The sequence below is a fragment of the Neobacillus massiliamazoniensis genome (assembly GCF_001048695.1).
In the GTDB taxonomy this organism is placed as follows: Bacteria; Bacillota; Bacilli; order Bacillales; family Cytobacillaceae; genus Neobacillus; species Neobacillus massiliamazoniensis.
Window position 1 is genome coordinate 519,045 of record NZ_CVRB01000002.1, and the last position, 115,343, is coordinate 634,387.

General features: G+C 39.3%; 99 protein-coding genes, 1 pseudogene, 2 riboswitches and 1 other annotated feature. Of the genes and pseudogenes, 28 read left to right on the plus strand and 72 right to left on the minus strand.

Translation table 11 applies throughout. The features are described from left to right. Positions 1-104: 104 nt before the first annotated feature. Both mtnA and mtnK read right to left on the minus strand, forming a co-directional pair. Positions 105-1,169 carry an S-methyl-5-thioribose-1-phosphate isomerase gene (gene mtnA / locus BN1082_RS10425; RefSeq protein ID WP_090634015.1) on the minus strand — a complete coding sequence of 355 codons (1,065 nt, stop codon included), beginning with the start codon at positions 1,167-1,169 and terminating at the stop codon, positions 105-107. 15 nt (positions 1,170-1,184) lie between these two features. Then, the gene (mtnK, locus tag BN1082_RS10430; RefSeq protein ID WP_090634017.1) at positions 1,185-2,408 is read right to left on the minus strand and encodes an S-methyl-5-thioribose kinase; all 1,224 of its coding nucleotides are present in this window, start codon (positions 2,406-2,408) and stop codon (positions 1,185-1,187) included. Between the two features lie 290 nt (positions 2,409-2,698). Here mtnK and BN1082_RS10435 point away from each other — a divergent pair, with 290 nt between their 5' ends. Continuing rightward, positions 2,699-3,037, plus strand: a complete 339-nt coding sequence (locus BN1082_RS10435; RefSeq protein WP_090634019.1) for a heme oxygenase — start codon at positions 2,699-2,701, stop codon at positions 3,035-3,037. Positions 3,038-3,129: 92 nt separating this feature from the next. Here BN1082_RS10435 and BN1082_RS10440 read toward each other — a convergent pair whose 3' ends face one another. Further along, positions 3,130-3,387: a hypothetical protein gene (locus BN1082_RS10440; protein ID WP_090634021.1), complete on the minus strand. Its 258-nt coding sequence runs from the start codon at positions 3,385-3,387 to the stop codon at positions 3,130-3,132. Between the two features lie 189 nt (positions 3,388-3,576). Between BN1082_RS10440 and BN1082_RS10445 the strand changes: the two genes are divergently transcribed. Then, the gene (locus BN1082_RS10445; protein ID WP_090634023.1) at positions 3,577-5,022 is read left to right on the plus strand and encodes a DEAD/DEAH box helicase; all 1,446 of its coding nucleotides are present in this window, start codon (positions 3,577-3,579) and stop codon (positions 5,020-5,022) included. A 121-nt stretch (positions 5,023-5,143) separates the two neighbouring features. Here the strand turns inward: BN1082_RS10445 and scpC are convergent, their stop codons facing one another. Further along, a complete protein-coding gene (gene scpC, locus BN1082_RS10450; RefSeq protein WP_090634025.1) occupies positions 5,144-6,661 on the minus strand; it encodes a succinyl-CoA:acetate CoA-transferase ScpC in 1,518 nt (505 codons plus the stop codon). Positions 6,662-6,787: 126 nt separating this feature from the next. Then, on the minus strand, positions 6,788-7,432 hold the full coding sequence (locus BN1082_RS10455; RefSeq protein ID WP_090634027.1) for a LytTR family DNA-binding domain-containing protein: 645 nt from the start codon (positions 7,430-7,432) through the stop codon (positions 6,788-6,790). A 435-nt stretch (positions 7,433-7,867) separates the two neighbouring features. Here BN1082_RS10455 and BN1082_RS10460 point away from each other — a divergent pair, with 435 nt between their 5' ends. Beyond that, positions 7,868-9,898, plus strand: a complete 2,031-nt coding sequence (locus BN1082_RS10460; RefSeq protein ID WP_090634029.1) for a Na+/H+ antiporter — start codon at positions 7,868-7,870, stop codon at positions 9,896-9,898. Positions 9,899-10,186: 288 nt separating this feature from the next. Here the strand turns inward: BN1082_RS10460 and BN1082_RS10465 are convergent, their stop codons facing one another. After that, on the minus strand, positions 10,187-10,552 hold the full coding sequence (locus BN1082_RS10465) for a hypothetical protein (protein WP_090634031.1): 366 nt from the start codon (positions 10,550-10,552) through the stop codon (positions 10,187-10,189). A 141-nt stretch (positions 10,553-10,693) separates the two neighbouring features. On the opposite strand from BN1082_RS10465, the gene BN1082_RS10470 reads away from it, so the two are divergent. Beyond that, entirely contained in the window at positions 10,694-12,334 is a 1,641-nt protein-coding gene (locus BN1082_RS10470) for a S53 family peptidase (protein WP_090634033.1), read from the plus strand. 145 nt (positions 12,335-12,479) lie between these two features. Here BN1082_RS10470 and narI read toward each other — a convergent pair whose 3' ends face one another. From narI to BN1082_RS27430, 13 genes are all read right to left on the minus strand, one after another. After that, positions 12,480-13,154 carry a respiratory nitrate reductase subunit gamma gene (gene narI / locus BN1082_RS10475; protein WP_281177006.1) on the minus strand — a complete coding sequence of 225 codons (675 nt, stop codon included), beginning with the start codon at positions 13,152-13,154 and terminating at the stop codon, positions 12,480-12,482. 3 nt (positions 13,155-13,157) lie between these two features. Continuing rightward, on the minus strand, positions 13,158-13,733 hold the full coding sequence (narJ, locus tag BN1082_RS10480) for a nitrate reductase molybdenum cofactor assembly chaperone (protein WP_176699735.1): 576 nt from the start codon (positions 13,731-13,733) through the stop codon (positions 13,158-13,160). Next, positions 13,696-15,207, minus strand: a complete 1,512-nt coding sequence (gene narH, locus BN1082_RS10485) for a nitrate reductase subunit beta (RefSeq protein WP_090634037.1) — start codon at positions 15,205-15,207, stop codon at positions 13,696-13,698. Before narH ends, narJ begins: the two co-directional genes overlap by 38 nt. Continuing rightward, complete coding sequence (locus BN1082_RS10490; RefSeq protein ID WP_090634039.1) at positions 15,197-18,889, minus strand: nitrate reductase subunit alpha; 3,693 nt, start codon at positions 18,887-18,889, stop codon at positions 15,197-15,199. The genes narH and BN1082_RS10490 overlap by 11 nt, the downstream gene beginning before the upstream one ends. A 51-nt stretch (positions 18,890-18,940) precedes the next feature. Beyond that, a complete protein-coding gene (locus BN1082_RS10495; RefSeq protein WP_090634041.1) occupies positions 18,941-20,155 on the minus strand; it encodes a nitrate/nitrite transporter in 1,215 nt (404 codons plus the stop codon). A 47-nt stretch (positions 20,156-20,202) separates the two neighbouring features. Further along, complete coding sequence (locus tag BN1082_RS10500) at positions 20,203-21,507, minus strand: NarK family nitrate/nitrite MFS transporter (protein WP_090634951.1); 1,305 nt, start codon at positions 21,505-21,507, stop codon at positions 20,203-20,205. A 435-nt stretch (positions 21,508-21,942) separates the two neighbouring features. Then, complete coding sequence (locus tag BN1082_RS10505) at positions 21,943-22,848, minus strand: GAF domain-containing protein (protein ID WP_176699736.1); 906 nt, start codon at positions 22,846-22,848, stop codon at positions 21,943-21,945. A gap of 9 nt (positions 22,849-22,857) precedes the next feature. Further along, on the minus strand, positions 22,858-23,511 hold the full coding sequence (locus tag BN1082_RS10510; protein WP_090634043.1) for a response regulator transcription factor: 654 nt from the start codon (positions 23,509-23,511) through the stop codon (positions 22,858-22,860). Positions 23,512-23,521: 10 nt separating this feature from the next. Then, a complete protein-coding gene (locus BN1082_RS10515; RefSeq protein ID WP_090634045.1) occupies positions 23,522-24,157 on the minus strand; it encodes a sensor histidine kinase in 636 nt (211 codons plus the stop codon). After that, entirely contained in the window at positions 24,154-24,750 is a 597-nt protein-coding gene (locus tag BN1082_RS10520; RefSeq protein WP_090634046.1) for a PAS domain-containing protein, read from the minus strand. Before BN1082_RS10520 ends, BN1082_RS10515 begins: the two co-directional genes overlap by 4 nt. Before the next feature lie 515 nt (positions 24,751-25,265). Next, entirely contained in the window at positions 25,266-25,904 is a 639-nt protein-coding gene (locus BN1082_RS10525) for a hypothetical protein (protein WP_090634048.1), read from the minus strand. Positions 25,905-25,967: 63 nt separating this feature from the next. After that, complete coding sequence (locus BN1082_RS10530) at positions 25,968-26,780, minus strand: VOC family protein (RefSeq protein ID WP_176699737.1); 813 nt, start codon at positions 26,778-26,780, stop codon at positions 25,968-25,970. A 44-nt stretch (positions 26,781-26,824) separates the two neighbouring features. Then, the gene (locus tag BN1082_RS27430; RefSeq protein ID WP_176699738.1) at positions 26,825-26,971 is read right to left on the minus strand and encodes a hypothetical protein; all 147 of its coding nucleotides are present in this window, start codon (positions 26,969-26,971) and stop codon (positions 26,825-26,827) included. 118 nt (positions 26,972-27,089) lie between these two features. Between BN1082_RS27430 and BN1082_RS10535 the strand changes: the two genes are divergently transcribed. The 7 genes and pseudogenes from BN1082_RS10535 (at position 27,090) to BN1082_RS10565 (ending at position 34,042) form a co-directional block, all read left to right on the plus strand. Continuing rightward, entirely contained in the window at positions 27,090-27,878 is a 789-nt protein-coding gene (locus BN1082_RS10535) for a GNAT family N-acetyltransferase (RefSeq protein WP_090634052.1), read from the plus strand. 107 nt (positions 27,879-27,985) lie between these two features. After that, positions 27,986-28,198: pseudogene (locus tag BN1082_RS10540) on the plus strand (DapH/DapD/GlmU-related protein); the annotation flags it as partial. Between the two features lie 136 nt (positions 28,199-28,334). Beyond that, positions 28,335-29,270: a DMT family transporter gene (locus tag BN1082_RS10545; RefSeq protein ID WP_090634054.1), complete on the plus strand. Its 936-nt coding sequence runs from the start codon at positions 28,335-28,337 to the stop codon at positions 29,268-29,270. 275 nt (positions 29,271-29,545) lie between these two features. Further along, on the plus strand, positions 29,546-30,241 hold the full coding sequence (locus tag BN1082_RS10550; protein WP_090634055.1) for a response regulator transcription factor: 696 nt from the start codon (positions 29,546-29,548) through the stop codon (positions 30,239-30,241). Then, a complete protein-coding gene (locus tag BN1082_RS10555) occupies positions 30,238-31,245 on the plus strand; it encodes a sensor histidine kinase (protein WP_090634057.1) in 1,008 nt (335 codons plus the stop codon). The genes BN1082_RS10550 and BN1082_RS10555 overlap by 4 nt, the downstream gene beginning before the upstream one ends. A gap of 99 nt (positions 31,246-31,344) precedes the next feature. After that, the gene (locus BN1082_RS10560) at positions 31,345-32,106 is read left to right on the plus strand and encodes an ABC transporter ATP-binding protein (RefSeq protein ID WP_090634059.1); all 762 of its coding nucleotides are present in this window, start codon (positions 31,345-31,347) and stop codon (positions 32,104-32,106) included. Beyond that, positions 32,096-34,042 (plus strand): ABC transporter permease, encoded by a 1,947-nt coding sequence (locus tag BN1082_RS10565; RefSeq protein ID WP_090634061.1) that lies wholly within the window; start codon positions 32,096-32,098, stop codon positions 34,040-34,042. The genes BN1082_RS10560 and BN1082_RS10565 overlap by 11 nt, the downstream gene beginning before the upstream one ends. 50 nt (positions 34,043-34,092) lie before the next feature. Here the strand turns inward: BN1082_RS10565 and add are convergent, their stop codons facing one another. From add to BN1082_RS10595, 6 genes are all read right to left on the minus strand, one after another. Continuing rightward, the gene (gene add / locus BN1082_RS10570) at positions 34,093-35,085 is read right to left on the minus strand and encodes an adenosine deaminase (protein ID WP_090634063.1); all 993 of its coding nucleotides are present in this window, start codon (positions 35,083-35,085) and stop codon (positions 34,093-34,095) included. A gap of 77 nt (positions 35,086-35,162) precedes the next feature. Continuing rightward, positions 35,163-35,262, minus strand: a riboswitch (purine riboswitch). 139 nt (positions 35,263-35,401) lie between these two features. Beyond that, positions 35,402-36,154 carry a succinate dehydrogenase iron-sulfur subunit gene (sdhB, locus tag BN1082_RS10575; protein WP_090634065.1) on the minus strand — a complete coding sequence of 251 codons (753 nt, stop codon included), beginning with the start codon at positions 36,152-36,154 and terminating at the stop codon, positions 35,402-35,404. 2 nt (positions 36,155-36,156) lie between these two features. After that, complete coding sequence (gene sdhA / locus BN1082_RS10580) at positions 36,157-37,920, minus strand: succinate dehydrogenase flavoprotein subunit (protein WP_090634067.1); 1,764 nt, start codon at positions 37,918-37,920, stop codon at positions 36,157-36,159. Between the two features lie 24 nt (positions 37,921-37,944). Then, positions 37,945-38,559, minus strand: coding sequence for a succinate dehydrogenase cytochrome b558 subunit (locus BN1082_RS10585; RefSeq protein WP_090634069.1), 615 nt, complete (start codon positions 38,557-38,559; stop codon positions 37,945-37,947). A gap of 174 nt (positions 38,560-38,733) precedes the next feature. Continuing rightward, entirely contained in the window at positions 38,734-40,188 is a 1,455-nt protein-coding gene (gene aspA, locus BN1082_RS10590) for an aspartate ammonia-lyase (protein ID WP_090634071.1), read from the minus strand. A 102-nt stretch (positions 40,189-40,290) separates the two neighbouring features. Continuing rightward, entirely contained in the window at positions 40,291-41,604 is a 1,314-nt protein-coding gene (locus tag BN1082_RS10595; protein ID WP_090634072.1) for an anaerobic C4-dicarboxylate transporter family protein, read from the minus strand. A 341-nt stretch (positions 41,605-41,945) separates the two neighbouring features. Here BN1082_RS10595 and BN1082_RS10600 point away from each other — a divergent pair, with 341 nt between their 5' ends. Beyond that, positions 41,946-43,217, plus strand: coding sequence for an ATP-binding protein (locus BN1082_RS10600; RefSeq protein WP_090634074.1), 1,272 nt, complete (start codon positions 41,946-41,948; stop codon positions 43,215-43,217). Between the two features lie 5 nt (positions 43,218-43,222). Beyond that, a complete protein-coding gene (locus tag BN1082_RS10605; RefSeq protein WP_090634952.1) occupies positions 43,223-44,140 on the plus strand; it encodes a response regulator in 918 nt (305 codons plus the stop codon). Positions 44,141-44,422: 282 nt separating this feature from the next. On the opposite strand, the gene lacZ is transcribed toward BN1082_RS10605, so the two are convergent. The 6 genes from lacZ to BN1082_RS10635 all read right to left on the minus strand — a co-directional run bounded on the left by lacZ (position 44,423) and on the right by BN1082_RS10635 (position 54,436). Next, entirely contained in the window at positions 44,423-47,455 is a 3,033-nt protein-coding gene (gene lacZ, locus BN1082_RS10610; protein WP_425412148.1) for a beta-galactosidase, LacZ type, read from the minus strand. A 32-nt stretch (positions 47,456-47,487) separates the two neighbouring features. Next, a complete protein-coding gene (locus tag BN1082_RS10615) occupies positions 47,488-48,312 on the minus strand; it encodes a carbohydrate ABC transporter permease (protein WP_090634076.1) in 825 nt (274 codons plus the stop codon). Next, a complete protein-coding gene (locus tag BN1082_RS10620; RefSeq protein WP_245640409.1) occupies positions 48,305-49,156 on the minus strand; it encodes a carbohydrate ABC transporter permease in 852 nt (283 codons plus the stop codon). The genes BN1082_RS10615 and BN1082_RS10620 overlap by 8 nt, the downstream gene beginning before the upstream one ends. A 308-nt stretch (positions 49,157-49,464) precedes the next feature. Further along, on the minus strand, positions 49,465-50,751 hold the full coding sequence (locus BN1082_RS10625; RefSeq protein ID WP_090634077.1) for an ABC transporter substrate-binding protein: 1,287 nt from the start codon (positions 50,749-50,751) through the stop codon (positions 49,465-49,467). Positions 50,752-50,928: 177 nt separating this feature from the next. Next, complete coding sequence (locus BN1082_RS10630) at positions 50,929-52,701, minus strand: sensor histidine kinase (RefSeq protein WP_090634079.1); 1,773 nt, start codon at positions 52,699-52,701, stop codon at positions 50,929-50,931. Between the two features lie 16 nt (positions 52,702-52,717). Beyond that, a complete protein-coding gene (locus BN1082_RS10635; protein WP_342666639.1) occupies positions 52,718-54,436 on the minus strand; it encodes a response regulator transcription factor in 1,719 nt (572 codons plus the stop codon). A 207-nt stretch (positions 54,437-54,643) separates the two neighbouring features. Beyond that, a riboswitch (ZMP/ZTP riboswitch) is annotated at positions 54,644-54,728 on the plus strand. Between the two features lie 47 nt (positions 54,729-54,775). On the opposite strand from BN1082_RS10635, the gene BN1082_RS10640 reads away from it, so the two are divergent. After that, a complete protein-coding gene (locus tag BN1082_RS10640) occupies positions 54,776-55,609 on the plus strand; it encodes a bifunctional 5,10-methylenetetrahydrofolate dehydrogenase/5,10-methenyltetrahydrofolate cyclohydrolase (protein WP_090634081.1) in 834 nt (277 codons plus the stop codon). Positions 55,610-55,829: 220 nt separating this feature from the next. Here the strand turns inward: BN1082_RS10640 and BN1082_RS10645 are convergent, their stop codons facing one another. Both BN1082_RS10645 and BN1082_RS10650 read right to left on the minus strand, forming a co-directional pair. Further along, a complete protein-coding gene (locus BN1082_RS10645; RefSeq protein WP_245640387.1) occupies positions 55,830-56,714 on the minus strand; it encodes a polysaccharide deacetylase family protein in 885 nt (294 codons plus the stop codon). Between the two features lie 125 nt (positions 56,715-56,839). After that, a complete protein-coding gene (locus tag BN1082_RS10650) occupies positions 56,840-58,249 on the minus strand; it encodes a hypothetical protein (protein WP_090634083.1) in 1,410 nt (469 codons plus the stop codon). Between the two features lie 208 nt (positions 58,250-58,457). On the opposite strand from BN1082_RS10650, the gene BN1082_RS10655 reads away from it, so the two are divergent. Then, complete coding sequence (locus tag BN1082_RS10655; RefSeq protein ID WP_176699739.1) at positions 58,458-59,273, plus strand: phosphotransferase; 816 nt, start codon at positions 58,458-58,460, stop codon at positions 59,271-59,273. 161 nt (positions 59,274-59,434) lie between these two features. On the opposite strand, the gene BN1082_RS10660 is transcribed toward BN1082_RS10655, so the two are convergent. The 3 genes from BN1082_RS10660 to BN1082_RS10670 all read right to left on the minus strand — a co-directional run bounded on the left by BN1082_RS10660 (position 59,435) and on the right by BN1082_RS10670 (position 64,213). Continuing rightward, positions 59,435-59,866 carry a VOC family protein gene (locus BN1082_RS10660; RefSeq protein ID WP_090634087.1) on the minus strand — a complete coding sequence of 144 codons (432 nt, stop codon included), beginning with the start codon at positions 59,864-59,866 and terminating at the stop codon, positions 59,435-59,437. A gap of 362 nt (positions 59,867-60,228) precedes the next feature. After that, complete coding sequence (gene ileS / locus BN1082_RS10665) at positions 60,229-63,321, minus strand: isoleucine--tRNA ligase (protein ID WP_090634089.1); 3,093 nt, start codon at positions 63,319-63,321, stop codon at positions 60,229-60,231. 45 nt (positions 63,322-63,366) lie between these two features. Continuing rightward, positions 63,367-63,618 (minus strand) — a binding site (T-box leader). A gap of 103 nt (positions 63,619-63,721) precedes the next feature. Continuing rightward, positions 63,722-64,213 (minus strand): DinB family protein, encoded by a 492-nt coding sequence (locus BN1082_RS10670; RefSeq protein ID WP_090634962.1) that lies wholly within the window; start codon positions 64,211-64,213, stop codon positions 63,722-63,724. Between the two features lie 152 nt (positions 64,214-64,365). Between BN1082_RS10670 and BN1082_RS10675 the strand changes: the two genes are divergently transcribed. The 3 genes from BN1082_RS10675 (at position 64,366) to BN1082_RS10685 (ending at position 66,409) form a co-directional block, all read left to right on the plus strand. Next, positions 64,366-64,752, plus strand: coding sequence for a hypothetical protein (locus BN1082_RS10675; protein WP_090634091.1), 387 nt, complete (start codon positions 64,366-64,368; stop codon positions 64,750-64,752). Between the two features lie 51 nt (positions 64,753-64,803). Beyond that, the gene (locus BN1082_RS10680) at positions 64,804-65,364 is read left to right on the plus strand and encodes an RDD family protein (RefSeq protein ID WP_090634093.1); all 561 of its coding nucleotides are present in this window, start codon (positions 64,804-64,806) and stop codon (positions 65,362-65,364) included. A 79-nt stretch (positions 65,365-65,443) separates the two neighbouring features. Beyond that, entirely contained in the window at positions 65,444-66,409 is a 966-nt protein-coding gene (locus BN1082_RS10685) for a LacI family DNA-binding transcriptional regulator (protein WP_090634095.1), read from the plus strand. Between the two features lie 241 nt (positions 66,410-66,650). On the opposite strand, the gene BN1082_RS10690 is transcribed toward BN1082_RS10685, so the two are convergent. Then, positions 66,651-67,358 carry a DUF4386 domain-containing protein gene (locus BN1082_RS10690; RefSeq protein ID WP_090634096.1) on the minus strand — a complete coding sequence of 236 codons (708 nt, stop codon included), beginning with the start codon at positions 67,356-67,358 and terminating at the stop codon, positions 66,651-66,653. 655 nt (positions 67,359-68,013) lie between these two features. Here BN1082_RS10690 and BN1082_RS10700 point away from each other — a divergent pair. Continuing rightward, positions 68,014-68,805, plus strand: a complete 792-nt coding sequence (locus BN1082_RS10700) for a Cof-type HAD-IIB family hydrolase (RefSeq protein WP_090634100.1) — start codon at positions 68,014-68,016, stop codon at positions 68,803-68,805. Between the two features lie 98 nt (positions 68,806-68,903). On the opposite strand, the gene BN1082_RS10705 is transcribed toward BN1082_RS10700, so the two are convergent. Beyond that, positions 68,904-69,800, minus strand: a complete 897-nt coding sequence (locus BN1082_RS10705) for a carbohydrate kinase family protein (RefSeq protein ID WP_090634101.1) — start codon at positions 69,798-69,800, stop codon at positions 68,904-68,906. Positions 69,801-70,385: 585 nt separating this feature from the next. On the opposite strand from BN1082_RS10705, the gene BN1082_RS10715 reads away from it, so the two are divergent. After that, entirely contained in the window at positions 70,386-71,276 is an 891-nt protein-coding gene (locus tag BN1082_RS10715; RefSeq protein WP_245640388.1) for an AraC family transcriptional regulator, read from the plus strand. 5 nt (positions 71,277-71,281) lie between these two features. Here BN1082_RS10715 and BN1082_RS10720 read toward each other — a convergent pair whose 3' ends face one another. Then, complete coding sequence (locus BN1082_RS10720) at positions 71,282-72,508, minus strand: MFS transporter (RefSeq protein ID WP_090634105.1); 1,227 nt, start codon at positions 72,506-72,508, stop codon at positions 71,282-71,284. Between the two features lie 160 nt (positions 72,509-72,668). Here BN1082_RS10720 and BN1082_RS10725 point away from each other — a divergent pair, with 160 nt between their 5' ends. Both BN1082_RS10725 and BN1082_RS10730 read left to right on the plus strand, forming a co-directional pair. Then, a complete protein-coding gene (locus BN1082_RS10725; RefSeq protein WP_090634106.1) occupies positions 72,669-72,851 on the plus strand; it encodes a hypothetical protein in 183 nt (60 codons plus the stop codon). Between the two features lie 257 nt (positions 72,852-73,108). Beyond that, positions 73,109-73,780, plus strand: coding sequence for a hypothetical protein (locus BN1082_RS10730; protein WP_090634107.1), 672 nt, complete (start codon positions 73,109-73,111; stop codon positions 73,778-73,780). Between the two features lie 118 nt (positions 73,781-73,898). Here the strand turns inward: BN1082_RS10730 and BN1082_RS10735 are convergent, their stop codons facing one another. From BN1082_RS10735 to BN1082_RS10745, 3 genes are all read right to left on the minus strand, one after another. Beyond that, entirely contained in the window at positions 73,899-74,237 is a 339-nt protein-coding gene (locus tag BN1082_RS10735; protein WP_090634109.1) for a YrdB family protein, read from the minus strand. A 344-nt stretch (positions 74,238-74,581) separates the two neighbouring features. Beyond that, the gene (locus tag BN1082_RS10740; protein ID WP_090634110.1) at positions 74,582-74,893 is read right to left on the minus strand and encodes a hypothetical protein; all 312 of its coding nucleotides are present in this window, start codon (positions 74,891-74,893) and stop codon (positions 74,582-74,584) included. Beyond that, the gene (locus BN1082_RS10745) at positions 74,868-75,137 is read right to left on the minus strand and encodes a TfoX/Sxy family protein (RefSeq protein ID WP_090634112.1); all 270 of its coding nucleotides are present in this window, start codon (positions 75,135-75,137) and stop codon (positions 74,868-74,870) included. Before BN1082_RS10745 ends, BN1082_RS10740 begins: the two co-directional genes overlap by 26 nt. Positions 75,138-75,382: 245 nt before the next feature. On the opposite strand from BN1082_RS10745, the gene BN1082_RS10750 reads away from it, so the two are divergent. Both BN1082_RS10750 and BN1082_RS10755 read left to right on the plus strand, forming a co-directional pair. Then, positions 75,383-76,174 (plus strand): SRPBCC domain-containing protein, encoded by a 792-nt coding sequence (locus BN1082_RS10750; RefSeq protein ID WP_090634114.1) that lies wholly within the window; start codon positions 75,383-75,385, stop codon positions 76,172-76,174. Between the two features lie 20 nt (positions 76,175-76,194). Then, a complete protein-coding gene (locus BN1082_RS10755; RefSeq protein WP_090634116.1) occupies positions 76,195-76,629 on the plus strand; it encodes an SRPBCC family protein in 435 nt (144 codons plus the stop codon). A 63-nt stretch (positions 76,630-76,692) separates the two neighbouring features. On the opposite strand, the gene BN1082_RS28695 is transcribed toward BN1082_RS10755, so the two are convergent. Next, positions 76,693-76,812: a VOC family protein gene (locus BN1082_RS28695; protein ID WP_342666641.1), complete on the minus strand. Its 120-nt coding sequence runs from the start codon at positions 76,810-76,812 to the stop codon at positions 76,693-76,695. A 236-nt stretch (positions 76,813-77,048) separates the two neighbouring features. Between BN1082_RS28695 and BN1082_RS10760 the strand changes: the two genes are divergently transcribed. Together BN1082_RS10760 and BN1082_RS28545 are read left to right on the plus strand one after the other, a co-directional pair. Then, the gene (locus BN1082_RS10760) at positions 77,049-77,426 is read left to right on the plus strand and encodes a VOC family protein (protein ID WP_090634118.1); all 378 of its coding nucleotides are present in this window, start codon (positions 77,049-77,051) and stop codon (positions 77,424-77,426) included. Positions 77,427-77,697: 271 nt separating this feature from the next. Further along, positions 77,698-77,832, plus strand: coding sequence for a hypothetical protein (locus BN1082_RS28545; RefSeq protein ID WP_281177007.1), 135 nt, complete (start codon positions 77,698-77,700; stop codon positions 77,830-77,832). Between the two features lie 196 nt (positions 77,833-78,028). Here the strand turns inward: BN1082_RS28545 and BN1082_RS10765 are convergent, their stop codons facing one another. The 4 genes from BN1082_RS10765 to BN1082_RS10780 form a co-directional block, all read right to left on the minus strand. Continuing rightward, entirely contained in the window at positions 78,029-79,648 is a 1,620-nt protein-coding gene (locus BN1082_RS10765) for a M20/M25/M40 family metallo-hydrolase (protein ID WP_090634120.1), read from the minus strand. 107 nt (positions 79,649-79,755) lie between these two features. Then, on the minus strand, positions 79,756-81,165 hold the full coding sequence (locus BN1082_RS10770; protein ID WP_090634122.1) for an amino acid permease: 1,410 nt from the start codon (positions 81,163-81,165) through the stop codon (positions 79,756-79,758). 207 nt (positions 81,166-81,372) lie between these two features. Next, the gene (locus tag BN1082_RS10775; RefSeq protein ID WP_090634124.1) at positions 81,373-82,134 is read right to left on the minus strand and encodes a dimethylarginine dimethylaminohydrolase family protein; all 762 of its coding nucleotides are present in this window, start codon (positions 82,132-82,134) and stop codon (positions 81,373-81,375) included. Between the two features lie 18 nt (positions 82,135-82,152). Beyond that, positions 82,153-83,025 (minus strand): dimethylarginine dimethylaminohydrolase family protein, encoded by an 873-nt coding sequence (locus tag BN1082_RS10780; RefSeq protein ID WP_090634125.1) that lies wholly within the window; start codon positions 83,023-83,025, stop codon positions 82,153-82,155. A 141-nt stretch (positions 83,026-83,166) separates the two neighbouring features. Here BN1082_RS10780 and BN1082_RS10785 point away from each other — a divergent pair, with 141 nt between their 5' ends. Next, positions 83,167-83,901: an IclR family transcriptional regulator gene (locus tag BN1082_RS10785; RefSeq protein WP_090634127.1), complete on the plus strand. Its 735-nt coding sequence runs from the start codon at positions 83,167-83,169 to the stop codon at positions 83,899-83,901. Between the two features lie 236 nt (positions 83,902-84,137). On the opposite strand, the gene BN1082_RS10790 is transcribed toward BN1082_RS10785, so the two are convergent. The 22 genes from BN1082_RS10790 to BN1082_RS10890 all read right to left on the minus strand — a co-directional run bounded on the left by BN1082_RS10790 (position 84,138) and on the right by BN1082_RS10890 (position 106,970). After that, on the minus strand, positions 84,138-84,875 hold the full coding sequence (locus BN1082_RS10790) for a hypothetical protein (protein ID WP_090634129.1): 738 nt from the start codon (positions 84,873-84,875) through the stop codon (positions 84,138-84,140). Beyond that, the gene (locus tag BN1082_RS10795; protein WP_090634131.1) at positions 84,872-85,624 is read right to left on the minus strand and encodes a hypothetical protein; all 753 of its coding nucleotides are present in this window, start codon (positions 85,622-85,624) and stop codon (positions 84,872-84,874) included. Before BN1082_RS10795 ends, BN1082_RS10790 begins: the two co-directional genes overlap by 4 nt. Beyond that, positions 85,605-86,507, minus strand: coding sequence for an ATP-binding cassette domain-containing protein (locus tag BN1082_RS10800; RefSeq protein ID WP_090634133.1), 903 nt, complete (start codon positions 86,505-86,507; stop codon positions 85,605-85,607). Before BN1082_RS10800 ends, BN1082_RS10795 begins: the two co-directional genes overlap by 20 nt. Next, positions 86,504-86,884: a GntR family transcriptional regulator gene (locus BN1082_RS10805; RefSeq protein ID WP_090634135.1), complete on the minus strand. Its 381-nt coding sequence runs from the start codon at positions 86,882-86,884 to the stop codon at positions 86,504-86,506. Before BN1082_RS10805 ends, BN1082_RS10800 begins: the two co-directional genes overlap by 4 nt. 148 nt (positions 86,885-87,032) lie before the next feature. Further along, complete coding sequence (locus BN1082_RS10810) at positions 87,033-87,404, minus strand: DUF488 domain-containing protein (RefSeq protein ID WP_090634137.1); 372 nt, start codon at positions 87,402-87,404, stop codon at positions 87,033-87,035. A gap of 69 nt (positions 87,405-87,473) precedes the next feature. Beyond that, positions 87,474-88,856 carry an L-cystine transporter gene (locus tag BN1082_RS10815; RefSeq protein ID WP_090634138.1) on the minus strand — a complete coding sequence of 461 codons (1,383 nt, stop codon included), beginning with the start codon at positions 88,854-88,856 and terminating at the stop codon, positions 87,474-87,476. 231 nt (positions 88,857-89,087) lie between these two features. Next, positions 89,088-90,236 (minus strand): glycerate kinase, encoded by a 1,149-nt coding sequence (locus BN1082_RS10820; protein ID WP_090634140.1) that lies wholly within the window; start codon positions 90,234-90,236, stop codon positions 89,088-89,090. Continuing rightward, a complete protein-coding gene (locus BN1082_RS27435; RefSeq protein ID WP_176699740.1) occupies positions 90,199-90,426 on the minus strand; it encodes a hypothetical protein in 228 nt (75 codons plus the stop codon). Before BN1082_RS27435 ends, BN1082_RS10820 begins: the two co-directional genes overlap by 38 nt. Further along, complete coding sequence (locus tag BN1082_RS26985) at positions 90,410-90,703, minus strand: hypothetical protein (protein WP_141650851.1); 294 nt, start codon at positions 90,701-90,703, stop codon at positions 90,410-90,412. The genes BN1082_RS27435 and BN1082_RS26985 overlap by 17 nt, the downstream gene beginning before the upstream one ends. A 22-nt stretch (positions 90,704-90,725) precedes the next feature. Beyond that, positions 90,726-91,271 (minus strand): CcdC protein domain-containing protein, encoded by a 546-nt coding sequence (locus tag BN1082_RS10830; RefSeq protein ID WP_176699741.1) that lies wholly within the window; start codon positions 91,269-91,271, stop codon positions 90,726-90,728. A gap of 316 nt (positions 91,272-91,587) precedes the next feature. Further along, positions 91,588-92,610, minus strand: coding sequence for a galactose/methyl galactoside ABC transporter permease MglC (mglC, locus tag BN1082_RS10835; RefSeq protein WP_090634146.1), 1,023 nt, complete (start codon positions 92,608-92,610; stop codon positions 91,588-91,590). 12 nt (positions 92,611-92,622) lie between these two features. Then, the gene (mglA, locus tag BN1082_RS10840; protein WP_090634148.1) at positions 92,623-94,119 is read right to left on the minus strand and encodes a galactose/methyl galactoside ABC transporter ATP-binding protein MglA; all 1,497 of its coding nucleotides are present in this window, start codon (positions 94,117-94,119) and stop codon (positions 92,623-92,625) included. A 380-nt stretch (positions 94,120-94,499) separates the two neighbouring features. Continuing rightward, a complete protein-coding gene (mglB, locus tag BN1082_RS10845) occupies positions 94,500-95,564 on the minus strand; it encodes a galactose/glucose ABC transporter substrate-binding protein MglB (protein ID WP_176699742.1) in 1,065 nt (354 codons plus the stop codon). A 221-nt stretch (positions 95,565-95,785) separates the two neighbouring features. Beyond that, on the minus strand, positions 95,786-97,375 hold the full coding sequence (locus tag BN1082_RS10850) for a response regulator (RefSeq protein ID WP_090634150.1): 1,590 nt from the start codon (positions 97,373-97,375) through the stop codon (positions 95,786-95,788). Further along, on the minus strand, positions 97,353-98,831 hold the full coding sequence (locus tag BN1082_RS10855; protein ID WP_090634152.1) for a sensor histidine kinase: 1,479 nt from the start codon (positions 98,829-98,831) through the stop codon (positions 97,353-97,355). Before BN1082_RS10855 ends, BN1082_RS10850 begins: the two co-directional genes overlap by 23 nt. After that, positions 98,831-99,832, minus strand: a complete 1,002-nt coding sequence (locus BN1082_RS10860; RefSeq protein WP_090634154.1) for a sugar-binding protein — start codon at positions 99,830-99,832, stop codon at positions 98,831-98,833. The genes BN1082_RS10855 and BN1082_RS10860 overlap by 1 nt, the downstream gene beginning before the upstream one ends. Before the next feature lie 176 nt (positions 99,833-100,008). Beyond that, positions 100,009-100,839 (minus strand): carbohydrate ABC transporter permease, encoded by an 831-nt coding sequence (locus BN1082_RS10865; protein WP_090634155.1) that lies wholly within the window; start codon positions 100,837-100,839, stop codon positions 100,009-100,011. Further along, positions 100,836-101,759 carry a carbohydrate ABC transporter permease gene (locus tag BN1082_RS10870; RefSeq protein ID WP_342666642.1) on the minus strand — a complete coding sequence of 308 codons (924 nt, stop codon included), beginning with the start codon at positions 101,757-101,759 and terminating at the stop codon, positions 100,836-100,838. Before BN1082_RS10870 ends, BN1082_RS10865 begins: the two co-directional genes overlap by 4 nt. A 73-nt stretch (positions 101,760-101,832) precedes the next feature. Then, complete coding sequence (locus BN1082_RS10875) at positions 101,833-103,119, minus strand: ABC transporter substrate-binding protein (protein WP_090634157.1); 1,287 nt, start codon at positions 103,117-103,119, stop codon at positions 101,833-101,835. A 55-nt stretch (positions 103,120-103,174) separates the two neighbouring features. Then, complete coding sequence (gcvPB, locus tag BN1082_RS10880; RefSeq protein WP_425412142.1) at positions 103,175-104,749, minus strand: aminomethyl-transferring glycine dehydrogenase subunit GcvPB; 1,575 nt, start codon at positions 104,747-104,749, stop codon at positions 103,175-103,177. Further along, positions 104,736-106,166: an aminomethyl-transferring glycine dehydrogenase subunit GcvPA gene (gene gcvPA / locus BN1082_RS10885; protein WP_425412143.1), complete on the minus strand. Its 1,431-nt coding sequence runs from the start codon at positions 106,164-106,166 to the stop codon at positions 104,736-104,738. The genes gcvPB and gcvPA overlap by 14 nt, the downstream gene beginning before the upstream one ends. A gap of 24 nt (positions 106,167-106,190) precedes the next feature. Then, a complete protein-coding gene (locus tag BN1082_RS10890) occupies positions 106,191-106,970 on the minus strand; it encodes an SDR family NAD(P)-dependent oxidoreductase (protein WP_090634160.1) in 780 nt (259 codons plus the stop codon). Between the two features lie 432 nt (positions 106,971-107,402). Between BN1082_RS10890 and BN1082_RS10895 the strand changes: the two genes are divergently transcribed. Then, positions 107,403-108,803 carry a sigma-54 interaction domain-containing protein gene (locus BN1082_RS10895; RefSeq protein ID WP_090634162.1) on the plus strand — a complete coding sequence of 467 codons (1,401 nt, stop codon included), beginning with the start codon at positions 107,403-107,405 and terminating at the stop codon, positions 108,801-108,803. Positions 108,804-108,872: 69 nt separating this feature from the next. On the opposite strand, the gene ebgA is transcribed toward BN1082_RS10895, so the two are convergent. The 3 genes from ebgA to BN1082_RS10910 are packed head-to-tail and all read right to left on the minus strand — an operon-like array spanning position 108,873 to position 114,949. Further along, on the minus strand, positions 108,873-111,917 hold the full coding sequence (gene ebgA, locus BN1082_RS10900) for a beta-galactosidase subunit alpha (RefSeq protein WP_090634971.1): 3,045 nt from the start codon (positions 111,915-111,917) through the stop codon (positions 108,873-108,875). 41 nt (positions 111,918-111,958) lie between these two features. Further along, a complete protein-coding gene (locus BN1082_RS10905) occupies positions 111,959-113,656 on the minus strand; it encodes an amylo-alpha-1,6-glucosidase (RefSeq protein WP_090634164.1) in 1,698 nt (565 codons plus the stop codon). A 15-nt stretch (positions 113,657-113,671) separates the two neighbouring features. Beyond that, entirely contained in the window at positions 113,672-114,949 is a 1,278-nt protein-coding gene (locus tag BN1082_RS10910) for an MFS transporter (RefSeq protein ID WP_090634165.1), read from the minus strand. Positions 114,950-115,343: the final 394 nt, after the last annotated feature.

Below are 115,343 nucleotides of genomic sequence, written 5' to 3' on the forward strand. Positions count from 1 at the left end.
CATGCAAAATTATTGGCACATCTTTGTATGTAATAATGGCAAGATTAGCCACAGTTATTACAGGATAGAGCTTTTTGAAAAAAAGCCGAACTAATATAGTCCGACTACTTTTCAAACATATTTGGAAGACTTTCATTAAATGGCGCGTAGGCAATCCCATTTTGTGTAATGATTCCGGTAATTAAGGAATGGTCGGTTACATCAAAACATGGGTTGTAAGTTTTTACATCTTCCGGCGCCATCGTTTTTTCGTACCATTTGCTGGTGATTTCCTCGGAAGGCCTTAATTCAATATGAATATCCTCACCTGTTTTACAATCCAAATCAACTGTAGATAACGGTGCACATACATAGAAAGGAATATTATAGTGTTTCGCTAAAATAGCCACACCCGATGTGCCAATTTTATTCGCTGTATCACCATTCTCAGCAACACGGTCACACCCTACAAGCACTGCCTGTATTTTTCCTTCTTTCATAACGATTGAGGCCATGTTATCACAGATTAATGTGACGTCCACACCTGCTTGTTGCAGTTCCCAAGCCGTTAATCGAGCCCCTTGGAGTAACGGTCTTGTTTCATCCGCATATACCTTGAATTGATAACCCTTTTCCTGACCTAAATAAATCGGTGCTAACGCTGTTCCATATTTGGCAGTAGCAATCGTTCCAGCATTACAATGAGTAAGAATTCCCATACCTGGCTCTAGCAATGATAAAGCATGTTCACCAATCGCCTCGCAGATTTGTTCGTCCTCTGCGCGAATCGCTTCCGATTCCTCTTTAAGTGCAGCTAACACTTCTGAAACAGTCTTACCCTCTTCCTGCTTAAAGCGATCTTCCATACGATTTAATGCCCAGAACAGGTTAACAGCAGTTGGCCGTGATGAAGCTAAATACTCTTTCACTTTTTTAAAGTCTTCAAATAGTTCCTCATAGTTTTGAGCCGATGATTTTTTTGTTCCTAAATAAACCCCATAGGCTGCTGCGATCCCAATGGCAGGTGCTCCACGGACCTTTAATTGATAGATAGCATCCCAAACATCTTCCATTTCCTTCAATTCTAAAAAGACAGTCTCATTCGGCAATACCGTTTGATCTAGCAATACTAACGTGTTATTCTCATCATCAAGCTTTACAGATTGAATGACAGATACTAGATTTTCCACAATACCTGCGCCTCCTTATACTTCTAGTTCTACTGCATGAAACACGTTTACGAAATCTTCACCTGTTTTTATTGATTCTCGGTTTAAGATAAAGTTCTTCCCAGCTGTCAAAACAAATTTCTCAGCTTGGACTCTTGCGTCAGGATTTTGAATAGAAGTAATATCTTTAACATGTGCAAGGCCAACCGTCCGGCGAAGCAACTCTAGCCCAGCAACTGCTGAAGTATCTCTTAAAACAGTATCAAGGTAATACTCTTTAAAGCCCTCATAGCGCGCTACGCGTTCCGTTGCCTTTTCATCCCAAGCAACTAAGAATTTTTGATTAAATAAATTAATTGTATCATTTATTGTTGATTCGATATAACGTAAATAATCTGTTCTAACTTCATCATCTTCGATGGTAAATTTAGCATTAGCATAAGCAAAAATAAGGTTAGCTACCACATTTCCAATATCATAACCGGCCGGTCCATAAAATGCGAATTCAGGGTCAATTACCTTTGTAGAATCTTCTTTTATAAAAATAGATCCGGTATGAAGGTCACCATGAAGCAGAGACTGAGCATTGTTCATGAATTCAAATTTCAATTTTGCTATCTCTAATGCTAATTTGTTGTCGCTCCAAATGGTTTCTCTAACAAATTCCTTTGAACCTTCAAAAACATCATTGCGCTGGCAGTCATAGAACGGTTCTGTATAAACTAAGTCCTCAGAAATTTCACATAGCTCAGGATTAATGAATGTTTTCACAAGCTCTTTCTTTTCTTTATGCCCCATTACAACATCAGACGTTAATAACAGAGTGTTTACTAGAAAAGTAGAGATGTGATCGGCAAAATGCGGGAATTTCTTATGTTTCATAAGTGCCGCTCTCATGATTTCATAATCTGATAGGTCTTCCATTGCACAACAGTTCATGATTGGGTCGTAATTATACACTATGGGTACAAAACCAGGGGCCAATTTATATTGAAACCCTAAAATTTCGCTCTCAATGCGATTGCGATCAGGAGATAGCTTAAACTCATCAGAGATGCGGGCAACCGGTCCTGCCTGTTTAATGATAACAGACATATTGTTCCTTTCATCCACTACTTTAAACACATAGTTTAAGTTGCCATCGCCAATTTCTTTACAAGTTAATTCCGCATCTTCTTGGAAAAATTGAAGTACTATTTTTGCATAATCAGCAGCATCCTGCTCAGTCATCGTGAAATATTCCTTCGTGAAATCTTTCATTGCTATCCCTCCTGATTATATCTATTTAAGTAGGACAAAAATCGCCCGATGCTTCTAGTTTACCGTATTGTTCCATCGTAATGGGAGCAATTTTTTTATGAAAATTGGCAAGGTATTACTGATTTACGATTGTTTGTGTGTAGCGCTTGGAACCGTTTGCAATTCAGCAAGTAAAATTCTACATAAGTCAGTTCAGATTCCTGAAAAGATTACTGTCAAATGCTAAAATTACATGGAGGATGATTGTTCATACATCATGCCCAATAAACGATTCAAGGAGATGTTAAAAGATGATCGTTGTTACGAATAAAATTAAAACAAAACCAGGTTTTGCCGAAAAAATGGCCCCAGCCTTCACTAGACCAGGTGCATTACAAAAAATGAAAGGCTTTGTAAAAGTAGAAGTTTTGATTAGAAAAAACGTAACAGAGCATGATGAATTAAACGTCAATACCTATTGGGAAAGCGCAGAAGACTTTTCAGCATGGAAAAACAGCGATGCTTTTAAGGAAGCACATAAGAGACCTGAACCAAGTTCTGAAGAAACACCAAAAGAATCACCTATCTTAGGGAGCGAAATCATTATTGCAGAAGTGGCAGCAGTGTTGGAGGCTACTCTTCAATCATAGAACCTTTGTAGACACACTGTTTACAACTTAATTTATGGGTATTAAGGAAAAAGGATGTTCCAAATAGAGTGTCACCCCTACAACCTATATGGTCACCAAAACCATATTGGTGACCGTTTTTCCTTTTCTCTTTCGGTTTCGGTCACCAAAACCATATTGGTGACCGTTTTTCTTTTTCCCTCTCGGTTTCGGTCATCAAAACCATTTTTGGTGACCGTTTTTCTTTTTCTCTCTCGGTTTCGGTCATCAAAACCATTTTTGGTGACCGTTTTTCTTTTTCTCTCTCGGTCTCGGTCATCAAAACCATTTTTGGTGCCGTTTTTTCTTTTCTCTCTCGGTTTTTCGGTCACCAAGAGCCTTTTTCTCAAAAAAGGTTTATTTACTAAGAACCAACATTCCTATTAATCAGTTCAAATATAAAATAAAAGCCGTTTTGGTTGTAATTCAAGTATAATAAATCTTATTCAAATGATGGATATGATCACTCTTCTAGAGAATCCTATTAGTTGAATAATAAAATATAACGAAGAGGTTACTACATGAGCGAAAGAAGTTTTGCCGAGTACGGGTTAAGCAATGAAATAAATAGAACACTTGAGGTTTTAAAATACGAAACTCCTACAGAGGTTCAAAGTAAAGTCATTCCACTGGCACTGGAAAATAAAGATCTTGTCGTAAAATCGCAAACAGGCAGCGGCAAGACAGCATCCTTTGGAATTCCGATTTGTGAAATGCTGGAATGGGAAGAAAATCATCCACAAGCATTAGTTTTGACACCGACAAGGGAGCTTGCTGTACAGGTTCGAGAAGATATCACGAATATAGGACGGCTTAAACGGATCAAAGCGATGGCCGTTTATGGAAAAGAGCCCTTTTCAAAACAAAAAGACGAATTAAAACAAAAAACACATGTAGTCGTTGGTACACCGGGACGAGTTATGGACCATATCGAAAAAGGGACACTCGTTTTAGATAAAATCAAGTATTTCATTATTGATGAAGCAGATGAAATGCTTAGCATGGGTTTTATCGACACAGTTCAAACAATCATTGAGGAACTTCCTTTAAACAGAGTAACAATGGTCTTTTCAGCGACAATGCCTAAAGATGTTGAATCTCTCTGCCATCACTATATGAAAGACCCCGTTCAAATCGAGATCGCTGCTTCAGGGATTACAACGGATACAATAGAACATAGACTAATCGAAGTGAAGGAAGAAGAAAAAAATTCTCTGCTTAAAGACATAACCGTCGTGGAAAACCCTGATAGTTGTATCATTTTTTGCAGAACGAAAGAGCATGTCGATACCGTTTTTGCCGAGTTAGATGAATCCCATTATTCTTGTGAAAAACTCCATGGAGGTTTAGAACAAGTAGATCGCTTTGCGGTTATGGATGGTTTCAAAAAGGGAAATTTCCGTTATCTAATCGCGACGGATGTAGCAGCAAGAGGAATTGATATTGATAATGTAACACTTGTTATTAATTATGATGTTCCAATGGAAAAAGAAAGTTATGTGCACCGAACAGGAAGAACAGGAAGAGCCGGCAATATTGGAAAAGCCATTACATTTGCAACGCCGTTTGAAGGAAAATTCGTTAAAGCAATAGAAAATTATATTGGCTTTGAAATTCCTACAATAGAAGCTCCTTTGCCACAAGAAGTGGCTAATAGAAAGGCTGCATTCGAAGAAAAAATAAGCGGCCGTAGAGTGGTGAAAAATAATAAAACGGCCCGAATCAACCAAGATATCATGAAACTCTATTTCAACGGTGGGAAAAAGAAAAAGATTCGTGCTGTCGATTTTGTTGGAACGATTGCCAAAATCCCTGGAGTAAACGCTGAGGATATCGGAATTATCACCATCCTTGACAACATGAGTTATGTGGATATTCTAAACGGAAAGGGGTCACTCGTCCTAGAAGCACTGGAGAATGCCACCATTAAAGGAAAGAAGCTAAAAGTCAGTAGGGCAAAAAAATAATTTAAGCTGTGAAAAAAAGGTGCCTGACACCCCAAAAAGACATTTTACATGTTTTGTCCACGTGGGGCGGACATTGCATATTGTTCATTAAAATGCTTGGGTGGCGGACACCTTTTCAATATTATTTTACATTTTGGGCAACTGGCATTAGCATTGTGCCCTGGGCGGCATAGTTTGTGTGCCATGAAAAGGCTTTTTCTAGCACATGTGGTGTTTGTCCGCCTCTTGTAAGGGCTTCTTTATAATATTCCCAGAGCTGCTCACGGTACATTGGATGAGCACAGCGTTCGATGATTAATTCAACACGCTCCCTTGGAGCCAATCCGCGAAGGTCGGCATAACCTTGCTCTGTAACGATGACATCGACATCATGTTCGGTGTGGTCAACGTGGGAAACGAAAGGAACAATACTAGAAATTTTACCGCCTTTGGCAATCGATTTGGTTACAAAAATGGCCAAGCGGGCATTCCGGGCAAAATCACCTGAACCGCCAATACCATTCATCATTTTTGTCCCTAAAACATGCGTGGAATTAACATTTCCGTAAATGTCCAATTCTAACGCTGTATTAATTGAAATCAACCCGAGCCGACGGATGATTTCCGGATGGTTGGAAATTTCCTGCGGTCTCATGATTATTTGGTCACGATACTTATCAAAATCAGCAAAAACCTGCTGCATTTTTGCTTCTGAAAGCGTTATCGAACAACAGGAAGCGAAACGAACCTTTCCAGCATCGATCAAATCAAACACCGCATCCTGTAAAACCTCGGAATAAACTTCCAAATTGGTAAACTCAGAATCAAGCATTCCATGAAGAACTGCGTTGGCGATGGAGCCAATCCCTGATTGCAGGGGAGCAAGGCTCTCAGTTAACCTGCCTGCCGCTACTTCTTTACGAAGAAATTCAATTAAATGCTTCGCCATGATGACCGTTTCCTCATCAGGCGGGACAATTGTCGAAGGAGAGTCAGATTGGTTTGTAAATACGATTCCCCTTATTTTGCTAATATCTACAGGGATTCCGATTGTTCCGATTCGGTCTTCCGATTTGGTCAGCGGAATAGGACCTCTTTCTCCTTGCTTTCCCAAATCATAAAGATCATGCAATCCCTCGAGGTTAGCGCTATTTGCCATATTAATTTCAATGATGATTGATTTTGCATGTAAAGCAAACGTTAACGAGTTGCCAACAGAGGTTGTTGGAATCACCATCCCATCCTCAGTAATTGATAACGCTTCCAAAATCGCGAAATCTATTGGCTCCATTACCCCTGCACGAACCAGTTCAGCCGTGTGTGACAAATGCTGGTCAACAAATAAAAGTTCGCCATTATTAATTTTATTTCGCATCGTTGGGTCCGCTTGAAATGGAAGCCTTTTTCCAATGATGTCTGCTTCTGCAAAAAGCTTATCCACATCAGAACCTAATGATGCTCCCGTATAGACATTTACCTTGAAGGATTCCTTCTTGGCTCGTTCTATTAACGCAAATGGAACCGCTTTCACATCTCCAGCCCGTGTAAACCCACTTAATCCCAATGTCATCCCGTCTTTGATCCAGGAGGCAGCTTCTTCCGGTGTCACGATGCGGTTCAAAAGTCGCGGATCCCTAATCCGTTCTAATTTATTCCCCATATTACTCCCACTCCCCAATGAATATATAATAATTTTAACCGATAATACTTATCATTAAGGAATTTTTGGGATTAGTTATAGAAAATTCAGACAAGGCAGCATAATCACTAGATAAAACAGAATTTTTTAAAATCCTAGTAGCCTGCGAAAATAACTTGAATAAGATTGACTAACCGGTACCCGATCTCCATTATCCATCGAAAGGACAAAAGTTGAATGGGTATCAGGAAATATTTCCTTAATGTGATTAACATTAACGATAAACGAGCGATGGCAGCGAATAAAATAATCCTTCGGCAGCTGGAATTCAAATTCTTGTAGCGAGTATTTATGGATCCCGGTGTGGTTATTCGCTTTTACATATGTTTTTTTATATTTTGCCTCAAGATAAATTACCTGCGAAAATGGTACGGGAATCCAGCCATCCTGCGTTTTGATCGTCACAACTAATTTTCCACCCGTTAATGCCGGAAAAATTGCGGTAACGCAGCCCTCAAGCTTATCTTTATGAAAAAAAGGTACTGCCTTCCCCTGATAAGAAACACCAAATACATCACGGTCAATAAATTCCGAAACCTTTTGCTTTGAGATAATTGCTTTATGAGCAATCGTACCCTCCTTCAGAGGATCACCAGGACGAATTTTCAAGTCAATTCGTTTACTCGGCCGATAATAAATATATTCACTCTTATTGGAAACTGCAATTGATATCTCCTCCGAAAACAACTCACTAATGACATCCAACAAAGAAACAACCGTAATACTTTCCAATCCAATCCCCCCACATGGTGTCCACTTTGGTGCCTGACACCAGAAAAAGACATTTTCTCCATTTTGTCCACCCATAGTGGACAGTAGTAGATTTTTGATTCTTTATTTATTCTTCTTTAATTGACTAATTCATGATTTTGTATGTATTTCTCTGAAGTACTGCTCTATTTAATTATATACCTCATTTTGATATAGGAAAAACTAAAAAAGGCTTTTGATAACTATATCGAGTAATGTAATGAAGTTTTTGACTGTTAGATCATCCCCGTAAAACTTATGAAAAAAGCATTTTACAGTTCATAACCTAACATTGCTTGAATGCATCGGATCATGTGATAATTATCCTGATACTAGCTTATGTATTTTTGGGAAAGTTAAATTTACACTAAAAAAGGATAGGAAATTACACATATTACACCAGAGAGGAGACAAAAAATGGAATTTTTTCCGCTCGTTCTATTACTTCTAGCCATCATCGGGTTGTCGAGTTTTATCAATCATTTCATACCGTACATACCAGTACCGCTTATTCAAATTGCACTGGGAGTTTTGCTTGCTTCCCTTCCCCTCGGAATTCATATCCCAATGGAGCCGGAATTATTCTTTATTCTTTTTATTGCCCCCTTGCTATTTCATGATGGAAAAAATGTTTCAAGACAGGCATTATGGAAATTACGAAAACCGATATTACTACTTGCTCTCGGTCTTGTATTTGTCACCGTATTCGCGATCGGATACTTAATTCATTGGCTTATACCGACAATCCCATTGTCTGCATCTTTTGCGTTGGCAGCTATTCTTTCCCCTACAGATGTTGTAGCTGTAGGCGCCATTTCAAGTAGAGTGAAGATCCCGAAAACGATTATGCACATTCTCGAAGGCGAAGGACTAATGAACGATGCTTCTGGTTTGGTCGCGTTTAAATTTGCCGTAGCAGCAACTGTGACAGGCGCTTTTTCATTAGCACAGGCAAGCTGGAGCTTTTTAGTCATTTCCATTGGCGGATTTGCCGGCGGAGCCATTCTTGCCTTCCTTATTATTCGCCTGAAAATCTTTATTCGACGGCTTGGTATGGAGGATGTGACGATTCACATGCTCATTCAGATTCTCACGCCTTTCGTAATTTATTACATAGTTGAGCATTTCCACCTTTCTGGCATTCTATCAGTGGTCGCCGCTGGCATTGTCCATGCAATTTCTCGTGATCATGATCAATCACCTTCGATGCGGCTTCAAGTGGTTTCACAAAGTACATGGACGGTCCTTATCTATATTTTGAACGGCTTGGTGTTCGTGCTATTAGGCTTACAAATACCAAGCGTAATGAGTGAAATTTTTCAAGACCCGATGTTTAATAATTGGGAAGTGAGCAAGTATATTGTTATCATTACGGCTGCACTTTTACTTCTTCGCTTCATATGGATATATGCTGCGTGGAATGGTGGACGGCTGCTTAAAAAGCAACCACTCCCAAAGCCTACTATTAGAGGCATCGGAATTACGACCATTTCTGGTGTAAAGGGAGCGGCCACACTGGCTGGTGCCTTCACCATTCCATTTGTTGTAGCGGATGGAACTCCTTTTCCCGAACGCTCATTAATCATTTTTATTGCTGCAGGGGTTATTTTGGTTACCTTGATAGTAGCCAGTATCTTCTTACCGATGCTTGCAAGGACTGAAAAAGCAAACACGGATGAGTTACGAAAAGAAATGGAAAGGACTGCTATGCTCCGTACGATTGATGCTGCTATCCGCTCGATTCGAGATTTAATGAATGATGACAATCATGGAGCAGCAGTGTCTGTCATTACGGCATATAATCAAATCCGTAATCGCATTAATCATGTGGATGAAAACACTGAACAGTTGAAATTAGTGGAAACGGATATTCGGATGAAGGCTCTTGAAGCAGAGGCCAATTACTTTGAAAAATTGAAAAAAGAAGAACTGGTTGACAAGGAAACATCTTATTTGACGGAAGAACATATTCAAAGGATGAGACTAGCGATTACAAACCGGATGCAATATAGAAGAATGTTCATTTGGACGATGATTAAAAGAAGTGTGTACAGACTTTTACAATTTTTTGTGCCGAAAAACCAAGAAAAGCTGAAACATCGTCAAGAAAAAATAAAAAAGATGATCCAGCTCAAAGTCAACATGGCCCAAGCTGCTATTCAGTATTTGAAGGATCATATGACCTCAGAAAACGAAAATATTTATTTGGTCATTATCGGAGAATATACTGAATTGATCTTGAAGTTTCAACGTGCGAAAAATGGCGAAGATTCCTACACCCACATGCAAAGAGAGCTCCGAGAAAAAGCCTTCCAAGCAGAAAGGGATGAAATTCAAAACATGTATGAAGAAGGGGAAATCACAATCGATGTCATCCGGAAAATTCGTAAGCAGATTAATATAAGAGAAGCTTATTGGATGGAAGAAAATAGTGTGCGTTCACATTAATCTGAGCTTGAAAACCAACACAAAAAGCCCCTATCCAATTCTGTTTGGATAAGGGCTTTTGATCATTGATTAGCTAATACGTCCTTCTTCTCTTAATATTTTTTCAAATTGCTTTACAACTTCTTTATCATAATGAGACCCAGCAAATCTCCTAAGTTCATTTTAAGAGGTATTAGGTGAAAAGGATTATCCAAGTGTCACCCCCATAATCTATCCGGTCACCAAGACCCTTTTTGGTGACCGTTTTTTCTTTTCTCTCTCGGTTTTGGTCACCAAAACCATTTTTGGTTACCGTTTTTTCTTTTCTCTCTCGATTTTGGTCACCAAAACCATTTTTGGTGACCGTTTTTTCTTTTCTCTCTCGGTTTTGGTCACCAAAACCATTTTTGGTGACCGTTTTTCCTTTTCTCTCTCGGTTTCGGTCACCAAAACCATTTTTGGTGACCGTTTTTTCTTTTCTCTCTCGATTTTGGTCACCAATGCCCTTTTTGGTGACCGTTTTTCCTTTTCTCTCTCATTTCCGGTCACCAAAGCCCTTTTTAGTGACCGTTTTTCCTTTTCTCTCTCGGTTTCGGTCACCATAACCCTTCTTTGTGACCTGTTTTCCACTTTTTCTCCATTTCGGTCACCAAGAGATAAAACAATTTTACCCACTCATTGTTCTACTAGTTCAATAGTCTCTATTAATCCCTCTATATTTTATTAAAAATTCACAAAAATTAAACTATTGCTCCTTACATATTGAAATTTAACATTGTATAATTAAATTCTAGTAAATTAAAGGAGGATGAAAAAATGGAAAACAAGAATCGTTCGATAGACAGCCAAGAACTTATTAGTTACGTACAGATACCTGGAAGTGAGCGAAGCCCGTTACCTGATGCTGTTAAATCAACTCCCGTCCATCCTGATGAAGAAATGTCTGTTACTGTGCTTGTTCGTCGTCCGTCCGTTACTAGTTTTTTAGAAATGAGAAGTACTTCCCCTTTTACACTAGCACCTCATCTTAGCCGTGAAGAATTTGCAGCAGCTTATAGTGTGGATCCGAGTGACTTGGAAAAAATAAAGCAATTTGCTAATGACTTCGGCCTTTCAATTAAAGAAGTAAACGCAGCTGCTGGTACCATATTGCTTTCAGGAACAGCATCAGCTTTCAGTAAAGCCTTTAAAGTCCAGCTTACAAACTATGAAAAGCCAAACTTTACTTATCGTGGACGTACTGGACCTATTCATATTCCAAAGGATCTCGCCGATATTGTTGAAGCGGTAAGTGGACTGGACAACCGTCCACAGGTTCGGCCTCGTTTTCAAATTTTTGAGGAAATGATTGAGCCTCATAGTCCTCTAACAGCAAAGAAATCATACACTCCTCCTCAAATTGCAAACCTTTACAATTTTCCACAGAATATTAATTGTAGTCAACAGTGTATCGGTATTATTGAATTAGGTGGTGGCTATTCCCCCGCTGAAATGGGGCAATATTTCTCCTCTCTTGGAGTTACGCAACCAGTATTAACAGACGTATCGGTGAATGGAGCAACGAACCAGCCGACAGGCGATCCAAGCGGTCCAGACGGTGAAGTAGCGTTAGATATTGAAGTGGCTGGAGCTGTTGCCCCAGGAGTGAGAATTGCGGTTTACTTTGCTCCCAACACAGCTGCAGGATTCCTTAACGCCATCGCGACTGCCGTTCACGACAACGTAAACAAGCCTTCAGTTTTATCAATTAGTTGGGGTGCCCCGGAAAATCAATGGACAAGCCAGGCCATGAAAGCGATGGATCGTGCCTTTCAAGATGCAGCAGCACTAGGTGTTACCATCTTTTGTGCCTCTGGAGACCGCGGCTCAGCCGATGGTGTTAATGACGGTCTTGTCCATGCTGATTTCCCCGCTTCCAGCCCAAATGTCGTTGGATGTGGCGGGACAAAACTCATTGGCTCTGGACAAACTATTACGAGTGAGGTAGTTTGGAATGAAGGTCCTGACAGCAGCACTGGCGGTGGGGTAAGTGCCGTATTTAATCTGCCAACCTGGCAAACAGCTGCTCATGTTCCTCCTTCAGCAAACAAAGGGAGCTACAAAGGACGTGGTGTCCCTGACGTTGCGGGAGATGCTGATCCGGCTACTGGTTATCAGGTCTTAGTTGACGGACATCAAGCTGTTTATGGTGGGACTAGCGCAGTAGCTCCCCTTTGGGCCGGATTGATTACGCTAGTAAACCAACAGCTTGGTCAGCCAGTTGGATTTTTGAACCCAACTCTTTATAACCTATCTCCTAGCAGTAATGCCTTTCATGATATTACAACGGGAAACAATGTAACTAGCATTAAAAGAGGCGCTTATACGGCTCAAAAGGGATGGGATCCATGTACGGGTCTAGGAAGTCCAAATGGAGTAAATTTATTCAATGCACTTAAAAGTTTGCAAAACACATAAGAATTTCTAACTCAATATTGTAAAAAAAAGATGTCCCAAAACGGTCTAACCCCTCTCTTAACACTCTGCTTATTAATTGGAGGTTGAGGGGTCTGACAATTTGTTTTGGGACATCCTGTTTTTTATCTAAGGCAATTGAGAATCTTTAGCTAGCTCTTTTTCGATAAATAATATAACGTCGTTTGAAATAAGAAAGAGGAACACTCCACACATGCACTAGCCGAGTAAATGGCCAGATTCCGATCAAGGCGAACGAAATCAAAATATGCAGTTGAAAGCCAAGGGGTACCCCTTTCATTAAAGATGGATCCGGCACAAAAGTGAGAAGACCTCTGAACCATGGACTTATCGTTTCCCGATAATCAAAATGGGGGTGAAGCCGGTTTCCGATTAAAGTATTATAGATTCCAATCAGGATAATCAGAAAGATAAGGATCACTGTGATAAGATCACTTGTATCACTTGTAAGCCGAACCCGTTTATTTGTAAGACGGCGATTCAACAGAATGAGAATTCCTAGCAAGGTAATGATCCCGGCAAGACCGCCCCCATATACAGCTCCGGCGTGATACATTGATTCACTAACACCCAAGCTTTCCATTAGAGATTTAGGAATAAGGAGACCGCCGACATGCCCGACGAAGACAAAAAGGATCCCTATATGAAACAACATACTGCCCCATTTTAAATGTTTTTTCTCCAAAAATTCACTGGATTTAGCCGTCCATGATAATTGGTCCACATTGTAACGGTAAATATGCCCGACAATAAAGATGGTAAGCATTAAATAAGGGAAAATCACCCATAAAAATTGTAGCACCTTCTATTCCCTCCTCCCTGATAAAATGATTTTTTCGAGTAATTCCATTCCGGACAAGCAGGCTATGATCAAGAATAGATACGGGCTGTTCAACATTTCTAATTCATTCTTCAATTTTTCAATCGGTTCGCGCATGCTTCCGAGCAAATTAGCGGAAATTTGCAGCGGAGCAACTGAAGCAAATTCTAAGACAACAGGCAAATAATCGGACAGCTCTTCATCTGTCATTTCATAGCCAAAATCTTTATACAATCCCTTTAATTCTACTAAAATTTGTCCTCTTTCTCGCTGTTCACCAGCTTTTAAGTAGCTCAACGAAAGGGAACAGGCAGGGTTAAAGTCAAACAAGTTAACATAATTCTGTTCCAACTCATCTAGAGAAATATCTCCAATTGCTTTTAAAAAAGAGGCGAGAGGAGTTTTGAGTGAAGGACTTTCGAATTCCTCGACCTCCTCAACCAATTCTCTCCATTGCAGCCACCTTTTATCTGGATACTGTAGTAAATAGGAAATCAATTTAAAGGAGTTGCGGACCTCATTCTCATCTTTTGAGAACATGGAATTGATCATTTGCTCCATCATATCCACCTACTTTACAAGTATTACAGTCAAAGCTATACCCGATTGAACCTTGCTCGCCGTAGAGATTCTGGACGTGTTCCTTATGAGCAGGAGGAATAACAAACCTGTCTTCGTACTTCGCAATGGCAAGCAAGCGGTACATTTCTTCGATTACTTCCGCTTTCATGCCAATTTGTTTAAGCTGCTGTTCATTTGGTGCTTTCCCTAATGTTTTTGCCCGCATATACTGGCGCATGGCGACCATTTTTTCCAATACTTCCATGATGATATTTGTGTCTCCAGCTGTAAGCATATTCGCCAAATACTCTAGTGGAATCCTCATTTGGCTGATAGCAGGAAACATCTCTTCTAACTTGCCGTTCGTATCCTTTCCCTCGAACAGCGTCGTAAATGGACTTAGCGGTGGAACATACCAAACCATCGGCAATGTCCGATATTCCGGATGAAGCGGAAGAGCAATTTTATATTTAATCGCCAATTTGTAAATCGGTGATTTTCGGGCTGCTTCCAGCCAGTCCTCCGAAATACCATCCTTTTTTGCCTGTTCGATTACTTCTGGGTCAAAAGGGTCAAGGAACAAGCTTAACTGCTCTTTGTACAAATCTTTTTCATTAGTTGTGGATGCCACTTCCTTTACCCTGTCTGCATCATAGAGAAGAATCCCGATATAACGGATGCGCCCTGTGCATGTTTCCGAACAAACTGTTGGCAGCCCTGCTTCAATTCTTGGGAAGCAAAAAGTACATTTTTCTGCTTTTTGCGTCTCCCAATTAAAATATACCTTTTTATAAGGGCAGCCTGTCATGCAGTATCTCCAGCCTCGGCATTGTTCCTGGTCAACGAGGACAATCCCGTCTTCATCTCTTTTATAAATCGCACCAGAAGGGCAAGAGGCTACACATCCAGGATTTAAGCAATGCTCACAAATCCGAGGCATATACATCATAAAGGCTTGCTCAAACTCAAGCTTCACTGACTCCTCTAGCTTGCGAATGTTCGGATCCTTTCGGCCTGTTACATGGGAACCGGCAAGGTCATCCTCCCAGTTTGGACCCCATTCAAGCTCCATCGTTTCACTGGTTAAGAGTGATTTCGGACGGGCAACTGGCTGATGCTTCTTCTGCGGGCTGTTTGTCAGCTTTTCATAATCGTATGTCCATGGCTCATAATATTCGTCAATGGTAGGAAGATCAGGATTGTGAAAGATTTTCCCGAGAGCTAGTTTATTCAGCTTGCTTCCAGATTTTAATTCAAGCTGATTATTTTTTAATGTCCAGCCACCTTTATGCTTCTCTTGATTTTCCCATTCAATCGGGTAGCCAACTCCCGGTTTTGTTTCCACATTATTAAACCAGATATACTCTGCTCCCGGACGGTTCGTCCATGTGTTTTTACAAGTAACACTGCAGGTATGACAGCCAATACATTTGTCTAAGTTCATTACCATTGCTACCTGTGCTTTAATCTTCAAGCCAAGGCACCTCCTTCATCTTCCGTACCGACACGTAAAGATCACGTTGGTTTCCAATCGGTCCATAGTAGTTAAAACCATAGCTTAGCTGCGCATAGCCGCCAATAATTTGAGTTGGCTTCACATGGATTTTTGTAGGACTGTTATGCGTTCCGCCCCGTTCACCGGTAATCGTTGAACCTGGGGTATTAATGTGTTTGTCCTGTGCGTGATACATATACAGTGTTCCTTTTGGCATTTTATGACTTGTTACGGCCCTTGCCGCTACGACGCCATTTCGGTTGTAAACCTCTACCCAATCATTATCTTGAATCCCCGCCTGCTCGGCATCCTTTTCACTCATCCATACATGCGGTCCGCCTCGGAAAAGTGTCAGCATCGTCAGATTATCTTGATAGGTGCTGTGAATATTCCATTTACCATGTGGCGTTAAATATCTTAGCGTGATTTCATTCTCCTGTTTCTCCGGTACCTGATCACGGCTAGAAAAAACCATTTCCGGTAATGTCGGCTTATAAATTGGGAAATTTTCCCCGTATTCTGTCATAATTTCATGATCAAGGTAAAAATGCTGTCGTCCCGTTAACGTTCGGAATGGGACATAGCGTTCAATATTGGTCGTAAACGGTGAATAGCGTTGATTTCCTTTATTCGATCCAGTGAAAATCGGCGTTGGAATTACCTTGCGCGGCTGAATGGTAATATCCCTGAAGGTGTGATGGACAGCTGCCTGATCTTCAGCAATGTCCTTTAAGGAAAGCCCCGTTTTGGCTTCTTCCGCTTCCCACGCCTTCATTGCCACCTTCCCATTCGTTGCACTAGATAATGTCATCATTGCTTCTGCTGCCTGTCGACCTGTCTCAATGCTCGGTAAACCATTGGAAATTCCCGTCATTTCGACCGTCCCGTTCATATCCTTTAGCTGCTGATATTGCTCGGCGACGGAAAAAGATATTCCGTGGGCGCCAACAGGATTCTTCTCAGCAAGCGGCCCAAGGGCAATAAATTTTTCGTAAATCTTGCTAAAATCGCGCTCTACATAAACCATGCGTGGCATCGTGACACCAGGCACCGCTTCTGCTTCACCTTTTTTCCAATCAAGCACTTTACCGAAAGGCTGTGCAATTTCATCAGGCGTGTCATGCTGGAGCGGAACTGTTACCAGATCCTTGATTGGTTTAGGAAAGTGCTGTTCAGCCATTTTAGAAAATGACTTGGCAATTCCTTTAAATGTGTCCCAATCCGATTGTGCTTCCCAAGGTGGATTAATAGCCGGATTGAACGGATGAACGAACGGATGCATATCTGTGCTGCTTATATCATGCTTTTCGTACCAAGTTGCTGCAGGTAAAACAATATCGGAATACATCGCATTTCCCGCCATCCGGAAATCGATGGAGACGAGGAGATCAAGCTTTCCTTCAGGACCCTCAGGACGCCATTTCATTTCCTCAGGCTTCATAGACTGATTTTCATCCCCTAGCAATCCATTGGAGGTACCAAGCAGGTGCTTTAAGAAATATTCATGTCCTTTCCCTGAGCTCGAGATGAGATTAGAACGCCAGACGAACAAGTTCCTAGGGAAATTGACTGGATGGTCTGGATCTTCTACGGCAAATTCCATCTTGCCGGTTTTCAACTCATTCACGACATACTTAATGGCATCCTCTGTCGTTTTAGCCCCGGCCTTTTGCGCCTCCTCGTACAGTTCAATCGAGTTTCGATTGAATTGCGGATAGGAAGGCAGCCAGCCTAAACGGGCAGCAAGAACGTTGTAATCGGCAGAATGCTGGTATCTAGCTTTTTTCACAAGTGGTGAAGCCAGTTCATTCATTTTTGTTTCTTCATAACGCCATTGATCAGTGGCAAAATAATAGAAGGATGTGGCATTTTGCAAGCGTGGTGGCATTGACCAGTCTCGACTAAACGCAATCGTTCCCCATCCTTCCGGGACACGACATTTTTCTTGGCCGACGTAATGGGCCCAGCCGCCGCCATTAACTCCCTGTGAACCTGTCAATAACACAAGGTTTAAAATACTTCGGTAAATGGTATCACCGTTAAACCAATGGTTGATGCCGGCCCCCATAATAATCATAGAGCGTCCCTTTGTATCAACGGCGTTTTGGGCAAATTCTCTGGCAATTTTTATAACTAACTTCTTGTCTATTCCTGTATATTTTTCCTGCCAGGCCGGTGTATATGGTTGTTGATCTTCATAGCTAAATGATTTTCCCTTACCTAGCTCCTCACGATTCACCCCATAGTGGGCGAGCATAAGGTCGAATACCGTCGTAACATACATTTCTTCTCCAGATGCTTTAACTACTTTCTTCACTGGAACAGGACGAGAAACCGTCCTTGTTTGCTCACGGTCAAAAAACGGGAATTCGATGTCAACAATGCGGTCCTCTTGACCAAGAACCGTTAACTCTGGTTCAAAATCATTTCCATGTTCATCATTTTGCTTGAGGTTCCACTGACCTTTGTTTCCCCAGCGATGCCCAATACTACCGTTAGGAATCACAATTTTTCCTGTCTGTTGATCGATGACAGCCGTTTTCCATTCGGCATGTGTAAGCGGCAGGCCTAAGTCACTTGCATTTAAGAAGCGGTCAGAAACATAAGATTGGCCGTTCGGTTTAAGGGTAATCAAGTAAGGAAGATCTGTATATTTTTGAGCGTATTCATAAAAGTAATCCGTCTTCTTATCGATATAAAACTCTTTTAAAATAACATGAGTCATCGCCTGGGCCAGGGCAGCATCTTCCCCAGGCTGGATTGGAAGCCAGTCATCCGCAAATTTTACATTTTCTGCATAGTCCGGGCTGACGGTAACCACTTTTGTTCCTTTATAGCGCACCTCTGTCATAAAGTGAGCGTCCGGTGTTCTTGTCATTGGCACATTTGAGCCCCACATCATGATATAGCCGGAGTTATACCAGTCGCTGCTCTCCGGGACATCTGTTTGTTCACCCCAAATTTGCGGAGAAGCAGGTGGCAAATCTGCATACCAGTCATAAAAGCTTAGCATTGGAGCGCCAAGCATCGATAGGAAGCGAGAACCTGCTGCATAACTAACCATTGACATTGCTGGGATCGGGGTAAATCCAGCAATCCGATCTGGTCCGTATTTCTTCGTTGTATAAATAAGTGACGCGGAAATCATTTCATTGACTTCTTCCTTTGTGGCTCGGATAAAGCCCCCCTTACCACGGGCTGATTTATACTCCTTTGCCTTTTCAGGATTTTCGACGATACTTGCCCATGCTTTTACCGGATCTTTTTCCTGTTGTAACGCTTCACGATATAATTTTAGGAGAACCCCGCGAACATAAGGATATTTCACACGAAGCGGGCTATACACATACCAGGAAAAACTTGCCCCGCGTGGACAACCCCTTGGTTCGAATTCCGGCATATCAGGTCCACAGCTAGGATAATCTGTTTGCTGGTTTTCCCAAGTGATTATTCCTTCCTTGACAAATACCTTCCAGCTACACGATCCGGTACAGTTAACACCATGTGTTGTCCTGACAACCTTATCGTGCGCCCAACGCTGACGATAGACATTTTCCCATTCCCTGCCCCCCGCATTCAACTGGCTCCAGCCATCTGAAATGGTATCAATTGGTTTAAAATATCGAAGTTTTTTTAAAAAGTTGCCAGACTTTGTTTTCATTTCAATCCCCTTTCTTCTTCATTGCATCATTCATCATTCCAGCCGTTAGGTTTACATTGCTGGCATTCTAGACTTAGTTCCCTTGACATTACTGTTTTTCCAAGCGTGTTGCAGCCAAACCGTAATGAGGAGAGCTGCTATATAGGTCGCCCCAATCCACCAAAAACCGAGTGCATAAGAGCCGGTCATTCCCTTAAAGGTTCCAAGAATGTTTGGCAGAAAGAAGCCGCCCAAACCACCTGCTGCGCCAACAAATCCTGTTAAAATCCCTACCTCACGCGGAAATCTTGTTGGAATCACCTGAAAAATTGCTCCGTTTGCAATTCCAAAAATGAGCATTGCGATGATAAACAGCGGGAGCGTCACATAAAGGGATGGAAGGAATCCAATAATACAAAGTACTGCTGCAGCTAAACCAAACAATCTAATCAGTAGATTGATACCGCCAAGCCGATCTGCTATATATCCGCCGATCGGTCTGATAAAGCTTCCCGCAAAGACAGTGATCGTCACAAAATCTCCCGCCATAACTTTACTAATCCCATATTGATCCACAAAGAAGATCCCAAGGTAACTAGTCAATCCAACAAAACCGCCAAAAGATAGGCTGTAAAAGAAGCTGAAAATCCATGTTTCTTTTATTTTTACAATCCCAAAGTATTGTGAAAGCTTTTGCGGCTTCGGTGCATTAGGACTGTCTTTTGCAAAAATAGTAAAGATGATAAAGGCAATAATTAACGGAATAAGAGCAAAACCGAATACACCATGCCAACCAATCGATTGCGCAATTCGTGGGGCAAACAATGTTGCCAATACAGTACCGCTATTTCCAGCACCAGCAATCCCCATCGCCAGGCCTTGATGCTCAGGTGGATACCATCGGCTCGCAAGTGGCAGTGCAACAGCAAAGCTTGCACCAGCGATACCAAGTAAAAAGCCAAACGCTTGAACTTCCGTTAAAGAATTCCCAAACAACCATCCCCAAGTAAGCGGAAGTATTGTCAAAAGCATTCCGATCATTCCCATTCGCTTTCCGCCAAAGCGATCGGCAAGCAAACCCATTGGGATCCTGAGTAGAGATCCACCTAAAACCGGAATCCCCACCATTAACCCTTTCTCTGCCGGCGTAAGTCCGAAATCTTGAACAATAAAAGTGGAAGTAGCCCCAACCATAACCCAGATCATGAAACTAATATCAAAATAGAGAAAGGATGAAAGTAATGTCGGCAAATGTCCACTTTTTAAAAAGTTTTTTAAATTACCCATTTGTTTCACTCCAAATCATTTTATACATCCTGTTCCTACACTCTGGGCTAACATTTCATTTCTGCATTTTTACGCGAGTAGTAGAACCAACAAACTCCAAGGCTAATTACGTAATACGCAATAAAGAGATAGAGTGCTAAATTAGCAGAGTTCGAAATTGATAGCGACCAGCTGAATACCTTTGGAATAAAGAAGGCGCCATATGCGGCAATGGCTGCCGTAAAACCAAGCACTGGTGCCGCTTGCTTCGGTTCAAAAATAATCGGAATCATTCGGAAGGTAGCACCATTTGCGATTCCTGTTGTGAAAAAGAGAATAAGAAACATAATTAAAAATCCGGTAAAATTCTTTTCATTTAAGAAGTAAATAACTCCTGTTGTTGCCGCAATCATAATGATAATATCCCAGAACGTTACTTTTGCTCCGCCAATCTTGTCGGCAATCCAGCCGCCGACCGGTCTGACCGCAGCACCCACTAGAGGTCCTAAAAACGCTAGCTGGAGGGCATTTACTTCCGGAAATTCTGCTTTAATAAGTAGTGGAAATGCTGCAGCATAGCCAATAAAGGAGCCGAAACACATTGTATACAGCCATGACATGATCCAAGTATGCTTGTTTTTGAAAATAATGGCTTGTTCCTTAAACGATTGCTTTGCATTCGGAAGATTATCCATTCCTAAAGCTGCGCAAATCATAAGAATGACAATTGGTACTACCCAAACAAAGGCAGCATTTTGTACCCAAACTTCTTTCCCAGTCTTTAATAAATGTGAGGAACCGAATATTCCTGCAAAAGCCCCCGTCGTGATCACAAGCGGAGTTATAAATTGAACCGCACTCACGCCTAGATTTCCAATACCCGCATTCAGTCCATTCGCGGTTCCTTTTAGTTTTTTTGGAAAAAAGAAGCTTATATTAGCCATCGATGATGAAAAATTCCCGCCTCCGATTCCACAAAGAGCCGCTAAAATAGCCATTGTGGTAAAAGATGTTTCTGTGTTTTGAACAGCGAAGCCAATTCCGACGGCTGGCAGCAAAAGGGCAGCCGTACTAATCACCGTCCAGTTTTTCCCTCCAAATATTCCCGGCATAAAGGTAAAAAATATTCTCAGTGTTGCCCCGACTAGTCCCGGAAGTGCGGCCAAGGTAAATAGTTGGCTAGAAGTAAAATGAAAACCAGCGTCATTTAGTTTTACTGCCACAATTGACCAAATTTGCCAAACGATAAATGCTAAAAACAGTGCAGGGATTGAAATCCAAAGGTTTCGTTGTGCAATACGCTTTCCTTCCGATTCCCAGAACTGACTATTCTCTGGATCCCATTTCTTAATCCCATCAAGCGCATGATTCATACCAGCGTGCTTTTGACTATTCTCTGGGTCCCATTTCTTAATCCCCATTACCCCTCATCCTCTCTTTTTCTTGATTTATTTCTTTCATTGTAAAGGCTTTCGAAAATGGCGAATATCAGGATAACCCCTCACATTCGTAAGGGAAAATACCTATTTGTATATAGTGTGTTACTCAAATGTTCACAATTTTTTAACTTATGGCTATACAAAAAGCGCAAGCGCCCTGGTCAGCCCCGACAAGCATAAGACGAGCCTGCAGGAAGGTTGCTTTTTGACCTTCATGGCGGATTGGCTTATGACCTCGAGGGGCTAGGCGCTGGAGCTGGATTCAGCAACTTAATTAAAGTTATCCACACCTAAATGAATCTATTAATTCCTAGAGTACAAAAAAACCTATCCAGCAAAGTGAATAGGTTATACGAAGGATCAAGAGCGCTATGAGGTGCCCGTTTTAGGACGGGGATTCCAAATTTGGTCACGTAAAAGCAAGCTGAGAAAAAAGTTCATCGTTAAAATCGTCCTTCTATCGTCAAAAATCGTTTCAATACTTCCATTGATTTTTCTCACTTCATCAGCCAAGTGCGAAAACTCTTCTCTAGAAAGATCCAAATATGGATATGCTTCAATTTGAACGGCAAATTGCTGTTCAGATTTTAGTTCAATAATCAATTTGATCTTGGCATTTTTTTCCTTTTTAAATACCCGTTCAAAAAGAAAGGTAAATATTGAAATGAGGCTTTGCTGCGCCTCTTCTGACAGTAAGGTTATGCGCTGATCTAACAAAATGATTTCTAGCTTTTCTCCCCAATTTGACTTCTCTTTTACAAAGTAGCGAGAAAGGGAAGACTTTTTTGCTTCCTTTTTTTCATCTTCATTTGTTCGTTCCGCCTCTCGCTCAAGCAAATAGAAACGCACAATCTCTTCCGCAGCCATTTTCATAGATTCTATTTCAATCGCATCAAACTTTCTACATGTTCTTTGACCAATAAGCAGAACGCCAATCATCTGCGATTGAAAAAGTAACGGTATGGATGCTGCTGATTTGAGTTCTTCTATAATTAAGATTGGAAACTCTAGAGATTCATCTTGAAGTTCTTCCGGAAAATGTGTGATTATAAATTCTCGTTTTGTTTTTAACGTTCTTCCGCAAATCCCGTTTCCACTTCTAACAACAATACTGGTATAGCGGTTGTTTAGGGAACCAATGGCTAAACGCCAGCGAAATTCAAGATTAAGAGGATCATAAAAGGCAATAGCCGAAAAATCCACTTTTAATTCAGAAACTAGCGATTGAAGTTTTAAAGTTAGTAATTCTTTTAATCCTGTTTTTTGAATTGTCATCGTCATCACCTAATTATCTAAAAGGCCTCTTTTTAATGCAAACTGCACTAAGTCTCTTCTTGTTGTTAGTTTAAGCTTTTCCATAATTTTAGATTTATGTGTTTCCACGGTTCTTGGACTTATATTGAGAAGTTCTCCGGTTTCTTTGTTTGTGTAACCTTTTGCCACAAGGCTGCAAATTTCTTTTTCACGTTCAGAAAGAAGATCAAATGAATCATTATATTCCTCTCCTGTATCGTGAAATACATGCTCAATTACTCTTTTTTGAGCGCTTGGATAAAGATAGGCCTGCCCGGAATTCACCTGCCTGATAGCCGTCACTAACTCTTGCCCAAGTGATGATTTCAATAAGAAACCGGATGCCCCTGCCTTTAATGCTCTAAATAAAGAATCCGGGTCATCATGCATTGATAGAATGAGCACTTTGATTTCAGGGAAGTTTTGAACGAGTTCACTCGTAGTTGGCAGCCCATCTCTTCCGTTTGGCATGCTTAAGTCCATGATGACTACATCCGGGTTGACTTTAGGGATTTTTAAAAGTGCTTCATTTCCTTCAGCAGCTTCCCCAATAACAATCATATCTGATTGAGCATTTAATAATAAGTTCAGACCGTCACGAACAACGGCATGGTCATCCACTAAAAAGATCCGAATTTTATTCATCTCTACCACCTTAACCAATCGGAATATTTACTTGAATTTGTGTCCCCTTGCCAATTTCAGAGTTAATCAAAAAATCTCCTCCTAATATGGAGGCTCGCTCTTCCATACTGTAGATCCCGACACCGTTTCGATTCGAAGGATTGAGTTCAAACCCTTTGCCGAAATCTGTAATGGTAAGGAATACTGTGTCTTTTTGCTTATCAACATCAATAACAATATCAATCCGCTCTGCACTCGAATACTTTGCTGCGTTAATCAAAGCTTCTTGAGCAATACGATACAAAGCTGTTTCAATAGAGGACGGTAGGCGCTCATTACCCCCTTTATAGGTAAAATTAATTTGCATGCCAAATCGGTTGCCAAAATCTCGGATAAAGTTTTTTAAAGTAGCAATAAGTCCATGATCATCGAGGGTGGATGGACGTAATTCAGATGATAAGTGTCGGACATCTTCTATCGTTTGGGTAATCATTCCTTGGAGTTTTTCAAGATGTGTTTCTATTTCGTTTTCATTTTTAGGAATAGACTTGATGATATCTGATTGCAGAAGTATTCCGAATAATGATTGCCCAATTCCATCATGGAGTTCCCTTGATATAAGCTTTCTTTCTTTCTCTTGGGCTTGAAAAATGGAGTGAGTAATCATTTTTTCAATTTTTTTTGTTCCTCTTTTCGTTTTTCGCTAATCTTTTGTAAGCCAATGACCGTCCCTTTTTCATTCTCTGGGGTTGTATAAAAAGAAACGCTCGCTTGCACTGGAATTAATGCTTTATGAGATTTAATATACAATTCTTCTGGATTTTCTTGGTCATTCATCAAAAAGCATTTCGACACTTCGCAAATTTTATTGGTCCCTGGATAAGTGGAACAAACATCACAAAAATTCACAATCTCTTTATTCCCAAGATTAAGAAGATCTTTCCCGGCATCATTTAGACTGATAATATTTTTATTTTTGTCGAGAATGAAGATGCTTTGTGTACTATTTTTTATGACAGCAAGAATTTGTTCTTGTCTAGACCGTAATTTTCTCTCCTGCATAAAAATAATCATAAAAAAAGCGGTAATATTGATGAGGACGAAAAAAAATAACGGCAATTTATCTACATTATGAATGTTTACATGGAGCATAGATATTAATGATTGGACAATGATAAACGAAACAATCATGCTGATCAGCCCATTTTTCAATAGAAACAAATAAAAGGATCGGTTATTTCCCCGCTTACCTGAATGCATTACACTCCCCCACCCCGTCTAGTTTCAACTCCCTGTCACTAGAGAGAAGTTAACTAGTCACTTCCTTATTCATACTATTTTGAAAGATCCCTCTTCTTATTATTATCGTTTTCGGTGCTTGCTGTAACTGTGATAAAGATCACATTTTATCCGTCCGATTCTTACTATCTTGTGAACATACGTGAAGGCAAGCAACCTGTATCGGAGATTGCAGAAGTCTCCCCCATTCCTGCGAATATTTTAGATAAAGGCTGTGTTGAAGGTCATTGTTGATTTTTGAAACTATGTTGATTGGCGCGGAAGGCGCGAGACTCCTGCGGGATTACGGGACAGGGGAGACCCCACAGGCGCTTAAGCGCCGAGGAGGCTCCCCGGAACGCCCGCGGAAAGCGAAGCGCCTGGAGAGCAAATCAACAGGCACGTTTAACACAGCCTAGATAAATTATTTGATCGCCATGGAAACACCCACAAGAATAAGTACGAAAAGGCAGGACTATTGGAGGAAAAGGCTTTCTCTAATCCGGAATAATAATCTCCAGCTTTCCTTCCTGATTGGTTATTTCAATTACTTTGTCAGTAAATAAATATGGAGTATCATACTTATCTTGTTTCTTAAGATCAATATAACTATTATTCGCAGTCAGGACTGGAAAAACGGCGTTAGTTTTCTTAAATAGATTTTGTGAAACCTCTATTTCTGCCATCAAAATGATTTGTTTCTTGGAGATAGCAAAAAATAGTTTACCAATTTCCCTGTCTTGATCGATGATTCTGATCTGCTGCAGGAGGGAGATTAGACATGTGACAAAATCATTAATCTTCTCATTTTCTAAGCCTTTCAACTGAAAATCCGCCAACACTTTGTTGATTCCAGTTTTGATTTCCTTAAAGGAAAATACATCTTCAATCCTAAAAGCCGTTTTTGTTTTCCCGAGACTTTCAAACTTTTTCCTTATCTCAAATATGTAATCCTTGATAAAACCTTTATGTTGTCCGCGCTGAGCTACAAAATCCGCCAGCTGATTGATACAGCGAATCTCCTTGCTTCGATTACTAATTAAAAGTAAAAAAGCATAGACATCCTTCTCATCAATAGTATTGTCGATAAACTTATCATAATAATAATTTAGTAACGATTGTTCTTTAGTATCCATTTGCCTACTCCTAGATGAAATATTTTGAAAGAATTGCGAAGGGTGTCAGGCACCCAAGTGTGGTTATTGAAATCTCCAATAGCCATTTTGCAATTCAAAAAAGGTGTTTTGCTGCGTTTCTGTTAGGTTAACTAAAAAGGGCGTTTCCCCTTTTTCCTTTAAAATATTTTGGGCCGGGCCTTCGCCATTGGGGGTACAGAATAGTAGCTTAGTGCCAGGCAATTCTAATTTTCTGCATCTGGCATTGATGGTTGGATCCATAAACTCCTCACTTGGTTTCAAATTGAATAGTTGCCCCCAAGTTGTAACTGTTTGATCTAAGTTGTTTACAACAATACTAACACTGTCCAACTTCGGATTGCCCACTAAGTGTGTTCCTATTAATCCCTGATTCCTTAAATCTGACAATCTTTCCTCATCCGACTTTTCCCATTGGATAAAGAAAGGAAGTGAAAGCTCGTTTGCTGCGTTTTCCGGAAAAAGAAGCGACCATCTGATTACTTGGCCATCAGTACGAACTCTTTCGCCTTGAAGCGGACCAAAAACAGTAAAGCCCTCTTCTTTTAACCTTACCGCTAATTCTTCAATCTGATCTGTACGAACCGCAATTCGAGCCGGACCTTCGCCATTTTCTTTTGGCAGCTGTTCAGCGATATGTGTTACCAATCTATTATCTTGATGTTTTTCAGCAATAGATATATTCTCAATACCCAAAAACTCAATATAACCCAACCCGAAATAAACGAGAGAATTATAGGTTCCCCACGTTTCATGTCGGCCGCCATTGACAGCATGGATTCCTCTCTGTTTTAAAGTTAAAATCATCTCTTCAGGCTGCTTCGTAAACCAGACTAGGTGATCAAAAGAAAATTGCATAAGGGTCACTCCTTCCATTCACGTTCTTAAATGTTGTGCCCCAACTATTTATAACGGCCACCAAAATGGTCCTTGTCTGTTACTATCATGCAAGAAACAGATAACTTTTTCAATCTTCCAGATGGTTTATTTTTGTCGCTAACATTCGGAATAACCAATTTCTTAGCTTTAAGCCTCTCCTTTTCGTTCATCTCCTAAAAGTTTTCTTACTTACTACTTACAATTCCTTTTGCTTATTATAATTTTAAAAAATATTGAAATTTTCATTCTATATGTTTACTCTATATAAAAAGCAAGGGGGTATTTTACGTGATAAGAAAGCTTACAGACCAAGATCATGATCAGGTCCTCGCTTTTTTAAGTGAGGAACCATCTATTAATCTATTCATCATAGGAGATTTAGAAGCCTTCGGATACTCTTCGGAATTTCAAGAGATATGGGCAGAGTTTGATGAACAGAACACAATAAAAACCGTTCTACTAAGGTATCATCAATCTTTTATTCCATATGCTAAAGGAGAATTCGATACGAGCGGTTTTGTCTCCATTATGAAAAAGTACAACCAACCTATTTTTTTATCTGGGAAGTCCGATATAGTAGCTAAATTTGAAGCCTTCGATGACCTAATACTTGGTAAGAAACAAGTTACTTTTTTTGCAGAATGTCTCACGGATGAATTCTTGAGTGTCAATGATAATGATGTCAAGATTAAAAAGGCTAGTTTAGAGGATATAGATCAAATAATTGAACTCCGCCGTTCAATTGAAGAATTTCATATGAGAAGTGATGCGCGAGACATATTAGTTCAGGCGATGGAATCCAACACCGCAAGAACATATTATACGGATGAAGATGGTGTTATCACTTCATGTGTTTCAACAGCAGCGGAAAATTCCCTGTCGGCCATGATTGTAGGCGTTTGTACTAGGAAGGAATATCGCCGTAAAGGTCTCGCCACTGCTATCATGCAAAAATTATTTCAGGATGTTCTAGAAGAAGGTAAAACTCTTTGTCTTTTTTACGATAACCCTGAAGCGGGTCGCATTTATAAGAGACTTGGCTTTAAGGACATTGGAATGTGGACCATGCACCGCTAAACTGACCGAATATGAGGTTGTCCAACACAGAGTCAGACTCTTTTGGGACATCTTATTTTCGTTTTATCCTAAATTATGTTAAGGGTTATACACTCCATTAAAAAGTGCCTTTGGAGAGAATTTCCGGAACAGAATATGGAAAACAAGTAACCATTGGTGATAATGTTTGGATAGGCGGACGAGCAGTAATAAATCCAGGTGTGAAAATAGGAAATAATGTTGTTGTTGCATCTGGAGCAGTCATAACAAAAGATGTACCTGACAATGTGGTTGTTGGCGGAAATCCTGCAAGAATCATTAAACATATAGATGTAAATTAAAATATACCAATGGAACTGGGAAGAAAACGAGCAAACACTGGAAATACCACTTTTACTCTCCACTAAATTCAAATTGCTTCAATTCTACATCCGTGATACTCTTATGATTATGTAATGGGGATTGGGGGGGGAATTTTTGAACATTAGAGCATTTAGCATGGCCCTTTTTTCGGTGATCATATGGGGATCCTCTTTTGCTTCGATTCGTGTTGGATTGTTGGGCGGCATTTCTCCAGGCCATATGGTTCTCGCTCGTTATTTAATCGCCTCTGGCATGTTTATCGTGTATGCACTTTTGCCTGGTGTTAAATTTCGCTTACCAAAAAAAGAAGATTCATTGAGAATTGTACTGCTTGGTTGGATTGGAATTAGTATCTATCATATCGGGGTAACCTTTGGTGAACAAACTGTTTCAGCTGGGACTGCAGGAATGCTGATTGGATCAGGACCCATTTTTACAGCACTCCTTGCTGTGCTTATATTAAAAGAACGCATGGGAAAATGGGGATGGATAGGGTTATCAATCGGTTTTATTGGAATCGTCGTCATTACTTTAGGAAGCAGCGGACCTTCGTTTGAAATATCGAAAGAAGCCTTTTTCATTTTAGTAGCTGCTTTTGTTACATCTGTTTTATTTGTTTATCAAAAACCACTGTTGAAACGTTATTCTTCCATTGAATTAACCGCTTATTTTACATGGGCTGGCACCTTGCCGTTCTTTTTGTTCTTCCCAGGGTTCATTCAAAATCTACAGCAATCAACAATGGAAGCAAATCTAGCATGTTTGTACATTGGGATTTTCCCGACAGCCATAGCTTATGCAACTTGGGCATACGCCATGTCAACCGGAAAAGCCAGCACCATTTCGAGCATGTTGTATATCGAACCGGTAGTAGCCATCCTCGTTGCCTGGGTTTGGCTCCATGAGTGGCCACATACCCTTTCGATTATTGGCGGTATCATTGCCATTTCTGGTGTTATTGTTGTCAATTTGTTTGGAAAAGAGCAAAACCAACAGCTAGAAAAATATCAAAATAACACCAATCAGAATTTTGAAGAGTTGGATCTATAATTAGGTTGAAGGGTGAAATCGAAAACGATTTCGCCTTTTTTATATGATAAGTATATAAAAACTGACTTCGAGAATTGTCCAGCTTCAGGCGCCATCGGCTCGAGGTCACAAGCCAATCCGTCAAGAAGGTTAAAAGGCAACCTTCCTGCCGGCTCGTCTTGTGCTTGTCGCCGATAGGCAGGCGCCTTACGCTTTTCTAATATCCCTCTCCTCCTATGGCAAAAAGGAATTTTTTCCTATAAAATGAGAGTATTAGAAAAAGTGTGGTGAAACAGTTGTTTAAAATCTTATTAATCGAAGATGATGTCACCTTGTTTCAAGAAATCAAGGATCGGTTAACAGGGTGGTCTTATGATGTTTATGGAATTACCGATTTTAGTCAAGTCTTTACAGAATTTACGGCTGTGAAGCCTGATTTAGTTATTATTGATATTCAACTTCCAAAATTCGATGGCTTTCATTGGTGCCGGATGATTCGGGCCCATTCGACGGTTCCGATTCTATTTTTATCTTCCCGTGACCATCCTACCGATATGGTCATGTCGATGCAGCTTGGAGCAGATGATTTTATCCAAAAGCCATTTCATTTTGATGTGCTGATTGTAAAGATACAGGCCATCTTGCGCCGCATTCATCAATACAATACAAGCGAATCAATAGATCTGAAAACATGGTGTGGGGCCACAGTGGATTATCAAAAGAATACCGTTACCAATGAAATAGGCTCTATTGAGCTAACCAAAAATGAAATGTTTATCTTAAGGGTATTGATCGAGCATAAAAATAAAATCGTCAGCCGGGAAGAATTAATGAAAAGCTTATGGGATGATGAACGATTTGTCAGTGATAATACATTAACTGTGAATGTCAATCGGCTCCGGAAAAAACTAGACGAGATTCACATAGGTCACTTTATTGAAACAAAGGTTGGCCAGGGATATATCGCGGTGGAAGAGGATCACTCACTATGATAAAAAGATATTTACTTGAACGGTCCAGCTGGATTCTACTCTTTTTATTCCTGCAATTTCTTGTCATCTCTGTTACTTTCCTTGATACAGCCATCCCGCTATCGGCCATGCTCTATATCGTTTTTTTATCGATGTTGATCTTTACGATTTTTCTAATCGTCCGTTATTACCGAGAAACAAGATTTTATAAAAACTTGGAAAAATGGGATATCAAACTAGATGTATCAGGGATTGTGGATACAGAAAGTCCTTTTGAAAAATTGATTATAGATTGTGTTACCAACCAGACAGAATGGCTGAAACAAGAGGCTGCTAGAAATCGCTTGGCTTTAGAACAAGAGAAGGATGAACTGTTAGCGTGGATTCATGAAATAAAGACGCCTCTTACAGCTATCAATCTTATGATTGACCGCATTGATGATAAAAAAATGAAAGCGGATTTGAATTATGAATGGTTAAGAATTCATCTCCTGCTAGATCAACAACTTCATCAAAAGCGGATCCCATTTATGGAAAATGATTTGTACATTGAAAATACCCAGTTAAAATCCATCATTTTTCATGAAATTAAAACATTACAGTCGTGGTGTATCCAAAAAGGGATCGGTTTTGATGTAGAATTAGAGGTTACGGAAGTGCTGACGGATGCGAAATGGGCAGCATTCATCATCAGACAGCTGTTAACAAACGCTGTAAAATACAGTGATGAAGCCTCTGATATCATCATCCAAAGTTACCAAAAGGAACAGCAAACGATCCTTGAGATACAAGATTTTGGCCGGGGAATTGACTCCAAGGATCTGCCGCGCATCTTTGAAAAAGGCTTCACCTCAACGGCAATGCACCATGATAATAAAGCGACAGGCATGGGATTATACTTAGCAAAGAAAGCAGCACTTCCCTTATTAATCCATATTGATGTTTCCTCAAAATGGGGAGAAGGAACGACGTTTACATTAACCTTTCCCAAAAGAAATGAATTCGTACATATTACTGGCATGTGACGAAATTGTCACATGCTTTTATTGTTTGTTCGTTGATTCGAAGGAAAAGATTAGGAATCCCTTTTATAATAAAGCTATCAAATAAAGGAGCGGATCGTGATGAATATATTAGAAGCAACGAAAATTTATAAAAGTTATGGGAATAAATTCAATATGCAGGAAGTATTGAAGGGTTTGGATTTGACGATCACAAAAGGTGAATTCGTTAGTATCATGGGAGCTTCCGGTTCAGGGAAAACAACGTTACTTAATGTCCTTTCCTCTATCGATAAGGTAAGCAACGGTTCTATAAAAATTCAGGGAAACGAAATGACAAGAATGAAAGAAAAACAGCTGGCAGAATTCCGCAAGAATCATTTAGGTTTTATCTTCCAGGATTATAATCTATTAGATACATTGACCGTAAAGGAAAATATTCTTTTACCATTATCCATTTCCAATACATCGAGAAAAGTAGCCAATCAAAAATTTGAAGCTGTCGCGAATGAACTAGGGATTTATGAAATTAAAGATAAATATCCAAATGAAATTTCCGGCGGTCAAAAACAAAGGACCTCTGCAGCGCGGGCTTTTATTCATGACCCAAGTATTATTTTCGCTGATGAACCAACCGGTGCCCTTGATTCCAAATCGGCCTCCGATTTACTAAACAAATTGAGTCAATTAAATCAAAAACGGTCTGCAACGATTGTGATGGTTACACATGATCCGGTTGCCGCCAGTTATTGCAACAGAGTCATCTTTATCAAAGATGGACAAATTTATACCCAATTAAATAAAGGAGAAGAATCACGCCAAACCTTCTTCAAAGACATAATGAAAACCCAAGGAGTATTAGGCGGGGTGCAAAATGAACATTAATCAACTCATCCTTCGAAACCTAAAGAAGAATTTAAAAAATTATTATTTGTATGTGTTTGCGTTAATCTTTAGTGTCACTCTATATTTCGCCTTTGTGACACTGCAATATGACCCTGCCATGGATTCAACAAAAGGATCCGTGAAAGGAGCTGCAGCCATTAAAGCTGCCTCGGTCTTACTGATTGCGATTGTCTCAATCTTTCTACTCTATGCCAATACGATTTTTATTAAACGGCGAAGCAAGGAGATAGGTTTATTTCAATTAATTGGCATGACAAAGAATCGGATTTTCCGCATCCTTAGTGCCGAAAACTTTATTCTTTATTTCATTTCCGTTATCATCGGAATCTTTATTGGCTTCTCAATTTCTAAATTAATCATTATGATTTTATTTAAAATTACGAAGGTCCAAGCCATTGCCACTCTTCACTTCTCATCACAGGCATTGATCCAAACTCTTATCGTCTTTGGTGTCATCTATCTATTGATTATGTTGATGAATTTTCTATTTATAAAAAAACAGAGTATTTTAGCGTTATTTAGAGTCCTTTCATCGACTGAAGGAAAAATGAAAAAGATATCTGTATGGGGTATGATTATAGGCATATCCGGACTAATTTTAATCTCTGTTGGTTACTATGTTTCATCGAGACTATTTAGCGGTGATTTTGTCACGATTTCAGCACTTTTCACGGCCATGATCGTGATTCTAGCATCTGTCATTATTGGAACTTATCTTTTTTATAAAGGCTCTATTAGTTTTATTTTCCACCTTATTCGCAAAAAGAAAGATGGCTATTTATCTATAAACGAGGTATTATCGCTTTCGTCAATCATGTTTCGGATGAAGTCAAATGCCTTATTATTAACGATTATTACGACTGTTTCCGCACTTGCCATCGGTTTATTATCGTTAAGCTATATTTCCTATTACTCCGCAGATAAAATGGCTAAAACTTGGGTAGCGGGTGACTTTTTTTTCACAAATCCACAGGAATCTGAGACATTTGAAAAAGCTTTAGCGGACAATAAAATCACTTATAGTGAAAAAAAGATGGAAGTCATTCAAGTAAATGCCAACCTTAAACAGATTATGGATTCAAATTTAAAAGAGATGAAAGTGGACCCAAATAATATGCAAACTGCGGTCATTAGCGACAAATCCATTAGTGGGATCCAAGTATCTCCGCAGGAAACCGTTTTTTCGGGTTATAATGATTTGCTGCAAAAATTTATGCCTTTTAAAGATTCTGGTCAAATCGAATTAAAAGGGCATAAAGAAGTAATTCCTCTCCACTATTTAGGATTAAGAAAGGAATCCGTTGTCCCATCGTATTTTACAGGTGGCGGATCTCCTGTAGCCATTGTCGATGATAGCGTCTTTACACGCTTAAAGAATGATCTTGATCCAACTATTCAAAAAAAATCATCCTTATTTATCGGAATCAATTTAAAGGATGAGGCAAAATTAGAAAAAGCCAATGAAATTTTTAAACAAATGAACTTTACCAGTGAAGATTCTCATGATTCCCGCCTTGAAACAAGTAATTTTCAGAAAAGAAATATGGGTCTCGTCATGTTTATCGTCGGTTTCTTAGGATTGACTTTCCTAATTACCTCAGGCTGTATCCTTTATTTTAAACAGATGGGTGAGAGCGAAGAGGAAAAGCCAAGTTATACGATTTTAAGAAAGCTTGGTTTCACCGAAAACGATTTACGCAAAGGCATTCAATTCAAACAACTATTTAATTTCGGGATTCCTTTAGCGGTTGGCCTATGCCATGGTTATTTCGCTGTCAAATCCGGTTGGTTCCTCTTCGGGACAGAGCTTTGGACACCGATGATAATAGTCATGTTATTATACGCCGCCCTGTACTCTATTTTCGGTATACTCTCTGTCCTCTATTACAAGAAAGTGATTAAAGAAGCCTTATAATCGCAAAACGGTCAGACTCCTCGTTTAGTTGAGAGTCTGACCATTTGCTTTTATATATACTTTTTCAGCTTTTCTTTTGTTTCTATATCTGCGAAAGATGCTTCAACACTATTATGATAGATTTGTTTATAATCTTCATAACTAATGTTAAATTCTTTAGCTATGATATTGCATTCATTTGCCATAGTTGTATCTGAAACAGTTCTGTTGTCCGTATTAACGGTTACTTTTATTCCATCCTTGTGAAAGTCATAAATCGGGTGTTCACTAAAATGATTCACTGCTTTTGTTTGTACGTTACTTGTTGGGCACATTTCAAGCACCACTTGTTTTTCCTTAACGATGTTATAGGCTTCAACACAATCCTTAATAAAAACGCCATGTCCAATTCTTTCAGCACCTAAAAGTTCAACGGCTTCTAATACATTTTTTCCAATTCCAGTTTCTCCAGCATGTATCGTTACTCGGTAGCCATATTCTCGAGCTAATGCAATCGGTTCTACGAAGTTTCTACAAAATCCTTCTACTTCAGATGCACATAAATCAATAGCTACAACTCCTTTTCCAAGGAATTGTTTACCCTTTTCTACGACCTCAAATGCGCGATCTGCAGACATCGTTCTCATACATGACAGAATCAAGTTTCCTTTAATATCGTACTGATTTTCGGCATCCTTCATTCCATCCAAAACGCTTTGGATTATTTCTTCTACATCTAATCCCTTAGCAGTGTGTAATAAAGGAGCAAAGCGAACCTCCATATATTTCACATTTTCAAGTGCAGCATCTTCAAAAAGCTCAAATGTAATTCTTCTTAGATTCTCCTTTGATTGCATGACTAAATTTGGTATAGCGAATTTTTCCAAATATTCATTAAGGGATTCGCATTCTAATGGAGCCGTGATTTCTTTTTTAATCTCTTCTATATCAAAAGAAGGTAAACTGATGCCCTCTCTTTTTGCAATATCAATGATTGTTTCTGGTCTAAGACTTCCATCTAAATGAACATGAAGCTCTATTTTAGGTAACGTTGAAAAATTCATATGTTAATCCTCCCTAAATTTATGTTTTATTACAAAGCAAAAAGATAAAAAAAAATTCCTGATTACGAAGAAAATACAAATCTTTGCATCTTCTTCGTAATCAGGAATTATTGGTTCCTGGTAGAGACCTCCAAACCATATTATTGGAGTTATACGAAATGGTTTATGTCATCATTTTTTAAAAGGATAATAGAATTTATTTTTTTTGTCAAGTAGGTTAAAAGGGGCATGCCCTAGATATGAAGGCTGCCCCGTTTTGTTAATATATGGTTAATCCCCTTAAATGACCTGCACTTCTGAGATAATTTGCAACTGCCTACCCAAAAAAGCTTTTGAACGACTGGAGTGTGACCTGTCGGTTTACCTGGGCAATAGAGGTGGTTAGTGGGATTCCTTTTGGACAAACCTCTACGCAGTTTTGCGAGTTCCCGCAGGAAGTGATTCCTCCTTCTCCCATAAGAGCTTCAAGCCGCTCTTCCTTATGCATGGCACCGGTTGGATGGGCGTTGAACAAACGAACCTGTGACAACGGTGCTGGGCCAATGAATGGCGATTTTGCATTTACGTTTGGGCACGCTTCAAGGCAGCAGCCACATGTCATACACTTCGATAATTCATATGCCCATTGTCTTGTTTTTTCGGGCATCCTTGGACCAGCCCCTAAATCATATGTTCCGTCAATCGGAATCCACGCTTTTACCTTTTTAAGAGCATCAAACATCCGCTGCCGATCGACTTTTAAATCGCGATCCACAGGAAAGGTCGAAAGCGGTGCCAGTTGAATAGGTTCTGTAAGCTGATCGATTAATGTTGAGCATGCTTGGCGCGGTTTTCCGTTTATCACCATTGAGCAGGCGCCGCATACTTCCTCTAAACAAACGGATTCCCAAATGACGGGCGTTGTTTTTTTCCCGTTAGCATTCACCGGCTTTCTTTGTATCTCTATTAGAGCCGAGATGATGTTCATGTTCGGTCGATAAGGAACGAGGAATTCTTCTTTATACGGTGCTGATTTGGCATCCTTTTGCCTTGTAATAATGAGGTGAATTTTTCTGTCCGTTCCTGCCATCGTCATTTGGCTCCTTTCTTCGCTTTTGTGTAATCCCGTTTACGAGGAGTAATTAAAGAAACATCTACTTCCTCATAGTAAAGCTCCGGCAACTTGGTAGTTGGATTATACCTTGCCATTGTGGTTTTAAGCCATTCTTCGTCATTCCGGTCAGGAAACTCCGGCTTGTAATGCGCCCCCCGACTTTCATTACGTTGATAGGCACCAAGGGTAATGACATGGGCAAGATTGATCATACCTTCTAGTTGGCGAACAAAGGAAGCACTAGAGTTACTCCATTTAGCTGTATCTTCCATATTGATATTTTTATAGCGTTCTGAAAACTCTTGAAGCTTCTCATAGGTTTGTTTCAATTTCTTATTTTCGCGGACAACCGTCACGTTTGCCGTCATTAATTCGCCCAGTTCCTTATGAAGTAAGTAGGCATTTTCCGTTCCGTTCATCGTAAGTACCGATTCATATCGACCAATATCTTCTTTCACTTGTTTTTCAAAAATTGAAGACCGAACCGCGTCACTCGATATTTCTTGTCCATGAATATATTCCAATGCTTTTGGACCGGCAACCATCCCTCCGTAAACAGCAGACAATAATGAGTTGGCTCCAAGCCTGTTGGCACCGTGCTGCGAGTAATCACATTCGCCAGCAGCAAATAATCCTTTAATATTCGTTTGCTGACCAAAATCAACCCATAAACCACCCATTGAATAGTGAACCCCAGGGAATATTTTCATTGGAATCTTTCTTGGGTCTTCGCCCACAAACTTTTCATATATTTCCATAATCCCGCCGAGCTTAATATCTAATTGTTTTGGATCAATATGGGTTAGGTCAAGATAGACTTTATTTTCTCCATCAATACCAAGCTTTTGATTGATGCATACATCAAAGATCTCTCGTGTTGCAATATCTCTTGGGACAAGGTTGCCGTATGCAGGATACTTTTCTTCTAAAAAGTACCAAGGTTTCCCGTCTTTATAGGTCCACACTCTGCCACCCTCGCCGCGAGCTGATTCACTCATAAGTCGATTTTTATCATCGCCAGGAATAGCCGTTGGATGAATTTGAATAAACTCGCCATTCGCAAAAATAGCTCCCTGTTGATAAAGCCGCGATGCTGCATAGCCGGTATTAATCGTGGAGTTAGTTGATTTCCCAAAAATCACTCCCAACCCACCTGTTGCAATAATCACTGCATCAGCAGGAAAAGATTGAATTTCCATTGATCGAAGATTTTGCGCCGTAATCCCGCGGCATACTCCCTTCTGATCAATCACCGCTGAAACAAACTCCCAGCCCTCATGCTTTGTTATTAATCCTTTCACTTCATAACTGCGAACCTGTTCATCGAGTGCGTACAAAAGCTGCTGTCCGGTTGTTGCTCCGGCAAAAGCTGTACGATGGTACTGCGTGCCACCGAAACGGCGAAAATCAAGCAGACCTTCAGGTGTGCGGCTAAACATAACCCCCATCCGGTCAAACATATGAATGATTTTTGGAGCCGCCTCACACATCGCTTTGACCGGCGGCTGGTTCGCAAGGAAGTCTCCCCCGTAAACTGTATCATCAAAATGCTCCCAGGTAGAGTCATTCTCTCCCTTTGTATTGACCGCCCCATTGATGCCGCCTTGAGCGCAGACGGAATGGGAGCGTTTCACTGGAACAACAGAGAATAATTCAACATTTGTTCCTGCTTCTGCGATTTTAATTGCAGCCATCAAGCCGGCTAAACCGCCTCCTACGATTACAATGTTACCCTTGCTCATTTGTTTGTCCTCCCTATCTAGCTCTTAAGCAAATGCCAAGATGGCCCTGATTCCGACGAAGGCTAATATGAAAAACAATCCAATTGCTATATACTCTGTCACCTTCTGTGATTTTGGTGAAGCTGTAATTCCCCATGTAATAAGGAATGTCCAAATTCCGTTAACAAAATGGTAAACACAAGAGAGAATACCAATGATATAAAGCGTTAGTCCGATGCTATTGTGGACAATCCCTGCAATTAAATTATAATTTGCTTCGACACCATTAAACTCCACTTGGACTTTTGTTTCCCACACATGCCAAATGATAAAAGCAAAGGCCAACAAACCAGTAATCCGCTGGAAGAAGAACTTCCAATTGCGAGGATAGCGATACGAGCCAACATTGTTTTTTGCCTGGCGAGCAATGAACAGCCCATAAATTCCGTGGAATAATAACGGAATAAAGATGACAAACATTTCAAGAAAGTATTTAAACGGCAAATTCACCATAAAATTAGCGGCCTTATTATACGATTCGACTCCCCATACGGCCGAATAGTTCACGCACAGATGAACTGTCATAAATACCCCAACCGGAATGATTCCCGATAGCGAGTGCAGTTTACGGTAAAAGTGCTGATTATTTCCAAGCCCCATTTGGTTTAAACCTCCTTCGATGCTAATAGAATGTGGAACATGGTTCCTTCAGATAAACCTTATCAGGAGTGGCTGATCTGCAAATCAAATTTCTTCAACTAAATCTACTTAACGTCAACTCTATTAAAAAACAGGCAGGCATCAAGCCCGATAGCTAGGTGCCTGTTTGTTCTTCTATACTAAAGCTAATTCTTGTTCACGATGCTTTTTCTCGATTAATTCCTTACCAGCAATACCTGGTTTCGTCATTTCGAACGGATGCAAAATGATATCTAATTCTTCAGCCGTTAAAACACCTCTTTCAAGGACAATCTCTCTGACCGGTCTTTTTGACATAATAGCTTCTTTTGCAATCGATGCGGCAGTTTCATAACCAACGTGTGGATTGATGGCGGTTATGATACCGACACTATTATTCACGTAATCTTCCATTCTTTCTTTGTTAGCGGTAATGCCGCTTAAGCAATGCGTACGGAATACTGTAAACACATTGGTCATAATTTTGATCGATTGCAATAGGTTAAATGCGATGACAGGTTCCATAACGTTAAGCTCGAATTGGCCTGCTTCAGATGCCATACTAATGGTCAAATCATTTCCTACCACTTGGAAAGCACTTTGGTTTAAGACTTCCGCCATTACCGGATTTACTTTACCAGGCATGATTGATGAACCTGGTTGGCGTGGAGGAAGGTTAATTTCTCCTAAGCCGTCGCGTGGACCAGATGTCATCATCCGCAAATCATTAGCCACCTTAGACATGTTTAACATACAAACTTTAAGAGCGGCTGATACTTCTATATAAGCGTCGGTATTTTGGGTTCCATCTACAAGATCTTCCGTTCCTGTTATTGGTAATCCAGATATTTCAGCCAGATGCTTCACACAAATTTCAATATATTCAGGATCAGCATTCAAGCCGGTTCCAACAGCTGTTGCCCCCATATTAACAGCATATAAATTCTCCCGAGTTGCTTTGATTCGTTTTATATCCCTTCTTAACACCCTTGCGTATGCTTCGAATTCCTGGCTTAGTAGAATAGGAACAGCATCTTGCAAGTGAGTCCGTCCCATTTTTATAATTCCATCAAACTCATTCGCCTTTTTCATAAATTCTAAATGCAACTCTTCCATTACCTTGATTAAGTTTTCTAATGTCATCAGCGTAGACAAATGGATAGCCGTAGGAAAGGAATCATTCGTGGATTGCGCCATGTTAACATGGGAATTCGGGCTGATGACCTTGTAATTTCCTTTTTGCTCACCGATCATCTCGAGGGCACGGTTTGCTATGACTTCATTAGTATTCATATTAATCGAAGTTCCTGCTCCCCCTTGAATCGGATCCACGATAAATTGATCATGCAGCTCTCCTTGGATTACTTCATCGGCTGCTGCCATGATGACCTTGGCTATTTTTTGATCCAATTGGCCGATTTCCCCATTGGCAAAAGCGGCTGCCTTTTTGACCATTGCCATTGCTTTGATTAAGGACTGGTCAATCCGATATCCTGTAATCGGAAAATTTTCAACGGCACGCATTGTTTGTACACCATAAAGCGCATCGATCGGAACCTGTTTTTCCCCAAGGAAATCTTTTTCAATACGGAAATTCTCTGAATAACTCATTCTTGTCATCTCCAATTTTATTTTTAAAAAAGGCTGATCCTAAGAAGTGGTACCCGAAGCAGCCATGTGACTGCCTCGAACACCTTTCAATAACCTTTTCCGTTACAAAATAATTGTGCTTAGCAAAATACCAATTGCGACGGCACCAACTGTGGCGATTAACCCTGGCAACATAAAGCTGTGGTTCAATAGATATTTACCAATTCCCGTTGTACCTGTACGGTCAAAGTTGATCGCAGCGACAACAGTTGGATAGTTTGGAATGAAGAAATATCCATTTACTGCAGGGAACATCGCAATCAATAAAGCTGGGCTAATTCCTAGTGCGATACCAAGCGGCATTAAGGTACGAACCGTTGCGGCCTGGCTGTAAAGCAAGATAGAAAGAGCAAATAAGGCAACAGCAAATAGCCAAGGTGCTGCTGTTACTAATTCAGAAATAGAACCAGAAATTAATTTCATATTTCCTTGGAAGAAAGTGTCCCCCATCCAAGCAATACCAAAGATTGCTACAACTGCAGTGGCACCTGATTTAAAGACATTGCCATTGACAATATCGTCCACTTTAGGTTTGCAGAAGATGATAATTAAAGCAGCTATCATTAACATGACAATTTCGATGGCGACCGGCATTGTCATTCTTGTAAAGGTGCCGTTAATGACCCAGCCTGGGCGTAATTTTTCAAAAGAACCTAGTGCAACTACGAGAACAGCAGACACCAAGAACAGTATGACTGAAAGCTTTGAACCTGTTGTTGCGACGAATTCCTTTTTATCCTTTTTAATAGGTGCTAATCCGGCTTCCAAGCGTTTCAAATACTCTGGGTCTTCATTAAGCTCTTTACCCATTTTGCTTGATACAAATGCTGCAATCATACAAGCAATAAAAGTAGAAGGAATACAGATCATTAAAATATCCAGCAGGTTGATCTTAAAATTAGTTAATAATGCCAATAAAGCCACCGTTGCCGCTGAGATCGGACTAGCTGTAATCGCCTGCTGTGAGGCAATAACCGCAATTGACATAGGTCTCTCAGGTCTTACACCTGACTCACGTGATACTTCCGCAATAACTGGTAATACGGAATAGGCAACGTGACCAGTTCCAGCACAAAACGTAAATAAGTACGTAACAATTGGTGCAATAAATGTAATCCGCTTAGGATTTTTCCGTAACGCCTTTTCAGCGAGGTAAACGAGATAATCCATCCCGCCAGCGGCTTGTAAGGCTCCTGCAGCTGTTACAACCGCCAAAATCATCAACATAACGTCGATTGGTGCGGATGTAGGCTGCAGACCAAAGACGAATACAAGAATGGCCAGTCCTACACCACCCATGACACCAAGTCCAACCCCACCTAATCGTGCTCCAATAAAGATACAGGCAAGAACGATTAAAAATTGAATCCAAAACATGGTGATAACCCCCATAGGTAATTAAATTTTTTAATCCCACTTTTTAAACGCCATATAATCTATGTCTATTCCACCAGCTTTCCTTTTTTATTTGAGAAAACCTTTACATAATATAGTGCAATTACGAATGAAAAATAATAAATGATTATATCTTCGAACAAAAGCCAATCGGTTTGTTCTCATCTGTAGCATAGAGGACAACCTACAAAAAACTACTAAAAACTACCCACTATGTTGAAAACTTAATAAAATTGTCACTTTTTAGAACTGAATATGGTTTGTGAAATGTTTACTATTAAGATGGAAAGTAAAACAGTCCAACTGCATTGGATGTGATTTTTATGCGTGAAAAACTACTTACATACTTATTTATGATGACGGCTGTCCCCATTGCAGGTGAGTTAAAGTTTTATCCACTGGATGGTGGAAATATTAGGGTCAGTCTGGGGACGCCCGTCTTCTTCTTTATTTTATTGTGGTCACGAAAAATACATCCGATTCTAGCAGGAATATTAACGGGAGTTTCGGTGGTTTTCTTTCGGATCTTCTTATATGGAATCCAGAGTGACTCAATCCATTTTGGTGAAGCATTTCATAACAATTTTCCTGTCTTTTTTTATTATTTGAGTTTTGCTTTATTTTTTTATGTTTTTAAAATCAATACTATGTACGAAAGACCGTTCCTTATCGGAGTATATGGTGTTTTGATAGAGGTATTTTCCAGCATGATTGAAATCTCCTTGAGAAACCTCTCTTCACACATGCCAATCACCATTTCTACCTTCCTGGTTATTGGTGGAATTGCCGTAATCCGCAGCTTCTTTGTCCTAGGATTCTTCAATATCCTTATTCTAAGAGAAACAAGATTAGCCGAAGAACAGCAGCGGAACCGAAATGAACAAATCCTGCTATTAATCTCAAATTTATATATTGAAATGCTTCAACTGAAAAAATCGGTGAAGAATGCAGAGGAGTTAACAAGCTCTTGTTACGGACTTTATCGCTCTCTAAAGACCTTAGGTCACCAAGAGGAGGCACAAGCTGCCCTGAAAATTGCGGGAGAAATACACGAAATCAAAAAGGACAATCAGCATATTTATGCCGGTTTATCGAGATTAATGGTCAAAGAAGACTTGACTGACTTTATGAATATTGAGGAAATCATTTCGATTATTATTCGCTCGAACAAAACCTATGGAGAGATGCTTGGCAAATCTATCGATTACCATGTGAATATTTCAGGTGAGCACCCGCATTACCACACGTTTACTCTTTTTTCCATAATTAATAATCTTGTAACTAACGCTGTTGAAGCGATATTGGTAAAAGGATCGATTGAACTTTCGGTTGAAAGAAACGACGACTCTGTTGTATTAAATGTTTGTGATAATGGGTGTGGGATATCAGTGAAAAACAAACCATTTATTTTCGAACCTGGTTTTACCACTAAATTTGATCAAACGGGAGTTGCTTCAAATGGAATCGGCCTATCTTATATTAAAAATATCATTGAAGGAATAGGTGGAGAGATCAAATTGCTTGACTCAGTTATGAAGAAAAAAACTACCTTTAAATTGGTGCTCCCAATTACAGCCTTAACAGAAAGGGGATGATTGCTCTGAAGTTTTTTATCGTTGATGATAGTCCCACCGTCAGGGCGATGCTTTCTAATATCATTGAAGAAGAAGATCTTGGAATCATCGCTGGAGAGGCGGAAGATGGCTCGGAAGTCTATGCCGATGTTCTCACAGAAAATGAAATTGATATCCTTCTAATCGATTTACTTATGCCAAATCGCGATGGAATTGAAACCGTCCGGGAAATTGCTCCCTACTTTCGTGGGAAAATCATCATGGTCTCCCAAGTTGAAACAAAGGATATGATTGGTGAGGCCTACTCGCTTGGAGTCGAACACTATATTACAAAGCCGATTAATCGGCTTGAAGTCGTTAGTATTCTTAAAAAAGTGTGTGACCACTTGTTGATGGAAAAATCGCTTCATGACATTCAACAATCATTAAGCTTCTTACAAACTCATTCACAAAAACAAGAATCCGAGATACATTATCAAAATATCCATCATCCTATTATCACACAAGGGAAAAACATTCTTCTGGAGCTTGGGGTTATTGGCGAATGCGGATTGAAAGATTTACTTGATATTTTGTGGGTTTTATCATGCCTAGAAAAGGAAGGAATTCGTGAAACTCCTCCTTTAAAAGATTTATATCGGAAAGTAATTGAAAAACGAATAGGTCCTAATATTTCAGCGCAAAAGGTACAAAAGGAAATCAAGGCCGGTGAGCAGCGGATAAGACGCGCAATCCATCAAGCCCTCGAGCATATCGCTTCACTCGGATTAACTGATTACACAAACCCAACATTTGAAAATTACTCATCTAGATTTTTTGATTACTCCCAAGTAAGAATGAAAATGCTCGAGTTAGAAGGCAAAATTCACAATGATACCACTCATTCACGAATTAACATCAAAAAATTCATCCAGGCTTTATTTTTGGAAGCAAAAGGAATGTAAGAGGGTGTCCCAAAATGTGTCAGGCACCACTATATGTACAAAGTTCATGATAATTTTTCCGCTATGTTGATTGGAGCGGAAGGCGCTCGACTCCTGCGGGAGTACGGGGCAGGGGAGACCCCGCAGGCGCAATAGCGCCGAGGAGGCTCCCCGTACCGCCCGCGGAAAGCGAGCGCCTGGAGCGGAAATCAACAGACAAATTTAACAGACCATTAATAAAAAAGGGGATGCCCCTAAAAGTTATACTTTTGGGACATCCTCTTTTTTCCATTATCCATTCCGTTAAACTCTATTAATCATAAATTCAAATTCCATTTCTTGGTCTGCATGAATAAGGTGTTCATCATAAACAGGTGCTCCCCAGCTGTCATCTCCACCAACGCCCATCTGTCTGCCCGCAACAGTAACTACGGTATAATGAACATTCGGTAATTCATAACGGTGTTGGGCATGCTCGAGCTCAAATGCCGTATAAGGCGAAATCGTGCACTCTATGGGATTGGTAGCAGAGGAAATGCTAATTCCCTGTCCTTCAAGATTTGTGATCCTTACTCGGCGTACTCCGGTTCGATTGCCTGATTCCTGCGGCATAACATAGCCGGACACATTGTCAGATACTTGGTTATTAAAAATACCAAGTCTTGCACCTTTACAACGGTCAGAGTAATTTTCTTCCGGCCCCATGGCATACCATTCCAGCTGGTCATAATCTGCAAGGACCTTAAAGGAAACTGCAAATATCGGTATTTGTGGGAGATTCGCTGCACCACGATATTTTGAATGAACAAGGATACTTCCATTAGGATATACTTTATAACCAACGCTCACCTCTACCTCATTACTAAATGAAAATCTGTAGGTAAAGATAATGTTAGGAATTCCTTTTTCCTCCTTCACATCAATTCCAACACATTTACGCGCCAAGCTGGCTGCATACCAAAGACCAGAATGGAAACTTTGCGAAAAGCCTCTGTCATTGTCAGTAGTTGCTCTCCAGAACAATGGTGCTGGAGGAAACGAAATCATCTCTCTTCCCGCGTAATTAATTGAGATTAAACTTCCTGCCTGCTTTGAAAACATGACAGTGAAATCCTGACCATGAACCCCGATATTCACATCTCCTTGAACAATCCTTAGGTCTCCGATCATAAATCTTAAATCGGCTTTAATCCCAACTTCGAAAACAACCTGTCCGAAGGCAATCTCAAAACCGGCTTCAGCCCATAGCTTGTGCTCCTTCAAATGAAATGAAGTATGAATGCAATACTCACCGGCAGCGTTTAGAATGCCAGCAGGCCACTCAAATTCAACCCTTCCCTCACTTTGTGGTCCAACAGCTGTCTGAAGTTTTTTTCGATACAATTCCTTCCCTTCATGGAACAGAATATATTGGAGCTCATAATCTGACGTATTAGAGAAAAGACTTTCATTCTTAATCATGACACCATTCCGATTGGGCAGCAGCTTAAAGTTCTGATATAAATATTTTACTTCCTGCATCTTTGGTGACAGTTCCCGATTAGCGTAGACAATGCCATTTGTACAGAAACCGTAATCATTTGGTCTATCATCAAAATCGCCTCCGAATGCCAAGAACTCTTTTCCATAACGGTCCTTTTTGATAATGGACTGATCAATATAATCCCAGATAAAGCCACCTTGGTACATTGGATATTTATTTTCTAACTCGGTATATTTGTACATGCCACCAAGTGAATTGCCCATCGCGTGCATATACTCACAGCTTATAAACGGCTTCTCAGGGTTTTCCGCTAAATATTTTTCAATATCAGCAGGTTTAGCATACATACGGCTTTCCATATCGCTCGTATCATTATATTCACGGTTATGGAATACACCTTCATAATGGACGAGTCGGCTCGAGTCAACACTCTTGAAATATTTAGAGACGTTTAGAATGACTTCACCTGCATAAGATTCGTTACCACAAGACCAAATCAAAATCGATGGATGATTTTTATCCCGTTCAAACATTGAAATGGCCCTGTCCAAGACAATGTTCTGCCATTCCAGCTTATTTCCTGGAATGTTCCAGGACGGCTCAACAACGCCCATTTTTTGCCATGACCCGTGCGTTTCTAGATTCATTTCATCAATTACATAAATGCCATACTCGTCACATAACTCATACCAGTAGCTCTGATTCGGATAATGGGACGTACGGACGGCATTAATGTTATTCTTCTTCAGTGTTTTAATATCCCAGAGCATGTCTTCCTTCGTGATTGCGCGACCTCTTCGGCAATTAAATTCATGACGATTCACACCCTTGAATACAATGCGCTTACCATTAAGTCGCATAATCTTATCCACGAGCTCGAATCTTCGGAAGCCCACTTTTTGTGGAACCACCTCTATCAATTGCCCAAACTCGTTATAAACCTGAATAAATAATTTATACAAATAGGGATTTTCTGCGCTCCACATCTTTGGTCCATCTACCGCAATCGAAAAGCTACCTTTTCCATCGTCAAACAAGCCATTCCCTAAAGCTACCAAGCAACCCTTAGCATCGTACAACTCACCTACTACCTTTACAGGACGGGTAGATTGAAACTTCAGGCCCACAGTTAGTTTCCCTTTTGTAAAAGACGCATCTAACTCCGTGCGAACAAAGACATCATGGACATGAATCTCTGGAACTGTATAAAGGTATACATCCCGAAAAATACCTGAAAAGCGCCAGAAGTCTTGGTCCTCCAACCAGCTTCCCGTACTCCACTGGAATACCTCAACCGCTAACCTATTCTCTCCACTTTTTAAAAAAGGTGTCAGCTCAAATTCGGCAGGAGTGAAAGAATCTTCACTGTATCCGACAAATTCCCCGTTTAACCACACATAAAAGGCAGATTCCACACCTTGAAAAGAAATATAGACCGGTTTATTATCCATCATATCCGGCAGATTAAAAAACTTCACATAGCTTCCAACCGGATTATGATCCATCGGAATTTCTGGCGGACGAATCTCGTTATGACCGTCCCACGGGTACATTGTATTGACATATTGCGGTTTTCCGTAGCCCTGTAGCTGCATATGTCCAGGTACGATAATATTGCCCCAGCTTGAGCAATCAAAGTCAGGCTGGAAAAATTGAACCGGTCGATTAACTGGATTATTGGAATAGTTAAATTTCCAACTTCCGTTTAACTCATATCTCATGTTCATGGGTACACTGCTTTTAGCCTCTTCCATCGTCTCGTAGTAGTGGTGGTCTGAATAGGCAGGAAGACGATTAACGGCAAACACATTTACATCTGATAGCCAGTTTATACTTGGAATTTTTGTCACTATGTTTCAAACCTCCTTTCTACTTTTTCAAATCGTTATTTCACTGATCCCATCATACCTGCAACGAAATGCTTTTGCATAATAAAGAAGATTAACGCTACCGGCAAGGTCGCAATTACGATCGCGGTCATAATGACTCCAAAATCGGGGGCGTAACTGGATCCAAGGTTAGAGATCAGTAGCGGGATCGTTTGCTTTTCAGGTGACTGCAATATAACGAGCGGCCATAAATAACTATTCCAGCTCGACATAAACGTAATGATGGCCGCTGCCGCATAGGAAGTTTTCATCGTCGGGATATAAATTCTCAAAAATATACCTAGCTCTGTTAATCCATCGATTCGCCCCGCTTCAATAATATCTTTTGGAAACATCTTTGTGCTTTGTCGAAAGAAGAAGATGAGGAAAGCGGTTGTTACTGTCGGTAGGACAACAGCTGTAAGGGTATCCATTCCAATCATCGGGACTGATTGTGAAATGATGCCAAACATTCGAAATAAAGGAACCATTAAAGCAGCAAACGGAATCATCATCGAAAGAAGAAGGACGTTAAAAACGAAATCCTTTGCTTTGCTTTTATAAATTTCAAATCCATAGCCGGCCAATGATGCAATGAGCATTCCGAGCACCGTTGTCGTAATCGAAATTCTAGCTGAATTCATTAATGCTGTTCCTAGGTCTGCTGTGTCTAGTAAATGATGAAAGTTTTGCATAAAGTGACTTCCTGGCAGTAACCTGCCCTGTGTGACATCAACTGACTTATTCGTTGAGCTTACAATCATCCACAAAAATGGAAATACCGAGATAATCGAAGCAATGATAAGGACTGCATAGCTGAATATGCGCTTAAGGTTATCCATTTTTATCACCCGCTACCTTGAACTGAATAATAGAGAAAAAGACAATCAAAATCACAATGGCATAGGAGACTGTCGCTGCATAGCCAAAATCAGGCGTATATTTAAATGAAAGATTGTAGATGTACTGGGATATCGTCATGGTCGCATTACCAGGTCCACCCTTCGTTATATTCATAACTTCGTCAAACAACTGTAGCGTACCGATGGTTGAAGTGATGGTAGTAAACAAGATAATTGGTTTCATCATTGGGATCGTAATCCTGAAAAATTGCTGAATGGATGATGCCCCATCAATTCTTGCCGCTTCATAAATAGATTCATCAATGTTTTGCAGACCTGATAAAAAGAAGATCATGTTATATCCTGTCCAACGCCAAGTAATGGCTATAATAATCGTAATTTTGGCCCAAAAAGGATCAGTCAGCCATTGAATCGGCTCCGAAATATGCACAAGTTTTATGAGTAAAATGTTAATAATGCCATCTTGACTAAACAAGTATTTAAAAATAACGGAATAGGCAACAAGAGAAGTTACGCACGGTAAAAAGATTGCCGTACGAAAGAAGCCCTTAAGCTTCACTGTTTTATTATTCAATAAAACAGAAAGAAACAATGCAAGAATAATCATGATTGGTACTTGAATAATAAGATAAATCACTGTATTTTTTACGGTAGTGAGGAACACTGGATCCTGCACTAAACGAACGTAATTATCAAGACCAACAAATTGTAGATTAACTCCAGTACCTGAATGAAACGACAGAATGAGGGATTGAATCATCGGATAGAAATAAAATAAGCAAATCATCAGGGTAGCAATTGAAATAAAAGCCCATCCAATCACTGCGTTTTTAGCACGGAGGCTACGGCTGGATTTGGATGTTTGAAAGCTCTGTTTCGGCTTACCTGTTTGAAGACCATGGTTGGCTTTTGCGGGTATCACATCAATCAACTCCTTATATGAAACGTTCAAGCGCCCGCTTAGCGCTGGAACTACAAGTAAATTTTTTTTATCTTATAAAAAAGCCTCAGAAAATCTCGCCTGACACAGAATGTCTCCGTAAAATTGAGAAGGAGATGCAGGCGAATTTCCGAGGCTTGGTTTTTAATCCTTTTATCTAAAATTAAGTTGTGGTTTATTCGTTTTGTCTATTATTTAATTTGCTGTTCTGCCTGTTTTTGAGCATCTTCTAGAACCTTATCAAGATCTTTACCTTTTAGGTAGTCCTGCATGGAAACAGTTAGAATATCCTCAATCGCGTAAGTGTGTAAGCCGTAATTTACTTGAGGGATTTGATCTGTCCAACTTGCAAAATCAGCAATCACTTTCTGACCTCCGAAGAAATCATCGCTAACTCGATAGGCGTCGCCTTTTGAAGCTGGCTTATAAGTACCAAGAGCGCCCATTTTTTTCGCCAAAGTTTGATAAAAATCAACATTCGAACCGAAAGTTTTTGCTAAGAATTCTGCTGCCTTTTCTTTGCCTGGAACATTCAGAACATACCAAGAGCTTCCTCCTAAGTTGGTGGCGTTACCGGAGCTTGCTACACCTGAAAGCTTAGGAAGAGGAGCAACTGCCCACTTTCCGGATTGGGATGCCTCAGCTTTAATAGAACCGGTGATCCAGTTACCTGTAGGAACAGTTGCAACTGCTCCGCTGTTAAAGCCTGCAACAAACTGGCTCCAGTCAGATACAGGTTTTACAATATCCGCATCTACAATAGCTTTATATGTTTTAAATGCTTCCTTCAATGCTGCGTTGCCTGCCAAGTCAGGTGTAACTCCATCACTCTTTGAATACCAAGAACCACTGGACTGAATCATCATACGAATAATGCCAAGGTCTTTTGGATCAAGTGTTAGCATCGCTTTACCTGTTGTGGCTTTTACTTTTTTACCTATTTCAATATATTTGTTCCAATCAATATTTTTTAAATCATCAATTGTATAGCCAGCTTGTTTAAAATAATCAGTTCTTACATATAGTCCAGCGACACCAGTATCAAATGGGATTCCATAGTGCTTACCGTTTAAGCTAGTAGGAGCTAGTTTATATTGAGCAAAATCATCCGCATTAAAGGCTTTGCTTAAATCATAGAACGCATCTGGATAGGCCTTAATGAAACTTTGAGCACGATAATCTTCAATTAAGACAATATTCGGTAACCCTTTAGTGGTACCAGAGCTTAAGCTTGTGTTTAGCTTTTGAACAATGTCAGCTTGAGCGTTTTCAATGATCTTAATATTAAGCTTTGGATCTATAGACTTATAAGCGTCTTTTGCAAGATTCATTGCTTTAATGTTAAAGTTAGGATCCCATGCCATGACGGTTATATCATTCGTATCCTTTGTGCTGCCAGAAGTTTTTTCTTTTGATCCAGAAGAACAGGCAGACAATAACAATATACTTGCTAAAAACAGTGCCAGTACCTTTTTCATTGGTATTCCCCCCAATAATATATGGATAAAGTAAGCGTTGTCTCATTACAAACATTATGTTAGCACCATTCTTAGGAGAACAGTTATGACGATATTTTTGTGAATTGGTAATATTTTTATCAAATGAATGCGTTTTCATTTTTTCGATTGTACTATTTTTGGATTCTATGACTTTATTTATTTTGTTTGAATGGGCAACGTGATTCGCACCTTTGTCCCTTTTCCAGGATCGCTCGAAATCGTTACACCATAGGATTCGCCGAAGATAAGCTGAATCCGGTCATGGACATTTCGTACGCCAATTCCTGAAAAAAGCTGCTGGTTTCGTTTCGTTTTTGGAAGGTTGCTGTCAGATGTAACTTCCATTCCGTCGCCATTATCCACCACTTCACAAATCAAATTTTCTCCCTCTCGCCACACTAGGACATTGATCGACCCCTCGGGCTTATGGTTAAAACCATGAAAAAATGCGTTTTCCATAAAGGGCTGCAAAATTAGTTTAGGTACAGGATACTCCATACAATCCGGAGCAACGAAATAATTTACTTTAATTCGATTACCATAACGTTTTTGATTAATAAACACATAGTTTTTCAAATTTTCTATTTCTATCTTAACTGGGATGGTTTCACTAACATTTCCAATCGTGTTCTGCAGCAAAGAAATTAACGCATTAATCATCGCCTCTGTCTCTTTTTTTCCATCCTGCTGCACCATAAATTTTATGGAAGCCAGGGTATTGTATAAGAAATGTGGGTTAATTTGCTGCTGCAGAGCGGCCAGTTCTGCATTACGTTTTTGCTTTTGCGATATGATCAGCTGCTCTACATACTCATGGAGTTCATCGAGCATGGAATTAAAGGCATTGCCGATTTGCCTAGTTTCATAAGTACCTGTGACCGAAACATAGCGATTGAATTCGTGTTTTGGGACATTACTAATTTGCTTAACCAAACTCGATAACGAATTTGTTAACCGCCTTGATGCCAGAAGGACAATAATAAGTGCCACAAAGACGATACCCATAGAAATGAGGAGGATTTCCTTCTTATCGACTAAATCTCCAAATACCGTTTGTTTGTCGATAATATTAAATAAGTACATATCAAAAGATGGAAGATAGTCCATCAAAATAATTTGTTCCTTGCCCATAAAGTTTCCGACTATGTATTGTTGAGAATGGTCGTCTAGTTTAGCAGCATATTTCATAAGATCTTTAGATTTTTCTCCGATAAGCTTAGTCTGATTGCTTGAAACAATAACCCCGGATTTGTTGACGAGAAAAACATTATTTCCAGAACTTGTGTAGTTAGTGTAAAACTTTCTAAATTTACTTTCTTGAATTGCAAAAAACATCGAACCATAAACGGTTCCGGAAATACGATCCATTAAGGCCTTGGAAGCGACAATAAATCGCTCTCCCCCCTTTTCCGGAGTTTGATTTGGTCTATAATCGTATTGATACATCAACCGCTTTGGTTCTTTAAGGGTATTGGTGGTTAAGACACTTTTCTTCAGTTCTTGATCGGAAATCGGCCAGTAATTACGCCCCGTCCCGAAGCTGGTCCCATTTCTTCCGTTTAGGATGATTTCTACATCAAACGAGTCAAAATTTGATTTGATCCGTTCTATTTGTTTTTCCATATAAAAATAAGAGTTCATTTGTTGGGCATTGGTTTGTGGCTCGGTAAGAATCGACCTAATATTGCCGCTTTCCAAGATATTGTTTGCCGCAACCACAATATTATAGTTAAACGACTCAAAGCTGTCTTTTACCTGATTCATCACTTTAGCGTTCAAGATACTAAATTTTCTAAAGAAAAATTGCTCCGACATTCGAATTGTCGTCCACGTAATCGTGACTGAAACTATGATAATAGTCATGACAGTTATAAGAGACATCGTAATAAATAATCCGTTATGTTGGAATCGTTCAGGTATGAATCTCATATTTTTTCATCTCTTATCATAAGTATTGTGTTCGTTTATATTGGCTAGGGGATACCCTCTTGATTTTCTTAAATACCTTACAAAAGTAACTGTGGTCAGAATAACCGACCATACCGCTGATTTCAGAGATGGTTGCTGTTCCCATAATTAGTAGTCTAGATGCTTCTTCGACTCGGATTTTGTTCAAGTATTCAATAAACCTTTCGTTATTATGTGCTGAAAAGTAGCTTGATAGATAAGAGGGATTAAAATGAAAATGCTTTGCTACTGATTTTAACGTAAGCGGCTCGGCATAATGGGCCTTGATGTATTCCATCAGCTTCTTCATATTGGCATTTTCCGGCTGATTTTCCATTGAGAATATGCAGTTCTTCACTTCCTCGATAAAACAGTCTAATAGTTGGACAACCTCTTTAAATGTAAGCGCTTTATCAATGGACTTAAAATAAGAGTACTTGGATTTTTCCAGTACCTTCACATCATATTCCATATTAGTGAGAAAGATAGTGATATTAAAAATTATGTTTCCGAAAAAAGCTTTATATTCAAACACATCCGTTGTATAACAACCAGATAATTTCGTGACATGGTCCTTTAAATAGCGAAAAGCTGCATCAAAGTGCTTCTGCTTAAAATCTCCTGTAAACCGATCAAGGTTAAAGTTTTCACACTTAGGCAGCGGCTTTGGCAAGACTTTTTCCATTAAAAGAGGCAGCTCTGGAAAATAAAATCGATAATTTAATAGTTTTAAAAGACTACACTTGTAGATGTTCCCAATTTGTGAAAAATCGGCGAACGCCTCACTCATAGCGAAACCAACATCTTGAATAGTTTCTGCTAATTTATGGGCAAATTTAAAGACATCGTCCCTATCACCCTTGCGGTAATTGAGGATGAATACAATTAAATTTTGTTCAACGTTAAAGGAATAGTGAACAACCTGGCTAATGTTTAATTGGAGTTCACTTACAATTTTTCCGGTTATGTATTTTGGAAATTCAACCATATCATTAGTAGGATGATTCTTTACGTCGACACCCAATAAACTGTAATAACTATTTGGAAAAGTCTCGGATATTGACTTTGTATCAAAATTCACCTCATACCCCGAAATCAATTTATTGATGATTTGCCCAATTGAAAGATTGACATCTAGTTGATTTTTCACAGGCTGGAACGATGGAATTCTCCTTGCCGCTGACTTCAATGCCATTAACAGCTCACCTGCATCGAGCTTAGGCTTTAAAATATAATCAATAACACCATTTTGAAAGGTTGAGCGGACATAGTCGAAATCTCCAAAACTACTTAGGATGATGATTTCAATTTTAGGATATCTTTCCTTCACGATTCTCGTTAATTCTTCCCCGTCCATGATCGGCATCACGATATCAGTAATAATAAGATGCGGATTTGTTATTTCAATTAACTCCAACGCTTCCTGACCGTTCGAGGCTTCTCCAACGATAGAAAACCCTTCTTTCTCCCAATTAATATAATGTTTAATGCCTTGTCTGATTAATATCTCATCGTCTACAATCAGTACTCTACATAGTTCCCCAGTCGCCAACTCAATCCCTCCTGATGACGGCATAATCAATATTTTAAATTCCCTATAATTTGATTGTGCTAGCATTTTGTCTTTATATTTCTGAATTATAGTAGTATTGTCTGCTACCAACAATGCACGTCCAATACCATCTTCTAAGGGAAAAGTAACTTTCCCTATTTTCATCTTAACCTTTCTAATTGGAGGATACAACGAGGTTGAAATGAAATCAATCCTTATTATCAGAAAATTCATACTAAAAAAACAACAGACAGATACATAGTACTCCTTATTCGTATTAGGAAAGAAAGGCTTAGCCATCCCGAGCTTATAGTTAGATAAGAATATTGAACATTTATATTAGGTGTGATATGCTCAAAACAAATAACGAATTACTAATGCAGTAACTGACGACATTTGTGGAAATGACCACTTGGAAGCTGCATTTTTATATTGTCGGGTCGTCTGGGCAGAGATAGGGGTATATTTCCCTATCTCTTTTATTATTTTTAAGGAGGAACTTTCATGAACAAGATTATTTTAGACGGGAAACTTGTTGCGAAAAACATCACAGAAACCTTAAAAGAACGAGTTAGTATTTTAAAAACAAAAGGAATCACTCCTTGCCTGGCAACTATTTTAGTAGGTGATGACCCATCTTCTGAGACGTATGTGAAAATGAAGGGAAATGCTTGTGAAAGAATTGGAATTAAATCATTACGTATTCATCTTCCAAAAGAAACAGAAACAGCTGATCTCTTAAAAACGATTGAGGAATTAAATCAAGATGAAACCGTTCACGGTATTCTTCTTCAACATCCAGTACCTTCTCATATTGATGAGCGAAAAGCGTTTGAATCGATCGATATTCGAAAGGATGTAGACGGAGTAACCAGTACAGGATATGGTCAAACCGCTTTTGGTTTTGGCAAATACCCTTCATGCACACCAGCAGCGATCATGGAAATCATAAAATTTTATCACCTTCCAATTGACGGTAAACATGCTGTCGTTGTAGGACGGAGCCCGATTCTTGGGAAACCTGTATCAGCATTACTTTTAAATGAGAATGCAACGGTTACTACTTGTCATTCCCACACGGCGAATTTGCCTGAAATCGTAAAACAAGCTGATATTCTCGTTGCAGCTGTAGGAAAACCTAATTTTATACAAGGTGATTGGATTAAAAAGGGTGCTGTTGTCTTAGATGCTGGATATAACAAAGGAAATATCGGTGATGTAGATTACGAAGCGTGCTATGAAAATGCAAGTGCCATTACCCCTGTTCCTGGTGGTGTAGGTCCTGTGACAATCTCTATGTTATTAAAACATACTGTAGATGCAGCAGAACTTGTATAAAATCAGTATAAGTTTATTCATTGCATAACTAAAAAGAGGATACGCCATGGCATATCCCCACGCCCCAAGATGAATATTATTATTCACCTTGGGGTTTTCTATTAAAATAATCAGGCGCATATAAATTAATTAAAAGGATTCTTGAGGAATTGAAATCTTTATTTATCGAACTTGAAGGGCGTGCATGTTTAAGAAGATTAATGGTTTTTTAATATATCAATTAATGATATGGTCTTATATTTAATAACTGAGGGACCGTGACAAAATTATACCCTTCTTGACGTAATGTCTGGATGACATATGGCAATGCTTGAATCGTATCAAGTAGACTTTCTCCCCTGCCACCCGCACAATGCTGTAAGATGATCGAACCTGGTCCAGCATGCGCTAATATATTTGCTGCAACTTGTGGTCCAGTAAGTCCATCCCAGTCTAAGCTATCAACGTTCCAAAAGATAATCTTATCTCTAAGAGACATAATTTCACGAATAACATCTAAGTTTAGTGCCCCGTAAGGAGGTCGAAAAAGTACAGGCCTCATTCCAGTTAAGCGATTGACTTCGTTCGCTGTTCCTTCAATCTGACCCCGTACTTCATTCAATGGAATTTTAGTAAAGTTAGGATGACTCCATGAATGATTTCCTACCACATGACCTTCTCTTATTATTCTTGTAAGCACTTGAGGATTTTGTTGAATGCGCTGCCCAACACACATAAATGTTCCTTTTATATTGTAACGATTTAAAACATCAAGAACTTGCGGAGTCCAAACATTATCTGGTCCATCATCAAATGTTAGCGAGACTAACCTTCGATTTGTCGGTCCGTGCAAAATCACTTCATTCGGGAACATGGAAGACCAATCAACATGTTGAGTATGTGGAGGTCTTTCTGCAAGTCGTTCCGGCCCATGTTGAAGAGGGGCCAGTTGCCTTATGAAATCCTGCTCCTTTCCCAAAGATATTTGACTGGGATTACTTATAACACTACGAAACGGATCCGGATAGAAGAAAGTTTGATTATCAATCCCCATAGATGGTTCATAAAGATAAAATGGTTTTTGTTGCAAATAAGAGTGTGTATAAAACTGGTTAGGCTTAAACATGTTTATCACCCACATAAAATTTAGTCTTTCATAGTATATGGGGAATCACCCAACATGTTATATATTAATCACTTTTTTGTGCTTTTAGCATCTCAAAAGTTCACCAAAGAAATAATCGATCGTTCTCATCCTATTCCTTGATTGCTTTTTAGTTGATTGTGGACTTTTTGATATGCGGCTGCTTCTTTTACCATTCCTTTAAGCTGATACATTTTACTGATTTTCAGTACAGGAGCAGGATCATGGGATTGAAGTTCCATTTCCCAAGAAAAGCAATCAATCGCTTTATCAAATTGTTGAAACTCTGCATAATAATCACCCAATTCCATCATTCCATCAGGATCCTCTAATAATTCCATCATGCGATTCACTTTTCTTATCACTTCTGAACGAGGGAGTAATTTTTGTATTGGTAAAAGTTTTTCTTGAACTATTTTGAGATCATTCTCTTTAAAGAGGATCACAGCAAGTTGAAAGGCCTTTTGTTCAAACTCTTTATACTGGCCCTCACGGACTAGCTGTTGAAACATAAAGGTGAACTTATCCAGATGTGAGCCAACAAAATCGGCACTTAATTCCTCCCATAATTTAGTCAGAATTGCATCGTAGAACGTCGGCAGGTCATGGATATAACTTAATAAACATAAAGCTGCCGTTTCAGCATTACCTTCTTTAATCATTTTTTCAATAGTGGACCTGGCCTCAGGTAACTCTCGAAACGGATTGATATTGACCTCTCCTAAAATAAAGATCCAGTCTTTCATCGTGACAAACTGTTGAGCAATACCCGTATACGTTTCAATCGATTCCTTCTTAGGAAGTTCCAGCCAGAGCAATAATAGCTCCAATAAACGATCATGTTTCTTTAAGATATCTTCTAAAAATAAACGCATATCTGGATTTGAACGATTCTGAAAGCAATGTAATTCGACAAATAGAGGATCCTTTTTCAGAATGGAAGGCAGACTCGGGGTATTATATAAATCGTGGTACGAACTGAACTCTTGTGAATTTAAACGCTCTTTTGCTGATTTTAGTGAAGGCGCAAAATCGTGTAAAATTTGAATAACCTGAAAGGATTTTATAAAATTTCCGTTTCTTTTGTAGTGAAAATAGATCTTGTCGATTATTTTTACCAGCTCATCCTTTTCAAAAAAGGAGTCAAGAGTTGTAGTAATATGGGCTATTTCATGTAGAGAATGATGGTTTTGGAGTTGAGAGAAGAGTTTATTTTTATTTGGAATAGAAACGGACTGATGGGAGATTAATGACTTTAATAGTGGATGTGGAGCTTTAATCACAATTCCTTCATGAAAGGCTTTATTGATAAATGATCCCTCTTCCACCTTATCGAGTTTATCACCATAAACAAGGGAATTTTTATAATAAATAAAATAATATCTTTCGTTATCTGCTGTTATGACATCAACAACCTGGGTTCTTGCATACAGTGCTGCTCGGTTAACATTTCCTTTTACCACAGTCTTTTTATCTTTTATAGATATTTCAGTCGGCATGATAAGTTCTTTATACATAGCAACATTGCCCCCTATCATAATATATACTTTGAAAAACTTCTTCTGCTGTTCGGGTTAATTATAACATAAGTCTGAAAAAAAGTTCCTGTACAGACGACTCACATTTACTTTCCATCCATTTCGAATATAAAGAATTTTTTTAAAAAAATGAATTTTCTATGGTAATATAGAATAATAAGATTTTTAAAAAAACGGGGTGGTTATGTTGTCGATAGGAAAATTAATTGGAAAAGGAAATACTGCTGAAGTATACCTTTGGGGAAAAAATGACGTTATTAAGATTTTCGATCAACGTATCCCCGAAGGATTAATCAAAAATGAATATGATGCCAATCTCCAGATTCAGTTTTTACAGCTTCCCTCACCTAGGGCGAAGGGAATAATAGAGTTTGAAGGGAAAATAGGAATCATCTACAAAAAATTAGAAGGCGTAAGCTTAACGGATTTACTGTCGAAGAATCCTTTTTCTATTAAAAAGAACGCTAAGCTTTTTTCACAATTACATTTTCAAATTCACCAGAAAGATGGGAATAACCTGCCCAAACAAAAAGAATATCTATTGAAAAATATCCAAATGACCGATTTATTAACGATCCAAGAAAAACAGTCCATTTGTGAATATTTGCGTTCATTGCCTGAAGGAAATCAAGTATGTCATGGCGACTTTCATCCAGATCATATTCTTGTTTCAAAAGACCAGGTAAAAGTGATTGATTGGATGACAGCTTCCAGTGGAAATCCCATAGGAGATATTGCAAAGACGTTCATAATAATTAAATATACTTATTTGCCGAAAAGCATGCCACACATCATTCGAATGCTTTTAGAGGTTTTACGTGACAATTTTTGTAGGTACTATCTTGAAGAATATGAAAAACAAACTGGTATTTCAATGGAGGAAATCGAGAAATGGACCCTTCCAGTCATGGCTTCCCGTTTAGCGGAAGGCGTCCACCCTGATGAGCAACAATTATTATTACAGGCTGTGCGTTCTAAATACAAAGAGTACATTCCTAATTAAACTTTGCTATTACAAACTAGTGACTTTATAAAGTGAGACAACTAGCTCTTTAACAATGCGACTGATCGCTTTAAGATAGTGTTTTAGTGTTTGAACCAAAATTTCACGACCAATATAAGAAGTCAACCCGTATACAAGGTTGACTTCTTCCTATGTTCTCTTTATTTATTTTCTGCTGCTACGGTTGAAATTTGCCACATTACACCAAATTTATCCGTTACTTGTCCGTATAATGGACTCCAAAAGGTTTCTTGAAGCGGCATATGAACTTGTCCGCCATCTTGTAGTTTTCCGAAAACCTCTTTCGTTTTTTCAACATCGCTAATATTGATAGCAATGGTTACCTGTGATCCAAGTTGATAGGGATTACCCGGGAATGTATCAGAAAGCATTAAGTCTGTATTTCCAACCTTCAAGTGTGCATTTAGTACCAGATCTTTGACTTCTTCAGGAGTTGGGCGTTCCGGATTTTTCGGCATGTCTCCAAAAGTCTGAACATAAAGAACTTTTGCATCCAACGCGTTTTCATAAAATTTCACCGCTTCTTGACCATTGCCATTCGTAACTAAATAAGGATAAATCCCTAAAATCATAAAATGCACCTCTTTTTCATGTTTTATTGATAGAACAAACGTTCCCTAAAATTTTACCATATATTACACGTAGATGCAAATCTTATAAAAATGAAAGGAGGCGTTTTTTCCTCTTTCGGGGTACTATTTCTTCCTTAGTGACCGGACGAGGCCATCATTCCCCATTTGGGGCACTATTTTCTTCATTAGTGCCCGTTTGTAGCGTTCTTCCCCATTTGTGGGCACTATTTTCTTCCTTAATTCCCGACTTTAGCGTTTTTTTCCATTCAGGGGGGGCACTTTATGAGTGAAGTCGTTATATAAACCTTCATATAATTAGAAGATCCGCAATCCATTGCTAGAATAGAAGTAGTATCCTATTTTTAACTTTTCACTCCTACAAAAACATCCTCGTCCCCAACCACGATCTTCTCCATTTGGTCAACAGGAGAAAAATAAAGATCACGCAAAATGATACTTCTATTAATTAACGATTTGTGATCATCCATTAATTGTTGAAGGTCTTTTGAACAGCTTACATAAAGATCAATTCTCTTCTCAACCGGTAAATCCATTTTTTTGCGGAGGTCTTGGACACTTCTGATGAAATCACGAGCGATCCCTTCCCTTCTGAGTTCGTCATTGATATGGGTATCGACCATTACCGTTATATTTCGGCTGGATGCCACGGCGTAACCTTTAATTGCGGCTGTTTTCTGTACGACAACTTCTTCTTCTCCAAGACGAATACCCTCTTCATTTTTCAAAGGTACCAGGATCCACCCTTCATTTAAAAACTGCTTAACTTCAGTTTCCGTTGCTTGGCCTAATTGTTGATTTACTTCATTTACCACCTTACCAAGCCTTGGTCCTGCAGCCTTAAAATTCAGTTTTAACTTATACTCAATAAAGTCATTCGAAGAATCCGCCCACTCAACTGTTTTGATATTCAATTCATCTTTAATAATGTCTTCAAAATGAACAAGTGCATCCGCATGCTCATTATTTGGGATGACAACCATTTTGGCGAGCGGCTGTTTTGTTTTGATTTGGTGGGCATGACGGACACTTCTTCCTAACTCTACTAATTCTAAAACTGCCTGCATTTGTTTCTCTAGCTCTTCATCGATTAAATCCGTTTGGACAACAGGATATTCTGCTAAATGGACACTTTCTCCTGTTAGAGAATAATGAATTTCTTCTGAGATAAACGGAACAAAAGGAGCTAGCAGCTTGGCTGTATCTGACAATAGTTTGCGTAATGTATGGAAAGCAGCCGCTTTATCCTCAGACATTCCTTTACTCCAAAATCGTTCCCTGTTTCGCCGGATATACCAATTACTTATTTCTTCGACAAGCTGTCCAGCCAATCTTGCCGAGTTCGTTACTTGATAATGATCCATTTCCTTTTTCATAAGCGAGGTGGTTGTCTCGAGCCTTGAGAGAATCCAGCGATCCATAAGTGAAACGGGACCATTTTTGTGAACCTTAGGATTAAAGGAATCAATTTCAGCGTACAGTTTGTAAAAATGATACAAACTTGATAGAGTATCAATAAGTTTTGACTTTGCTTCCTGAACATTCCGTTCGGAAAACCGTTTAGGATTCCATGGGGCACTATCCTCAATAAGAGCCCATCTAAGTGCATCTGCCCCGTAAGACTTAATTAGTTCCACCGGATCTAATGCATTCCCTTTACTTTTTGACATTTTTTGTCCGTGTTCATCTAACACATGACCTGTCGCCAGCACATTTTTATAAGGAGCCTTCCCTGTATAAAGAATTGACACTGCTAGTAAAGAGTAAAACCATCCTCGTGTCTGATCAATTCCCTCAATGACCACATCGGCTGGAAATTGTTTTTGAAAAAGCTCATGATTATTAAACGGGGCATGGTATTGGGCAAATGGCATCGACCCACTGTCAAACCAAACATCAATGACTTCAGATGTTCTGTGCATTTTCCCCTTACAAGACGGGCAAGTAAACGTAATCGAATCCACATATGGTTTATGAAGCTCGATCGCTGAAATGTCTTCATTCGCTTTAGCTTTCAACTCCTCGATACTCTTCGGGGCAACTTCTGTTTCGCAAGTAGAGCAGACCCATACATTTAAAGGAGTCCCCCAATAACGCTTCCTGCTAATATTCCAATCCACCAAACCTTCGAGGAAATTCCCAAAGCGTCCATCTTTGATATGTTCCGGATACCAATTAACACCCTGGTTTTCACTGATAAACGTATCCTTTAATGAAGTCGTTTTAATAAACCAGCTTTCAGTCGCATAGTAAAGCAAGGGAGTATCACATCTCCAGCAATGCGGATACGAGTGCTCATATTTTTCCTTATGAAAGAGTAGTCCTTTCTCATGTAATAGCTTGACAATCGCTACGTCACTTTCTTTCACAAGCTTAGCAGCAAGTGGTTTTACGATCTCCATATATTTGCCGCTTTCATCAACCACATGAATAAAGGACAGTCCGTTTTCTTGAACAATGCGGTAATCATCCTCACCATAGGCAGGGGCAATGTGGACAATACCTGTTCCACTTTCTTCTGTAACAAAATCAGCCTCCACGATTCGATGACCATTCTTCACATCTGCAAAATCAAAAGGCGGTTGATAAGTATGCCCGACTAAGTCCTTCCCTTTCAGCGTTTCTACAATTGTATACGGTTTTTTGATGACCTCATCCAATCTTGAAGCCGATACGATATAGGTTTCACCATCTGTCTGGACCCTTACATACTCAAGATTTCCATTTACCGCTAACGCGACATTCGCTGGAAGGGTCCAAGGAGTAGTCGTCCAACCTAGTACATATTCATTCTCTTTTTCCCGAAGCTTAAATTTAACCGTTGCACTTAAGTCTTTTACTACTTTATATCCTTGAGCGACTTCATGTGAACTTAACGAAGTTTGACAACTGGGACAATAAGGTGAGACTCGGTGCCCCTTATAAAGCCAGCCTTTTTCATGAATGGTACCTAGAATATTCCAAACCGATTCAATATAATCATTGTCCATCGTCATGTATGGTTGATCCATATCCACCCAATAACCTAGTTCCCTAGTAAATTCCCGCCATTGTTTTTCATAGGAAAACACACTTTCTTTACACTTTTTAATAAAAGCTTCTACACCGTATTCTTCAATCTCCTGCTTACCGGAAATTCCCAGTGCTTTTTCTACCCCTAATTCCACCGGTAAGCCATGTGTATCCCATCCCGCTTTCCTGATGACATGCTTTCCCTTCATCGTATGATATCTTGCAATAATATCCTTAAGTGTCCTTCCTAAAGCATGGCCGACATGCGGAAGTCCATTGGCTGTGGGCGGACCTTCATAAAAAACAAAAGTCTCATTATTTTTTCTATTTTCCATCGACTGCTGAAAAATATGGTTTCGCTCCCAATAATCCAAGATTCGCTTTTCTCGTTGCATCCTACTTTCCTTCTGATTCATTTCATCCATAATAAAGCCTCCTTTTTGATAAAATAAAAAACACCCGTCCCTAAAGATAGGGACGAGTGTATTACCCGCGTTACCACCCAAATTCTGTTGATAAAACCAACAGCACTTTGTCACCGTACAATCATACGTGTTCCTTTTAACGGCGGAAACCCGTCAAGACTTACTGAATTCAGCTTAGCTTCAGTCTTGCATCTCAGAGATGATTTATTCCGATAAGGCTTCCCTACTGGCTTCCACCAACCCCCAGCTCGCTGTTAAAGTTCTTCCTTACGTACTTGTTCTCGTCATCGATTTTTCAATTGGAATTTTTTCAAATTTTAACATTATTTCTTTTTAAAAGCAAGATAATAAACAAGGTCACCATTTTTTAATCGTGACTTAGTTTAATCATCGGGACTACTTATCCCTTTCTTTTTTGTATCATTTTCTTGATGATACGAATTTGGCCCCTGTGGTTCAATTCATCCTCAAACACATGAAACCATTTAAAGTAATTGTTGGCTGGCCTATCCCCCCAAAACGGAGTTTGTTCAAATAACCATTGGTCAGGTAAAGTTTTGAACATTTTTATTGTGGTGTTCCTAACTTCGGATAATTCCTTAAGATAATGGTCAATCGTTTTTCCCTTAAGCAACTCACGCCCCTTCGTTCCTAGTTCCAGTCTGGGAAGAAAACGTCTAAGATCTTCCTCCGTAAATTCTCTATTTTCGAAGGTATCAATTTGAAAGGCTCTTTCGACCGCGGCCATATGAGCCAGCAGCATGCCGATAGAATTAGCTTCCTCATCATATAGAAAGTCCAATTCCTCCATCGATAAATCCTTTACGGCGTCGATCGTTGTTGATCTTACATAATTCATCATCGAAACTAATTTACCAAACTCCAAGCCCATGCCCTCTTTTTGATCAATTAAATACAATGTTTGTAGATTTAAATCCAACTCATAACCCCCTCTTACCCTTCTGGTTCATTTTATAAATATGTAACTTTTTAGCAATTCATTCGTCTATATAGTAGGAGTACAAATGTGAAGGAAGGTGTGGGATGAGAAAAGGGCTAGCCATATCCAGTCTTTTATCTCTACTCATTTTTGTAGTTGGATGCCAACAGCAAGCTGCCGAAATGAAAACATTAACTATTGAAAAACAAACTGGAGTAAAAGGCCATTATAAAAAAATAAATGAAATAAAAGTTAAAGATAAAATTGAAACAGTAATCGATCTATTTCTAAGTGCTAATTGGGAAAATGCTGAGGTTTCCATGCATCGTCCCCCCAACTTTAAAATAAATAACCTATATGACATTTGGATTACTCCTCAAAAGAACAGACTTGAAGTGGTTATTCGAGGGAAAAGTAAATACACGAAGCTATCAGAAAAAGATTCTCAAACATTATATAAAATCATGACAGACACAAAGCTCGGTGAGTAGCATTCACTGAGCTTTTCCTTCAAATAATAGTAACGGAAGGATGGTCGACCATTGATTGAAAAAAAATTAGCTTCTAATCAGAAACTTGGAGCAAATTATGCCAGTATTAAAAAAAGGGTTTTAGCGTCGATTATAGACTATGTTGTGATAATATCTTATATTGCTATCTTGCTTGGGGGCGCATTACTGATTTATCAATTTATTAAAATACCAACAGGTCGTTTAAATGGAGAATTGATTTCCTTTTTCACCTTAATTTTTCCTGTTTTTTTATATTTAGTACTAACAGAGTCTGGCAAAAAAAGAGCTACGTTTGGAAAGCAAAAAATGAATATTTATATTGAAACAAATGGTGAAAATCAACTCACTTTGTTTCAAGTAATAATAAAAAATTTTATTAAATTGCTGCCATGGCAAATGGCACATACATTCATTTACGCAGGCATATATAGTGATTGGAATTTATCCACCTTCATGTCTATTGGGTCCGTCACAATTATATATGGTTTACCAATTGTATCCATTTTATTTCTCTGTTTTCGCAAGGATCATCGCTCCTTACACGATTTAATTGCCAATACCATTGTGCTCGAGCGAAATCCTACTATGTAACCTAGTGAGTAGACATGTTTGGAATTCTAGTTAAATGTTTTATAATCTATTTAGGTAAAAATATAAAAAAGGTGACGATATGACAAACATTAGAGATGTTGCGAAGATGGCTGGCGTTTCCGTAACCACTGTCTCTCGTGTGCTAAATAAGCATCCCTACGTTAGTAAGGAAAAAAAGGCAGTCGTTTTAGAAGCCATCAAACAAAGCAATTATCAACAAAATATAAATGCTGTCCATTTAAGCATGGGGAAAACATTCCTTGTTGGTGTCGTTGTTCCGTTCATCGATCATCCATATTTTGCTTTGTTAATGAAAGGAATAGCCAATGAGGCATTGGAAAACAACTATAAGTTGGTTTTTTTTCAGACGAACTACGAGGAAGCAAGAGAAGTGGAAGCCTTTCAAATGTTAAAGCAAAAGCAGATCGATGCGTTAATTATTTGTTCGAGAATAAGCTGTTGGCCTACCATCGAAGAGTATAAACCATATGGTCCGATTATTTTATGCGAAGATACCCGGGGGAGAAATATGTCCTCCACATTTGTTGACCATTATAAAAGTTTTATTTTTGCGTTGGAATATTTATATCATAAAGGTCACCGAAAAATTGGTTATACGATTGGTCGAAAGACAGGTACAAATACTAGATTTAGAGAAATGGCGTATAAGGATTTTCTTAACAACCATAACTTACCATACGAATCTGATTATATTTTTGAGCATTATCTTCATTTTGAGGATGGTGAACAAGTCATTGAGCGAATTAAACAAATGGCTAATCCTCCTTCTGCATTACTAGTAACAGGTGATGAAGTCGCTGCTGGGATTGTCACTAGCGCACACTACCGAAATATCTCTATACCAGACGACCTAGCAATAATTGGTTTTAATAATCAGCCGATTGCTAAAATGATGAATATAACAACCATCGAAATCCCTCTTGTAGAGATTGGAAGACAGTTATTTCTTCAAGCCATACAGGAGGGAAAAGACGTTACCTATCAAGAAATACCTATTAAACTAATCGAACGGAAAACGGTATAATCTGCAAAGATCTGGGGCTAAAAGATTAACGGGTTCTGTTTTGAAGTACAAAATTCGAATTAGCTGCTAAAATCACAGTAAAATTTGCATATAAATTAACAAGAGAATTAGCACAATAATAGGTATAAAAAAATGCTCAGGGCATATAAACTCTGAGCATTTTTTTATATATTTGCTTATTGAACAAAAGTACTTCGATTAGTTCGTACAATTTATAATATTAATGGTGTTTGCGTTCAGCTTAAGTTGATTTTTTGATTTCAGACAAGGAAGTGAGTGCTGATTCATTAAATCCTTTTACGATAAGCCATACTGCTAAAATCATTTCATTTGCAAATATCGGCAGACTTAAAATGGCTCCCCAAATAGAAATTTGAGTAATAACACCAAACATTTCCAATAATGCTGCAAGAAAAATAAGTGCTGAACCTGTCATACCCAAGATAGGTATAAACCGAGGTACTAGCTTAGATTTATAAAATATATAACTGTACATTATTGTATTGATGCCCAGCATAAAATTGGGACCAAGTAAAAATGTCCAATCGTGTATTGCTTTTAATACTGTACCTGAAGCTTCAAAAGAGGCGATATTCGGAGATGCAATTGTTGTAAATTCCTTACATAAAGTTAAAAGGGACAATACGCTTATTATACCAACAGTAATAATAATGGCTTCAAGAAACCTGAAGCAAATATGCCAAAGAGCTATGGTTTCGTTGTATTTTCTTAAAATAGGAAACATCGTTGTTGAAGTGCCGACCGCTGAAACAACAAGAATTAATTCCATCAGTGCTCCCAGTATCACCTGATTAGCGTGTTCAGGACCATTAATCAGGTAATTAGAATCCTTTAGAATAGGGTTGTATAAATTTAGACCTATTATTGCTGTACCTGCTGCAAGTATAAAAAGTACCCCTATAATTAGTTCGCTTTTTTTGGCAGTCATTTGTTCATTCCCCTTTTTAATCGATATTGATAAGAGTTCAGATTTACTTTGACACATCCACAAATTGCTATAACCATACATAAGATATGTAGTGGTCTAAGTTGTACTTTATTCAAAATATACATCTTCCATTTTCTTAATTTTATGCTGTACTAATTTAATTAATCCCCTTATTTTACCAGTTTCTATAAATTTAACTACAGTTAATTGAAGAAATACCCACCAAACTATATCTATGACTATTAAACTCAGTATAGCTATTGGATACCTTTTAACATTTGAATTAGTAGAGTGACACAAACTCCTGTCAGCCTTCTAAAAGCAATGCGAATTACTGTGCGACTTTACTCATAATTCCCTAAATAATCCCGTCATATCAACAAAAATAAGCAGCCTAATTCGTATGCGATTTAGAGTGCTTATTAGTGTGTTTTTTTATGTTTTGTACTCGAAAACAGAACCCATTACTAAAAGATCCCCAGTTTTTTTTTTGAAAAAACGTAGTTGTCTAAAGGAACAACTTCTATAAAAACCGCTTGACCTGAAACGCGTTTCATAAAATATGATGATCTTGTAAGATTTCACAACGCCAGTTCGGCGTGATCGGGAAACTGAGCGTTACGACGGTGTTGTGCTTTACATGGAGGTAGATGAAATGCAAAAACCAATTGTATTTTTTGATATTGATGGAACGTTATTAAATGATAAAAAGGAGATCCCCATTTCAACAAAACAAGCCATTCAAGTTCTTCAGGAAAAAGGAATTCACACGGTTATTGCTACTGGTCGTGTACCGAACATGTTTGACGGGATTCTTAAAGAATTGAATATTAATTCATATATTGCTATAAATGGGCAATACGTTGTCTTCGAAGGACAGGAAATGTATTCGAACCCGATTAATCCTGAAATGCTGCAAGCGATCTCTAATATGACAGCTAGCAATGGTCATGCCCTGGCCTACTGCAGTCATCATGATTATATGGTGAGCAAAAGAAATCACCCATTTATCGCGTCTAGTTTCGATTCTTTGAAGCTGCCCTATCCTGAAGTTGACCCAGATTTTTATAAAAAATGGCCTATTTTCCAAGGACATTTATACTGTGAAGAGAAAGATACACAAATGTATATTGACCGCTTTCCTCATTTCAGTTTCGTTAGATGGCATGAAGTTGCCTTCGATATTCTTCCTAAAGGAGTGTCAAAAGCGATTGGCATTCAAAAGCTGCTCGAGGCCCTGAATATTCAAAAGGAAAACAGCTTTGCTTTTGGAGATGGGTTGAATGACGTGGAGATGCTGACATCCGTTGGAACCGGAATTGCTATGGGAAATGCCGTTCCTGAAGCAAAGGCAGCAGCGAATGTTATTACTACCTCTTCATCAAATTATGGGATTCTCAACGGTCTCATAGAGGTTGGGCTTTTAGAGCAGGATAAAGTTTCTTAAAAAAGTTATATTTCCAACAAGCACACCTCTATTATAATTTACATAATAGTTTACTATTGTAAATTGTAATAGAGGTGATTTCGAACAAAGCAGTTTCATTAGTTACCCAAATAGTGTTTTTCATATTCTGTCTGTAATAGTTCCTCACTTAAACCCTCATAAGCCAATTCACTTGAAGTTATACAAAGTCCTGCACAAATTGTACCTAGTCTTAAACATTCTTCTATGGATTTTCCCTTTAAGTAGCCAAATAAAAAACCAGAGAAAAAGCTGTCTCCTGCACCGTTAGCATCCTTAAACTTGTAGTCTTTAATTATCGGGGTCTCAATCCATCTTCCATCCTTAGTTAAGGCTGTTGAACCGCCCTTTCCATGAGTACATACTACAAACTCCTTCCCTTTAGACATCCAGCTTTCCACTACTAGTTTGTAATTGCTCATATTATCCGAACTTACAAATATATAGTCTGCTATATCAATGTAATCTTCATGATATGGATTACCGATACTATAATCATGAAGATCTGTCCAAACAGGCTTGTTATATTTTTTAATAAGCGGTATAAGCTGTTTCGTATAGGCTATTATATTTAAAACTATAACATCGCACTCTTTTATAAGTTCCTCAATTCTACCAATGTTCAAATTTACCTCGGAGGATGATTGCGTAACAAAAATTGATATTCTGTTTCCTTCTTCGTCCATTAAATTTATGTGTCTCTCTGTACCTCTCGGATCGATGTCATAAACAAATTGTACTCCCGCACTTTCAAGCCCTCTAACTATTTTTTCTCCATATGAATCCTCCCCTAAAATAGAATGAAGAGCATTTGCAACATTAAGCTTAGTTAAATTCAAAGCCTTTCCAGCACCTGTGGAGCCTAAAGTTTCATTATAAGGTGCATAATGTATTGTTTGAGGCTCCGGATTAGGTAATTTTTTTAAATATATGATTGAGTCGAAGGTAGTTCCCCCAATCACTAGTACTTTTTTCAATAAAAACATCTCCTTTATATATTTGCTTATTAGTCTATATTTTCTAGTTAATAGATGATATAAATATTAAAACTTATCGGGATTCTGAACCTTTATTGATACAACTTCCCCACATTTTTTACAAAACGTTAAAATTAATGGGGAACTACCTAACAACTTTTCTACAGGAGTTACACTAGTATAACCGTTGCCTAATTTTCCTTTTGCAAACGTATTATTTCCACACGCTGAGCATAATTGGTCCACCATATTAACGATCACCTCATATTAATTTTTCCTCTTACATTTTCGCAACATTCATTATATTCTTTAACAGAGTAAAATATCCTCTAAATTCTAACGTCACTTTTGGTATAAATATAATTTTGTTCGAAGGATTGATTTTGTTTATAGGCAAGGTGTGAATTTTGTATGGAAGCTTAAATCTATCAAGAAAAGATCTTCCTTTTTTGCGTCTGTATTCATTTACACAAAATATTTTCTACTCTCTCTACTTTAAGAACTCCTTTTTCATTCTCCAAAAATCATTTACAAAATAGTTTAATATTGTAAATTACAATAGAGGTGATTCCCATCCAACAAATCATGTTGCTGCAACAAGTTATTGATTATATCGAAGAACATATAAAAGATGAAATTGAACCTGAGAAACTAGCAGAAATCGCCGGGTACTCACCCTATCATTTTTATCGATTGTTTCAAAAACATACCGGTTTTAGCCCTATGGATTATGTCGTAAAAAGAAAGCTTCAGTTTGCCCTTCATGAACTTGTCCATGGAAAAAAAATCCTTCAAATTGCTTTGGACTATGGATTTGAAACACATGCAGGTTTTACAAAAGCTTTTAAAAAATGTTTTGGGAGTCCTCCAAGTCTTTATAAGCTTCATTGCCCAACATCCTTACCGCAAAAGCTGGACTTGCTAAGTCTCCATCAAAAAAACACCGGCGGGATTGTGCTGCAGCCAAAAATTGTGAAAAGACAAGCTTTTTCCGTAGCCGGCATGCAGTTTGATATTCATATGGACAATGTCGCTTATACAAGAGATGCTCCTGCCTTTTGGGATCAAAAAGGGTTGAATGATGGCTCTGTTGAAAGATCTCTTTATAAGAAATTATCGCCTAAAAAGCACGGGGAGTATTGTATCAATGTAAAGACGACTGAAGATCAATGTATCTATTTATTTGGAGTAGATTTTGATGAAGGAAGACCACTTCCGATCGGTCTGACCCATCTGGAAATCCCCGCTGCCACCTATTGCGTGTTTAGAACCCCTCTTGTTGATGAGGACCAATTCGTTCCCTCCATTAAAGGAACATGGCGCTACATCTTAGAGGACTGGTTTCCACAATCCGCGTATGAAATGGATGAGTCTGTCTTTGACTTTGAATATTATGACGAGTATTGCCATTACTGGGATTTTGAAAAAATCTATATGGAAATACATATCCCTATTAAAGAACGTGACAAAGGGTGAACGCATCACCCTTTTAATTTTTTCAAAATCATACTATATAAAAATAATACAGGTGTTAAAAGAAGGGCACTGACCATCATCGCTATTTTAATCGTAAAGTTGGAAGCAATAAGACCAATCACCGGGCCGCCACAAATTTGGCCAATAGCATCCACTTGCCCTTTTACCGAAAAGAAGGTCGCCCGATTAGAAGAATCCGGAATGATTTTATTCAACCAGACATCCTCCAACGGATACATGGCATACCTTGTTACTTGGATAATGATATAAAAGACTAGCAAACTGATGATTTGCGTTGACAGAGCAAAACCAATTAATGAAGCAATAATCAATAAACTTCCAATCAATAAAGCTAGATAAATATGTTTCAGATGCTGATGGATTGGAATATGGCCAATTAAGTGGAGGATGGCAAAGGAAGCCAGCACGACAATAAATTCAATTCCCCCCGTAACGACCACTAGTTTCCCTTCTGGTAAAGACGATAAATGGGTTACCTCAAAAAAGTGGGAAATCCATAACCTGTCAAAGCCCTCACTATATAATCCAAAAAACAATGCGATCAAAAAGAGGATGCGCATAAAATAATTGGCCTTCGAAAAGTAAAAAATAGCGCTTAGATTCCCCTTCATCGTCTTCCATGTGGATACTCTTTTTGTAGTAGGTTTAAATTTCTCTTCCTTCATAAAATAAATTAAAAATATCGAAAGTCCAATCATGCAAATACCGCCAGTCATAATGGGGAGACTAATCACCTCATAACCCGTTACGATACTTAACGGAATGGCAATTATTTTTCCAAGGTTTCCCGCCTTCGCGCCGCGGACAAATGCTAATGAAGCTCGCTCTTCCCCTATTTCATCTGCAATCCATGCTTGCACAGAACCACTCGTAAAGGTATAACCGATTCCCCAAAAAATCTGACACAACATGACGGTTGAGAAATACGGCAAGCTTCCCTCGAGGAAAAAACCAATCCCAATTAAAAAATAGCCAATGATAATGGAAAGCTTTCGGCTTTTCATGTCAGAAACCACCCCCGTCGGAATCTCGAACAGAAAAACAACTGCCTCGAGCACACTTCCCACGATCACAAGCTGAAATGGATCGAGCTTAACGATTTGAACCTGGTACAATAAATTCACAGTGAATATAAACGTAAAGAATAACTGTGATAAGAAACAGATTAAAATATAAACCTGATATGGATCTTTTTTCTTTAATACATTCATTCTCTTTCCCCCTCAGCTTGATTCTATAAAGAAAGCGAAATGATTTCTTTTCCAAATTTGCGCTAATCGCGAGTGTCAGGCACCGTTAAAGAAATAGCATAATACCTCCTTTACGTAAATATTATTAAAAGAGGAAGAATCGGAAAAAGGGGTTGTAGAAATGATTATTTTTAATAGAATTGCATTATTTTTTGTTGTTCTATATTCGGTCTTCATGATTATTAATACGTATTTAGGAGAAAATGAGCGATTACAATCCAACATGATTTACTTTCTTATGAACGGGTTTGCTTATATTGTTTCGGCAATGGAAATAGAAAAAGAAAAGGAAATTCTGAATTAAATTGGAATAACTATTGATTAATAAAGAGCTTGGAGATAATTTTCCAAGCTCTTTTTACATTGACATAAAAACTCACCGTTACTTATGATGGATTTATCAGCCATATTTCTTTTATAAGGAGCGGAGGACTTATCTTATTTAATTCACGTAAAACCCTTACAATTGGTGTTCTTTTCTTCATATTAATAAGTCTGTTTACTTTTTTCTATCTCAATAAACCCATTAAGAAGGTACACGAAAAAAGTCAACACAAAATAGTGAAAAAAGAAGAAAATATACCGGTGGTGGAAGATAACGGTGGGAGCCATCTCCAGGAAGTTGGCCAAAAGGTACACCAAAAAGACTGGGGAACGTTAACCCTATTAAATAGAGTGAAGGTAGACAAAACATTCACCATTTCCCCTATGGTCATTACCTTGAATGATATTAAACTAATCAAATTATCAAACATGAAAAAAGAAACGAAAGACCTTTTGCGTGAGTATACCGGTTTAAGCCCTGAAGAGACATATGAATTATATGCAGTGGAACATTTAAGTAATGATGAAATAAAGGATAAATTGGATTCCTCTAGAACTGAAATTGGCAATGACATCACTTATTTTGAAATCACTTATTCTGTTAAAAATACCGGCTCAAAGGATCTCCAATTTTTCAGTATGGAAAATGTCACGCTTAACAATAAATTAACTTATAGAGTACCAGAGAAAAACTTTATCCTTTCAGGGGATACTTTAATAGGAACAAAGAGTGTCAGCAGAGTTGATTACAGCCCTGACGAAGAAAGGGAAGGGACTATTGGCTTGTTAAACGAGTCCGGACAAAATATCAAAAAAATAACATCCTTGTCGTTTTCAACCGATGACCTTCTTGACGGCGACTCCCATGTTCTTTTAGCCAAATCACAAACCTTCCAGTTAAACTTTTAGGTGATGGCACTTGGTTCGGCACTCTGACATTTTCATTGCACAAAAAAAGAGGCACCGCTGCACTTTCCTCGGTGCCTCTTAGCTATTCTGGTGTCAGGCACCTTGAATTATTTTCTTATTACTGATCCCAAACCGTTAAAAAAATACGGTTAATGATGACCACTGCCGTGTATATAAAGCATAGCGTCGGTTGTTTAGCAAAATATAGTGCCAATGCGGCGGAACCAAGAACAACGATTTCAAGGAGTAAATGCAGCCAGTCAGGTACTTCCACTGATGCACGAGGAGCAATAAACATACCCCAAATAACGGCTGCCAATAGCGGCGCCCCAATACCGTAAAGGAGCTTAATAAAAATCCCGTTCCCACTATGAAATCCCCAGTAGCCAAGCGCTGCCAACGCGCATAATTCGACGAGAAATCTGACTAACAGATTAATAGACTTTACTATTTCCATTCGAATCCCCCATTCATCTGGATGAAATACCTATCGTTCTCGCAAGCTTGATGTCTTCATTTATATTTTTTACACCAATCTTGTGAATGGCATCTAAAATCCACTCGTCATGATCAAACGTCGTTAGGATGATGACCTATGTATTCGGAGATAATGAAGAAATTTGTTTTGTTGCCGCAACCCCATCGTTGCGGTCTTTTCCGCTCGTTGACAAGACTCCCCATCATTGAACTGTAAGTCCTACAAATAAAAGTATGAGTAACGGAATGAAAATATGCTATCCTGGAACCCACTACCCGTAACAAGCGATGGGGATGCAAGATGATGTAAAAAATAAGAATCGATCACGAATAGAAAGATGAATGGATGCTCTTGCTAATGGAGATATAAGCAAAAAGAAGAGCATCATTTCGTATAGTGGCAACCCAAATCGTAATAGTAATCTCCTCAAACCAAACACCGTAGCGCAGTCGTTTATCGTCGTCATTTGGTTTTTCCAAAAACTCCCAAGTCCCTATCTTACTTCTTATTGGCAGTCGATTTCTTTTTCTTTGAAGGAACTTTTTCCGGCATTGTTTCAACCCATTCGATGGAATGCTGAATCCACTCACGTATTTTATCTGGTTCGTTTCACCATTCATCTGGAAAAGTAACATACTCCTTCATTGGCCTCCCAGGCATCGGCGAGAATTCAGCTGCACCCTCCTCCTCCAAAAGGCGATGGCGATCATTTTCTGGAAGTCTGACAAAAATTTTTGTTCCGAATAAACCCGTGAACATATTTCCATTAATAAAACCAGCAAGATTTCCAAACATTGGCTTAATCATAATTCGAGGCTCAACCGGTATAACAGAAGCAAAAAATGATTTAGACTCTTCATCTGGTTTCGGCATAGGCATAAATATTCCTCCTTTTTATATTCAACAATAGTATAGTTTTTCCAATGTAAATAGATATAATCTCATAATTGATTGCAGAGAATCCAACATTAATGGTAACAGGTATATCAACATTTAAGTAGTCGAATCCTAAATATACAATTGCTACTTGACCTTAAATTATATACATGTTACCATAAGGTCACACATTATATGTTACCTTCTATTCACATATAATGTGTAACCTTTTTGAAAGGACCTTATAAATGGAAGACGAACTTTCTGGTTTATTTAAAGCGTTGGGTCACCCCATTCGTAGAAGAATATTAGATATTCTAAAAGAATCAGCTAAAACGACAGGTGAACTAAACGAATATTTCCCCGAAGTTTCAAGATATGCTATTATGAAGCATTTGACCATCCTTGAGGAAGGAAATTTAGTATTAGTTCGGCGCGAAGGTAAGTATAGACGTAATTTCCTTAACGCAGTTCCCCTTCAAGAAATGCATAACCGTTGGGTTGGAAAATATATGGGATCAGCAGCCAATTCACTGCTTAACCTGCGTTCGGTAGTTGAAAAAAAAGGAGGAGATTTAGCAATGACAGTAAAAGACCAAGAACAAGGACGTGCTTTTAGGATTGAACAAGAGGTTTTAATCGAGGCTCCAAGAGAGCAGGTTTTCAAAGCGTTAACGGAAAGAGCCGAAGATTGGTGGGAATTCCGTTTAGCTCCAAAAGGAGTACCATCTCAATTTACATTCAATCCGGTGCCAGGAGGCCAATTTATTGAAAAATGGGGTGAAAATGAGGGCGCCGTTTGGGGCAATGTCTACTTTGTGAATGCACCCGAAGAAATCCGCCTCCAAGGTCATCTTGGGATGCAAGGAGCCGTAAATAGTTCCTATACGTACCGCCTTAAAGAGAAGGATGGAGCAACCTTGCTTCAGCTTTCACATACAGCGTCAGGTGTCATCCAAGAGAACTGGGAACAAGAACATTCCGAAGGTTGGAAATACCTGCTTGGCACTTTACTTAAAAATTATGTGGAGCAAAAATAACCTTTCGCTAGGAGTCCAATATGGTAGACGTATTTACAGAAATAAACATTCGATGTCCACTCAAAAAGGTTTCCGAATATGCAGCTAACCCTGAAAATGCACCTGAATGGTATGTAAATATTGATTCTGCGGAGTGGCAAACTCAAAAACCATTAGCCCTTGGTTCTCGAATCGCATTTAAAGCCCAATTTCTAGGTCGGCAGCTAGCCTACGTCTACGAAATTGCGGAATTTAATCCCGGACAAAAACTTGTTATGCGAACAGCTGATGGTCCCTTTCCAATGGAGACAACCTATACTTGGGAAGCAATAGATGATAATTTAACCAAAATGACACTAAGAAACAAAGGCAATCCAACCGGATTTTCAAAGCTGTTTACTCCATTTATGGCATCCATGATGAAAAAAGCCAACATAAAAGATTTGAAAAAAATTAAGAATTTGTTGGAATCGTAACCATAATAATTTTTTAAAAAGAAGAAGAGAAATCACAAAATGTTGATTTCTCTTCATTCAATGTTAACCAAATTCATTACCATCTTCATCTCTAAACGTCTCGTTTGTACCCAATTGCATTTCCTTTAGTTCCTCTTTTAATACTACCCCATTTGCTTTCATTATCTCATAGGTTTCTAACACATTTTCACAATGAGCTGAACAATTTCTTGGTTATTTTGGACATTCCTTTTTTAACATTTTAATAGTCGGCATAATAGGAATTATGTCACCCTAAAATATTTTGCTAAAAAAGGAAAATCATGTTTTTTATAGAAGATAATATATGCAACAAATTTATGTTAGTAGATTTGTTGGATTTCAATAGGCTACATCTAGATTTCAACATTAGTCATTTTAGAACAAGGAGGGATTATTCGATGGGGACTACTACCATACAAAAGGTTGGACAAATTGGGGTACCAGTAAAAAATTTACAAAGCGCGGTTTCTTTTTACCAGGATGCATTAGGACTAACACTCCTATTTCAAACAGACACTATGGCGTTCTTTGAATGTAATGGGCTTCGGCTTCTTCTAAGTCTTCCTGAAAAAGAGCAATATGCCAATTCAAGTTCAGTCATCTATTTCCAAGTTGAAAATATAAAAGAAACTTATCATGATTTAATCGGTAAAGGAGTTTCTTTTATTGACGAACCGCATCTTGTCGCCAAAATGGGTCAAACAGAGACATGGATGACTTTTTTTAAGGACACAGAAGGAAATACTCTTGCTCTTATTAGTGAAGTACATTGCTAAATGGAAGGGAACCATATTCGGTCCCTTCTATTACCTTATCTTCAATGACAAAAACACCCCCTTCTCAATCCAAAGATTTAAAAGGGAGTGTAATACAGTAGTAAGCTATTCATTATTGTTTATTAACAAATTGAGGAAGGTATTGCTTATGTGCCTCCTACATCTCAATAGTAATCTAATGATGATGTGCTACCGACCAATCATAAGCTAAGAGAAAGTGCCAAGCTCATTGTGGGGGAAGCTGCTGATGCTAGTTTAGAAGAAGCAGAAATTGGCATTAGAAGAATATGGCTCAATCAAGCCAGCTATCCTTTCTTTGTTAACCGGCATTCAAGGCCCCTGTATTATGACAGCTTTGGAAAATAACAAAGGTCATTTAAAGAATGCATTGAAAGAACTTTTTTGAATTCATGTGAAGAGAGGGTATCCCAATTAGGGCTGACCTCCCGTTTAATACTATCTATTGCTACTTATGCAAAGATTTGAATCTATCACTTGTTCTTTTTCCTTAATTGGGTTCAATTACATTTGGTATCTCCCAATAATGAGTAGTTATAGATATAAGAGTTGTTTTTACAAAAAAGCTGATTCATCAAAGCGAATCAGCTTTTTACTGCCTTCCTAGCCATCATTTTGATCATCTCTTCAACAAGGATTGGTACTTGCTCAAAAGCACTTTTTATATGAAGACGTTCAGTCCGTTTATGTGCATCTTTTCCAAATGGCCCGACATTTAAGACAGGGGCTTGGAGGTCAGCCATTGCATCGAAGGGGATACCGTAACTGGTGCCCCATACAGGTGTGTTTTCTTTAAAAACAGTCCATTCTTCCCCCGCATCATGATAATTCACGTAGCTTAAGTCGCTGATTCCATTAAAAAAGTGAACTTGTTTGATTTGAAGGCCAAATTTTTCGAGTCCTTGGTTTTTCACAAATTCAACGCATTGTTTTACCAGAGCGTCTTCGGAAGAATTGACGGCTGGGTAATAAGGCGGTGCATATAGTAAAACAATTGCCGGTACGAGCTCCTGGCACTGAATGAGCAGAGTATCGGCAATCCGAAAAGATTTTTCACGGTCATCCCAATTTGGATTTGCTTGGACCGCCGATTTCACTTCTTCTACGAAATTTGCTCCCAATTTTTCTAAGGCATATTTTTGCAATTGTTCAAACCGTATTACCCGCACTTCCCCGATTGGTTCTACGGACTGCTCAGCACAGATTTCCCTGTACACTTGATTGCAGGCACGGGCAGCATCAACGGCAACTTTTTCAAATAGATTTATAATTTCTTCGGCACTACGCTTCATTAAAAACACATTATATAAGGCCGATGAGCGGTACGGGGTTTGAACAGAATATTCCAATCTTAAATCCTTCTGTTGAAGGGTTACTGGAAGTGGAGTTTTTTCCCCCATCACTGATTCTTGAAGGTTTTGATTCCATTCCATCCTTTGCGTCAAAAAGGACGCAATATATGGGGCTGTAATGCCACTAAGCGGTTCCCCAACATGTGTCTCTTTTCCGTAAAAAAGCGCTGATGGCATAATCTTACCAATCGAACCGGAGTAAACATAATAATGTTCATCACCCGGTTCCTGGGTAAAGACAGGTTCACCGTTTAGGAATAGTTTATAGGAAAGATGAAACTCTTCCTTCAATTCGAGCAGCTTTGGAACTGCCGCACGCATACCTGAGGAATTAACCTCTTCATCCGGAACAGTCAACAATAGAATATTAATCGGCCATTGTTCGACCGTTGCCTTTTCCAGTAGACCCATATGCATGACGAGTCCCATTTTCATATCCATTGTGCCCCGGCCAAATAAATAATCACCAGATTGAAGATCCTGCAGTGCGTCCTCTGGCAATTCCACTCTTCTTTCACACAGCAGTTTCGTCAACTCTTCTGGACGGTATGCATATTCCTCCAAATCACCATACTCCTCCGTATTCACCGTATCAAAATGACTAATGAGGACAATGGTATCATTCACATCAGGATGCCTATATAAAGCCGTCAAAAACCTCCGGCCCAAATCAGCATCGTGTAGTCGCAAGTGATTCGGATTCTCCTGAAAATACACCAAATCTTGAAGCTTTGTGAGAATCTTTGACGGAAATTCACGCTCACCGTCTGTTAGCGTCATGCTTTTCCAACTCACCACTTCACACAATAGCTCGCGCAAAGTCTGCGGCGTTCCCCACCTAAGCTGTTCCATATAAGATAACTCCTTCAACAAACAAAATAATGAACCGACTGTCCACTAGATACGTACAAATGTCCACGGACGGTGCCTGACACCAAATAAATGACACTCAATAAACTCTATAATGAATTTATTTCTGTCTCTCGGATGCCTTCTTCTTTTTTCTTGTTTTTCATGTAGTAGAATAGGTAGCAAATGATTAGAAATGCTAAGCCGACTAAGAGTCCTACTAGTTGGGTTGGGTCAAAGGCTAAGAAAATTAAGATAGATACACAGAATACCATGCAGACGATTGGGATAAACGGATAGAAGGGAACCTTATATTGTAGGTCTTCTAGTTTCCCTCCCGATTGCAGGTATTTACGACGAAACATAAATTGGGAGAGAGCGATTCCAAACCATGAGATGGTAATCGAAATGCCCGAAATAGCCATAAGTAAGACAAATACTGTATCTGCAGCGATTACGCTTGTTAACAAGGATAAAAGGGAAAAAATCATGGTAAACACAAGAGATGCAAAGGGAACCTTGTTTTTTGTCAGCTTTCCAAACAACTTTGGTGCCATTCCATCATTTGACATTGCCCAAAGTAAGCGGGTTGAAGCATAAATACAAGAGTTTCCAACCGATAAAATAGCTGTTAAGATGACGAAATTCATGATGTCAGGCGCGAATGGAATCCCTGCCAAATCCATTAACTTAACGAATGGGCTTTCTAATAACCCAAGCTCCTTTGTTGGAAAAATAGCTGATAGTATAATAATAGAAGCGATATAAAAGATGATAATTCTAAAAATAATGTTTCGAATTGCTCGTGGAATATTCTTATGGGGCTCTTCACTTTCACCTGCAGCAATCCCAATCAATTCAGAGCCTTGATAAGAAAAGATGACGTTCATCATCGTAACAAAAAGAACCGTAACCCCTGCGGGGAATAGTTTTGTTGGCGCAAAATTATGTAAAAATGGCGCCGGCCGGTCATGCAAAGGAATGATGCCCAAAATAGCTCCCAAACCAATAACGATAAAGAACAGGACCGCTACCACTTTAATACTGGAAAACCAGTATTCCGCCTCTGCGAACCCTTTGGTTGATAAGGCGTTAAGAACAAAGAGCAATAGGATGAAAATCGCACACCAAATCCAGACAGACGTATGAGGAAACCACCGCTTCATCAGGATTCCTGCCGCCGTAAATTCAACGCCTGCCGTTGTCGCAGAACCAATGAAATACATCCATCCTAATGAAAATCCGGCTGAAGGACTAATAAACTTACTAGCATATGTTTGAAATGATCCCGTAACAGGCATGTAGACAGCAAGTTCCCCCAGGCACACCATTACCAGGTATAAAATGATTCCACCAAATAAATACCCTATAAGTGAACCGCCTGCTCCGGCCTGGTGAATCGTATAACCGGCATTTAAAAACAATCCTGTCCCAATAACTCCCCCTAATGAAAGCATAAACAAATGCCGCCGTTTCATTGACCGATTTAACTGATTTTCCTTAACCCCTTGTTCCACCATGTATTTTCACACCCTTCGTATTTTGGCAATGCCAAGTATTTTTTTCGTAGCGTAATAAGGTGCAAACAGTCGAATCTTTTATCCCCAAAAAGATCTAACTTCTTTTTAAAAACGTTGTAATATATCCCACAAAAACTGGAAGCCCATCACTCTTTTATAAAAGTGCAGTTTTAAATCCTTTAATCAAAGGAAACCTGTCCTTCTCTTTTAAAAACGTAGTGACAAGCAGCTTAATCCGCCGTCTAGTTTTTGAAACTCAGACATTTCAAGCTCAATCGTTTGAAAACCAGCCTTGTTAATTTTTTGCTTTGTGACAGGATATCCAGCAGGAATGATGACATAATCATTTACCCGAATACAATTGGCCGCATACACCTCTTCCGGTGGAACTATAATTTTTGTGTATTCATTAAAATCTGGGTGATCCACAAATTCACCAGCTACCACCACTGTTTGATCCCCTAAATACGCAATGCCTGTTTTTAAATGGAAGAATTTTTCTAGCTGGACAATCGTAGCCTTGTAATTTTCCAATTCCAAAATCAACTTTAATTGCTCAGCACCCGCTAAGTTTGTCCGTGCCGAGAGACCAATATAAAAATGATCATCAATTTGTAATATATCTCCGCCTTCAAGCGTTCCCGGAGCTTGGATATAATGGATATTTTCATAAAAAGACTGCAGGGCCGGCTCCATTTCGTGAATTTCCTTGTTTCGGGAAGGTGCTCCAGGGTTAGAAATGACAGCAAACTTCGGGGTAAGAACGGCCGTATCCTCAACGAAGGTGGAATCCGGAAAATCTACATTGCTTGGAAGAATCGTTACCTCAACTCCACATGCTTTTAATGCCTCTACATAAGCTTGGTGCTGGTCAAGCGCTTTTTCCAAAATAGGTGTACCAAGATCAGAAGTAGTTAAACCATTGATATAGCTTTCTCCAGGTGTTTTGACAATAACGTTTTTAAACATATTCATTCCTCCTCAATATTAGCTGCGGACCACCGGACATGTAAGGCATGTCGGACCGCCTGTTCCCAAGTAAGAGATTTCATTTCCTTCATATTCATAGACAGTTGCCCCGGCATAGAGTAATTGTTGCTTTGTGTAAGGGCTTCCAGAAACGATTACACAAACCCGCGGTTCCAATGCCAAAACATTGCAGCCAAGTCGATCATATTCATCCTCCGGAACCTCAATCAGCTTGATCCCGCGTTCAATTAGCAACTGCCGAAGAAATACAGGCATTAAGCGCGAATAGACAACTGCAAGATCTCTGTCTACTAAACTAATAATCGACATAAGATGTAGACACTCTGCCTCCCCCCTGTCATGCGGCAGCGAGACGACAATCAATTCATCGACAAAATCCTTCGTCATCTCTTTGATTTGCTGAATGGCCTCATCATTAGTGCGGTAACCGCGGCCGACTAGCAAGGTTCGATCATCCAACCAGACAAGATCGCCTCCATCTGACACGGCATCACCAGTTAATTCTCCCAATATTGGTATCTCTTTTTCTTGCAAAAAATGTTTATATGCCTCCGCCTCAGGCTGCCGTAATTTTTTTCCTGATTTTAAAATAATGGCGCCTTTCGGGGTGAATTTCACAGGATCATGTGCATAAAGAGAATCCAAACCAACACCTTCCGATGCCGGTAAAAATTCAATCCGTTCAACATGCTGCTTCATAATTGAAAGAAACTGTTCATACTCATGCTGGGCCTTGATAAAATCAGGTTCATTGATGTAGTTGTATTTTTCCCATTCCAGGCTTAAATGCTCCTGATTGAGAAATGCATCTTTTGGATGCTTCACAATTACAGTGTTGAGCTTTTTAAACATTGATGTTAACAAGTGCATCTCCCCTTTATTTTTCCGAATTGCGGAATTGATTTCCTCAATGGGGAAAATTTATAATATTGATAATATAGTAGATAAAAATACATGTCAATATATTATGAATTTACAGAATACTATTTTGTTTGAATAGGAGATAGCTTAATGCAATCAATCGACCGAGCCATGCATATAATCCAAGCGCTGACAGGAAACGAAACGAAAAAGTGGTTTTCGATTACTGATTTATCAAAGGAATGTGACTTACCTGTTAGTACGATACATCGCCTTTTACAATCCATGAAAAAACATGGCCTTATACAGCAAGACCTCGAAACAAAGCTTTATTCGTTAGGGAATGCTTGGCTGGAATACGGCCTGCAGATGTATGATAGCTTCGATTTTGTCAGCTTAATTCGGCCTGAAATGGAAAAATTAATGCATGAAGTGGAAGAAAGTGTGTATTTTAGTAAATCGATTGGGCTGGAAGCTTTAGTGGTTGAGAGAATTGACTGTCCGCAAAATCCCATCCGCATCTATGACCAGCTTGGAATGAGAATCCCAATGAACATTGGAGCAGCCAATAAAGTGATGTTAGCCCATATGCCTCAAGGGGAAGCTTTAAAAATCATACAATCATTGGTACCTAAGGAGGAAACGGAGGAGTTTTTGCAACTATTAAGTAAGATTCGTCGAAAGGGCTACGCGGAAAGTCACGGGGAGAAAACACCAGGAACCTCATCCGTTGCCGCTCCTTTATTTAATAACAAAAACGAACTGATCGGTGCACTTAGCATCGGTTATGTCAATTTCAATATCACGGAAGATAGACAATACCTTTTAATCGAAAAAGTTATGGAATACGGATTACGGATTTGTTCTAAATTGGGGAGTAAATAAGGCGTCTCATTCAACGCGATAAGACGGGCACCATTCGGAACGGAAAAATCCATGTGGAGACAAATCCGTTGATCCTCCCATTATCAGAAAATGTGATTGAACCAAAATAATCAACAAAAAGCGAAAAGACCACAATAGCACGAATTTGTGGTCTTCGCTTTTTTAAAGTGGTGTCAGGTACCAACACTGTCCACCCCACGAGCACAAATGTACACGAAAGGTGCCTGACACCACACCTAATTTACATATTCGATGTTTAGGCCGACTTTAGGTTGAACGGGTTGGCCGGATTCATCGGTAAGTTGAAGGTCTTTAGGAATTCGTAAGTAAAGGATGCTTACTCCATCATGGAATTCGGAATGGTGACTGAAGGAGTTGACTCCTGTAAATTGGTTGACGGAAAAGACGTTGGCTAGCTCTGAGAATTTTAATTCTCTTTGTTGTGGTTTCATTATTCTTAACTGTCCATCGGTCAATTCCAGTTGAAGCGGTTTGAAATATTTTGTTAGATCCAATTGATTCATGCTTAACCTTGTGTGATAATACAAAGCATCAATCTCACCATCGTTCGTATTTTTCCGTTCAACGAAAATATTGGAATTGCTTAACGCTTCATCTTCGCTGCTAATAGGAAGCTGTCGCTCATGGTACGTAAACTTCCATTTCTCCACCAAAAACGCAGGATCAATTTTGTCAATTTCCCCCTTACTAGCTGCATTATATACAACACTATTTTCCTTATCTAGATTCTTGGTGCTTACCGTTTTCCAGTCCGATAAACCTTTACCAGGATTAATCAAATCTAGCGCCAAACATATTAACATGATGGCTAAATAGACACAGAAAATTTTGATAACTCGTTTGCTGTATGAATACTTCCCTTTTTTATTTACTACCTTGTTGATCAAAGTCGAGACTAAATAGACGATTCCGATTAGGATGGCTAAAAAAAGAACTGAATAGATACCGATCATTGTCTGACCTCCATTCTATTCGACAATGTGAACGAACCAATTAGAAAAAGACCAGCAATGATGATGACTTTGATCATAAATAAAGGTAGAGATGGTTCACTGAAGATTAATTGAAAGAAATACGCAACAACTCCATCCTTCCCTCTTACTACCCCATCAAAGTAAAGCGAACCAAGAAACAATCCCGGAAGCAAACCAGCAAACACTTTATTTATTTGGACAAGTGTTCCGACAAAATACCCAATTGCACAAAATAAGAAGACATAAAAGGTAGTCGTAAAAATGCCCAATAGAAACTCAAACGGGGAGCCCACTATACTCACGCTTTTTACTAAAACACTATCCATCAAATAATACATGATGAGCTTTATCGGGAAGATCGACATCACGGCCGTCATTCCACCCGCAAAACTTACCGTTAGTAAAAATAGCAAATTGGAAAGATTGCTGCTTAACCGATTGGTCACAAACGGGAAATCGATATTTCGATGTGCCTTTGTGGTAATGAGAATGGCCGTTATAAACCCCCAAAGCATCGTAAATCCAACCACTAAATCAGCTGAATAATAATGGACCTCTATTTTTAAATTAGTACTGCTGCTCCCCATCATTCCCACACCATTAAGCGAAAATAAAATGGCGAGTAATTGAATGAAAATCAATGAGATAAAAACTTGAGTATACGCCCTTAGCTTATAAACATACTGTTTTTTTACAATATCGATCATCCTAATCTTCTTTAAAGACATCATCAATACCCCCTTTCGTTTTGCCAGTTAGATAGACACAGAGATCACTGGCGTTTACCGGTGAAAGATTTACCCCACTAATAAGAGCAGCTTGCCGTTCAGATTCAGAAAGTTGATTCCTTACAACCACATAGGAAGTGCCCTGCCCAATACTTTTTGAAAAAGTAACTTCCATGTTCTTGACCAAATCCTCAATAATGTCGCTTTTTCCTTGAAGTCCGATTGCCCATTCCTTTAAATCAGCAATAGACATATGAAGCAATTCTCGCCCATCCTTTAGGACCATTATATCCTCGAGTAAATCCTCAATCTCATTCAAATGATGGCTTGATAGAATAATCGTACGCGGATGGCCAAGGTAATCCTTGAGCAAGGCACGATAAAAATCCTTTCTTACAGCAGCATCCATTCCAGTGGTTGGTTCGTCAAACATCGTTAATGGACAGCGAGCAGCTAATCCAAAAATCGCACTAAACGTACTTTTCATTCCCATCGATAAACCGTCATAATACTGGTGGGGATTTAAGGAAAAATAATCCAAGAGACGACTAGCTAACCCGGAATCCCAATTCTCATAAAAGCTCTCTCCTGCCTCTAAAATCTCCCGAAGGTTTAAGGCTATAGGGAAATTCATTTGATTATGAATAAAGGTAAGATTTGCGGAAACAGCCAGATTATTAAATGGATGTTCGGAAAAAACCTTCATTTGACCCGAGGTTTCCTTCATATAACCGGCAATGATTTTTAGCAGCGTTGTTTTCCCTGCACCATTTCGGCCAATCAAACCGGTAATTCTATTTTCTTCTATAGTTATAGATAGATTATTTAGCGCTCGTGTACTTCCAAATGCTTTGGTCAACCCCTTGCATTCAATCACACTCATTCCTCCGCCTCCCCTATGTTTACTGTATTAATCATTTCAATTAGCTCATCCCGACTTACACACAGCCGCTCAGCTTCTAAAACTATTTCCGTTACTAATCGAGCTAATGTTTGATTTTTCCGTCTATTCAGGATTCTTTCTTTTGCATTCCCTACTACAAACATTCCAAGACCTCGCTTCTTATAGAGAATTTCTTCATCTGCCAAAATATTGAGGCCCTTAGCTGCCGTAGCTGGATTAATATTAAAAATTTCTGCCAGTTGATACTGGGAGTAGATTTTTTGCTCACTTTCAAAATTTCCATTTAGAATCTCATTCTCTAGCCATTCCGATATTTGCACATAAATCGGCTTTGTTCCGTCCAGATTAAGAGTCAAGCTTTCTCCTCCTTTCATGAATAGTGCATTACTGTTGTAATGTAGTATACTATAATTGGTAATTATTTTCAATATATTTGGATATTTTTCCATTGTTGTATTTTTATATATAAACAAAAAAATCGGCCAGAAGGATTTCTTGGCCGATTCAATATGGGTTCATTCTTCGTTTGATTTCTTCTTCTAAAACTCGTGCATGATTATGTACGGGATCCTTTGCTCCATATAAGAGAGTTACATTCTCCCTTGAAGCAATTTCAATAATTTGCTCGACAGCGAGTGATTGCTTCTCATTTGTTTGAAGTTCATCAAGGTATCTGGCACGAAACTCCTCAAACAATTCCGGCTTATGACAAAACCATTTACGAAGCTCATTGCTAGGGGTAGCATCTTTTAACCAGAGCGACAACCTAGCGCCCTCTTTGGAAATCCCCCGAGGCCACAAACGGTCAATCAAAATCCGGTACCCATCCGCCTCATCATATGGTTCATATACTCTCTTAAGAAAAATCCTATTCATGTTATACCTCCATGAAGTGGTGCCTGACACCAAGATGTCAGGCACCATGGGGAATGCATCAAAAGCTTTTTATGCTTCTATTACGTTTGGCTGTTGGTAAACTTCTTTTTCGAATTCACCGGTTATTTTGCTTGTTAGTATGCCCGCAGTCATGCTTCCACTTACGTTGAGGGCTGTACGGCCCATGTCAATTAAAGGCTCAACAGAGATTAATAGTCCGACAATGGCAATTGGCAGGTTTAGAATGGATAAGACGATTAAGGCTGCAAATGTTGCTCCTCCACCCACACCTGCGACACCAAATGAACTAATTGTCACGACAAGAATAAGGGAGATGATGAACGATGGACTTGCCGGATTTATCCCCGCAGATGGAGCAACCATGATGGCCAGCATTGCCGGATAGATACCGGCACATCCATTTTGACCGATGGAAAGTCCAAAGGAGGCTGCAAAGTTCGCAATCCCTTCAGATACTCCAAAGTCCTTTGTTTGCGTTTTAATATTCAACGGCAGCGTTCCTGCACTTGTCCGTGAAGTAAAAGCAAATGTTAAAGTTGGCAAGGCTTTTTTCACATAATTAACAGGGCTCAATTTTGCAAGCGTCAATAATAGCAAGTGAACAATAAACATGATAATAAGTGCTACATAGGACGCAACGACAAACTTACCTAATTTTGCAATCGCGGTATAATCACTTGTCGCCATCACCTTTGTAATAATGGCAAGAATGCCATAAGGGGTAAGGCGTAGAATCAACGTGACAACCCGCATGATGATCGAGTAAAATGTATCAATTATTTTTGCAAAAAACTCCCCACTTTCAGGGTCCTTACGTTTAACACCCAGGTAGGCAATCCCGATAAAGGCTGCAAAAATGACCACTGCAATCGTGGATGTTGGGCGGGCACCTGTTAAATCCTGAAATGGATTGCTCGGGATAAGCTGGATGATTTGCTGTGGAATCGTCATACCTTTAACAGTTACTATTGTATCTTTTAACTGTGCATTACGCGCTGTTTCGGCAACACCTGAAGTTAAATGAATCCCATCAAGACCAAATCCTAAGGCCGAGCCAATTCCAATTGCCGCAGATACAGCAGTTGTTCCAAGGAGTATACCGATGACTAAGAAACTGATTTTTCCGATGTTTTTAGTCAACTTTAATTTTGTAAAAGCTCCAACGATCGAAATGAAAACGAGTGGCATAACTACCATTTGTAATAGTTTAACATACCCAGTCCCAACAACGTTAAACCAATCGATTGAAGTTACGGTTACTTTTGAAGTAGTTCCGTAGATTTGATGAATAATAAAGCCATAGACAATACCAATGCCCAATGCTATAAAAACACGTTTTGAAAAGGACAAATGCTTTCTTTGCATGAAGAACAAACCTACAATAAGCAAAAGAAAAACAGCAATATTCACGATAATTAGGACACTTTCCATCGTATTCCCCCTATTCATATTATTGAGAAAATTCTAATACATTAATTCCAATCAGTCAAGTCGGATTTTTTAAAAATTTTCAAATGGTGTCAGGCACCAAACCAGTTCACTGTCCACCCTACAAGGACAAATGTCCACGGGCGGTGCCTGACACCACATTTGAAGTTTTTAATACGAAAAAGGCTGGTGCCTAACGCACTAGCCTTTTGACTTTTTAAATTTATTAGGGGTCTACCGGATTTCTTTTCCTACCTTAAGCGCCTGCATGAAACGGAATGCTGATTTTTCAAGCAGGCTTTCGGCATTGGTTATGGCCTCTTCTAGCAGCATCGGTGCATCAACGATCGGTGCTGTTAGGGAAATTCCTTCTGCTTCTAATTTTTCTAAATCACCTTCAATCGCTCCAGCAAAGGCAGCGCATGGGATTCCATATTTCCTTGCCATATTTCCAATCCCAATAGGAACCTTCCCAAATAACGATGAAGCGTCAATTCTACCTTCTCCCGTTATGACAATCGAAGCTTCTTTAATTTTTTCTTCCAAATTACTCAATTCTGCGATGAGAGAAAAGCCGCCCTTCATCTCGACTTGAAGAAACGACCTTAGAGCAAATCCTAATCCCCCCGCAGCACCGCTGCCACTTCGCTCCTTTTCGTCTCTGCCAATACTCCTCTCAACAACATCCGCAAAATTAGCCATCCAGCGTTCGTATTGCGGAAATTCCTCTTCTTTTACCCCTTTTTGTTTACCGAAAACCGCAATCGCCCCTGTTTCCCCTAACAACGGGTTAGTAACATCTGACATCACGGTGATTTTAGTGGAATTTAACCTTGGATCAAGTCCGCTTATGTCGATCTCTTTTATAAATTTAGTTGCTCTGCCGTTTCCTTCGACAGTATTTCTGTTTCCATCATAAAACTGAATCCCAAGTGCTTGGAAAAAACCAATTCCCGCATCAACCGTCGCGCTGCCGCCTATTCCAATTATTAAATGCTCCGGTTCATAGTCTAAAGCATATTTTACTAACTCTCCTGTTCCATATGTAGTGGCTACTAAAGGATTTAATTCCTCTCTCGATAATAAAGGAAGACCAGAAGCAGCAGCCGTCTCTACTATCGCCATTTTTCGGTCCTCAATCCAGCCAAATGATGCGTCAATTAGTCTTCCTAATGGATCATGTACCCTTTTATAAATTTTCTCTCCGTCAAACACGGCTAAAACAGCATCTATTGTTCCTTCACCACCATCTGCTAGCGGTATACTCGTACAATCTGCTTGCGGAAAGACCTTTTTAATGCCGGAACATATCGCGTTTGCGGCTTGGACACTAGTTAACGACCCTTTAAAGGAATCTGGTGCTATCACGATCTTCAATTTCATACCTCCAAGTCCAGGTCATTTTATCGACTATCCTGCTGATTTCTTCGGAAAAGAAAAGGGATACTTCCCTTAACTGGATGATATCCCTATTTTTATTTGTTGTTAAGTTTACGTAACCGATATCATTCATTTTTCCTGAAGCCAGGAACGTAAAGTAATTTACCTGACCGAAATCATTCATTTTCCCCATAACCGGGCACGTAAAAACGATTTACGTGACCAACTTCATTCATTTTTCCCGAGAACGGGCACGTAAAACGATTTACGTGACCCAAATCATTCATTTTCCCTAAGGACGGGCACGTAAAACGATTTACGTGACAAATTTCATTCATTTTTCCCGAGAACGGGCACGTAAAACGATTTACGTGACCAACTTCATTCATTTTTCCCGAGAACGGACACGTAAAACGATTTACGTGACCAATTTCATTTATTTCCCCCAAAGTCGGGCACGAACTGATCAACAGGGCATCTAGCCTTCACTATCTATAAACCAATATCTTTTTTCCCCGACTTATGGTAATTTTTTCGTAATATAATAATGTAGTAGAGAACATAATAGGCGAACATAATGAGTATCAGTCCTGATCCCCAGGAGTTTCCAATGGCATAGTTCATATTTTGAACATCACCTGATTGCCCTGCTTGAAAACCTCCTGATTGTCCCAATAAGTACATTTGGTAGATACGATAGATGATCCTACCTATAAATAGAAAGGTAACAAAGCTGCCAATCATGGTACTCGGGCGATAATACCAATGGCCTTCGCGCTGTTCGAATTGCGTCATCGTTCCACTGTAATATGCAAGAATAATTCCAATAAGAATTCCAACAACATCAGAGATGAGACTTATAGGGTGCATGGCCCCTGTAACGAAAAATAGCAGCCCAATGATAAGGAAAATAGTAATCCTGGTCATCATTTTTCTTGATTTTAATGGCTGCCAACCAATATTTCTACGAATCCGCCTATAGATCATAAACACAATAAGAACCCCAATAATTATAACCGTGTCAAGATGTTGGTTCATTAATTCCCCTCCCATTCAAATATAATGATGAAACCATTCACCTGGCCCTGAGCCATTTGCGAACCTCCCACTTACATTGACCCCTTAAATAAAATATTTGAAAACCCGATTCCAGATTCCCCCTCGTTAACAAAAAAATATTCACAACTAAATAAAATTCTACACATATAGTTGGAACCCTTTAATAAATATGGTGCCAGGCACCACAAAAACATAAACGTACACAGGGGGACCAAATGTAGATTAAAAATAAAAAACTGCCCCAAAAGAGTCGTCATTCAACGAACTTTTGAGTCAGTCTCATAGGCAATTCTTATTATTTTTTCTTTGCGTGTTTGCGCATGTCAAAGGCTACTGCGACAACGATGATGGCTCCCTTGACGATGTATTGGATGTAAGGGCTGACGCCTAGGAAGGCAAGTCCGTAGTTGATAATTTGGAAGATGAGTACCCCGGTGATTACGCCAGATACTTTTCCAATCCCGCCAGATAATGATACACCGCCGACTACGCAGGCTGAGATGGCATCTAGTTCGTACATGTTACCCGTGTTGTTGGTGGCGCTACCGACTCGGCCTGCTTCAAGCGTACCGGAGAAGCCGTATAAAACACCTGCTAGCATGTAGATTAAAATCAAATATTTTGTAACATTAACGCCGGATACCTTAGCTGCTTCAGGATTGCCTCCGATAGCATACATATTTTTACCAAATTGTGTTTTATTCCATAGAATCCAAATAAAGATTGAAAAAATAATAGCATAAAAAATAAGATATGGAATTTCATAATTTCCGATTGGAATTCCTCGCTGAGCGAAGGTTGTAAATGATTGATTTAACCCGCCGATTGGCTGTGCCCCATATGGTGGGCGGTCAAAATACATGGAATTCAAGCCATAGACCGTAATCATCATCCCTAAGGTTGCAATAAATGGCGGTACGTTAAGCTTGGAAACAATGATACCGTTAAGGGCACCGATAATCCCTGTAATGACCATCGCCACTAAGATGGGAACAAACAAAGGTAAATGCGGTAAATGCGGGTACATTTTATAGGCATAATCAGATGCTTGTAATAGTGATGCCGAAACAACCGCTGCAAGACCGACCATCCGCCCCGCAGAAAGGTCTGTTCCTGCTGTGATCAGGATTCCTGCCATCCCTAGTGCAATAATAATCCGTGATGAGGACTGACTTAAAATATTGAGTAAGTTCGTAACAGATAGAAAATCTGGAGAAGCAACGATGATCCCAATAACGAGTAGTACTAAAAACACATAAATTACATTATCAAAAAGCCATTTTGATACATTTGATATTTTCGTAGCCTTACTATTCACTGTACACTCCTCCTAATACATAGCTGCTAATCGCATAATTTCTTCCTGCGATGTCGTTTTCGTGTCAACGATTCCAGCTACTCTCCCATTACTCATTACTAAAATTCGATCGGTAACACCAAGCAGCTCTGGCATTTCTGATGAAATCATAATAATTCCTTTGCCTTCAGACGCTAATTGATTAATTAATTGGTAGATTTCAAATTTCGCCCCAACGTCAATCCCCCTTGTAGGCTCATCGAGCAGCAAAACTTCCGGCTTGGTCAAGAGCCATCGACCGATAATTACCTTTTGTTGATTACCCCCTGAAAGACTTCCAATCGGAGTTTTTTGCGAAGGTGTTTTGACTTTCATCGAATCAATCACCCATTTGGTATCCTCAGCTACTTTGCGGTCAGACAGAAACACAGCATTTGTTTTATATTGTTTTAAATTCGAGATGATGGAGTTAAAACTAATACTTAAGCCCGGAAAAATACCTGTTGATCTTCGTTCCTCCGTCACAAGCGCAAAACCATTTTTGATTGAATGCTGTGGAGATTGATTTTTTACTGACTTGCCGTTAAGCTCGATCGTTCCTGATTGTAATGCGCGAATACCAAATATGGCTTCTACCACTTCAGTCCGCTTTGAGCCGACCAATCCGGCAATTCCTAAAATTTCGCCTTTCTTTAGTTCAAAATTCACATCAATAAAAGATGGCTGTGTCTCCGCTGTAAAATTAGAAACTTTTAAAATGACATCACCTGGTTCATTGATTTTCTGTGGGAAACGCTGTGACAGATCTCGGCCCACCATCAGCTTGATGATTTCATCTGTCGTTAATTCCTTGGCGCTTTTTGTAGCAATATACTGGCCGTCACGCATTATCGTTACTTCATCAGATATTTTCAAAATTTCTTCCATTTTGTGAGAAATGTAGATAATCGCCACATTTTCGCTTTGCAGCTTTCTGATAATCTTAAATAGATGATTGACTTCATTCTCCGTTAAGGAAGAAGTTGGTTCGTCCATCACAATCAGCTTTGAATGATAGGAGACTGCTTTAGCAATTTCAACCATTTGCATTTCCGAGACAGATAACGTACCGACCTTACTGCGCGGGTCAATATTGATGTCTAAGCTTTTAAAAATTTCCAGCGTATCCTGGTACATTTTCTTATGGTCAATGAAGACGCCTTTTCTTGGATATCGCCCTAGCCAAAGATTGTCCATCACACTTTGTTGACGGACTTGGTTGAGCTCCTGATGGACCATGGAGACACCACTTTCAAGTGCCTGTTTGGAATTATCAAAAGCTACTTCTTTTCCATTTAGAAGAATTTTTCCTTTATCTAGTGAATAAATGCCAAACAAGCATTTCATTAACGTCGACTTTCCTGCACCATTTTCCCCCATAAGCGCATGAACGGTTCCCGCTTTCACCTTAAGGGAAACATTATCAAGGGCAATAACACCTGGAAATCGTTTGGTTATATTTCTCATTTCTAGTAAACTAGCTTCTGACATGAGCGAACCTCCTCGCTTACCATTTAAAAAATATGAGACTTATAAAATCGTCTCATATTATTGAAAAAATATAAGGTGTCCAGCTCCACAGAATAATTCCATGAAGCAACCCCGAACGAAGGAAAAGAACCCGCTTTCCCTTCGTTCGAGAAGCGCCTTCGGGTTTAAATCAAAAGCCCTGGACAGGCGCTTCCGCTTTTCTTATTGTCTGGCTCCAGCGCCTAGGGGCTCGGGGTCATAAGCCAATCCGTCATGAAGGTGAAAAACAACCTTCATGGCGGCTCGTCTTATGCCTGTCGCCCCTGAGCATAAAGGAAATCTTCCTTGAATAACCTTCGCAGGAACAAGTTGTGCTTGTTCCGAAGGCGCTTCCGCTTTTCTTATTTGTATGCGTCCCTACCAACTTGAATATTATCTTTTGTTACGATTACATAAGGTACACGAACCGCTTTTGTATCATCAAGCTTCCAGCTAGTACCAGATAATACATCTTTGCCATTGGCTGCATTTGCAGCAAGATCGATCGTTGCCTTACCTTGGTTTTTCGCATCGTTTAAGACGGAACCAACCATTTTTCCATTTGCAATCATATCAAGTGCTTCAGGAATCGCGTCTACACCGACAACCGGCATATATTTATCGCCTGAGAAGTACCCAGCTTTTTCAAGAGCAGAAATTGCTCCCAAAGCCATACCGTCATTGTTACAAATGACAAATTCGATTTTGTCGCCGTATTTAGAAATCCAGGCATCCATTTTTTCTGTTGCTTTTGTTGCATCCCACATTGCGGTATCCAATGCTAATTCTTGTGTTTTGATTCCTTTTTTGTGCAATTCATCAATTACATATTTTGTACGTGCTTCTGCATCTGGATGTCCTGGTTCCCCTTTTAGTAAAACATATTGAAGGACACCATCATGATTTTTGTCCCATTTATCTTTGTTGGCTTCCCATGCTTTTGCAATCATATCCCCTTGAAGGATACCTGATTCAGATGAAGTAGTTCCAACATAATAAGCTTTATCATAGCTCTTCAGAACACTTGCATCTGGCTCTTTATTGAAAAAGATAACAGGAAGATTCTTTGCCTTAGCCTTATCAATGATGGTTGGTGCAGATTTTGGATCAACAAGGTTAATCGCCAGAGATTTGGCACCTTTAGCAATAAGGGTATCCACTTGTTCCATTTGTTTTGCTTGATCGTTCTGTGAGTCATTCAGCATCAGGTTGATTTTACCTTTTGCTTCATCCTGCATGGAACGTCGTACATAAGACATGAAGTTATCATCAAACTTATAGATTGTCGCCCCTACGGAAAGAAGGCTTGAATCATTTCCTTTTGAAGTACTTCCTGAACCGCCCGTAGAGCTGCTGCAGCCCGCAGCTAATAAAATACTAGTAGCAACTGTTAATGAAAGAAATAAACCTTTTTTCTTAATCGCCATGCTTCCATTCTCCTTTTTTTGAATTTCGTAAAGACTTCTGTTAACCGTTCCAAATCTTTGTTTAACTAATGTAAGCCCTTACAAAAATAGTAGCATGGGACCTATTTTTTCAATAGTACAAAAGAATAGCATAAATTTGTGAATTCCTAGATTATTTTGCAATTGAATATCACGTCTCTATAGTAAAAAGCCAAACGCTTTTGCGAATGGACTTGCCTATATTATTCATTTACTACGGCTTTGCGATATTCCTTTGGCGATAATCCAGTATGCTTTTTAAACACCCTGCTAAAATAGTTCGGGTCCTTGTAGCCGACTGAAAAGCAAATTTCTTTTAAACTTTTTCCTTGGTCCATCATTTCAGCTTTTGCCTTGTTAATCCTTACTTCCGTTACATAATCAATAAAGGTCATCCCAAATCGATCTTTAAATAATTTACTAAAATAAAATGGACTTATGTCCACATATTCGGCTACCTGCTCCAAGGTAAGTAACTTGGAATAATGAAATTCAATATACTCCTTTGCCTTCTGTAGCAAGCCCTTTGCATGATGGGTGCGCCAAACTTGTACACGGCCGACAACCTCCAATAAATAGGCCTTCCCTTTTTCAAGCACCCTTGAAATCTCTCCAGACTCAGGAATTACAGGAGGTTCTCTATCTTCAATGCCATGTTCATGGAGTATTCGGGAAATAAGAATAAATAATTCATCAAAGGACTTTTTTACGAATGAGGCTGATACCTTTTCGTTTGCACCAAGCTTAATGATCAGCGAATCAAACATATAGAGAACATGATTAACATCGCCTTGACGGATGGCATCTAACAACTGTTTTTCCACGTCTAGAACCCCTGAGAATGAAGGCATTTCCGCTGAAGCTTGTTTATCACAAATTAAATACCTTCGATTTGGTGTTTTTAGCAGCTGCTTCAATGCTAAGATGGCATCATAATAAGATTGATTCAGCTCAAAGGCATGTTGATAAGGAAGACCTATCCCTATTCTTAGTTCCCCTTTAAAGGATTCCTTTTGAAATAGGCTGTTCAAACTTTCAATAATGTTCAAAGCATCTGTCTTAAAATGGGCTTTTTCCTCTGTTTTTTTACAAAGGAATAACACAGGAACCTGGGTCTCTGTCAAGGGTCCAATCATGACTTCATGCTTTTTTACCGCTAATTTAATCGTATCCTTCAGCCATTTGTACCATTTTTGTTTTTCATTTGGAGCAATTTCTGAACCGTTCCTCTCTTGAAGGAAAACCATCATAATAAAGCCTGAAGTAATCTCTACCCCTAACAACTGGCCCCATTCATCAAACGTAAAATCTTGATCTTGGTTCATGATAAGAGATGATACCCATCCCTTATGTGCAATGGAAACAGCACGGTCGAGATTCTCTCTTAAACTTAACTGCTCAACTCGTTTTTTACGCTCCTCTATAATCTCAACTGAGACACGCTGTAGGCTTTGAAGAATATCAAGTTTTCTGCTCGGCTTTAAAATATACTCCTTGACACCTTGCTGCATCACTTCCTTGGCATATTCAAAGGTATTAAAGGCGGAAACCATAATAAATCGAATTGTGGGATCAAACTTTTTGATTTCTTTAACCGCTTGAACACCATCAATTCCCGGCATTTTTATATCCATAAAAATAATATCAGGCTTATGCTCCTTCGCCATTTCAATCGCTTTTCTGCCATTTGGGGCCTCACCTATAACTTCAACATCCTCAGAAGAATTATTGATCATTTTTGTTAACGCTTTCCGTTCCAGGACTTCATCATCAACAATGAGAATTTTTAACAAGGTCCTTTCCCCCCTTTGTCACAACAGGTATAATCAGCCGAAAATTAGCCCCTTTCCCTATTTCTGATTCAATTTCCACTATGTCTTTTCTCTGATAAAAAAGCTGAAGCCTGCGAATCACATTTTTTACTCCTATGCCTGTAGAGTGCCCGTTTGTTTTTTCCTGATTAACCATATTATCTGTTTCAGTTCCTTCCATGTATTGGAGGATTCTTTTTTTAGTAGTCTCATCCATTCCTTTTCCGTTATCAATGACCTCAACATAAACCTTATCTTGATCATGATAAATATCGAGAAGGATTTCCGCATTTTCTTCATATGACTCAACGCCGTGTACGAAAGCGTTTTCAATAATTGGCTGCAAAATTAAGCGCGGTACTTCAATGTCTAAACAATCATCCTCTATATCGATAATAAATTGAATCCGATCTCCGAACCTTGTTCGCTGGATAAAAAAATACTCTTTGACAATCCTAACCTCTTCTCTTAAGGTTGATGCTTTATTAAGATCGCCAAGGTTGTAACGGAGCAAAGCCGCAACGGCTTCGATTAGTCTTGATGTCTGTTCGGCTTCTTCTAAATAAGCCATTTTGGAAACTGTATTTAAGGTATTAAAAAGAAAATGAGGATTAATCTGATGCTGTAGCCTCTTTAATTCCATTTCCTTTAAAAGTTTATCCAACTCCGACTTTTGCTTAATTTCCAGCACCAATTGCCGGAGGTTTGTGCGCATATGGTTAAACGTTTCAGTTAAAGGCTTTAATTCATCCTTCGTCAATATTTTTATTTCTTCACCTTCTAAATTACCTTTAGAAATTTCCTTTGCTGCCTTTGATAATAAACTAATAGGTCTTGTAATTCCCCCTGAAATCCATAACGCCAGCAATGTACTAAGAAAAAAAGCTGCTGCAAAGAGCGAAAGGGCCATCATTCGATAATAATAATTTTGCTTGTCCATTTGATCGTAAAACTTTTGATAATCCGTCAATTTATTATTTAAAATAGCCAATGTACTTTCATGGAGGAAGGAAGCAATCTTCAGTACTTCATTAAAATGCTCTGAGTAGCCGTTAATATCCTCTCTTTGAAAAGCACCTACAGTTGCATCACATTCATCCAAATAGCTGTCGATCATATTTTTATAATTAACAAGATTGATATCATTGGAATTCATTACTTGATAAAGCCTTTTTTGATCCTTGACCAGGTACAGCTTTTCTGTCTTATAGTCTTGATGGTACCGTTCTTCCTTATCTAAAATATATGCATGCAGCTTTTCTGAAATTGAATTGGTCCGCTGTGAAATATCATTAAGCAATAGAAATTTTTCAAAGCTATCATTATACTCCCCCAGAACTTTTTCACTGCTTTTATAAAACAAGATCCCGACTGAGGTCAACAAAATAACAAGAACAATAAAATAAAGCAGCAATTTCGTTCTTATTCGAAATATCATTACTTGCTCCCCTCCCCTATGTTCTTCCGGGTTAAGGGTAAATCTTTTGCTCTCATAATCCGAGTGTCCGTGTGGACAATGGAAGGCACTTTCCTGCCCTCGACTAAATCAATCATCAATTTTACGGCTTCATACCCCATTTGGTACGGTTCCTGAACGACAGTGGCTTGGATGGTCCCATTGCGTATGTAGTTAACAGTATCTGGTAGGGTATCAAATCCGATAATATAAACCTGTCCTGTTTTTTTATATTGTTCAACCACTTGAGCGATGCCAACTCCATCTAAGGCACTCGTTCCAAAAAATGCGTTAACCTCGGGATGGTTCTGCAAGATCTGAAACGCTTTTTCAGAGGCCCGAACTCTACTAATCTCTGATTCTTCCACATCGATAATATGAATCCCATTTTCCGATTTTACCGCATCCTCAAACCCCTTTACCCGCTGTTGTTGATGATTCTTGTAAAAGCTTCCCGTAATAATGGCAACATTGGCATGCCCTTTTGTATCCGCTATCAATGCTTTACCAGCTAAAACACCCGAATAATAATTGTCTGTTCCGATATAGGCTAGTCGCTTGCTATTTACCGTATCCGTATCAACTGTAATGACCGGGATTCCTTTTTCGACGACGCGATTTATAAGCGGAGTAAATTGCTCATCGCTTAATCCCTGTGTCATAATTCCATCTACTTTTGAAGCTGCTGACATTTCAATCGTTTTTAAATGAACATCAAAATTTGCCTGCTTCGGTCCGACATATTCCAGCAGGACACCATTTTGCTTAGCAGCTGCCTGTGCCCCTTTTCCAACAAGTCTCCAATACTCATTATCCATCTCTTCCGGAACAAGAACAAAATGATATTTATACTTTGCCTGATCCATCTTCTCCATCGATGGCTTATGCACAAAAACCTTATACCCCCAAAAAATCGCCAACGAGCAGCTCACCACAAAACACAAAGCACCACAAACATACGCAACCCTCGACAACCTGCCCATAGACATCCCAACCTATCCCTAATCTAACAATATTATACTGACCAAACCTAAAACCAACAATCCTATCGGTGTCACTATTGGTGTCTGGCACCACAAAAACATACAAGAAAACTCACCAGTTTTTGGTGAGTTCTTTGTGTGTTTTTTCCGCTATTCAGCATTTTAGCACTTGCTCGCTATTCTTTAACAGACCCACCTAGAATTCCGGAAATGAATTGTTTTTGCAGAAGCAGGAAGAAAATCATAATGGGAATTGTCGATAAAGTAGTTCCTAACATCAGTTGGCCATAGTCAATTCGAGCCATCCCTATTAAGCTTGATAAGGCGACAGGCAGTGTAAACATTTCCTTTGAATTTAACGTTATTAGCGGCCAGAGTAAGCTGTTCCATTGAGACATAAATTGAAAGATGGCAACGGCAGCAAAAGCCGGCCTCGTTACTGGCAAAATAACTGAAAAGAATATTCTTATTTCTCCTGCCCCGTCCACCCGGGAAGCCTCAATAATAGAATCCGGAACCGCTTTCATATTTTGCCGCATTAAGTAAATCGCAAAAGGAGAGGCTAGACCTGGTAAAATAATCGCTTGATACGTGTTTAGCCAATCAAGTGACACCATCATTTCGAACATCGGAATCAAGGTTACCTGAGAAGGAATCATTAATGAACATAGAATAATGAAAAAGAGCAGGTTCTTTCCCTTAAAGCGAAATTTGGCAAAAGCATATCCGGCCATGGCACTAATCAGTGTGCTAACAAATGTATAAACAAGGGCAATAAATAATGAATTCCAAAATATCCTTGTGATTCCTAATGCATTATTAAGTGATTGAAAGTTCTTTGCTAAATAACTACCTGGAAGCAGCCTCGGTGGAACATGAAAAATCTCTCCCGATTGCTGGGTTGAACCAATAACCATCCAATAAAATGGCGCAATGGATAAGACCACGCCGATCAATAATAGAATATAAATGACTAATTTTTTCGAAAGCTTCTTTGACGTTATCATTCTTCAAGGTCACCTACCAGTTTCATTTGAATCCAGGAAACAATAGCCGTTATCAGCACTAGAACATAAGCAATAGCTGAGGCGTAACCAAAGTCAAAGAATTTAAAGCCGGTTTCATATAAATAGAGAGTAATCGTCATCGTCGCACTATTGGGGCCCCCATGTGTTAAAATGAACGGTTCATCAAAAAGCTGTAATGTGCCAATTGTTGACATGACGACTGTAAAAATAAAAACTGGCTTTAATTGTGGAATGGTAATCATAAAGAATTGTTTTACCTTCCCAGCTCCATCAATACTTGCCGCTTCATATAATTCCGCTGGGATGTTTTGTAACCCCGCTAAAAAAACTACCATATTATAACCAGTCCATCTCCATGTCATAACTAGAATGACAGACAATTTTGCCCATAATGGAGAGGTTAACCAAGGAATTGATTTAACTCCCAAAAAGGATAGGACATAATTGACTAGCCCAAAATGTTCATCTAATAGAATCATAAACACAATGGAGGAAGCAACAAGTGCAGTAATGGCTGGCATAAAATAAGAGATTCGAAAAAACGCCTTACCTTTTACCATTGTTGAATGAAGCCCAACTGCAATAAGTAATGACAGAAAGAGCATAATTGGGACCTGAACAATCAAAATTTCAGCTGTATTTAACAATGATTTATAGAAAATAGGATCATGAAAAAGGCGAGTATAATTTGCGAATCCGACAAATGTTTTATCCACCCCGCGCACCTCTTGAAAACTTAAAATAAACGAAGAGATCACGGGATAAACTGTAAAAATTAGGAGTAAGAGAAATGCTGGACCGATAAAAATGTATGGGGCATTTTTAGGAGTTATAAAAAGTTTTCTTTGTTTGACTTGTAAGTTTGTTGTCATCTTAACTACCTTTTCTGTTTGACCCACCTAAATACCCTCCCTCACAAAAAATGATAGAAATGAGAGAAGCGCACCATGCACTCTCTCATTTCTCAAAATGCTATTTTTTAATTTCATTTTCTAATTGTTTTTGCGCATCCTTTAATCCAGATTCAACCGGTTTATTTTCGAGTAAAATAGCTGCTTGGGCATCGCTCGTCAGTTTACTAGCTTTTGCATAGTTTTCGTTTAAATAAATTTTAGGGACTTTGTCGACAATATCAGCAAACTTTTTAAAAATCGGACTATTATTGAAGTACTCACTATTAGCTGTAAATTGTGGAGCGCTGTATGTTTCCTTTAATGATGGGAAAAGTCCATATTTCTCAAAACCTAAAAGCTGTGAATCTTTATTTGTTGTAAAGAAATCAACAAATGCATAGGCAGCTGTTTGATTCTTACTTGTTGATGGAATTAACAAAGATGAGCCGCCAACATTTGCATACCTTGAACCTCCGTCCTCAAAGCTTGGGAGATAGAAAACATCCCATTGTCCTTTCGATTTTGGTGCTTGGTCCATAATAGTGCCTGCATACCAAACCCCGTATGGAACCGTTGCAACACTTCCATTTACCGTTGCGGTAACAATGCCATCCCATCCTTTATTCTGTAAAACTAAGTCCTCATCATGAAGTTTTTTAATCACATTCATTGCACGTTTGGCTTCAGCAGATTGAAGAGTAATTTTATTGTCTTTATCAAAATAAGAAAGGCCTTGCTGTTGCATCATCATTTCGAATACCCCGTCATAATTTGGGATATCGATTGGCAGCAGCATCGCTCCAGTGGCTTCTTTAATCTTTTTCCCTGCTGCGATATAGTCATCCCATGTCTTAATGGAATTTGGATCAACGTTTGCTTTTTTAAAGTAGTCAACCCGGTAGAATACGCCGGCAGGACCAATATCCCAAGGAGCGGCAATGAAATTTCCATCCTTATCTTGGACAGCTGCCACCTTAGCCTGGTTGAACGAATCCTTGTATTTCCCGTATCCAAGCTTGGTTAAATTTAAAAATCCCTGCGGAAACTGGTGGACATACCCTGGAATGCGTTCATCCTCCATTAACACGACATCCGGTAGGCCAGAACCTCTTGCGGCTAAGCCTACTGTCAGCTTGGAATATACGTCACCACTATTAAAATCTTCCACTTTTACTTTTACATCCGGATACTTTTTTTGAAATTCAGCTATCGATGCTTTCATCGTTGCTGCAGCGACATCCCAGCCCCATACCGTTATCGTTCCTGACGGATGCTTTGTATCTCCAGTGCTCCCATTTGTTTTATTTGAACAGGCAGCCAGTAATAAAAGAAGCATGACGAGTATAATGGACATGTACTTTTTCATGTTTCATTCCCCATTTTTGATTTAATTTATTCTCCCAAGCAATGACGCAACGGTGTTATAAATTTATTTCTTCGGTTTTCTTCATTTTTTTTAAATAGGAACGCCATGTGATCGCCCATTTGTCCGGATTATCAAAATAATCGTGGTCATCAACACGATGGGTTGAACTATTATGCGGGGAAGTTTTCACCACTTCCGGATTGGTATACGCTTCGTTCGCAATATGGGTTAAGGAAGCAATATACTCATCTAAATCTGCTTTTGATGTAGATTCAGTCGGTTCAAGTGTAAAAGGCTCCGGTACAACATAAGGATGGTGACTGGTCCAATAATGGTGGGCAAAATCAGCCATACGGTGGGAAATATCATCCGTCGTTACACCTGTATCTTTCGTTAATTGCTCCCAGCTATAACGCACCTGCTCCAATCTTTTCCCCTTAATATAAGGGGCACCGGCACCTTGGATATTTAAAATTTTATGGTACAAATAATTATTATTTAATACTGCAACTTTCGCGACATCTTTCAGGCCTTCTGGACCAAGGGCTCTAATCCAGGCATAAGCACGTAACACTGTTTGCGGGACACCTTGAAATGAACGCACTTTTCCAATGCTATATTTCAAATTGTGATTTAAATTATAGTTCTCACCTTGTTTTTCAACTAAAGGACCTGGTAAAAATTCCTTTAGCTTGTCAACGACACCAAGTGCCCCAGTAGCGGGTCCACCGCATGCATGAGGTGTTGAAAAGGTCTTATGAAGGTTGAAGAAGCACATATCAAAGCCCGCTTCTTTTGCCCTTGTGATCCCAAGCAGCCCGTTTGCATTAGCCTGATCGTAATAGCAAATCCCGCCCGCGTCATGGACAATTTTTGTAAATTCTTTAATCCGTGGATTATAGATTCCGGTATCTTCTGGATTTGCTACGACAAATCCTGCTGTTCTATCAGAGACTGCCGCTTTTAACTTCTCTATATCCGGAAAGCCATCTTGATCCGGGTATAGCGTTATAATTTTATATCCTTTGACAGCTGCAGTCGCAGCTTGGGATGGATGGGAAAAAATCGTCGTAATAATCTCATCACGCTGCTCGCCTTCACCATTTGCTTCATGATAAGCGCGAACGATTGATGCCATCGTAAATAATGATTGGGTCCCGCTCCCTGGTTGAAATGTAAAATAGTCCATACCCGAAATTTCCCTCATGCACAAATCTAATTTGTACATGATTTCAAGCATTCCTTGGACTGTACGATCATCCTGCAATGGGTGGAGCTCCATCATTTTAGGTGAAGAAGCAAATGCTTCGTTAATTTTAGGAGAGTACTTCATCGTACATGTTCCTTGGCCGATTTCAACATTAAAGGCAGCCCCTAACGTTTCCTGCGATAGTCGTAAGTAATGGCGCAATACTCTATTTTGGGCAATCTCAGGTAAATTCGGTTTTCTTTTTCTAACCATTTCACTAGGAATGGCAGAAACTCCATCTCCAACATCATTTACAATTTCCTCCTCAACAGATGGAAGCGTAACTCCAAGTTCACCACTTTTATGGAGTTCAAAAATAACAGGCTCATCCCACTTCGCCTGATGAAAATTTCTTACTTGCCCCCTATTAATCTTTTGCACATACACCATCCCTTTCTTTACGACTTCCAATTAAAGCTTCTTGTATTGTACTCACGAGACGATCGATATCCGCTTTAGAATGAATTTCCGTTATACAAAGTAGCGCACACTGACCTAGTTCAGGGAATTCTTCAGATAAGTCTTTACCGCCAAAAATTCCATTGTCTAATAAATATTGATTTATTTCTTTAACCGATTTCCTGGTATGGGTAAAATCGACGACAAATTCTTTAAAATTCGTTGATTCAAATCGGGATGCCACAATATTAGGAATGTTCCCCAGCTGCCCCATTGCATATTGCGATTTTTGCATGATCGATTTACCAAGCTCATACATTCCATTTGGCCCGAGAAGAGATAAGTAAACTCCAGCCGTAATACCCCATAAAGCAGTTTGTGTTCCTACCGATTCTTTCCCTTTCTCTCTTAATGCAAAGGATGTTCGATCGTAGAATACATCACCAAAACCATATTCCCCCTCGACTACTGTAGGAGCAATACCAAATAATCGGGAAGGAAATTCTTGAATAAAAGTTAAATCATCATGTGTTGCGATAAACCCCGATTGTCCTCCACCATAATTCATATGCATCCCGAGTGGCTGCAGGTCCCCACAAACGATATCGGCCCCGTAATGACTTGGGGGAGATAATACCCCCAGCGAACTCGGATCAACTCCGACGATCGTAATCGCTTCATAGCTTTTTGCTAGTTTACTAATCTTTTGACCTTGTGTTTCAATAAAGCCCAAATAGGATGGATTTTCAAAGTATACTGCAGCGGTATTCGTAGATAATTTCTCTTTCAGATCACGCAAATTTATTTGTCCGGAATCTTCTTCATAATCTACGAGTATGCATTCAATATGTGGCGAGCAATAATTTTTGATGATTTTCAAACGATCTGGAGAAATTGTTTTTGGCAAAAGCATCTCTTTTCGCTTTGTAATGCGGCTTGCCATCCGAATCGAAGTGGCTGCTGCCTGTGCCCAATCAAATGTTGGTACGTTCACAACATCCATATCGACCAATTCAGCCATTAAGCTTTGATACTCAAACAACGCTTGAAATCTACCATGATCTTCATAAGGATCACCTGCATAACCTGTTAAAAATTCAGCACGAGAATTCACTTCATCACAAATTGCTGGGATGAAGTGGTTCCAGCATCCAGCACCTAAAAAGTTTAAATACTCTTTTGTATCTTTATTTTTAGCTAAAATCCCATCTATATATCTTCTAAGCTCATATTCTGAAAGCGCTTTTGGAATGTTCAATTCTTTATTAAAACGTAATTCTTCGGGTATCCCCTCAAAAAGCTCATCAATCGTTTCTACACCAATTTCTCTCAGCATTTCCTTTTGTACTTCCGGAACGGTATTCGGTATATACGGATGGGCTGTATTTTGTTTTTTCATCATTTTCTCCCCTTTGACATAGATTTACGCTAAACCGCCGCCATCAACTGTTAACACGATCCCTGTTACCCACGATGCCATATCGCTTGCTAAAAATAACACACCTTTGGCAATATCCTCCGGCGTTCCAATCCTTTCAAGCGGGCGCCCTACAGCTGATGAAGCAAGGAACGATTCTTCTTCACATTGCAATTGCTTTGCTTCATCTCGCAATAGCGGTGTATCTGTGTCACCAGGACATATGCAATTAACACGGATATTCTGTTTTCCATGGTCGATCGCCATCGCTTTTGTTAAATTCACTACTCCGGCTTTGGCAGCACAGTATGATGCTGCTTGATCGCCACCTTTTAGACCCCAGCCTGACCCAGTGTTGACAATACTTCCCCCACCGTTTTTCGCCATAATCGGAATTGCATATTTTGATATTAAAAAGGCTCCTTTTAAGGAAACATTAAGAACTAAATCCCATTCTTCCTCCGTATGTTCAACCACGGTTTTTCTTCTAATCACACCAGCGTTATTAAATAAAACATCAATTCTGCCAAATGCACGTTCAATCTGATTTACTGCTGTTTCACAAGCAGCTGATGAAGTAACATCACATTTAAAAAATGCTACTTTCCATCCTATATCACACATCTCTTTTGCAAGGTTAATGCCACGATCTTCATTAATATCTAACATCGCAACTTTTGCACCTGCCGCGGCAAACAATTTAGCCGTTGCCAGCCCAATACCGGAAGCAGCACCGGTAATCACAACAACCTTATTTTTTATTCCTAATAGTTCTTCAACATTCATTTCACGCACCGACCTTTCGAAATTATTATTCTGGTATACAAGAAAAGCGCAAGGCGCCCGCCTATCGGCGACAAGCACAAGACGAGCTGGCCGAAAGGTTGCTTTTTAACCTTTTGGACGGATTGGATTGTGACCTCGAGCCGATGGCGCCTGGAGCTGGACAATTCTCGAAGTCAATTTTTGTACTTTCTTATCTTTAAAAAATAACTTTTTTCCTCCTTTATTCTTTTATCTATTATCTTTGCAATTATAATGCCAACATTTTAACTTATCTGAAAACAGGAAAAATAAAGCAAATATATATAGAATTGCGCCAATCACTCTAATTGGTTATGTGTCAATAGTGACAAACGTTGTCAAAATTGACACATATATCAGAATATTCTTTATTGTATAATAAAACAAAAAGAGAACGGACTTGGGGGGATTCATTTGCTGCTTTTAAACTCAATTTCAAAAGTCATCCAAGCTTTTTCAAGACTTCTTCGCGTGGATATTGCCTGTTTTAATCCAGATGGACAGCTGATTGCTGCAACAGAGGAATATATTCTTCGTAAAGGAAAGAAGGTTCATGTCCCGTTTTTTAATAATCTGTACGGACACCATATTACTTTACTCCATCAGCCTGGCAAAATGCCCACTTGTGACGGCTGTCATTTCATCAATAATTGCCCTTCAAAAGCAGAACTAGTTCAGGACATGATTATCAATGGAAAAAAATATGGCTATCTATCCTTTGTCAGCTTCTCTCAGGAGAATGAGCGGATCCTCATAGAAAATAAAGAGTACTATATTGAATGGCTATCTCGTTTAAAAGAAATTATTATTTCTATTTTACGAGATACAGATGAATTAAAAGTAAAGGAGAACCGCGTTCTCGTAAGTGAAAACTATATATTTGGCAAGAGCAAATCACTTTCTCAAATACATAATTTAATAAAAAGCATCAGGAATGGTACGTCCTCCATTTTAATTACCGGAGAAACTGGTACCGGAAAGAGTTTATTAGCTCAATATATTCATGAAACCAGTCTTGTAAGTAAAGGTCCATTTATTGAATTAAATTGTGCTGCCATTCCAGAAAGTCTATTTGAAAGCGAATTATTTGGATATGAAGAGGGGGCGTTTACAAATGCGAAAAGACATGGAAAACAGGGATACTTTGAACTAGCGGATAATGGAACATTATTTTTAGATGAAATTGCTGATTTACCAATCAGTCTACAACCTAAACTTTTGAAAGTAATACAAGATGGAATTATAAGGCGTGTTGGTGGAACAACTTCAAAGAAAGTGAACGTCCGCCTTATTTCAGCAACGAATCGTTCCATTGATGAACTAATGAATGAAAAACTATTTCGTTCCGATCTTTTTTATCGGCTTAATGTCATTCCTATGACCATTCCCCCATTAAGAGAAAGAATGGAGGATTTAGAATTATTGGTAATGAATTTTATCGAAAAATTATCAGAACGAACGGGAAAATTTATCGACTCCTGCACTAAGGAATACATGAATATTTTATCTTCCTATCACTGGCCGGGAAATTTACGTGAGCTTGAAAATGTAATTGAATACAGTATGAACATTGAACAGAAAAATGTATTAACCAAAAATTCGCTTCCCCCCTATCTTTCGAATCCATTAATCGGCCATCATAAACTAGAGCAAAAACATAAACCTGCCCTTGTCGAAGCCGAAAAGGAAATCATTATTCAGAAATTAGACCAATACGGCAATAGCTATAGCGGAAAACAACTAGCCGCAAAAGACTTAGGCATTAGCATTCGCACGTTATACCGAAAAATCGATAAACTGCAGATTCGTTCGTAAAAAACTCAAAAAAAAAGCGAGGAGCTCCTCGCTTTTTTTAAATGGCATCTTTGGTGCCTGACACCCAAATTAGCACTTTTGTCTTCCAAGTGCTACCGCTGTTGTTTTTTCGCTGTTGAATGCGGAAATGCGGAAGGACAGGGTAAAGTCCTCGAATTTACAGCGGTATTGTTCAAGTTGGTCTTGTCCGCAAGAATTGCTTCCGAGACCATTTTGTTTGTAATCAATATTTAAGACAATGTAGTCTCGAGGCTGCAAATCAATCGTATGCTTCGCCTTTTCAAGGTCGCCAACTTCATAGTGTGAAGCGCTGAAGTTAAAGGTATCACCACCAATGAAAATGAGACCGTTTTGATCAAGGTCGGTAAAGCCAACCCAATCACATTCAGAACGATTGCCGTTCTCCTGAGGTTTTACATAGTTAGTAAACAACTCATCGACTGTTTGACGATAGACACCTAAGTGATTCGCTTGATTTGAGTCTGGATAGCTTTCACCTGGACCTCTGCCGCGCCACTCTGCTTTCGTGTAGTCTTTATTTAATTGCAGCTGGACACCTAGACGAGGAATCATCACTGGAGCGTTTTCTTTCACGCCGGAAGCGACACCGTCGATTGTACAAACAATGTCACCGTCTGGATAGATGTTGTAAGTATATTGAATTTGATAATACCAAGAGCTGTTTGTAGTCCCATAAAGGGCTTTGGTATGCCATTCAAATACTCCTTCCTTCATTTCATAATGAATATCCTCTACGATTTCATGTCCTAAGTGCATGAAGTATTTGGTTCGATAATCAGGCAGCAGGTACATATCATTGTCAATTGGTGCACGCCAGAAGTTAAAACGCGGACCGTTTTCAATGATGACCTTCCCGTTTCGGACTACCTCTTTTAATATCCCTTTCACACAATCAAATGTTACTGTGAAGTCAGCGCCACTTACTTTCAAAAAGGCGTGTTCTCTATTAACTTGTAAATCTCCGTCCGCATGCACATTGGCTATTTTTTCTTTACCTGGAAGCACAAATGAAGCATTTGCCAATTCGTGGCCTCGTGCTGCCCAGCGTGTATCTTGGTTTAATTTATAAGAAAGCACAAGGTAATAATGTGCACCGCTTATTTTTTCAATCTCTTGTCCAACAGGAAGCTGAATCTCTACTGATCCGCGGGCAGTGAGCTCAGGTAGCTCTACACGACAGGTATCTAGTAATTTATCATCCTCATAAAGTGAACAGGTTAATTCCAAATGATTGATTGATAGAAAATCGTACCGATTAATAAGTCGGAAAATGCCTTTTTCAATATCGACACATTCCGTTTGCACCGGCTCAATCACCTTTTTGTATTCAAACAATGACGGGGATGGTGTGCCGTCTGGCATGATTAACCCATCAATGCAGAAGTTGCCATTCGTTGGGTCGTCACCGAAGTCGCCACCGTAACGATAATAAACTTTCCCGTCCTCAGTTACGGTTTCTATTCCATGATCGAACCATTCCCAAACAAATCCGCCTTGAAGTTTATCATATTTGTAAAATAAGTCTTGATATTCTTTCAGGTTTCCAGGTCCATTCCCCATGGCATGTGCGTATTCACAGAGAATATGTGGTTTTGTTGCTTTTTCAATCACCTGATCCATTGTCAGCCTTTCTTTACGTTCAAGCCATGTATACATGGTGCTGTAAACATCCGTTACTTCTGCTTCACGATCTCCTTCGTAATGGACAAGGCGTGTCGGATCCATTTCCTTCGCCCGTTTAGCCATGGCACGGAAGTTATGACCGAAAGCAGACTCATTTCCAAGGGACCACATGATGATACAAGGATGATTCTTATCACGCTGTATCATCCTCTCAAGACGGGATACGTAGGCAGTTTCCCACTCAGGATCGTTGCTAATCCAATCATATTTTCCTGTCAGTTCAAACCCATGACATTCTAAATCCGTCTCATCAATGACATACATTCCGTATTGATCACAAAGTTCATAAAGAAAAGGAGAATTTGGATAATGTGCAGTACGAACGGCGTTAATATTGTTTTGCTTCATGGTCTTTATCGTTTGTTCAACTTCCTCTTTTGTCACCACTCGTCCTGTTTTCGGATTATAGTCATGGCGATTCACGCCTTTAAATTTAATAGCTACACCGTTAACAAGGAATTGGTCACCCGCGAGAACAATGGAGCGGAATCCTACTGGCTGATGAATAACTTCGATGGTTTTTCCATCTTTCTTTACCGTCATATTTAGTTGATATAAATGAGGCTCTTCCGCACTCCATTTCAATGGTTCCGCAATAAATTTACTGAATGGCTCTTCTGCTCGCTGTTCTTTCAGAAACACCTGATTTCCTGCTGGATCGAGTAATTCGTAAACAATTGTTTGATTACAATGGTCGGTTTGGACAACTGAAACGGTTAATCTAGCATCCTTACAATCGCCGTCAAGCTCAGTGTTTACGGTATAATCATATAGACCAGAGGTTGGCCGTGAGTATAGCTCCACATCACGGAAAATTCCACTTAACCACCACATATCCTGATCCTCTAAATAAGTTCCATCAGACCACTGGAATACCCGGACCGTCAGTGTATTAGCACCATGGCGGCATAAATCAGTTATATCAAATTCTGATTGGATCCGAGCGCCCTTGCTGTAACCGGCAAATTGTCCATTTACATACAATTCAAAGGCTGAATCGACTCCATTAAAGCGAAGGATTAATTGTTCTCCGTCAAGATTCCGATCTAAATCAAATTGGCGTCGATAAATACCTGTCGGGTTATCAGTTGGTACACGAGGCGGGATAATCGGAAAATTATACCACAAGTCGGAATAATGCATTTTCCCATAGCCTTGAAGCTGCCAATTGCCTGGGACGATAATATCATCCCAATTTTTGGTATCTAAATTCTCTATATAAAAGTCTTCAGGTGAATATTCAGGTGCTTCAAGAAAAAGAAATTTCCACGTTCCATTAAGGTTTTGATAGTAATGACTATTTCTCACATCCCCAGTTTCTGCCGCTTCACGGGAAGGGAAACTAATATAGTGAGAGCGAGCAGCCATGCGGTTAATACCATCTGTATGAATGTCTTCCCATCTCTTCATTTTTTGCATCATTCCTCCTTAAAATTAAATTATTATATTAATTAGAACATTCTATTATTATGCAATAAATTTGCAAGAATAAGAAAGACGCTTGATGTCCAGGTAAATGCAGGGTCACGTAAGCCTTCCCCTGTTAATGCGTTATAATTTTCCGCCATTCCTGATTTCGAAGCCATAGCACAGAACCTCCGTGCAATTTCGAGAGCTAATTCCTTTTCTCCTGAGGAAAGAAGCCCATCGACAATTAATAAGGTGGTTGGAGCCCAGATTGGTCCTCGCCAATATCCATCATGTCGATAAAATGAGCTTTCTGGAAGCTCTGTGGCAAGACCAAATGGAGTTAAAAACCCTCTATTCTTAATATCTTCAACCAATCTAGTTAAGATTTCGGACGGAAGCCGATTTCCAAGAATGACTGGGATATATAATACGAGACTATCTGATTCGATCCTTTCGTGGGTACCAGACCGTTTCGCTACAAATCGACTGCCATCCCAGAAATGATCAATCATTCTTGTCAATAGATCATGCGATTCCTGTTTCCATTTTTCAGCCTCGTCCTTTTTCCCGAGTTTAGCAGCGATTTCCGCTAATACTTCCATTTGCAGCACTAGGAAAGACGATAGGTCCGGGCTTTCAACTGGAGTACCTTTATGAAAAATTGTACTATTATCCCAGCCGCTGTCATTTCCATGATTGTATTGCGGAATCCCGTCGTGGTCGCTGTCCTGAAATGTCAGCCACCACTTCGTCCATTTTCCAAGCGGCTCGTAAACCTCTTGCAATTTGTCCAAAGTAAAAAAGTCACTTTGCTCGCAAATCCGCCGTAATGTCCATCCATGGATCGGCGGTTTTGTGAAGTTCCAGAGGGCGAACCGGTTGTTGACGAAGTCTGGCAGCATCCCGGACTTATCCTGCAAATCAAAAAAAGTCATAAACTGATCCCAGGCTAGTTTAGGTGAATTTTTTGCTAAGGCTAAAGCATTGAAGCAATGGTCCCAGCTCCAAATATTCGTCATCCAGTTCTTCGACATATACATTGCTGGTCTCGGCAGCATTCCTTCCTGTGAAACAACACAAGACCAAGTAATATAAGAGGCAAGTTCATGACCTCTTCTATATTCCTCAGGCGTATTAAGAGTATTTTTCAGCCATTGTTCGTATTCTGTTTCAACGCTCCTATGTCCTTCTCTAAAATCTGGATAAGTTCGGGGCTGGTACACCACAGAAAATTCTTCGATCACACATTCCATTTCTGCTGAGGTAGGATCCGGATGAAAATCAGCGACAATCTTTTCACAGCGCTGTTCGATGAATGGAGCATCCATTTCCAAGCTCCCTTTTACAGAAGTAAGCATATACCTTATTTCCTGAAGTGAATGATTCACTTCCCAACGATTATTTTCTACTTTGACTGCATAATCATAGGCGCCAGTTATTCCTGTCAGCCTTACCCCAACACCATGGCTTCGTATTTGTAATACTTTAGCCTCTGTTATACAAAATTCCGCGATCCCTTTTTCACTTTCCAACCGAAGAATGCTGGGGTGTAAAACCGCTGTATATAGCTGAGGAGCTCCTTCGCAAATAAGATCGATCCGGAAAACTTCGCCAAAATCATTGTCTCCATTGCGAATATTCCGAATGAAAAGAGGACCATCGGGGTCATCTTGATGATTAGGTGAAATCGTAATAAAAGAACCAAAACGACTGAAGGGAATTTTTTTTATCTCAAACATAAGATCACTTCACTTTCAACATTCATTTGGCAGCTCATTTTGCCCATTAATTTGATATTCCTGATCTGATTCAAGATACTTCGCACGAAGTACATAAGCGAAATAGATATAGCCAATGAGAAGCATCAGTCCTGCTAATAAAAATGGAAGGGTGTAGTTATTTGTTGCCAGAATCCCACCAATGATAAAAGCAACTAATGCGGAACCAACACTTCGAAAAACCGCCCTCATTCCTGCATACAAATCTCGTTCCTCATCCTTAAAGGAGGACATCGAAAGGCTATCAGCCAGGTTTGTCAGCATCGTAAACATTCCTCCACGTACTACTAATAGTGTCGAAAAGAGCACCGCTGGAATGTTTAAATATAAAATAAAGCAAAAAATAATATTGACTAGATAAATAGAGAAAAACGTCCTTTTAATCCCCCAGCGGTTTATTAAAATTGGTGACATAATCGAACCGATGAATAGAGCAAGACCGTTTAAAGCTAGAATAATTGACACCGATTCACTTGAAAAACCAAAGCGAAGCTTTACAAATAAATTTAGATAAGGCTGCAGGCAAGCTATTGCTCCTCCCGTAAGGAACGCAAAAAGCGAAAACAATAATACCTTTTGTTTCAAGCTTTGAGTAAGCCTAGACTTAGTTAAAAGGGGATCTTTCTTTTCCATCGGCCGGGCTTCCTGTAACGGCGCATCTTGTTTTTCTGCGGGCAGTAGCCACCCTCTTGCACATGCTAAGAGCACAAATATCCCCGATGTGACTAATAATGTGTTTTGGTAACCCCTTCCTGAGAGATCAATCCAGTGGGGCAAAAAACCACCTAGTAATGTTCCTACTCCGGTAAAAGCTGTAAACACGGCAAACATAAAACTATAGGCTTGCGTTTCTTCCCTTTTTGAACCGCTATAATAAAACAGCAATTGGGTCTCAGTTGTTTCCACCAGTGTTAGCCCAATTGACACGATCCATTGCGCCACAAAAAATAAAATAAAGCTTTTTGCCAAAGCAAACATGCTGCAGCCAAGAGCTAAACACCCGACACCGGAAACAAGCAGTTTTTTTCGACCGGTTTTTTTTGCCAGAATGCTTACCGGAATTGCAAAAATCCCCATCACCAATATCCCCATGGAGGTAATCAATCCAATTTGTTTTTCCGAAACGCCCATATCTAATAAATGAAGATTCAAGATTAAAGTGAACATTCCGATACTCAGCCCATACATGGATTCAGTGGCCAAAAACCGTTTCACCCCCGGAGACAAGGGTAGAAAATGTGATGACTGTATCATGGCATGCTTCAACCTTTCATGAGAAAAGCTTAATGCTTCCGTTTATCGGCTTGTGACCTCGAGCCGATGGCGCCTGAAGCTAGACAATTCTCGAAGTCAATTTTTATACTTTCTTTTAGGCTGTGTTAAACTTGGCTGTTGATTTCCGCTCCAGGCGCTTCGCTTTCCGCAGGCGTTCCGGGGAGCCTCCTCGTCGCTTAAGCGCCTGCGGGGTCTCCCCTGCCCCGTACTCCCGCAGGAGTCTCGCGCCTTCCGCTCCAATCAACATAGTTTCAAAATCAACAATGCCCTTTAACACAGCCTTCTTTTAAAATAACTATCTTGCTAATAAAAACATTTCTGGTCAGATGGGGAGCCCCTCTGACCAGTTTCTACACAAACTTATAAAACTCCT

Bases quoted from the DNA above. Each gene is read 5' to 3' on its own strand.
- mtnK (WP_090634017.1), bottom strand. From the start codon at position 2,408: ATGAAAGATTTCACGAAGGAATATTTCACGATGACTGAGCAGGATGCT.
- BN1082_RS10435 (WP_090634019.1), top strand. From the start codon at position 2,699: ATGATCGTTGTTACGAATAAAATTAAAACAAAACCAGGTTTTGCCGAA.
- BN1082_RS10445 (WP_090634023.1), top strand. From the start codon at position 3,577: ATGAGCGAAAGAAGTTTTGCCGAGTACGGGTTAAGCAATGAAATAAAT.
- scpC (WP_090634025.1), bottom strand. From the start codon at position 6,661: ATGGGGAATAAATTAGAACGGATTAGGGATCCGCGACTTTTGAACCGC.
- BN1082_RS10460 (WP_090634029.1), top strand. From the start codon at position 7,868: ATGGAATTTTTTCCGCTCGTTCTATTACTTCTAGCCATCATCGGGTTG.
- BN1082_RS10470 (WP_090634033.1), top strand. From the start codon at position 10,694: ATGGAAAACAAGAATCGTTCGATAGACAGCCAAGAACTTATTAGTTAC.
- narJ (WP_176699735.1), bottom strand. From the start codon at position 13,733: ATGGAGCAAATGATCAATTCCATGTTCTCAAAAGATGAGAATGAGGTC.
- BN1082_RS10490 (WP_090634039.1), bottom strand. From the start codon at position 18,889: ATGAAAACAAAGTCTGGCAACTTTTTAAAAAAACTTCGATATTTTAAA.
- BN1082_RS10495 (WP_090634041.1), bottom strand. From the start codon at position 20,155: ATGGGTAATTTAAAAAACTTTTTAAAAAGTGGACATTTGCCGACATTA.
- BN1082_RS10500 (WP_090634951.1), bottom strand. From the start codon at position 21,507: ATGAATCATGCGCTTGATGGGATTAAGAAATGGGATCCAGAGAATAGT.
- BN1082_RS10505 (WP_176699736.1), bottom strand. From the start codon at position 22,848: ATGACAATTCAAAAAACAGGATTAAAAGAATTACTAACTTTAAAACTT.
- BN1082_RS10510 (WP_090634043.1), bottom strand. From the start codon at position 23,511: ATGAATAAAATTCGGATCTTTTTAGTGGATGACCATGCCGTTGTTCGT.
- BN1082_RS10515 (WP_090634045.1), bottom strand. From the start codon at position 24,157: ATGATTACTCACTCCATTTTTCAAGCCCAAGAGAAAGAAAGAAAGCTT.
- BN1082_RS10520 (WP_090634046.1), bottom strand. From the start codon at position 24,750: ATGCATTCAGGTAAGCGGGGAAATAACCGATCCTTTTATTTGTTTCTA.
- BN1082_RS10525 (WP_090634048.1), bottom strand. From the start codon at position 25,904: ATGGATACTAAAGAACAATCGTTACTAAATTATTATTATGATAAGTTT.
- BN1082_RS10530 (WP_176699737.1), bottom strand. From the start codon at position 26,780: ATGCAATTTTCTTTTGATCACCTAGTCTGGTTTACGAAGCAGCCTGAA.
- BN1082_RS27430 (WP_176699738.1), bottom strand. From the start codon at position 26,971: ATGAACGAAAAGGAGAGGCTTAAAGCTAAGAAATTGGTTATTCCGAAT.
- BN1082_RS10555 (WP_090634057.1), top strand. From the start codon at position 30,238: ATGATAAAAAGATATTTACTTGAACGGTCCAGCTGGATTCTACTCTTT.
- BN1082_RS10560 (WP_090634059.1), top strand. From the start codon at position 31,345: ATGAATATATTAGAAGCAACGAAAATTTATAAAAGTTATGGGAATAAA.
- BN1082_RS10565 (WP_090634061.1), top strand. From the start codon at position 32,096: ATGAACATTAATCAACTCATCCTTCGAAACCTAAAGAAGAATTTAAAA.
- add (WP_090634063.1), bottom strand. From the start codon at position 35,085: ATGAATTTTTCAACGTTACCTAAAATAGAGCTTCATGTTCATTTAGAT.
- sdhB (WP_090634065.1), bottom strand. From the start codon at position 36,154: ATGGCAGGAACGGACAGAAAAATTCACCTCATTATTACAAGGCAAAAG.
- sdhA (WP_090634067.1), bottom strand. From the start codon at position 37,920: ATGAGCAAGGGTAACATTGTAATCGTAGGAGGCGGTTTAGCCGGCTTG.
- BN1082_RS10585 (WP_090634069.1), bottom strand. From the start codon at position 38,559: ATGGGGCTTGGAAATAATCAGCACTTTTACCGTAAACTGCACTCGCTA.
- aspA (WP_090634071.1), bottom strand. From the start codon at position 40,188: ATGAGTTATTCAGAGAATTTCCGTATTGAAAAAGATTTCCTTGGGGAA.
- BN1082_RS10595 (WP_090634072.1), bottom strand. From the start codon at position 41,604: ATGTTTTGGATTCAATTTTTAATCGTTCTTGCCTGTATCTTTATTGGA.
- BN1082_RS10600 (WP_090634074.1), top strand. From the start codon at position 41,946: ATGCGTGAAAAACTACTTACATACTTATTTATGATGACGGCTGTCCCC.
- BN1082_RS10615 (WP_090634076.1), bottom strand. From the start codon at position 48,312: ATGGATAACCTTAAGCGCATATTCAGCTATGCAGTCCTTATCATTGCT.
- BN1082_RS10625 (WP_090634077.1), bottom strand. From the start codon at position 50,751: ATGAAAAAGGTACTGGCACTGTTTTTAGCAAGTATATTGTTATTGTCT.
- BN1082_RS10630 (WP_090634079.1), bottom strand. From the start codon at position 52,701: ATGAGATTCATACCTGAACGATTCCAACATAACGGATTATTTATTACG.
- BN1082_RS10635 (WP_342666639.1), bottom strand. From the start codon at position 54,436: ATGAAAATAGGGAAAGTTACTTTTCCCTTAGAAGATGGTATTGGACGT.
- BN1082_RS10640 (WP_090634081.1), top strand. From the start codon at position 54,776: ATGAACAAGATTATTTTAGACGGGAAACTTGTTGCGAAAAACATCACA.
- BN1082_RS10645 (WP_245640387.1), bottom strand. From the start codon at position 56,714: ATGTTTAAGCCTAACCAGTTTTATACACACTCTTATTTGCAACAAAAA.
- BN1082_RS10650 (WP_090634083.1), bottom strand. From the start codon at position 58,249: ATGTATAAAGAACTTATCATGCCGACTGAAATATCTATAAAAGATAAA.
- BN1082_RS10660 (WP_090634087.1), bottom strand. From the start codon at position 59,866: ATGATTTTAGGGATTTATCCTTATTTAGTTACGAATGGCAATGGTCAA.
- ileS (WP_090634089.1), bottom strand. From the start codon at position 63,321: ATGGATGAAATGAATCAGAAGGAAAGTAGGATGCAACGAGAAAAGCGA.
- BN1082_RS10670 (WP_090634962.1), bottom strand. From the start codon at position 64,213: ATGGGCTTGGAGTTTGGTAAATTAGTTTCGATGATGAATTATGTAAGA.
- BN1082_RS10675 (WP_090634091.1), top strand. From the start codon at position 64,366: ATGAGAAAAGGGCTAGCCATATCCAGTCTTTTATCTCTACTCATTTTT.
- BN1082_RS10685 (WP_090634095.1), top strand. From the start codon at position 65,444: ATGACAAACATTAGAGATGTTGCGAAGATGGCTGGCGTTTCCGTAACC.
- BN1082_RS10690 (WP_090634096.1), bottom strand. From the start codon at position 67,358: ATGACTGCCAAAAAAAGCGAACTAATTATAGGGGTACTTTTTATACTT.
- BN1082_RS10700 (WP_090634100.1), top strand. From the start codon at position 68,014: ATGCAAAAACCAATTGTATTTTTTGATATTGATGGAACGTTATTAAAT.
- BN1082_RS10715 (WP_245640388.1), top strand. From the start codon at position 70,386: ATGTTGCTGCAACAAGTTATTGATTATATCGAAGAACATATAAAAGAT.
- BN1082_RS10720 (WP_090634105.1), bottom strand. From the start codon at position 72,508: ATGAATGTATTAAAGAAAAAAGATCCATATCAGGTTTATATTTTAATC.
- BN1082_RS10725 (WP_090634106.1), top strand. From the start codon at position 72,669: ATGATTATTTTTAATAGAATTGCATTATTTTTTGTTGTTCTATATTCG.
- BN1082_RS10735 (WP_090634109.1), bottom strand. From the start codon at position 74,237: ATGGAAATAGTAAAGTCTATTAATCTGTTAGTCAGATTTCTCGTCGAA.
- BN1082_RS10740 (WP_090634110.1), bottom strand. From the start codon at position 74,893: ATGTTACTTTTCCAGATGAATGGTGAAACGAACCAGATAAAATACGTG.
- BN1082_RS10745 (WP_090634112.1), bottom strand. From the start codon at position 75,137: ATGCCTATGCCGAAACCAGATGAAGAGTCTAAATCATTTTTTGCTTCT.
- BN1082_RS10750 (WP_090634114.1), top strand. From the start codon at position 75,383: ATGGAAGACGAACTTTCTGGTTTATTTAAAGCGTTGGGTCACCCCATT.
- BN1082_RS10755 (WP_090634116.1), top strand. From the start codon at position 76,195: ATGGTAGACGTATTTACAGAAATAAACATTCGATGTCCACTCAAAAAG.
- BN1082_RS10760 (WP_090634118.1), top strand. From the start codon at position 77,049: ATGGGGACTACTACCATACAAAAGGTTGGACAAATTGGGGTACCAGTA.
- BN1082_RS10765 (WP_090634120.1), bottom strand. From the start codon at position 79,648: ATGGAACAGCTTAGGTGGGGAACGCCGCAGACTTTGCGCGAGCTATTG.
- BN1082_RS10770 (WP_090634122.1), bottom strand. From the start codon at position 81,165: ATGGTGGAACAAGGGGTTAAGGAAAATCAGTTAAATCGGTCAATGAAA.
- BN1082_RS10775 (WP_090634124.1), bottom strand. From the start codon at position 82,134: ATGTTTAAAAACGTTATTGTCAAAACACCTGGAGAAAGCTATATCAAT.
- BN1082_RS10780 (WP_090634125.1), bottom strand. From the start codon at position 83,025: ATGCACTTGTTAACATCAATGTTTAAAAAGCTCAACACTGTAATTGTG.
- BN1082_RS10785 (WP_090634127.1), top strand. From the start codon at position 83,167: ATGCAATCAATCGACCGAGCCATGCATATAATCCAAGCGCTGACAGGA.
- BN1082_RS10790 (WP_090634129.1), bottom strand. From the start codon at position 84,875: ATGATCGGTATCTATTCAGTTCTTTTTTTAGCCATCCTAATCGGAATC.
- BN1082_RS10795 (WP_090634131.1), bottom strand. From the start codon at position 85,624: ATGTCTTTAAAGAAGATTAGGATGATCGATATTGTAAAAAAACAGTAT.
- BN1082_RS10800 (WP_090634133.1), bottom strand. From the start codon at position 86,507: ATGAGTGTGATTGAATGCAAGGGGTTGACCAAAGCATTTGGAAGTACA.
- BN1082_RS10810 (WP_090634137.1), bottom strand. From the start codon at position 87,404: ATGAATAGGATTTTTCTTAAGAGAGTATATGAACCATATGATGAGGCG.
- BN1082_RS10815 (WP_090634138.1), bottom strand. From the start codon at position 88,856: ATGGAAAGTGTCCTAATTATCGTGAATATTGCTGTTTTTCTTTTGCTT.
- BN1082_RS10820 (WP_090634140.1), bottom strand. From the start codon at position 90,236: ATGAAATTGAAGATCGTGATAGCACCAGATTCCTTTAAAGGGTCGTTA.
- BN1082_RS27435 (WP_176699740.1), bottom strand. From the start codon at position 90,426: ATGGGGAAAATGAATGATTTCGGTCAGGTAAATTACTTTACGTTCCTG.
- BN1082_RS10830 (WP_176699741.1), bottom strand. From the start codon at position 91,271: ATGAACCAACATCTTGACACGGTTATAATTATTGGGGTTCTTATTGTG.
- mglA (WP_090634148.1), bottom strand. From the start codon at position 94,119: ATGTCAGAAGCTAGTTTACTAGAAATGAGAAATATAACCAAACGATTT.
- mglB (WP_176699742.1), bottom strand. From the start codon at position 95,564: ATGGCGATTAAGAAAAAAGGTTTATTTCTTTCATTAACAGTTGCTACT.
- BN1082_RS10855 (WP_090634152.1), bottom strand. From the start codon at position 98,831: ATGATATTTCGAATAAGAACGAAATTGCTGCTTTATTTTATTGTTCTT.
- BN1082_RS10860 (WP_090634154.1), bottom strand. From the start codon at position 99,832: ATGGGCAGGTTGTCGAGGGTTGCGTATGTTTGTGGTGCTTTGTGTTTT.
- BN1082_RS10865 (WP_090634155.1), bottom strand. From the start codon at position 100,839: ATGATAACGTCAAAGAAGCTTTCGAAAAAATTAGTCATTTATATTCTA.
- BN1082_RS10875 (WP_090634157.1), bottom strand. From the start codon at position 103,119: ATGAAAAAGTACATGTCCATTATACTCGTCATGCTTCTTTTATTACTG.
- gcvPA (WP_425412143.1), bottom strand. From the start codon at position 106,166: ATGAAAAAACAAAATACAGCCCATCCGTATATACCGAATACCGTTCCG.
- BN1082_RS10890 (WP_090634160.1), bottom strand. From the start codon at position 106,970: ATGAATGTTGAAGAACTATTAGGAATAAAAAATAAGGTTGTTGTGATT.
- ebgA (WP_090634971.1), bottom strand. From the start codon at position 111,917: ATGAAGAGATGGGAAGACATTCATACAGATGGTATTAACCGCATGGCT.
- BN1082_RS10905 (WP_090634164.1), bottom strand. From the start codon at position 113,656: ATGTTTGAGATAAAAAAAATTCCCTTCAGTCGTTTTGGTTCTTTTATT.
- BN1082_RS10910 (WP_090634165.1), bottom strand. From the start codon at position 114,949: ATGATACAGTCATCACATTTTCTACCCTTGTCTCCGGGGGTGAAACGG.